Genomic DNA, 90,992 nt, shown 5'->3' with positions numbered 1-90,992 from the left:
ACCCGCGAGCCCGGCGTGAGGGGCCGTCCGCCCCGCCACGGCGACGAGTTCGTGTTCGGCGACCCCGCCACCTGGAACACCCCCGACGCACACACGGTGACCGAGACCCGCCTCTACGGCACCGCCGCCGCACGGGCCTGGGACCGGCTCCATCCGAGACTGACCCACCGCTCGGCCTGGACCGCCCAACTGGGCGCCCTGCCAGTGATCGAGGGCACCGTGATCCGCCTGCAGGTCGACCACTTGCCCAGCGGTGCGACACCGAAACCGGTCTGGCTGTGGTGGTCGGGCACCGACGCCACCCCTGCCCAGGTCGATCTGCTCTGGCAGGCATTCCTGCGGCGCTTCGACATCGAGCACACCTTCCGCCTGTTCAAGCAGACCCTGGGCTGGACCTGCCCGAAGATCCGCAGCCCCGAAGCCGCCGACCGCTGGACCTGGCTGATCCTCGCCGTCTTCACCCAGCTGCGTCTGGCCCGCCCGCAGGCGGCCGACCTCCGGCGGCCGTGGGAGAAACCAAGCCCGCCCGACAGACTGACTCCCGCCCGAGTCCGCCGCGCTTTTCGGCACCTCCGCCCGCAGGCGACCTGTCCCGCCGCAGCACCGAAACCTTCCCGCCCCGGACCAGGACGGCCGCCGGGCCGCAAGAACACCCGACCCACCCCACGCCACGACGTGCACACCATCGGCAAGTCAGGCATGAGACAGAAGAAGTCAACGACCCCACGACCACGCCGCACAGGTTAAAGATCAAGCTAATGGGCGCTCGGGTAGCCGATCAGATGCGGGCGGTCCTTCTCGTCCGTCCAGTGGAAGAGCCCGAGACCGTCCGACGTCACCTCGCCCGGGACCAGTTGGTTCGAGGGCAGGGCCCCCGTCGTGCCGCTCCTGATCGCGACCGCGACGGGGGTGCCGCCGCCGGCCAGTACGTCCGCCGCGTTGCGGGCGTTCGCCGCGCCGTACGCGATGCCGTCGTCGTTCACCGACGCCAGCGTCAGCGGCTTCGTGCCGTCCGTCCCCTCGAAGCAGAAGCCCCGCTTGGTCAGCAGGTCGAAGGCGAGCGGTCCGGCCACCAGGAAGTTCCCCGAGGGCGCGGAGACGAGCTGCGGGTACTGGCCCGGCTTGATCGCGGGCTTGCTGCACTCCACCGAGGCGAGCGGCTTGCCCGTCTCCACGTCGTGCACCGTCCACAGGTCGTGGGTGGTGGCGCGCTTGGCCCCCTTCGCGAGCTGCCACTTCGCCAGCACCATGCCCGGGATCACCGAGGTCGGGATGCCGCTGAGCCGGTCGGTGCCCTTGGGGGCGACATCGCGGCTGAACCAGCCGTCCTGCACCCAGAACTCCTTGGCCCCGGTGACGAGAAGGCCCTTCTCCGTCATGCCGAGCACCTCGGTGAGCTGCTTGCAGCTCGTGCAGCCCTTCGGGTACTTGATCGCGGAGGCGGCGACCGTGGACACCCGGCCGGTCACCGGGTCGACGACCGCGCTGTTCGTCCGGCCGTCGCTGATGAGGATGCCGGGGCCGCTGGTGGAGACCGTCGGCACGGAGTTCCACGGCACCTCGACGCGTCGCCGGGAGCCGTCCTGCACGTTGTAGACGTCCAGCGAGACGATCGTGTCGGCGGGGGTCAGCGCGTTCTCGCCGACCTTCCCGTACGCCCATGTCACGAAGTACTCGTGGTCGCCCACGGTGACCGGGACGAGCTTCGGGAAGTGCTGCGGGGACGGGGGCCGCCACGCCTCCCCGTGCCAGCCCGCCTCTCCGGTCTCCGCGTCGATGGTCCGCAGCTGGTACTTGCCCTCCGAGACCCGCGCCAGGTAGGCGAGAGCGCCCGTCGTCCGGGAGATCGCGTAGTCGGGCGAGGTGCCGATGAGCTCCCAGCCGCGCTCCGGCGCGAACACGGAGGGGACGGTGAGCCGCGTCACCGTGGACGCACTCGTCCTCACCTGCTTCTTCGACTTGTCGGAGCTCTTCTCACCGCTGCCGCAGGTGGCCAGCAGAAGAAGCATGGCAAGCAGGAGAACTCCGCCGACCAGAACCAGGCGCACGATCTTCTGTCTCATGGTTTCCCTCGATGGGCTGTCCCGACCTCGCGCCGGTCAGCGTAGCAACTGGCGCAGGGCTCGCGGCAGTTCGCAGGCATTGTGGTTCACCACCGGTGCCGGGCCACGAGCGGGCGGGTGGCCTGCGCCTACAATTCGTCGGTGAACGCCACCCTCCCCACCGCGGAAGCCCTGCGCACGGCGCTGGCCGGACTGCTCGACGGGCTGCCGCCCAAGCAGGCCGCCCAGGCCGTCGACCGGCTCATCGCCAACTACCGCGGGACCACCCCCACCGACGCCCCGGTGCTCCGCGACCGCTCCGACGTCGCCGCGTACGCCGCGTACCGGATGCCCGCGACCTTCGAAGCCGTACGGGCTGCCCTCGCCGCGCTCCAGGAGGCTGCCCCGGACTGGGCGCCCGTCACGCACACCGACATCGGCGGCGGTACCGGAGCTGCGAGCTGGGCCGTGGCAGGGGCCTGGGAGGGGCCGCGGACGACCGTCCTGGACTGGGCCGAGCCCGCACTCGCCCTCGGCCGTGAACTGGCCGCGCTCTCCGGCGTCCCCGGCCTGCGCGCCGCCGAGTGGCGCCGCGCCCGGATCGGCGCGGACCTCGACCTCGCCCCCACGGACCTGGTCACCATCTCCTACGTACTCAAGGAACTGACCTCGGACGTCCGCACCGGCCTCGTCGACACCGCGGCGGCCGCGGCACAAGCGGTCGTGGTGGTCGAGCCGGGCACCCCCGACGGCTATGCCCGGATCATCGAGGCCCGCGACCGGCTGATCGCCGCCGGGCTGAAGGTCGCCGCCCCGTGCCCGCACGACGACGCCTGCCCCATCGAGCCGGGCACGGACTGGTGCCACTTCTCGGCCCGGGTCAGCCGGTCCTCGCTGCACCGGCAGGTCAAGGGCGGCTCGCTGCCGTACGAGGACGAGAAGTTCAGCTACGTCGTGGCGACCCGTTTCGGGACGGAGCCCGTCCGGGCGCGGGTCACCCGCAAACCGCAGATCCGCAAGGGGCAGGTGCTGCTGGACCTGTGCACCCGTGACGAGGCGCTGCGCCGCGCCACGGTCACCAAGCGGCACGGCGAGCTGTACCGGGCCGCCCGGGACATCGCGTGGGGCGACGCGTGGCCGCCGCACGACGCGGGCCGCTCCGGCGGCTGAGGGCCGCCGGACGACCGAACCGACGGGCCGGCTACCCGCGCAGTTCCTGCGTGCAGCACTTCACACTGCCGCCGCCCTTCAGCAGCTCGCCCAGATCCATCGGCACGGGCTCGAACCCGCGTGCCCGCAACGGATCGAAGAGCCCCGTGGCCGCCTGCGGCAGCAGCACATGGAGCCCGTCGCTCACCGCGTTCAGGCCGAGCGCCGCCGCGTCCGCCTCCCCGGCGATCAGCGCGTCGGGGAAGAGCCGCGCCAGCACCGACCGGCTGCCCGGCGAGAAGGCGCCCGGGTAGTACATGATCTCGTCCCCCGCCTCGTCGAGCACGCACAGCGCCGTGTCCAGGTGGTAGTAGCGCGGGTCGACCAGATCGAGCCCGATCACCGGGCGGCCGAAGAACTCCTGCGCCTCGTCGTGCGAGAGCGGGCTGGACCGGAAGCCCCGGCCGGCCAGGAGGTACGACGCGGTGACCGCGAAGTCGCCCTCGCCCTCGTTGACGTGGGCCGGTTCGTGGATCTCGGTGAAGCCGTTGGCCCGGAACCACTCACGATGGGCCTCCGCCTCCTCGAGCCTCTCCCGGTACGCGAACCGGGCACCCAGGACGCGGCCGTCGACGACGGTGGCGCCGTTGGCGGCGAAGACCATGTCGGGCAGCTCGGGCCGGGGAGCGAGCAGTTCCACGGTGTGCCCGAGGGTGCGGTAGCGGTCGCGCAGGTCCTCCCACTGGGTCTGGGCCAGGGGGAGATCCACGGGCTTGCTGGGGTCCATCCAGGGGTTGATGGAGTACGTCACCCTGAAGTGGGCGGGAGCGCACATCAGGTATCGGCGGGGTGTGGCTTCACGAGGCAATGAAGGCTCCTCACGAACACGGCAGGGGTGGCCTGCCGGGGACTTCGCACGGGTGTGTGCGTGAGCCCATGGTCCGCTCTCCGGGGCCGGTTGTGCAGTGATCCGATCGGGTGGTTCCCGACGACGATGAGACGATACGTATCGACTCGTGCCGCTGCTGGTGCCGTGACCGGCAAAGTGTGCCGGGAGGGGCACTAGATGTATTGCCCTGTGAGGTTGGGGACGCGGCTGGCGGGTGGTTTGCCTGCGAGTGCGGTGTGTCCGCGGTGGTGATTGTAGGTGTGCAGCCACTGGGGGAACGCGTCTCGTCGTTCTTGTTCTGAGCGGTAGGGGCGTGCGTAGGCCCATTCGTCGAGCAGGGTGCGGTTGAGGCGCTCGACCTTGCCGTTGGTCTGCGGGCGGTAGGGCCGGGTCCGCTTGTGGGCGATCCCGGCCGCTGCCAGGGTGTTGCGCCAGGCATGGGACTTGTAGCAGGCGCCGTTGTCGGTGAGGACCCGTTCGACGGTGATGCCGCACGAGGTGAAGAAGGCCTGGGCCCGTTGCCAGAACCCGGTGGCGGTTTCCTTCTTCTCGTCGCCGTGGATCTCGCTGTAGGCGAGGCGGGAGTGGTCGTCGACGGCGGTGTGGATGTAGCTGTAGCCGGCCCCGGACCGGGTCTTGCGGCCGGCCTGGCGGCCCAGTGCTCTGTGGCCGCCGCCGTCGGGGATGTTGCCGAGCTTCTTGATGTCGACGTGGACGAGTTCGCCGGGCCTGTCGCGTTCGTAGCGGCGTATGACGCGGCCGGTGGCCCGGTCGAGATGGGTCAGGCGGGCCAGGCCGAAGCGGGTCAGCACGCGGTGCACGGTCGAGGGCACCAGTCCGAGCAGGTGCGCGATGCGGGCCGGTCCCCACCGCCGCAGGATCCGGACCTTGATGATCCGGCGTTCGGTGCGGGTCGGGGTCCGGTGCGGGCTGGTGTGCGGACGGCTTGACCGGTCCGCCATGCCCGCCTCGCCGAAACGGCGGTAGCGGGCGGCCCACCGCTGGGCTGTGGTCGGCGAGACCTGGAAGCGCTCGGCGGCCCGGCGCAGGGGCCAGTTGTCCTCGACGACGCAGCGGGCCAGACGCAGGCGGCCGGTCTCGGTCAGGGGTGCGTTACGGTGGGGCACGAGGGCCTTTCGGTCGGTGTAGACGTCGCAATCCACACCGAACCCGAAAGGCCCTCATCCGTTCAAGATCCCTCAGCCGAGATCTCGCTCACCTGTCCACAACCTCCCCGGACAGAACAACTAGATTGACCGGCATGGCAGAGAACAGGCCGCCCGACTCCAGCCGCCGCAGCGAGAGCTCGCGCCGCGCGATCCATGACGCGGCTCTCGGCCTGGTCGGTGAGGTCGGCTACCCCAGGACCACCATCGAGGCCATCGCCGCACGGGCCGGCGTCGGGAAGCAGACGATCTACCGGTGGTGGCCCTCCAAGGCGGCCGTCCTCCTGGACGCCTTCGTCGCCCTCGGCGACCGGGCCGCCGAGCAGGGCGGCGGGGGCGAGACCCAGGGAATTCCGGACACCGGTGATCTCGCGGCCGACCTCAGGGCCGTGCTGCGGGCCACCGTCGACGAGCTGACCGACCCCGCCTTCGAGGCGCCGACCAGGGCGCTGGCGGCCGAGGGGATCGTCGACCCGCGACTCGGCGCCGAATTCGTCCAGAAGCTCCTCGACCCGTCGCTCCAGCTGTACGCAGCGCGGCTGCGCGCCGCCCAGGAGGCGGGCCAGGTGCGCGCCGACGTCGATCCGCGCATCGCCCTGGAGCTCCTCGTCGGACCGCTCACCCACCGCTGGCTGCTGCGGACCCTCCCGCTCACCCATGCGTACGTGGACACGGTCGTCGACTACACCCTGCGCGGGCTGACACCGCACGAAGACGCACCCGTCATTTCGTGACAAGAAGTGTGATAGCGCCCAGCCCGTCGCACTGTCCGCCGTACCCCGCTTCGGGACTCCGGCCACCCGAGGCGCAGGATGGTGGGACGATGGACAGGGGCAACGCAGAGGTAAGGGGATAGATGGGCGCCGATTTCGGCCGTTATCGCGGCTCCGAGAGCAAATTTTCCCAATGGCTTCGCCGCCGACCCAAACCGCAGCAGCGCGAGGTCGACGACACCGCCCGGGAGGCGCTGCTCCTGGCCGTCGCCGAGGCCGGAATGCCGATCGCGCCCGCCGCCCACCCGGTCGGCTACCGATGTTCCTGTGAACGCATCGGCTGTCCCACTCCCGCCCGGCACCCCGTCTCCTTCGCCTGGCAGACGCAGTCCACCACCGACCGGGCCCAGATCGAGCGCTGGGCACGCAGCCAGCGTCAGGCCAACTTCATCACGGCGACCGGCATGATCCACGACGTGCTCGACGTCCCGCTGTCCGCGGGCGGCCAGGCACTGGAGCGGCTCCTCGCCGCGGGCATCGACGTCGGCCCCGTCGCCCGGTCCGGCGACGACCGGATGCTCTTCTTCACCGCCACCCGTGGCACCCCCGAGGACGAGGACGAGTGGTGGCCGTGCGAGCTGGACTGCCACCCCGAGACCATGGACGAGCACCCGGGACTGCGCTGGCACTGCCGCGGCAGCTACGTACTCCTGCCGCCGGCCAGGCTTCCCGGTGAGCTGGACGTGCAGTGGGTCCGGGGGCCGGAGAACCCGCTGCCCGATCCGCTGACGCTGCTGGAGACGCTCACCGACGCGTGTGCGCAGTACGCGGACGCGACGGACCAGGGTGATCTCGACCACGGCTCGGTGGCGTGGCCGATGAGCCGCTGAGACCGGTCCGACGGGCCGGCCAGGACGGATCCTGGGCGACGGGTTCGACACCGCCCCGCTCAGGAACCCTTCGCCGCCGTGAGGCCCGGCAGGCGGTTCAGCATGACCACCTTGCCGTCCTTCGCGCCCTTCTTCGGGACGTACACCAGCTGACTGGAGATCCGCTCCTTGGTGAGGGTGGACCGCACCTCACCGGTCAGCAGCGCCTCCACATCCGCGTTGAGCGGCGGGCGCAGTCCCTTCGCCGCGGTCTGCCGTTCGAAGTGCTTGCTGCTGAAGAAGACCAGCGCCCCGCCGTCGTCCGTCCTCAGGCCGAGCGGGGCGAACGTGCCGCTGTCCAGCGGCTGATCGATGTACTGGTACGAGAAGCCCGCCCGCCGGGTGGTGCGGCGCGCCTCCCGCCAGCCCGAAGTGGCGGCGCCGGGGGCGAAGACGTCCGGGGTGCCCTTCTGCAGGTACTCCGTGTACCGGGTGCTCAAGTCCTCCGGTGCCACGGCCAGTTCGGAACCGTCCGGCGCCACCGGTTCGGCCCGGCCGTCGTCGTCCTTCGAGAAGCCGGGCACCTGGGACGACGGGACGACCGACAGATACGAGGTTCTCCAGCCCGCGCCGGGCCCGGACTTGACGAAGACGAGCAGCCAGCGGGTGTCCAGCTTCCCGGTGTCCTCGTCGCGGTTGGAGTCGGTGTCCGCGAGGAACCAGCGCGGCCAGCCGGCCTTCTTCGGGATGAGATATCTGGCGTCGGTCAGTTCCAACGGCCGGTGGGTCGCGTTGCCGTTCGGATTGTTCTTCTGCCGCGCCCGCAGCCCGGCCTGGTTGATCGCGCCGAGCGGGCCCGTGACCCGGTCCGCGTCCAGAGCCGGGTCGTAGGCCTTGTCCGCCGCGTTGTACGCGGCGGTGAAATCCTTCAGTGCCCGGGCGGCCTCGGACCTGGTCGCCGCCGGTACCACTTCCAGCTCGCCGTGCACCGTCACGCAACCGCTCGCCGTCAAGGACAGCATCGTCACCGTCGCGAGCACCGCCGCCGGCCGAATCGGCCCCAGGCTTCTCATCCGTTGCTTTCCGCGCCTTCTGATCCGTCGCCCCCACGGAGAGGGCCGGGCAGCGGACGTCGCGGCATCGCGGGGCCGGGGCACGCACCTCGCGGCGTTGTCGTCAATCACCAACGCTTCGCGTTGAATCGATCCTCCGCCTTGCGATGCACGCACCCCGGCCCCGCTCCTTAACCCGCGCTGCCCACTGCCCGGCTCTCTGACCGTCCGAACCCTACCGGGGCGAGGAACAGCGCGAGTGTGGGGATCAGATACAGCGCCCACACCGTGATCTGAAGAACGGTCGGGTCCGGCTGGAAGTTGAACGTGCCCTTCAGCAGCGTGCCGTACCAGCTGTCCGGCGGAATCGTGGCGCTGATGTCGAACGCCTGGTTGTGGATACCGCCCAGGAACTCGGCTTCCTGCAGGTCGTGGACGCCGTACGCGAGCACGCCCGCGGCGACGATCACCAGCATGCCGCCGGTCCAGGTGAAGAACTTCGACAGGTTGATCTTCAGCGCGCCGCGGTAGAACAGCCAGCCCAGTACGACGGCGGCCGCGATACCGAGGAACGCGCCGATCATCGGGTGCCAGCCGTCGTCCGCCGCGTGCACCGCACGCCACACGAACAGCGAGGTCTCCAGGCCCTCCCGGCCCACCGCGAGGAGCGCCGTGGCGACCAGCGCGCCGGTACCCATCGCGAGCGCCGCGTCGAGCTTGCCGTGCAGTTCCGTCTTCAGATGCCGCGCGGTGCGCCGCATCCAGAAGACCATCCAGGTGACCAGGCCGACCGAGACGATCGACAGCGAACCGCCGAGCGCCTCCTGGGCCTTGAACGTCATCTCCTGCGAACCGAATTCGAGACCGGCGCCGAACGCCAGACTGACGACGATCGCGATACCGACACCGATCCAGATCGGCACCAGCTTGTTCTTGTTGCCGGTCTTCACCAGATACGCGATGAGGATGCAGACGACCAGGCTGGCCTCAAGGCCCTCGCGCAGGCCGATCAGGAAATTGCTGAACACGTCTCGGTTCTCCTTCTCTACGAGAACAGCGCCCGGCCCCACCAGTCGTCCTTGTCGCGGACGCCCGGCGGGACGGCGAAGTGCGCCGAACCCACGTGCTGGATGTACTCGTTGAGCGCGTCGTTCGCCGCGAGGCGCCGCTGCAGCGGAATGAACGCCTTGCGGGAATCGCGCTGGTAGGCGATGAAGAACAGCCCGGCGTCGAGCCGTCCGAGGCCGTCCGTGCCGTCGGTGAAGGAGTACCCGCGGCGCAGGATCGTCGCACCGTCGTTGCTGTCCGGGTGCGCGAGCCGCACGTGCGCGGTCGGCAGCATCGCCTTCAGGAACGGCTCGTCGCGCTCCTTGGACCTGCCGACCGGGGCGCCCTCGCCCTTGTCGCGGCCGAAGACGTCCTCCTGCTCCTGGAGCGACGCGCGGTCCCAGGTCTCGATGTGCATCCGGATGCGCCGGGCCACCAGGTACGAACCCCCGGTCATCCAGCCCGCCTTGTCCTTCTCACCCACCCACACGTGCTTGTCCAGGGCGGCGGTGTCGGTTCCGGAGACGTTCCGGGTGCCGTCCTTGAAGCCCATCATGTTGCGCGGGGTCTGTGCGTCCGGCGTCGTCGAGGACGTCTTGCCGAAGCCGAGCTGGGACCAGCGGATCGCGGTGCGGCCCATGCCGATCCTGGCGAGGTTGCGGATGGCGTGCACCGCGACCTGCGGGTCGTCCGCGCACGCCTGTACGCAGAGGTCGCCGCCGCTGCGTGCCGCGTCGAGGTTGTCGCCGGGGAACTTCGGCAGATCGACGAGTGCCTCGGGACGCCTGTCCTCCAGGCCGAACCGGCCCTTGGCGAAGAGCGAGGGGCCGAAGCCGATGGTGAGCGTGAGCCGGGACGGCTTGAGCCCCAGCGCCTCGCCCGTGTCGTCCGGCGGGGCCTCGGCGAGACCACCGTAGGCACCGTCGCCGACCGCGTGACCGGCCGTCATCCGCTCGGCCGCCCGGGTCCACTCCTTGAGCAGCGAGATCAGCTCGGCGCGGTCCTTCGTCGTGACGTCGAACGCGGCGAAGTGCAGCCTGTCCTGCACGGCGGTGGCGATACCGGCCTGGTGCGCACCGTGGAACGGAACGGCCGCACCGCTGTCCGCGGTCGGCACCGCGTCGCTCCCCGGCCGCACCGCGGCGACCGCGCCACCCGCCACGGCCGCGCCCAGCGCCAGTCCGGCGCCTCCCCAGCCCAGCAGCGCCCGGCGGGACGGGGCACGGCCACCGGTCCCGGCGCCGTCCACGGCGGTGTTCTGCGTGTCCTCGGACATCCCGGTCCCTCCCGGCCCGTTACTTCGTCACCGCGGCGGCGAGCCGGGACAGCGGCTCGGCCAGCGCGTTGACCGCGTCCGACAGTTCCTTGCGGTCGGCCTTGCCGACCTTCTCGTACGAGGTGAATTCGTAGGAGCTCTTGTCCTTGCGGTACTTGTCCAGCAGCGTGTTCAGCGCCGCGAACTGCTTGTCCAGGGTCGCCGTCAGCGTCGGGTCGTTCTTCGAGGCGATCGGCTTCAGCAGCTCGTAGGACTTCTCCGCGCCCTCGACATTGCCCTTGAAGTCGATCAGGTCGGTGTGGCTGTAGCGCTCCTCCTCACCGGTGACCTTGCCGGTGGCGACCTCGTCGAGGAGCTCCTTGGCGCCATTGGCCATCGAGGTCGGGGTGATCTCCGCCGTGCCGACCCGCTTCTGCCAGTCGAGCAGATCCTTGTAGAGCACCGGCGCCAGGGCCTTCTCCTCGGCGCCCAGCTTCTTCTCCTGCCACAGCGCCTTCTCCAGACGGTGCCAGCCGGTCCACTTCTGGCCGTCCTCCAGACCGTCCTCGCGGAGGTCGACCTTCGGGTCGATGTCGCCGAAGGACTCGGCGACCGGCTCGGTGCGCTCCCAGCCGAGCCGGGAGTCGGCGTACATCTTCTTGGCGGCCTCGATGTCACCGGCGGCCACGGCGTCCGTGAACTTCTTGGCCTTGGGCAGCGTCTCGTCGGCCTGCGCCTGCACGTAGGTGCGGTACTCCGCGACGGCCTTGTCCATCTCGGGGCTGCGCTTGGCGACGGTGCCGCCGGCGACCTCGATCTGCTGCCGGATGCCCTCGCCCTTCATGCCGGGCTTGCAGACGACGTTGTACGAGCCGGCCTTCACCTCGGCGGTGATGGTGGCCTTGGTGCCGGGGCCGATGTTCTCGCGCTCCGCGGCGATGCGGTCGTCCGGGAAGAGGACGTAGACCTCGGTGACCTTCGAGCCCTTGTTCTGTACGGCCAGTTCGACGTGACCGGCCGGGAGCTTCTTCTTCGAGAGCTCGCAGGCGTCGTCCTTCGCGACGACCTGCAGGGCGTTGTCTCCCTTTCCGTCGCTCTTCTGCGCGCAGCCCGTGACGGCGGTCAGGGCTGCCACCGTCGCGGCAGCGGTGACGACGGAGAAACGAACGGCTCGCATACGGGCTCCACAGAGGATGAAGGAGAAGCGGGAGAAGGTCGGACAAAGACAGGTGAGGCGGACCTAACTTAACCGAGGCTTACCTGACCCGTCCCCACCTGTGCAGTGATTCAGCTCTCATCCCGGCAGTGCGGGAACGGAGAGATCACGATCGCCTCATGGAAGGCTCATGGGAAGGTCAAGCAATGGTCAAGTCCCTCGTGTCGGTACGACGAGGGGCACCCCGGTGCGCGGATGCGGGAAGACCTCGACCGGCTGCCGGTAGACCTCGCCGAGCAGCTCGCCCGTGAACACCTCGACGGGCGGGCCCGCCACCGCGATCCGCCCGTCCCGCAGTACGGCGGCCCGGTCCGCGTACGCCGCGGCCAGCCCCAGATCGTGCAGCACGACGACGACCGCGTCCCCGGCGGCGGCCCGCTCCCGGCAGAGCCGCAGCACCAACTCCTGGTGGCGCAGATCCAGCGCGGCGGTCGGCTCGTCGAGCAGCAGCAGCGGGGCGCGCTGTGCCAGCACCCTGGCCAGCGCGACCCGGGCCCGCTCGCCACCGGACAGCGCGGAGAAGGGCCGTCCGGCGAACTCGGTCACCTCGGTGGCGGCCATCGCCGCGGCGACGGCCGGCTCGTCCTCGTCCGCCCGCTCCGTCCCGGCCCACGGTGCCCGCCCCATCCGTACGACGTCCGCCACCGGGAACGGGAACGACAGCGCGGCGGACTGCGGCAGCACGGCCCGGCGCAGGGCGAGTTCGGCGGCGGACCAGTCGGTGGCCGGACGCCCGCCGATCCGTACCGTGCCGCTCTCGGCGGGAAGATCGGCGGCCAGTGCCGCCAACAAGGTCGACTTCCCCGCCCCGTTGGGCCCGACGAGTGCCAGCACCTCGCCCGCGTACGCCGTCAGTTCGACGGAGTCCAGCACCGGCCGCCCGCCCAGCCGCACCCGTAGCCCGCACGCCTCGGCGACGGGGGAGCCGGGCGGGACGGGAGCGGGCAGCCGTCGGCCCCGTACCCGGAACGGATTCCTCGGTGACCTCATGCCCAACCACCTTGCCCACGACGGGTCCTGCGCAGCAGCCAGAAGAAGAACGGGCTGCCGAAGAGCGCGGTCAGCACGCCGAGTGGCAGCTCGGCGGGAGCGGCGACGGTGCGGGCCGCGAGATCACCGGCCACCAGTACCAGCGCGCCGCCGAGCGCGCTGCCGGGGACCAGGAAGCGGTGCCCGGGACCGTTGGCCATCCGCAGCAGATGAGGAACCAGCAGCCCCACGAACGAGATGATCCCGGCGACCGCCACCGCGGCGGCGGTCAGCAGCGCCACCACGAGGACGAGGACGATCCGCAGCCGCTCGACGTCGACCCCCAGATGCCGGGCGGGCCGCTCGCCGAGCGCGAGGAGGTCCAGCCTCCGGGAGTGGAGCGGCGCCACGAGCAGCCCGAGCGCCGCGCACGGCAGCACGGCGAGCACCTTGGGCCAGGTCGCCTGCGCCAGCGAGCCCAGCTGCCAGAAGGTGATCTGGGAGATCTGCGCGTTGTCGGCGAAGAAGACGAACAGCCCGATCAGCGCGCCCGCGAAGGCGTTGACCGCGATCCCGGTGAGGATCAGCGTCACGACCTCCGTCCGGCCGCCCGACCGCGACAGCGTGTACACCAGCAGTACGGTCGCGAGCCCGGCGGCGAACGCGCAGACCGTGATGGTCCAGTTGCCGAGGAAGTTCAGCCCGAGCGCGATCGAGGCGACGGCGCCGACCGCCGCGCCCGAGGAGATCCCGATCACCCCGGGTTCGGCGAGCGGGTTGCCGAACACGCCCTGCATCAGGGCGCCCGCGCAGCCCAGTGACGCCCCGACGAGCAGTGCGAGGACGACCCTCGGCAGCCGTACGTTCCACAGCACGCTCTCCCCGACCCGGTCGAGCGCGGCGCCGCCGAGGCCGAGCCGGTGCTGGACGGAGGCGAGGACGTCGCCGAGCGGGATGCTGTACGCGCCGAGTCCGGCGGAGAGCAGGCAGCACACCCCGAGGGCGGCGAGCAGCCCCCCGGTCAGCGCGAGGCCGGTGGAGCGCCGGGGTCCGGGTGTCCGGGTGCCGGGGGCCGCGGTGGTGGTGGCCGGCCGGGTGCGTTCGCCGTACGAGGCGGTCACCGGCCCGCCCCGTCCTTCGGGTGGAGCCGGGCGACCAGTTCGCTCAGCACCCGGTCCGTGCGCGGACCGTAGTTCAGCAGCACGCCGTCGTCGATGGAGATGATCCGCCGGTCGATTCCGGCCGGGGTCTCGGCGACGCCCGGGATCTTCACCAGACCGTCGACGCCGCCCACCGAGTCGAGTCCCTTGGTCATCACCAGGATGGCGTCGGGCGCGGCCTTGGCCAGGGCCTCGCTGGTGATGGCGGTGAAGTCCTTCTTCAGCCCGGACGCCTTGCCCGCGTCGACGGCCCCCGCCGCCTCGATGAGCGAACTCGCGCCGGAATCCCGGCCGCCCAGCAGATGGACGGAGGCCGAGCCGCGCAGATAGAGGAAGGCGACCCGGGGCTTCTCGCGCCCGTCGGCCGGGGTGGGCACGGACTCCTGTACGGCCTCGATGCGCGACCGGGTGCGCGCGTCGAGTTCGGCGCCCGAGTCCGGCACGCCGAGGGCCGCCGCCACGGCGTCGATCCGGCGGCCGACGTCGTCGAGCTCCTCGGCCGGTGCGACGACGACGAGCGGGATGCCCGCGTCGCGGATCTGGTCGATGGCCTCCGCGGGGCCGGTCGTGGTCTCCGCCAGGACGACCGTCGGCTTCAGCGAGAGCACGCTCTCCGCCGAGACGTCATGGGCGCGGGTCACCACCGGGAGTTTCGCGGCCTGTTCGAAGGTGGCGGTGATGTCACGGGCCACGACCCGCTCGCCGAGACCGAGTGTGAAGACGATCTCGTTCAGGCCACCGGTCAGCGGAACGATGCGGTCGGTCGAGGCGACGGTGACCTCGGTTCCGTCAGCCGACTTCACCGTGACCGGCAGCCGGGGCTCCGGCGCGGTGGTCAGGGGCTCGACGCGATCGGCCTCGGCGTCGCCGGAACGGGCGACGGGCGCCCCCGTGTCCGAACTGCCGCCGCAGCCGGTCAGGACGAGAGCGAGGGCGACGGCGGCCGTCAGCGCGGCCAGCGGTCCACGGGTCCTGACCGGCCCGCGCCGTGGTCGCCGGGCGCCCCGGACCGGCGGGGCGAAGTCCTGCGAGAAGCGCACTGGGGGCACCGTCCTGTCCTTCTGCGGTGAGCGGTTGGGCATGGTTTGCGAGCAATGCGGTGGAAGGGGTCCCTCCGGAAGGCTCATGTGACTTAGGTTAGCCTTACCTCACTTTCCAGACCTCGGAGGGGTTCTCATGCTGTCGTCCAGACCTGCCCGCGCGCTCGTCGGCGCGCTTCTCGCGGTGTTGCTCGGAGCGCTGCTCCCGGCCACCGCCGCGCAAGCGGCAAGTCGCACGGTGCAGGGCGGCAGGCTGGACTGGGGCATCAAGTCCTCCTTCCAGAGTTACGTCACCGGCCCCGTCGCGAAGGGCAGTTGGAGCCTGACCGGTGGTGCCGCCACGGTCGGCGGCAGCCAGTTCCGCTTCCATTCCGCCACCGGTTCCTACGACCCGGCGACCGGTGCCTTCAGCTCCGGCTTCGCGGGCGGGGTCCGGTTCCTCGGCCACAAGAAGCCCGTCGGCGGCTACGAGCTGGACCTCACCATCAGCCGCCCCACGGTCCGCATCACGGGCGGCGTCGGCACCGTCCACGCGGACATGGTCAGCAAGGACCGGGGGAGCGGTCGCGTCACCTCGGCCGCCCAGGTGCCGCTGGCGAGGCTCGGCCTGTCCGGGATCGACATGAAGGGCGGTTCCACCCCCATCGCCCTCGACAACATCCCGGCGACGCTGACTTCACAGGGCGCGAAGGCGTTCGCCGGCTACTACACGGCCGGCACGCCGCTCGACCCGATCAGCCTCTCCGTGGACACCTCCGCCCCCGCCGGGCAGCCGTCCGCGTCCAAGTCCCCCGAGAAGCCGAAGGATTCGAAGAGGACGGAGAAGGCGCGGAAGACGGCGGGACGCTTCGAGGACGCCGCCGTCGACTGGGGCGTGCGCCGCACCTTCCGCGAATATGTCACGGGCTCCATCGGCAAGGGGAAGTGGACCCTCGCCGAGGGCGCCCAGGACGGCGGAGCGCTCTTCCGTTTCCCCCGCGGCAAGGGCACGTACGACCCGGCGGGGCGGACCCTGGACGCAGGCTTCGCGGGCAGCGTCCGCTTCACGGGTGCCGACGGGCTCGACCTGCAACTCTCCGCGGTCGCGGTCCGGGTGAAGGCGGGCAAGGGCACGCTCTCGGCCGACGTCACGAGCGGCGGCGACCGGCGCAGGGCCGTCCCGGTCGTCACCTTCACCGCGAAGGACTTCACGCCGAAGAACGGGCTCGCCGTTCTCACCGAGGCCCCCGCGACCCTCACCGCCGACGGTGCGGAGGCGTTCGGCTCGCTCTACCGGGCCGGCACCGCGATGGACCCGGTCTCGCTGGCCGTCGCCGTGGACACCGGGGCCGAACTCCCCGCCCTGCCCGACCTGGGCAGCACACCCGACCCGTCCGGCCCGCCGGCGGAGAAGAGCGCGACCACCGCCGCATCGGCATCCGACGCCGACCCCGGTTCCGGTCCCCGGACCGGGCTGTGCCTCGGCGTCGGCGGTGCGGGCGTGCTCGTCGCCGCGGCGGGCGCGCTGTACCTCGCCCGCCGCAGAAGCACCCGGCGGAACAGCAACGCCCAGCAGAACGACAACGCCCTGCAGAACGACAACGCCCTGCAGAACGGCAACGCCCTGCAGAACGACAACTGAGGGCTGTCCCGCCCCCGTCCCACCCCCGCTTTCCATCCCCTGAGGAGACCACCGACCATGGCAGCCACCCGCCGTCCCACAGCTCTCGCCGCCGCCGTCGCCACGGCAGCCGCCCTCGGCGCGACCGCGTTCGCCCTACCGGCGTTCGCCGCCGACGGCACCGCCTCCGACGGGGCGACCGCCACCGCGCCGAAGCTGGAGCTGAAGGACGGCACGCTGGAATGGGGCGTCAAGGAGTCCTTCCGCAAGTACCTCGCCTCGTCGTTCTCCGGCGGGAGAATCACGGTCGAGGGCGGCGCCACCCAGGCACCCGGCAACGGCGTGTTCACCTTCGCCGACGGCAAGGGCACCTACGACACGGCCACGCACGGCACCGACACCGCCTTCGGGGGCGGCGTCAACTTCTATGCCCACGGGGGCGTTCTCGACATCACGCTCTCCGACGTGAAACTCGCCACGACCCGTACCGGCGGCACGATCACCGTCGACGTCACCACCCCGGAGGGCACCCGCGACGACGTGGCGTTCGCCGCTCTCGACCTCTCGGCGGTGAAGCCGGGCCAGGGTGCGGGCGGTGCGATGGTCTTCAAGGACATCCCGGCGACACTGACGAAGGCGGGCTCCGAGGCGTTCAACGGCCAGTACAAGGAGGGCGACGCGCTCGACCCGGCCACGCTCTCGGTGAAGGCGGTCACGGCCCCGACCGGGAAGCCCACGGAGGAGCCGACCACCGGGCCGACCGGGAAGCCGACGACCGAACCCACCGGGAAGCCGACCACGGAGCCCACCACGGAGCCGACCACCGGGCCGACCGGGAAGCCCACCTCGCCCGCGTCCCCCTCCGCCTCGGCCACCGACGAGCCGGCCGCCGCCGAACCGGGCGAGATCGTCGACGGCACCCTGGACTGGGGCGTGAAGAAGTCCTTCCGGGCCTACGTCACGGGCCCCGTCGCCCACGGCAGGATCGAGACGACGGGCGGTGCCGCCGCGTCCGGGGACGGCTACCGGTTCCCCGACGCCACCGGCCGCTTCGACGCCGCGAAGCAGACCCTGAACGCCGGGTTCGACGGCAAGGTCCGCTTCCTGGGGCACGAGGAGAACGGCGCGTACACCCTGGACCTCTCCCTGACCGGCCTGGAGATCCAGGTGAACGGGACGAAGGGCACGCTGATCGCGGACGTCACCACCAAGGACCGCGCGACGAAGAAGGTGTCCACCTATACCGGCCTCGCGATCGCCGACCTGCAGCTGCCCAAGGGCGAACTCGCCGCGAAGGACGGCGTGGTGACCCTCTCGGCGGTACGGGCGACGCTCAGCGCCGACGGCACCAAGGCCTTCGGGGGCATGTACCCGGCGGGCGAACAGCTCGACGCGCTGACCGTCGCGGTCGCCCTCGACGAGGACGCCGCACTCCCCGCTGGTGCGGGTGGTACGGGCTCCACCGGCCTGGCGGGAGGCTCCACGACCGCCGTCGGCGGCAGCGTGGGCGGCGGCTCGGTCGGTGGTTCGGTCGGCGGTTCGGGTTCCCTCGCCTCCACCGGCTCCGACATCCCGGCCGGCGCCCTGTTCGCCGCCTCGGCCGTCGTCGTGGCGGCCGGATCCGGAGCGGTGTTCGCCGCCCGCCGTCGCCGTACCGCCTGATCCGTCCGCAGCGCAGGACTCCGCCGCGCGACGACACCGCCCGGGTGACGGCCCAGTTGTACGGCCGCCGCTCGGGCGGTGCTTCAATGCCCGGGTGAGCGACAGCGACTTCGACGTACCCGCGGGCATCGACGTACTGCGGGTGTTCTGCGGCCCCGACGGCCGGCACGGCAATCCCCTCGGGGTGGTGCGCGACGGGCGTACGTACCCGGACGAGGCGTCCCGGCAGGCCCTGACCGTGCGGCTCGGCTTCAGCGAGACCGTGTTCGTCGACGATCCCGAGCGCGGACACGTCGACATCCACACCCCGGGACTCCGTCTCCCGTTCGCCGGGCATCCGCTCGTCGGCACCGCCTGGCTGCTCGATCTGGAGATCCTGGAACTGCCGGTCGGGGACGTCTTCGCCCGTCAGGACGGGGAGTTCACCTGGATCACGGCCCGCCCCGAGTGGGCGCCGCCGCGCACGCTGGAGCGATACGCGTCCGTCGCCGAGGTCGAGGCGCTGACCGGGCCGCCGCCGGGCGAGGGCTGGCTGTACGTATGGGCGTGGGAGGACGAGGCGGCGGGGCGGGTGCGGGCGCGGGCGTTCCCGAGGCGTGTCGGCGGGCGCGGCGCCGACGGAGCCGGGGCCCGCACCACGGGCATCGTGGAGGACGAGGCGACGGGCGCGGCGGCCCTGCTGCTCAGCGCGGAGCTGGGGCGCGCCCTCAACATCACACAGGGACGCGGCTCCCAGATCCTCACCGCACCCGCACCGGACGGCACGGTGGAGATCGGGGGCCGCGTCATGCTGGCCGTCAGTGGCTAGTGCCCCTCCCGGCAAGCTTTGCCCCGTCGCGCCGTCCAGCACGCACTCTCGCGGCGTCGGCCAAAAGTCCTGGTAGCTCCGCTACAAGGACTTCCGGCCGCCTTGCGATCGCACGCACCGGACGACACTCCTCACGGGGCAAACATTGCCGGTCACGGCACCAGCGCCAATCCAAGCCTGCCCGGCATCGGTCCGAGCCTGTCCGGCAACAATCCGAGCTCGTCCGGCGGAAGATCAAGCCCGTCCGGCGATTGAGGACAGAAGCGGCACGCCGGACCGGGCCGACCGGTGGACCCGGGTCAACCCTCCAGCCGCGCCGCCAAGGCGCTACGCGCTGAGCGGGAACACCTCGCCCAGCTCCCGGAACACCGCCGTGTTCAGTGCGAACGCGCGCTTGCACTCGTCGACGACGCGCTGCTTCTCCAGGTCGTCCGCGTTCACCGCGTCCAGCAGCTCGCGGTAACCCCGCTTGAACGAGGCGGGGTTGGAGATCTCCTCGAAGACGTAGAACCGGACCCCGTCACCCTTGCGCGCGAAGCCCCAGGTCCTCTCCGCCCTGTCACGGATGATCTGGCCGCCCGAGAGGTCGCCGAGGTACCGGGTGTAGTGGTGCGCGACGTAACCGGCGGGCCAGGTGCGGGCGCACTCGGCGACCCGGGCGGCGTAGGCGGCCGTGGCGGGCAGCGGCTCCAGCCCCTCGCGCCAGCCGACACCCCGCAGATGGGCCAGATCGCGCTCCAGTTCGGCGGTGCGCATCAGCTCGGGCCGTATGAACGGACCGGCGACCGGGTCGCTCCGCAGCGCCTGGGCCCCCTCCTCCAGTGCCCGGTACACGAACCACAGCTGCTCGGTGTAGCGCGTGTACGCGTCCACTCCGAGCCGCCCGCCGAGCAGGTCGCTCATGAAGGTCGAGGTCTCCGCCTCGGTGTGCTGCTCGTGCGAGGCGGTGCGGATGAGCGTCGAGAAGGGCGTGGGAGCGGCGGTTGCGTCCAAGGCGGGCCTCCGGGGGCCGAGGGGGACGGGAAGTCCGGAAAGAGACAGAAATATCGGCGGCGACCGCGTACGGCGGTGGCTGTCGACATCCCCGATCTTCCTACTTAGGCTTACCTAAGTCAACAGCTTCCCGACAGTCTGTCGGTAAAAACGATACGCCTGGTTCCGCCTCCGTGCGGGAGTTCGCGCGGACAGCGGGAGCGGCGGGGGCATGCGAAAGCGGCCGCCCGGGGGCGGCCGCTCGGAGGGGAAGAACTGTCCGCGTGGTTACGGGAGCGTCAGGATCTCGGCGCCCGTCTCCGTGACCACGAGCGTGTGCTCGAACTGGGCGGTGCGCCTGCGGTCCTTCGTCACCACGGTCCAGCCGTCGTCCCACATGTCGTAGTCATGGCTGCCCAGCGTCAGCATCGGCTCGATGGTGAACGTCATGCCCGGCTGCATCACGGTGGTCGCGTGCGGGCTGTCGTAGTGCGGAATGATCAGACCGGAGTGGAACGAGGAATTGATCCCGTGCCCGGTGAAGTCCCGCACCACCCCGTACCCGAAGCGCTTCGCGTACGACTCGATGACCCGCCCGATCACATTGACCTGCCGCCCCGGCCGGACCGCCTTGATGGCCCGGTTCAGCGACTCCTCGGTGCGCTCCACGAGCAGCCGGGACTCCTCGTCCACGTCTCCGCAGAGGTACGTGGCGTTGTTGTCGCCGTGCACCCCGTTGATGTAGGCCGTGACGTCGAGGTTCACGATGTCGCCGTCGCGCAGCACCGTGGAGTCCGGGATGCCGTGGCAGATCACCTCGTTGAGCGAGGTGCAGAGCGACTTGGGGAATCCCCGGTAGCCGAGCGTCGACGGGTAGGCGCCGTGGTCGCACATGAACTCATGGGCGACCCGGTCGAGTTCGTCCGTCGTGACGCCCGGGGCGATGTGCTTCGCGGCCTCCGCCATCGCCTGCGCGGCGATCCGCCCCGCGATGCGCATGCGCTCGACGGTGTCGGCGTCCTGGAGCTCCGGACCGGTGTACGGGGTGGGGCCCGGCTTGCCCACGTATTCGGGGCGCCGGATGTTTCCGGGTACGGAACGGATGGGAGTGATCTCCCCGGGTACGAGCAGCGACTGGCCAGACATGTCAGCGAGTCTAACCAGCGCGCTTGGGGCAGCATGGCCCCGAGGGAAGGAGCCGATGATGGCCCTGTTCAAGAAGCGCACGGCCGGCAGGCCGGGCGAGTGGTACTACTGCCTGCAGCATCGGAAGGTCGAGGAAGGCCCCGAGTGCCCGGCCAAGGATCGTTTCGGGCCGTACGCCTCCCCCGAGGAGGCGCGCCACGCGATGGAGACGGCGCAGGAGCGGAATCTGGAGTGGGAGACGGACCCCAAGTGGCACGACCGGGGCACACCGCCTGATCCGGAGTCCTGACCGGGTGCCGGGACCGGGACACCGGGGGTGCCATGCCAGGGACACCGGGGCGCGGGGACCGTGGCACGCCCCCGGTCCCCGTTCCTCACACGCCGGACGGGCTCGACTCGCTGGCCGCGCGCCTGCGCACCGCGTCCTCGTCCGTCTCGGAGTCGTACGTCAGCAGCTTCGGCAGCGCCGCGGTCAGCAGCGCGACCGAGGCGACGCACGCCACGCCCCCGCCCCAGATCGCGGAGCGGGTTCCCGTCCACCCCGCCATCGCACCGGCCCGCACCTGGCCCAGTTGCGGGCCGACGCCGTACGAGAGCACCTCGATGCCCGCCAGCCGGCCCCGCAGCTCCTCGGGGATGGTCTGGTTCCAGATCGTGGAGCGGCCGAGACCGCTGAGCATGTCGCCCGCGCCCGCCACGGCCAGACAGAGCAGCACCAGCCATACGTTGCCGAACCATCCGGCCGCCGCGATCGCCAGCCCCCAGGCCGCCGCCCCGAACACCACGAAGAGCCCGTGCCGCCGTACCCGCGACGTCCAGCCGCTGGTCAGGCCCAGGACCACGGAGCCGACCGACCCCGCCGCGTACATCAGGCCCAGTGACCACTCGGCGTCCAGTTCGTCGGCGAGGAACGGGAAGATCGTGTTCGGGAAGGCGAAGAACATCGCCGCCAGATCGACCGCGTACGTCCCCAGCAGCACCGGCCGCCTCCAGGCGTACCTCGCCCCCTCCGCTATGCCGCGCAGCGAGGGCTTCCGGCTGTCCGGGGAGGGCGGCGCGGGTGCCAGCCGCAGGCACAGCAGCACGGAGACGGCGAACGTGACCACCGTGACCGTGTACGCCGTGGCGTGTCCGGCGTAGGCCACCACCAGTCCGGCCACCGCGGGGCCGGTGATCGCGCCGAACTGCCAGCGCAGCGAGTTCAGCGCGGCGGCCGCGGTCTGCTGGTCGTGCGGCACGATCCGGGCCATCAGGGAGTCCAGTGCGGGCCGCTGGAGCCCGGCGAGCGCGGAGACCCCGCCCGCGACCAGATAGAGCGGCCAGAGCAGGGGGTCGGGCAGCGCGGCGTTCACCAGGAGCACGAGGGCGAGCAGCCCCAGCCCCGCCTCGGTGCCCAGGATCACCTTGCGGCGGTCCGCGGAGTCCGCGAGCGCCCCTCCGTACAGGCCGAAGACGACCAGCGGCACCAGCTCGACCGCGCCCATCGCGCCGACGGCCAGCGGTGAACCCGTCAGCTCCTTGATCTGGAGCGGCAGCGCGATTAACGCCATGAAGCTGCCGAAGTAGGTCACCAGGCCCTGGATCCACAGCAGCCGGAAGTCGGCCGAGGAACGCAGTGGCGAGAGGTCGGGCAGCAGCGCGCGCAGCCGGGTGGCCGGGGAGGGAGCTGAGGTCACGAGAGGCCATGCTGCGGCGCCGTGGGTGCATGCTGCAACAGCTTTTCGCGGCGTCCCGGGGCCCGGCAGATCGTGCCGCCCTCACCACCGGGCCGGTGGTGGCGCCGTCAGCTGGTCGGCGAGCCGGGACAGCCGGTCCCGGAAGCGACGGCGGCCACGCGGCGCGGGGACGCTGTTCTCCCCGGCGGCCGCGCTCACCAAATGCTGCACGGTGTCCAGGTCGACATCGTCGGTGGCGGTCACCGTGAGCGTCTCGTGGGCGAGCCCCCGCACCTCGGGGTCGCCGCCGTCCAGCGAGAGGATTGTCGCCCCGGCCCGACGGGCGTCGTGCACCCGCTCCAGCAGCCCGGCGCCGGGCCGCTCCGGGGCCACCAGCAGCAGCGTCTCGCCCCGCCCGGCCGCCTCGATCCGGGCCGGCCCGACGGCCAGGTGCGCCGGATCACCCGGATCCACCCGATGGCGCACCAGGGTGGGCGCCAGCTCCGGCAGCCCGGACCAGGCGGACTCGTCGACCAGATGGGCCGCCAGGTGCCACGGCTCGTACGCCGCCGTGCCCACCAGCAGCAGCCCGCCGCCGTGCGGGACGACGGAGGACCTGAGCGCCCCGGCGAACCGCCGGACCGCCGCGGGCCACTCCGTCCCGGTGAGCACTTCGCGCAGCAGGGCGACACGTACGGCATCCATGGCCCGGCATCCTGCCCCAGAGGCCGGTCCCACCACCGGCGAACGACGCCGGAACCCCCCGAACGGGTCCGCCGTCGCGAGCGGGACCGCCGATGGGACGAAGGAACGTTCCTTCCCGTCGCGGGCAGTAGTGTCGCAGCCATGACTACGAATGACAGCGACAGCGCGCCCAAGCCCCCCGCCAAGGATCCGTGGGACCTCCCCGATGTGTCCGGACTGACCGTCGGCGTGCTCGGCGGCACCGGGCCGCAGGGCCGCGGACTCGCCTACCGCTTCGCCCGCGCCGGGCAGAAGGTGATCATCGGTTCCCGTGCCGCCGACCGCGCGCGGACCGCCGCCGACGAGCTCGGCCACGGTGTCGAGGGCGCGGACAACGCCGAATGCGCGCGCCGCAGCGATGTCGTGATCGTCGCCGTGCCGTGGGAGGGTCATGCCAAGACCCTGGAGTCGCTGCGCGACGAGCTCGCGGGCAAGCTCGTCATCGACTGCGTCAACCCGCTCGGCTTCGACAAGAAGGGCGCCTACGCCCTGAAGCCCGAGGAGGGCAGTGCCGCCGAGCAGGCCGCCGCCCTGCTGCCGGAGTCCCGGGTCGCCGCGGCCTTCCACCATCTCTCCGCCGTGCTGCTGCAGGACGAGGCCATCGAGGAGATCGACACCGATGTGCTGGTGCTCGGGGAGGCACGTGCCGACACCGACCTCGTGCAGGCGCTGGCGGGCCGGATCCCCGGCATGCGCGGCATCTTCGCCGGGCGGCTGCGCAATGCCCACCAGGTCGAGTCGCTGGTCGCCAACCTGATCTCGGTCAACCGCCGCTACAAGGCGCACGCGGGGCTGCGTACCACCGACGTCTGAGCACGTTCCCGCCCCACCCTGCGGCGAGCGGAAAGGGGCATGGGGGACACTGGACGGGACCGTGCACCACCCCCGGACAGGAGCCGCCTCCCATGCCCCGCCTCGCTCTCTACGCCATCGCCGTCTGCGTCCTGGCCGTCGTCGCGGCCGTGATCTCGTTCGTCCAGGGCAGCTGGCTCGGGATCGTCTGGGTGCTGCTGGCCGGCCTCTCGTCCAACATGGCGTGGTTCTACCTCCGCCGTCAGCGCGCACAGGCCGCCGGCTGAGCGGCGGATCAGAGGTTGACGGCGCAGACCGGATCGGCCGCCCGCCAGAAGCGGTAGGTGTCGAATCCGCAGTACGTCGTGAATTCGCTGATGCCCAGTATCCGCAGCAGCGCGTGGATCGCGTCGAAGAACGCGTGGTTGATCTCGGGGATCCACAGCACGCCGAAGACCGCGATCAGCCCGAACGGGGCGAACGGCTCCACCTGTCGGCGGATCCGGTACGAGAGCCAGGGTTCGATCACGCCGTAGCCGTCCAGCCCCGGCACCGGGACGAAATTGAGGATCGCCGCGGTGACCTGGAGCAGCGCCAGGAAGCCCAGCGCGTACTGGAAGCCGACCGGCACGCCGTCCAGCGCGTGCAGCCAGAACGGCGCCGTGCACACGATCGCGAACAGCACGTTCGTCAGCGGGCCCGCCGCGGAGATCAGACTGTGCTTCCAGCGACCGCTGATCCGGCCCCGCTCGATGAAGACCGCACCGCCGGGCAGACCGATACCGCCCATGATCACGAACAGCACCGGAAGCACGATGCTCAGCAGCGCGTGGGTGTACTTCAGCGGATTCAGGGTCAGATAGCCCTTCGACCCGATGGAGATGTCCCCGCTGTGCAGCGCGGTACGGGCATGCGCGTACTCGTGCAGACAGAGCGACACCACCCAGGCCGCCGTCACGAAGAGGAAGAAGGCGATTGCGGGCTGCTTCGCGAAATCCGTCCACACCGCCCAGGCCGACACCGCCATCACGGCGACGATCCCGAGGAAGACCGGGCTGATCCGCCGGTCGCTGCGGGCGCTTGCGGTGGTCATCGGCGAACTCCTGGTGGCTGGCCGGAAGGGGGCGGGGCGACGGGCGGCGAGAGCGACCGTACAGCCGACACGTCACAAACGTCTCGCGCCGGGGCGGTGGTTCCGTGAAGGGTGGGGGCATGACGAGCGATTCCGGCACACGGCGAACACGGGTACGACCGAACGCGCGTCTCCTTCCCGATCCGGGTCACGGAGAATAGGCGCGTGCGTTACTGCATCCTCGGGACCACTCTGGCACTCCGCGACGACGGCACGGCCGTCGCGCTCGGCGGGGCACGGCTGCGCGCGCTCCTCACCGTTCTCGCGCTGCGCCCCGGCCGCGCCGTCCCGGCCGCCGTCCTCATCGACGAGGTGTGGGACGGCGACCCGCCGGCCGACGCGGTGGGCGCCCTGCAGGCGCTCGTCGGCCGGCTCCGGCGGGCGCTCGGCCATGCGGCCGTCGCCTCGGCGGAGAGCGGCTACCGGCTCGCCGCGGAGCCGGACGCGGTCGACCTGTACCGCTTCGAGCGGCTCGCGGCGGAGGGGGCGCGGGCGCTGGACGAGGGTGACGCGGCGAAGGCCCAGGCCGTGGTCGCCGACGCGCTCGCCCTGTGGCGGGGGCCGGTCCTGGCCGATCTCCCCGACCGCGGCGCCGTCGCGGCCCGCTGGGCGGCCCGGCGGCTGGACGCCCGGCGCACCGGGCTCGCCGCGGCCCTCGTGCTCGGCCGCGCGGACGAGGTACTGCCCGAACTGCTCGCCCTCTGCGCCGAGCACCCGATCGACGAACCCCTCCAGGCACTGCGGCTGCGGGCCCTGCGCGACGCCGGGCGCCCGGCGCAGGCGCTGGCCGCGTACGACGAGATGCGCACCCTGCTCGCCGACCGTCTCGGTACCGATCCCGGTCCCGAACTTCGTTCCCTGCATGCCGAATTGCTCCAGCAGACCCCGGAGCGACCGGTCGTGACGGGCGATCCGGTCCCGGCCGCCCGTACCCGGGCCCCCGCCGTCCCGCAGGGAAACCTCCGGGCCCGGCTCACCAGCTTCGTCGGGCGCGAGGACGACATCGACGCCCTGCGCGAGGACCTCTCGCACGCCCGGCTGGTCACCCTCCTGGGCCCCGGCGGGGCGGGCAAGACCCGGCTCTCCCAGGAGGCCGCCGAATCCGTCGCCGCCGCCTGGCCGGACGGCGTCTGGCTGGCCGAACTCGCCCCCGTCGACGACCCCGAGGCGGTACCGGAGGCCGTGCTGACCGCACTCGGCGCCCGCGAGACCGTGCTGCGCGGCGCCGGCGCCGAGGAACTGAGGGTCGTCGAGGGCAGTGCCGGCGACCCCCTGGTACGCCTCACCGAGCACTGCTCACGGCGCCGGATGCTCCTCCTGCTGGACAACTGCGAGCACGTCGTCGGGGCCGCCGCCGCCCTCGCCGACCATCTCCTCGCCCATTGTCCGGAACTCACCGTGCTGGCCACCAGCCGCGAACCCCTCGGGGTGCCCGGCGAGTTCGTGCGGCCCGTCGACCCGCTGCCCGACCCGATGGCGCTCCGGCTGTTCACCGACCGCGGCGCCGCCGCGCGGCCCGGCTTCCGGGCCGACACGGCCGAGGAGACCGCCGCGGCCGCCGCCGAGATCTGCCGCCGCCTCGACGGGCTGCCGCTCGCCATCGAACTCGCCGCGGCCCGGCTGCGGATGCTCACCCCGCGCCAGATCGCCGACCGGCTCGACGACCGGTTCCGGCTGCTCACCAGCGGCGCCCGCACCGTCCTGCCCCGCCAGCAGACGCTGCGTGCCGTGGTCGACTGGTCCTGGGACCTGCTCGACGACTCCGAACGGGCCGTGCTGCGCCGGCTGTCGGTCTTCGCGGGCGGCTGCACCCTGGCCGCCGCCGAGGCCGTCTGCACGGACGACCCACGGGGCGTGCCCGAGGTCGCCGGGCTGCTCGGCTCGCTCGTCGACAAGTCCCTCGTCGTCGCCGCGCCCGCCGACGACGGCGAGATGCGCTACCGGCTGCTGGAGACCGTGGGCGAGTACGCCGCCGAACGGCTCGACGAGGCGGCGGAGCGGGACGCCGTGGAGCGGCGCCACCTGGTGCACTTCCGGGAACTGGCCCGGACCACCGACTCCGAGCTCCGCGGCGCCGGGCAGCGGGCCGCCATCGACCTCTTCCAGAGCGAGTACGAGAACCTCCGCACCGCCCTGCGCCGGGCCGTCGCCGCCCGCGACGAGCAGGAGGCGCTCTGCATGGTGCTGTCGCTGTGCTGGTACTGGCAGATGCACGATCTGCGCGCCGAGGCCCTGCACTGGGCCGACATGGCCGCCGCGCTGGGCCCCGACCCGTTCGCCGGGCCCGCCGAACCCGCGCCGTCCCTCCACGAGCGCTGCACCGACGCGCCGCCGCCCATGTCGCCCGAACTGCTTCAGGAGGCACGGCGCCAGGTGGGCCTGGTCCAACTGGTCAGCATGGACCACTCCCAGGACCTGTGGACCGACGCGCGGGGCATGGCCCGGCTGCGCGTCATCGCGGACACCTACCACGCGGGCCAGCCGCAGACCTGCCGCACCCCGGCCTCGCTCTGGTTCTTCGCGGTCATGCTGACCGGCGGGGTCGACGACCTGCGCGAGCTGCTGGACGAAACGGTCCGCGCCAGCCGGGAGTTCGGCTACGCGTGGGAACTGGCCGGGGCGCTCCAGATGCGCGCCAACGTGCTGGCCAACCGGTCCGAATGGGCGGGGGACGCACGCCGTGACGCGGACGAGAGCCTGGAGATCTTCGTCCGGCTCGGCGACGACTGGGGCGCCGCCGAAGCGCTCTCCTCCCGGGGCGAGGCGAACGAGAAGCGGGGCGAGTACGCGCGCGCGGCCGAGGACTTCCGGGCCGCCATCGACTACGCGCGCAAGCTCGGCGCCGAGTCCCAGGTGTCGGTACTGCGGTCCCGGTACGCGTCCGTGCTCACCGAACTCGGGCGCGGCGACGAGGGCGAGGAGATTCTGCGGGAGGTGGTCGCGGAGGGACGCTCGAGTCACGAGGCGATGCCAGCCGCCCGGCTCTACCTCGCCCTGTGGCTGGGACGGACCGGACGCACCCGCGAGGCACGGGAGCAACTGGACGCGGTGCGCGAGGAGTTCCGCTCCGAGACGCTGGCCATCTTCGAGGGCTTCTTGCTGGGCGGACTGGCCTGGCTGGACAACCAGGACGGCCTGTACGCCGAGGCCCTGCCCAAGGGACTGAGGGCGCTGGTCCAGTCCCAGGACCGGCTGTCCCAGCTGGTGGCGCCCCACATGTCCGTCATCCATCTCGTCTGCCTCGCACGGTCGTTGGCCGGCATCGGCGGTGAGCACCGGGCCGCGGTCGCGGCCCGGCTGCTGGGGGCCGGCCGCGGGCTGCTGCCCCGGGGCCACGTACACACGTCGATGGAGCGGCACGACTGGGCCGAGGTGGAGCGACTGGCCGTCGCCGTTCTCGGCCGGGCCGCCTACGACACCGCGTACGCCGAGGGCGGCAACCTCTCCCTGAAGGAGGCCACCGCCCTCGCCGAGGCGTGCCGGGACTGAGATCCTGTCGGGCGACCGCGTCCGCCCGCTCGGAGGTCCCCCGACAGGTTCTGAGCCGTCACCGGTGCGCGTCAGGTCCGCTTGCGGAACCTGGCGACCGCGAGCGGAGCCGTCACCGCGGTGATCGCCACCGCCCAGCCGAGCGTCAGCCACACCGAGTGGGCGACCGGCCCGCCGATCATCAGCCCGCGTGCCGCGTCCGCCAGGTTGGACAGCGGGTTGTAGTCGGTGAACGCCTGGAGCCAGCCGGGCATCGTGGCGGTCGGGGCGAAGATCGAAGAGCCGAACTGCAGCGGAATGAGCACCAGCATCCCCAGTCCCTGAACCGCCTGGGGTGTCTTCAGGGACAGCCCGAGCAGAATGAAGATCCACATGATGGCGGCACCGAAGGCCGCCGACAGGCCGACCGCCGCGAGCAGACCGAGCACCGAGGTCTTCAGCTCCATGCCGAGCAGGAAGCCCATGCCCAGCAGGATCGCCGTGGCGACCATCATCCGGCCCAGCTCGACCGCGATCTTCGCGACGAGGACCGAGGACCGGGCGATCGGCATCGTCCGGAACCGGTCCATGACCCCCTTGTGGAAGTCCTCGTTGACACCGGTCCCGACCGCGGTGGCGATGTTCATGCCCATCATCGCCATCAGGCCGGGGACCACGTAGTTGATGTAGGTCTGCCGGTCGCCGCCCAGGCTCGTGCCGATGGACCCGCCGAAGACGTACACGAACAGCAGGGTGAAGATGATGGGCATCAGCAGCACGTCGAACATCGACTCCGGATCCTTTTTGATCTGGAGCAGATTGCGCCGCATCAGCGCCCCGATGTGCCGGATGTTGCCGCGCAGCCCGATCCGGCCCTCACCGGCGGGCGCCTTCGGCCGGCCCGCAGCGGTGGCGGTGTCGGCGGGAGCGGGCTTCTGGATCGTCGTGCTCATGCCGCGACCTCCGCGGGGATCGTGTCGGTGGCGGAAGTGCTCTTCTCGCCGGTGATGGCCAGGAAGACCTCGTCCAGGCTGGGCAGCGCGGTGGCGACATGGGCCAGCGAGAAGCCCCGGGTGCCGAGCAGGCCGATGACGGCGGTCAACTGTTCGTCGCTGAGGATCGGTACGTACAGCAGCCCTTCGTCCGGGACGGCCTGCGTGCCCGCGACGCCGTCGAGGCCGGCCTCCCTGAGCGCCTGCGCCATCGCGGGCAGCTGCGCCGGATCCGAGGGCCGGATCTGCAGGGTGCGGCCACCGACCTTCGCCTTGAGCTCGTCGACCCCGCCGTTGGCGATGATCCGGCCCTTGTCGATGACGGTGAGCTCGTTCGCGAGCTGCTCCGCCTCCTCCATGTACTGGGTGGTGAGCAGGACGGTCGCCCCCTCCGCGACCATCCGCTGCACCTCGTCCCAGACCTCGTTGCGGGTCCGGGGGTCGAGCCCCGTCGTCGGCTCGTCGAGGTAGAGGACGGCCGGGCTGCCGATCATCGACGCGGCCAGGTCGAGGCGGCGCCGCATGCCGCCGGAGTAGTCCATCGCGGCGCGCTTGGCGGCGTCGGTGAGCGAGAACCGCTCCAGGAGCTCGTCGGCACGCGCGCGGGCGGTCCTGCGCGGCAGATCGAGCAGCCGCCCGATCATGTAGAGGTTCTCCCAGCCGGAGAGCTTCTCGTCGACCGAGGCGTACTGCCCGGTCAGGCCGATGGTGCGGCGCAGCTGCCGGGGCTGCTTCACCACGTCGTAGCCCGCCACGACAGCGTGCCCGGCGTCGGGGACGATCAGGGTGGACAGGCAGCGTACGAGCGTGGTCTTGCCGGCTCCGTTGGGGCCGAGCACACCGAGCACGGTGCCCTCGCGGACATCGAGGTCCACGCCGTCCAGAGCCTTGGTCGAGCCGTAGTGCTTGACCAGTCCCCGGACCTCGACGGCGTTCGGGCCGCTCCTGGGGTTCTTGTCGATTCGCGTCATGCCCACCATGGGACCAGGTGTCACCGACAGTTCGCCGACAACGGGCCGACAGCCCGCCGATGGGGGATGTCGGCGGGCTGTCGGTGGTGCGGGCAGTGGTCCGGACCCGGGGCCGACCCGCTGACCGGGCGGGCTCCGGGAGAACCGGGGTCCTCGTCCGGATCACGCCTGATCCGGACGAAGGGCCCTAGTGGAAGGTGTGCTCCGCGGCCGGGAACGCGCCGCCCACGACCTCTTCCGCGAACTCCTTCGCGGCATCGCCCAGCACCTGGCGGAGGTTCGCGTACTGCTTGGTGAAGCGCGGCACCTTGCCGCCGGTCAGCCCGACCATGTCGGTGTAGACCAGCACCTGGGCGTCCGTGTCCCGGCCGGCGCCGATGCCGACGGTCGGGATGTGCAGGGTGCGGGTGACCTCGGCGGCCAGTTCGGCCGGGACGAGCTCCAGGACGACGGCGAACGCGCCCGCGTCCTGCACGGCCTTGGCGTCGCGCAGCAGTTGCTGGGCGGCCTCCTCGCCGCGGCCCTGCACCCGGTAGCCCATCGCGTTGACGGACTGCGGGGTCAGACCGATGTGGGCCATGACCGGGATACCGGCGTCGACCAGCAGCCGGATCTGCTCGTGGCTGCGCTCGCCGCCCTCCAGCTTGACCGCGCCGACACCCGACTCCTTGATCAGCCGGGTGGCGTTGCGCAGGGCCTGGACCGGCCCCTCCTGGTAGGCCCCGAAGGGCAGGTCGGCGACGATCAGGGCGCGCCTGGTGCCCCGTACGACAGCGGCGGAGAGGATCGCGATCTCGTCCATCGTGACGGGCACGGTGGTCTCGTAACCGAGGTGGCAGTTGCCCATGGAGTCACCGACCAGCATGACCGGGATGCCGGCCTCGTCGAAGACGGACGCGGTCATCGCGTCGTAGGCGGTGAGCATGGGCCACTTCTCGCCGCGCTCGGTGGCGGCGGCGATGTCATGGATGGAGATACGGCGGGTGCCCTTGCCCCCGTACAGCGCCTTGCTGCTGTCGGTGGTGGCCCCCGCGGGGGTGGCGGCGGACGTGTTCTGCGCAGCCTGAAGCGACATTGCCAATGGCTCCTTCGTCATCTCGAGGCGCCCTGACGGCGTCCCCGGACCGGCTCCATGGTGGCATCCCGCGGCCGTCCACGGGAAGTGGGCCCGCCCGCGTCCGTGCAGGCACCCCGGTGAAGGCCTTTCAATACGAGACGGTCCCGTATCGAAATCGTATAAGCTCGCGACATGTCAATACCTTCGGGCGCTCGCCCCGCCCTGCCCCAGGTTCCCGAGGCGGTTCACCGCCGCCGTTGGGCGATCCTCGTCGTTCTGATGCTCAGTCTGCTCATCGTGGTGCTGGACAACTCGATCCTGAACGTCGCGGTCAAGACCATCGCCAGCCCCGCGCCCACCGGCATCGGCGCCACCCAGAGCCAGTTGGAGTGGGCGATCAACGCCTACACGCTCGTCTTCGCCGGACTTCTCTTCACGGCGGGGCTGCTCGGCGACCGCATCGGCCGCAAGAAGGTGCTGCTCTTCGGCATCCTCCTGTTCGGAGTCGGCTCCGCCTTCGCGTCCATGTCCGGCTCGCCCGGTGAACTGATCACCTGGCGAGCCGTGATGGGCTTCGGCGCCGCGTTCGTCATGCCCTCCACGCTCGCTGTCCTGATGAACGTCTTCGAACGCGACGAGCAGCCCAAGGCCATCGGCATCTGGGCCGGCAGCGTCGGCCTCGCCATCGCGATCGGCCCGATCACCGGCGGGCTGCTTCTCGAACACTTCTGGTGGGGCTCGATCTTCCTGGTCAACGTGCCCGTGGTGGTCGTCGCGCTGATCGCGATGGTGCTGCTGGTGCCGGACTCCAGGGACCCGAAGCCGGGCCGGACCGACCCCGTCGGGGTGCTGCTGTCCATCGTCGGTCTGGTCCTGCTGGTGTACGGCATCATCCGCGGCGGACAGCTCGCCGACTTCACCGACCCCGTCGTGCTCCTCTCGGTCGTCGGCGGCCTGATCGTCCTGGCCGCGTTCGTCCTGTACGAGAAGCGCACCAGCCACCCGGCCCTCGACATCTCGTACTTCAAGGAGCCGTCGTTCTCCGCGGCCGTCGCCGCCATAGCGCTGGTCTTCTTCGCGCTCATGGGGGTGACCTTCTTCTCCGCCTTCTACATGCAGAGCGTGCGTGGCTGGAGCGCGCTGGAGGCCGGTCTGCTGATCCTGCCGCTCGCCGTCGCCCAGATGATCTTCGCGCCGCGTGCCCGGCTGGTCGTCGACCGGTTCGGTGCCCGCCTGGTCTGCAGTGTCGGCATGCTGCTCGTCGCGTTCGGCCTCGCGGCCTTCGCGCTGTTCGACGCCACCACACCGGTCTGGGTGCTGTGCGTGCTCTTCTTCGTGCAGGGTGCGGGCATGGCGCATGTGATGACGCCGGTCACCGTCTCCGTGATGCAGGCGCTGCCCAGGGAGAAGGCCGGTTCCGGATCGGCGGTCAACAACACGTTCCGGCAGGTCGGTGGGGCGCTCGGCATCGCCGTGCTCGGCTCGGTGCTGTCCACCGTCTACCGCGGCGGCATCGAGGGGCACCTCGGTGCGCTCCCTGCCGCCGCCAGGCAGGCGGCGGGGGAGTCGATCGAGGCGACGCTCGGCATCGCGGACAAGCTGGGCCCGGCGGGTGCCCCGCTGGTCGCCGCGGCGAACGACGCGTTCCTGAAGGCCATGCATGTTACCGCCATCGGTTCGGCGGCCGTCGCCCTGGTGGGCACGCTCGTGGTCGCGCTCTTCCTGCCGGGCAGGAAGACACCCGTCGAACAGAGCTCCAGCGGCTCCGACGAGGGCGAGCCCTCGATACCCGCCGAGGCGGGCCGGTGACGGTCCCGGAGGGCTGAAAGTGCCGCCTCCGGGTCCCGGCCGGCCCCGGGACCCGGAGGCGGCGCACCGGGCGCCGCCGCCCTCGGCGAGAATCGGAAGGGCGGACGGTGCGGCGAGAGGTGGATTCAGGTGCAGGTAGAGGCGCAGGCTCAGGGCCGGAACCACCCGGTCCGGCAGGATCCGGAACCGCGAAGGGGCCGACCGCGCAGCGCGGCGGCCGAGCGGGCGATCCTGGATGCCGTCGTTCAGCTGCTGGAGGCGGGTGAGCCCCTCGCCGGCGTGTCCATCGAGCGGATCGCCCGGACCGCCGGGGTCGGCAAGGCAACCATCTACCGGCGCTGGAGCGGCAAGGAGGAGCTCTTCGTCGACGTCCTGCGCGACATCGAACCCCCCGAACCCACCGTCTCCGGCACCGCCGGACTCGACGACCTGCGGCTGCTGCTGGACTCCCTGCGCAGACGCGGTCTCGCCCAGCGCTCCTCCGTCCTGCTCCACAACGTCTTCGCGCAGATGAAGAGCCACCCCAAGCTGTGGTCCGAATACCAGCGCACCGTCATAGCGCCCCGCCGCGCCGCCATGCTGGCCGCTGTGCGGCGGGCGGTCGACGCGGGCGAGCTGCGCGGGGACCTGGACGTGGAGCTGATGAACGACCTGTTCCTGGGGCCCATGCTCGTCCGCACCATCCACCGGCCCGACGCTCCGCTGCCCGAGGACCTCGCCGACCGCATCATCCGGACCCTGACCGAGGGCCTCGCGGCCCGGACGGGGTCCGTCCCGGCCGCCGACGGCTGACGCGCCCGGGGCCCGCGCGAGTGTGATCGTTCTGTCACAAGCCTCCGCACATCGCCCCTGTCAGGAACCCTCGGGGCCCCGCCCTTCGTCCTCGTGGCAGTACAGCCGTCGTGGACGGCAGGAAACACGCCGTCCATCGCCTAGGGTCGAGGGCGCGGCGATACGCACGGCAAGGCAGTGAGGACAGCGCGATGGTGCAGGCGTACGGAGCGGACACCGGGAACGACCGTACGGGGCCGCAGCGCACCGGGTCCGGATCCCGTTTCCGGGACCTGCGCGACAAGTGGACCCGCGACCCGGGCATCTGGCGGCGCGGGATCGTGCTCGCCCTCTGCGCGGTCCTCCTCACCCTGGTGATGGCCTTCCACGCGAAGATCCCGAACGCCATCGGCAACCTGGGCAGCCTCTCCGAGACGTTCCTGCCGTGGATCGGCGCGTTCGTCCCGCTGCTGCTGATCCTGGGGCTGGTGCGCCGCTCGGCGACCGCGCTGATCGCCCTGCTGCTGCCGATCGTGGTCTGGTTCAACGTCTTCGGCGGGCTGCTCACCGACAAGTCGGGCAGCGGCGGCGACCTCACCGTGGCCACGCACAACGTCAACGCCGACAACCCCGACCCGGCGGGCACCGCCCGGCAGGTCGCGGGTTCCGGCGCCGACATCATCGCCCTGGAGGAGCTGCCGACCCGCCAGGTGTCGAAGTACGAGGCGGCGCTCGCCGAACGCTTCCCGTACCACTCGGTGCAGGGGACCGTCGGCCTGTGGAGCAAGTACCCGATGAGCAACACCCGGCCGGTCGACATCAAGATGGGCTGGACCCGGGCGATGCGCTCCACGGTGAAGACGCCCCAGGGCGACGTGGCCGTCTATGTGGCCCATCTACCGTCCGTACGGGTCAAGCTGCACGCCGGATTCACGGCCAACCAGCGCGACGACAGCGCGGACGCCCTGGGCGAGGCCATCGCCGACGAACGGCTCGGCAAGGTGATCCTGCTCGGTGACCTCAACGGCACGATGAACGACCGCTCGCTCAACGCGGTCACCTCGCAGCTGAGGTCCACCCAGGGCGCGGCCGGCAACGGTTTCGGCTTCAGCTGGCCGGCGTCGTTCCCGATGGCGCGGATCGACCAGATCCTGGTGAAGGACGTCGAGCCGGTGTCGTCGTGGACGCTCCCGTCGACGGGCAGCGACCACCTCCCGATCGCCGCACGCCTGAAGCTGTGACAGGTACGAGGTAGACCCGCCGCCCGGTCCGTCCCCGGCCCCTCCCCGGCCCCTCGCCCGGTCCGCCCCGGCCCGTGTCGCGCCGTGACGTGCGAACCGTGCGGCCTGCGCGGGGGCGGTGCGATGGGGGAGCCGTGCCCTCGCACACATGCGGCCGTGACGTGTCGGCCGTACGCCGCCCGGACCGGTCGGCCGATCCGGACCGCCACCCGCGACCGACTCTGCCGAAACGGTCCGTTCACCTCGCGGAGCGATCCGTCTGAGAGAATTTGTTCCGCTTGGGAACCAAGGGTGGCCGGCGAGGGAGCCGGCCCGGCCGCGCGCCGTCACACCCCGGTTCCTCCCTCTGCTCCCGCCCCGACCGGTCAGCCACGCCCGGCCGGGGCGGACACGTCTCCACTGCGGAAAGGTCTCTCCTCATGCCTCTGGCTCTGCTCGCACTCGCTGTGAGCGCCTTCGGCATCGGTACCACGGAGTTCGTGATGATGGGCCTGCTGCCCGATGTCGCGGACGATCTCGGCACCTCCGTACCCACCGCCGGACATCTCGTCTCGGCGTACGCGATCGGCGTCGTCCTCGGCGCACCACTGCTCACCGCCGTCGGCTCCCGGATCCCGCGCAAGCGGATGCTCCTGCTGCTGATGGCCCTCTTCACGGTCGGCAACCTCGCCTCCGCGCTCGCGCCCGGATTCGGCTGGCTGATCGCAGGCCGGTTCCTCGCCGGCCTGCCGCACGGGGCGTTCTTCGGCGTCGGCGCGGTCGTCGCCGCCCGACTGGTCTCCGAGGGGCGGCGGGCACGGGCCGTGGCGACCATGTTCCTCGGCCTCACCGTGGCCAACATCATCGGCGTCCCGGCGGCGACCCTGCTCGGCCAGCACCTCGGCTGGCGGGCCACCTTCCTGGTGGTCGCGGCGATCGGGCTCTGCGCGATGGCGGCGCTCGCCCGTCTCGTACCGTACGTACCCGTCGAGGCCCACCAGGGCCTGGGCCGCGAGCTGCGTGCCCTCGGCGACCGACAGGTGCTGCTCGGCCTGCTCACCGCCGTCTTCGGCTTCGCCGGGGTCTTCGCCGTGTACTCCTACCTCTCGGCCATGACGACCGAGGTGATGGGCTTCGGCGAGTCCTCGGTGACGCCGGTGCTCGCGCTCTTCGGCATCGGCATGACGCTGGGCGCACTCGCGGCGGGCCCGCTCACGGACCGGGCGCTGCGCCCGACGCTGTACGGATCGCTCGGCGCCCTCGCCGTCGTCCTGCTCGTCTTCCCGTTCGCCGTCCATGTGCGGTGGGCGGCGCTGGTGACGGTCGTCCTGCTCGGCGGGGTCGGCTTCATGACGACCACCCCGCTTCAGATGCTGGTCATGAACAAGGCCAGGCACGCCCCGACGCTGGCGGCCGCCTCCAACCACTCCGCGTTCAACCTCGCCAACGCGGGCGGCGCGTGGCTGGGCGGAGCGGCGATCGCGGCGGGCTGGGGCTGGACGTCCCCGGCCCCGGTCGGCGCGGCCCTCGCCGTCGCGGGCCTGGTGGTCGCGGCCGTGGCCGGCCTGCTGGACCGGGACCGTCCGGGCCCGTCGCGGATCGTCGCGAGCGCCGACGCGGAGGCACGAACCGTACGGAGCGGGGTCCGGGCGGACGCGCGCTGAGGTGCGGGCCGGGTCGGCCCGTCAGGTCCCGGAGGGCGGGCCGATCCGGGGGCGCCCGGTGACAGGACGGCCCCGGTACCTCACCGCTCAGCCCGACTCGCGCCACCGGTTCGTGATCGGCAGCCGCCGGTCCTTGCCGAAGCCCTTCGGGGAGATCTTCGTGCCCGGCGGGTACTGCCGCCGCTTGTACTCCGCCGTGTCCACCATCCGCAGCGTCTTCGTCACCAGGGCATCGTCGAACCCGGCCGCGACGATCTCGTCCAGACCCTGGTCCCGGTCGACGTACAGCTCCAGGATCCGGTCCAGTACGTCGTAGTCGGGCAGCGAGTCCGTGTCGACCTGGCCCGGCCGCAGTTCGGCGCTGGGTGGCTTGGTGATGGACGCCTCCGGGATCGGCGGGGTCTGCCCGCGCTCCTCGGCGGCGCGGTTGCGCCACTTCGCGAGGCGGAAGATCGACGTCTTGTAGACGTCCTTGATCGGGCCGTACGCCCCGACCGAGTCGCCGTACAGCGTCGAGTAGCCGACCGCCAGTTCGGACTTGTTTCCCGGAGCCAGGACGATCTGGCCCTCCTGGTTGGAGACGGCCATCAGCATCGTGCCGCGCAGCCGGGACTGCAGGTTCTCCTCGGCGAGGCCGGTGAGCCCCAGCGAGCCCATGTACGCGTCGAACATCGGCTCGATCGGTACGGTGCGGAAGTTCAGCCCGGTGCGGCGGGCCAGCTCGGCCGCGTCGCCCTTGGAGTGGTCCGAGGAGTACTTCGACGGCATCGAGATGCCGTACACGTTCTGCGCGCCCAGCGCGTCGCAGGCGATGGCCGCGACCAGCGCCGAGTCGATTCCGCCGGAGAGCCCGATCAGCACACTGCTGAAGCCGTTCTTGGCGGCGTACGCGCGCAGGCCCACGACCAGCGCGGAGTACAGCTCCTCGTCGTCGTCGAGCCGCTCCGCGTATCCGCCGGCCAGCTCGGGCTCGTAGGCCGCGAGGGGTTCCTCGGAGAGCACCACGCGATCGATCCGCAGCCCGTCGTTCACCATGCCCGACGGCGCCTCGGCCTCGGCGGCCGGCAGGTCCAGATCGAGCACGACGCAGCCCTCGGCGAACTGCGGGGCACGGGCGATCACTTCGCCGTCGCGGTCGACGACGATCGAGTCGCCGTCGAAGACCAGCTCGTCCTGGCCGCCGATCATCGCCAGATACGCGGTGGTGCAGCCGGCCTCCTGGGCCCGCTTGCGGACCAGCTCCAGCCGGGTGTCGTCCTTGTCCCGCTCGTACGGCGAGGCGTTGATCGACAGCAGCAGCCCGGCGCCCGCGGCCCGCGCGGCCGGCACCCGGCCGCCGTCCTGCCAGAGGTCCTCGCAGATCGCGAGCGCCACATCGACGCCATGCACCCGCACCACCGGCATCGAGTCGCCCGGCACGAAGTACCGGAACTCGTCGAAGACGCCGTAGTTGGGGAGGTGGTGCTTGGCGAAGGTCAGCGCGACCTGTCCGCGGTGCAGCACCGCCGCGGCGTTCTGCGGGGCGCCGGCCGGCTGGCCGTAGCGCGGCTGGGCCGTTCCGGAACGGTCGAGGTAACCGACGACGACCGGCAGTTCCCCGAAACCCTCCGCTTCGAGACGGGCGGCGAGCGCGCGCAGGGCCTGGCGCGAGGCCTCGACGAAGGACGACCGCAGGGCCAGGTCCTCGACGGGGTAGCCGGTCAGCATCATCTCGGGGAACGCCACCAGATGGGCGCCCTGCTCGGCGGAGTGCCGGGTCCAGTGGACGATCGCCTCGGCATTGCCGGGGAGATCACCGACGGTCGAGTCGATCTGATTCAGTGCGAGGCGTAGTTGAGGCACGCGCACCAGTGTAATCGTCTGACTGACGCGATGTCCTCGCGGGCCGCGCGCCCGCGAGGTGGCCCGCCGGGAGAAGGTCAGCGGCGGTAGCCGACGACCGTCATCATGCCCACGTCCGAGTGGTAGATGTTGTGGCAGTGGAGCATCCACAGGCCCGGGTTGTCCGCGTCGAACTCGATGGCCAGCGAGCTGTGCGGGCGGACGATCGCGGTGTCCTTGCGCGCCCAGGTGGCCGCGCGCCGGTGGGAGGCCCGGTGCTGCGGCCCCGCCGCTCCCACCACGCCGAACGAGTGCCCGTGCAGATGGATGGGGTGCCACATCGTCGTGACGTTGTAGAACTCCAGCCTGACCCGCTCGCCCGCCTTGACCGGATGGCGTCGCCGGGGGTTGTACGGCTCGCGGTCGAAGGCCCAGTCGAACGCCTTCATGTTGCCGGTCAGTTTGAACCGGATGGTGCGGTCGGGCTCGCGGACGGACAGCGCCACGGACCCGTCCGGCGACAGTTCGCCCGCCTCGACCAGCCTTCCGTCCAGTTCCTTCGGCCGCACGGAGGCGGAAGGTGCCGTGCCCTTTCCGGTGCGGAGCAGGGCCAGCGCCGAGGCCCGCTTGCCCTCGGCGAGCGCGGTCAGCGGGAACACCCCGTCCCCGGCGGTGACCATCACGTCGTACCGCTCGCCCATGCCCAGCAGCAGGGCGTCCGTCGTGGTGTGCCGGACCGGGTAGCCGTCGGTGTGGGTGATCGTCATGCGGTGACCGCCGAGCGCCACGCGGAACGCGGTGTCGCCGCCCGCGTTGATGATGCGCAGCCGGATGCGGTCGCCGGGCTTGGCGGAGAAGGAGGAGGGCGACCTCGCGATGCGGCCGTTGATCAGGTAGTACGGGTAGGCGACATTGCCTCCGTGGCTGTCGAGCAGTCTGCTGAAGGAGTCCGTCATGATCCGCGAGGGGCCGGAGCGGCGCTTGGCGGACTTGGGGGACTTGGGGGACCCACCGTGTCCGCTGTCCCCCGCGTCGCCCTTGTCGTCCATGTCGCCCTGCTGGTCCATGTCGCCGTGGTCCGAGCCGCCCTGGTCCGAGCCGCCGTGGTCCATGCCGCTGTGGTCCATGCCGCCCTTGCCCCGGCTCAGCTCGTCGAGCACCGAGTCGGGCGTGGAGCCGTCCACCCCGTCGACCCAGTCGTCGAGGACGACGACCCACTCCTTGTCGTACTTGAGGGGCTCCTTCGGATCGTCGACGATCAGCGGCGCGTAGAGCCCGCGGTCCTGCTGGACACCCGTGTGCGGATGGAACCAGTACGTCCCCGGGTGCGGCACCTTGAAGCGGTACGTGAAGTCCGCGCCCGGCTTGATCGCCTTCTGGGTCAGGTCGGGGACGCCGTCCATGTCGTTGCGCACGTTGAGGCCGTGCCAGTGCAGGGTGGTCGTGGCCGGAAGGTGGTTGGCGAGGTTGAGCGTCACGTTGTCGCCCACCGCGAACCGGAGTTCCCGGCCGGGCAGCCGTGCCTCGTAGGCCCAGGAGCCGACGACGAGCCCGCCGCCCAGATCGAGACGGGACGGGGTGGCGGTGAGGTCGATCTTCCGCGAGGGACCGGAGGGCCGCTTCGCCTCGGCCGCGGCGACCTCCTCCCCGTCGGGGGAGACGTACTCGCCCGTGGACCTCCCCCGTGGGGAGGTCCCGTGGTTCACGCTGCCGCGGGTCGTGTCGTCGGCGTCGGCGCCGCCGGCCTTCGTGCCGCTGCGGCCCGTCTCGGATGCACCGGAACAAGCGGCCAGGACCGTCGTACCGGCGGTGGCGACAGCGGCGCCGAGCACGGCGCGCCGGGTGGGTGGAGTGCGCATGACGGAGAGCACCTCGGGGTGTTGTCGGTGGACGGTCTGCTGGGGGAGGGGCGGCGCCCCTCCCGTATCCGCAGCACCGACAACGAGGCACGACGCGTCCGGCCCGGCCGGGCGTCCGGCCCGGGGACCGGCGACACCGGCGCCGCGCCGCCCGCGGCGAGGTGGGCGACCTCGATGGGCAGCACGACGGACGGAAACAACTGTCCGTATGTCGCACATCCACTCAGTGTCATGTCGAGCACCCTACCCCTGCTGGGTATGCGCCGCGCGGGGAGATGCACCGGCGGAGTGCTGAAACGTATCTCCTCAGTGTTGGAGGGCCCGGCGGGGCGCACAGCACAGCGACCCGGTACCTCTCGCGCACGAGGGGTGCCGGGCCGTTGAGCGGTGCGTTCGCGGAACCGTCAGCCGCGGGCGTAGACCTTCTCCGCCCAGGCGGCGATCTGTTCCTCCGAGAGGTGCTGCGCCAGATCGGCCTCGCTGATCATGCCGATCAGCTTCTTGTTCTCGACCACCGGAAGCCGGCGGATCCGATGGGTCTGCATCTCCTCCAGAACCTTCTCCACGCCCGCCCCCGCGTCGATCCAGCGCGGGGTGCCGTGGGCGAGGTCGCCCGCGGTCATCCTCGACGGATCGTGTCCCATCGCCACACAGCCGACCACGATGTCGCGGTCCGTGAGGATGCCGATCATCCGGTCCTCCTCGCCGTGGGCCGAGATGGGCAGCGCGCCCACCTTGTGGTCGCGCATCAGCTGTGCGGCGCGGTCGAGAGTCTCGTGCGCGGGGATCCATGTGGCCCCGGTGTGCATGATGTCCTTGGCGGTGGTCATGAGGGATTCCTCCTGCGTGCCGTCGGGCATGCTGTACGACCCCGAGCGAACCCATCGTCATCGGCCCGTTCGGCGGACGCGACCGCTATCGCCCATTCGGGTGCATCTGTGGCTCGGAGGGAATCCTTCAGGACCGGGGCTTCGCCCCTCGTGCCGCCAGCATCCGCGCCATCGTGTCCAGCTCGGACTGCTGGGCGTCGGCCATCCCCTGGGCCAGGCGCTTCTCCACCTTCACCGTGCACAGCCGGGCGCAGCCGCGAGCCATGTCGATGCCGCCCTTGTGGTGGTCGGTCATCAGCTGGAGATACAGGACCTCGGTACTTGTGCCGCTCGCCCTGCGGAGCCGGTCCAGCTCGGTCCTGGTGGCCATGCCGGGCATCAGGGAGCCGTCGTGCGCGTGGTGCGTCCCCGTGCCCTCCATCCCCGCCATGCCGTGTCCCTCGTGCCCGCCGGCCGCCATCCAGGCCATCGGTTCCTGCCCGGCGGCCGCCTTCGGCAGCTCCCACAGGTCCAGCCAGCCGAGCAGCATGCCCCGCTGGTTGGCCTGCGTATTGGCGATGTCGTACGCGAGGCGGCGCACCTCCTCGTCACGCGTGCGGTCACGCACGATGAAGGACATCTCCACGGCCTGTTGATGGTGGACCGCCATGTCGCGGGCGAAGCCGGCGTCCGCCGAGTCCACCGCGGGCGTGCGCGGGGCGGGGGCGGCGGCATGGCCCGCACCGTCGTCCCGCGCGGAGGCGACCGTCGCCACCCCCGCGAACAACAGCGCGAGCCCGACGGCGGAGCCCGCCACCCACTCGACGCGCCGGCCACGCCGTACAGCGGTCACCGGGTCCCCAGCCCGCCCGTGCACGGCGCGCCGGGCTCGGGGGTCTGCGGCCCCTGCACGAACGCGGCGAAGAACTGGCCGACCCGCGGGTCGTCGGCGCCGTCCACCGTGACCTGATTGCCCCAGGCACTCAGCATGATCGTCCCGGCCTGGTCCTTGTACGGGCTCATCAGCGAGTACGGCGTCCGGCCGACGCGTTCGGCGAGCTTCGCCACATCGGTGTCGGAGGCCTTGTCCGTGTACGTCACCCACACCGAGCCGTGCTCCAGCGAGTGCACGGCGTTCACGTCGGGGATCGCCTTCTGGTAGACCTCGCCGTCGCAGTTCATCCATACGGGGTTGTGGTCACCGCCGACCGGGGGCTTCATCGGGTACGTGACGGGCGTCGTGACGTGGTTGCGGGTCAGCTTCTCGGCGTCCCACGTCTTCAGGCCCTCGATCGGCCCGTCGGCCGGCTTCTGCCGGTCCGTCGAGGGCGCCTTGGCGTCCTCGGCCCGGACGTCCGGCTTCTTCTCCGACGCCTCGGACTTGTCCAGCACCATGTACGAGCCGAAGCCGACCAGCCCCACGACGACGAGGACGCTCAGGCTTATGGCCAGGACACGGTTGCGGCGCTCGCGGGCGCGGTCGGCGTTGTGCATCTGCTCCATACGGGTCCTGCGGTCGAAGCTCATGGCGTCGGGTCCTTCTGCGAAGGGGCGGGAAGTGACAGGAATCGGTCGGGAGAACCGGCGTGCACCGGGCGGTCGCGAAGCCGCTCCACCCCGTGCGCACCATGGGCGCCGATCGTAGTGGGTGGCCGGGTGCTCCATCTCACGTCGTGTGCGTAATCTGGGTGAAATCCCGGGTCGTGATACTGGAGTTCCTCCCCTACCCCGGGTGGTGGTGCACGGACCGTCTGAACTGCAAGGATGTAGCTATGGACAAGCAGCAGGAATTCGTCCTCAGAACGCTTGAGGAGCGCGACATCCGCTTCGTACGGCTGTGGTTCACCGATGTCCTCGGCTACCTCAAATCCGTTGCCGTGGCCCCCGCCGAACTGGAACAGGCGTTTGACGAGGGCATCGGCTTCGACGGCTCGGCCATCGAGGGCTTCGCCCGGGTGTACGAGTCCGACATGATCGCCAAGCCGGACCCGGGGACGTTCCAGATCCTGCCGTGGCGCGCGGAGGCCCCCGGCACGGCCCGGATGTTCTGCGACATCCTGATGCCCGACGGCTCGCCGTCCTTCGCCGACCCCCGCTACGTCCTCAAACGCATCCTCGCCAAGACCTCCGACCTGGGCTTCACCTTCTACACCCACCCGGAGATCGAGTTCTTCCTGCTGAAGGACAAGCCGGTGGACGGCAGCCGCCCCACCCCCGCGGACAGCTCCGGCTACTTCGACCACACCCCGCAGAACGTCGGCATGGACTTCCGCCGCCAGGCGATCACCATGCTCGAATCCATGGGCATCTCGGTCGAGTTCAGCCACCACGAGGGCGCCCCCGGCCAGCAGGAGATCGACCTGCGGTACGCGGACGCGCTCTCCACCGCCGACAACATCATGACCTTCCGCCTGGTGATGAAGCAGGTCGCGCTGGAGCAGGGCGTGCAGGCGACGTTCATGCCGAAGCCGTTCTCCGAGTACCCCGGCTCGGGCATGCACACCCACCTCTCCCTCTTCGAGGGCGACCGCAACGCCTTCTACGAGTCGGGCGCCGAGTACCAGCTGTCCAAGGTCGGCCGCTCCTTCATCGCCGGCCTGCTCACCCACGCCGCGGAGATCTCCGCCGTGACGAACCAGTGGGTCAACTCCTACAAGCGCATCTGGGGCGGCTCCTCCCGCGCCGCGGGCGCCGGCGGCGAGGCCCCCTCGTACATCTGCTGGGGCCACAACAACCGCTCCGCCCTCATCCGCGTCCCCATGTACAAGCCCGGCAAGACCGGTTCGGCGCGCGTCGAGGTCCGCTCCATCGACTCCGGCGCCAACCCCTACCTGACGTACGCGGTGCTGCTCGCCGCGGGACTCAAGGGCATAGAGGAGGGCTACGAACTCCCGGCCGGTGCCGACGACGACGTCTGGGCGCTGTCCGACGCGGAGCGCCGCGCGATGGGCATCGAGCCCCTGCCGCAGAACCTGGGCGAGGCGATCTCTCTGATGGAGAAGAGCGAACTGGTCGCCGAGACGCTCGGCGAGCACGTCTTCGACTTCTTCCTGCGCAACAAGAAGCAGGAGTGGGAGGAGTACCGCAGCGAGGTCACCGCCTTCGAGCTGAAGGCCCTGCTGCCGGTGCTGTAGGCGCGGTTCGAAGAGAGAACGGCTCGGGCCGACGGTGTCACACCGTCGGCCCGAGCCGTTCTGGACGTCCTGGGCCGTCCCTGGGCCGCCCGGTACCCGGTCGGCGGCTTCGCGCATGCTGTCCGCAACCGCTCGGTGCGGGGCGTGTTCAGGTCCGAAGCGAGAGCCACGGGTCGCATGGACCCGTACCCACGCCCTCTTCTCGCTCAGTCGAACCGGCAGCCCATCTCGTCCAGGATCTCGTCGATCACCTCGGCGGGCTCCCGGGCCAGGTCCTCCTCGATCCACATGCGCATGGCGATCCGCAGCGAGGACAGGAACGCCGCGGCCAGGACCAGGGGGCGGACCGCCTTCTCCGTCGGGCCCCGGCGCACCGTTATGGCGTCGGCCAAGTCCCTTTCCAGGGCCGCGTGGTTGGCCAGTTGCCGGGCGAGCAGCGAGGGGTGCCGCATCGCCAGCCTGGTCCGCAGGGCCCACTCGCGCTCCGGCGGTGCGACCCGATCGGCGAACTGTGTCATGGCCGCCCGCAGCGCGGTCCACGCGCTCTCCTCGGCGGGGCGGTCGCGTACGGCCTGGACGAGGGCCCTTATCTGCTGCTCCTCGCCGTACAGGAGGGCGTCCTCCTTGCCCGTGAAGTAGTTGGAGAACGTTCTGCGGGAGATCCCGGCCGCGTCCGCGACGGCCTCCACCGTGACGTGGTCGAAGCCGTGCTCGACGGTCAGCCGCAGCGTCGCCTCGTGCACGGCCTGCCGCGTGGCTTCCTTCTTGCGTTCCCGCAGTCCCACAGAGCTCTCCATGGGTTCAGTATCGCCCCGACGGGCATAATTGCCCAGTGAGCAAAATTGCCCAGTGAGCATGTATGGTGAAGCCTTTCCTGCCCCTGTTCGAACCTTCCGGAGGTTGCGCGTGAGCGCACAAACGGCCGCGCCGACCGAGGTCGCGCCGATGGATCACCGTCATGTGCTGCGGGCGCTGAGCGGGCTGCTGATCGTGCTGTTCGTGGCCATGATCAGCAGCACGGTGGTCTCGGTGGCGCTGCCGAAGATCATCGGATCGCTGAACGGCACCCAGTCGCAGTACACCTGGGTCGTCACCGCGACCCTGCTGGCCTCCACGGCCTCCACCCCGATCTGGGGCAAGCTCGCCGACCTGTTCAGCAAGAAGCTGCTGCTCCAGATATCCATCGGCATCTTCGTCATCGCGTCGATCGCCTGCGGATTCGCCCAGTCCACCGGGCAGTTGATCGCCTTCCGCGCCGTGCAGGGACTCGGCATGGGCGCGCTCCAGGTGCTCGTCCAGGTGATCATCGCCGCGATGATCAGCCCCAAGGAACGCGGCCGCTACAACGGCTACCTGGGCGGCGTCATGGCCGTCGCCACCGTCGGCGGACCGCTCCTGGGCGGCTTCATCACCGACACCTCGTGGCTCGGCTGGCGCTGGTGCTTCTTCATCGCCGTACCGTTCACACTGATCGCCTTCGTGATGCTCACCCGCACCCTGCATCTCGCCGAGGTGCGCCGCCCGGAGACGAAGGTCGACTACCTGGGTGCCTCGCTCATCGCCGGCGGCGTCAGCCTGCTGCTGCTCTGGGTCACCTTCGTCGGCAACGACTTCGACTGGCTGTCCTGGCAGACCGTCGTCATGGTCGGCGCCAGTGCCCTGATCCTGATCGCGGCCGTCGTGGTCGAGAGCCGGGTCAAGGAGCCCGTCGTCCCGCTCCACGTCGTACGCCGCCGCGACCCCGCGCTCGCCATCGTCGCGAGCCTCGCGGTCGGCATGGCGATGTTCGGCGGCGCGGTCTTCCTCGGCCAGTACTTCCAGATCGGCCGCGGCTACTCACCGACCGAGGCCGGACTCCTCACCATTCCGCTGATGTTCGGCGTGCTGGTCTCCTCCACCGTCGCCGGACGCCTGGTCTCCAGGACCGGCAAGGTGAAGCCGTACATCATCACCGGCGTCGTCGTCCTCACCCTGGGCTTTTTGGGCCTGTCCACCATCGACCACGAGACCTCACTGGTCCTCGTCTCGATCGGCATGCTCGCGGTCGGCATCGGTGTCGGCATGTCGATGCAGAACCTGGTCCTGGTGCTGCAGAACACCGTCCCGCTCGGCGAACTCGGCGCGGCCAGTGGCGCGATCACCTTCTTCCGCTCGCTCGGCGGCACGATCGGAGTCTCGGTGCTGGGTGCGGTGCTCGCCAACCAGGTCGCCACGAAGATCACCGACGGCCTGGCGAAGCTCGGCGTCGACCCGGCGGTCTCGTCCTCGGGCGGCGGCTCCACGCTGAACATGGACGCGATGCCGCCGCAGATCCAGGAGGTGGTGCGTGCTGCGTACGGTGACGCGACCGGCACCATCTTCCTGATCTCGGCGGGCATCGCGGTGATCGGTGTGATCGCCGCGCTGTTCCTGACGCCGACGAAGCTGCGCGACAGCGTCGACCTGTAGCAGGTTCCCACCGATCCAGTGTTGATCCGCAGCCGATCTGCGTGGACCCGTGGTCGGTCCTGCCCGGCCGGTTCCCGTACCGTGCCCCGCGTCCTGACGGCGCGGGGCACGGCCGTGCGCGCCGTACACGCCGAGGACGGGCCCGGGACGGCCGCTTCGTGCGAGGTGACCTCCACCGGCGCCGCGGCTGAGGTAGTGTGACCCATCCCGAACACGGGACCGACCAAGGAGGTGAGCCCCATTACCGCTGTATCAGGCTGGGTGCTCATCCCGCACGATCGCACGGTCGACCCGACATAATCGACCGCGGAGCGCCCATCGGCTTCCCGAAAGGCTGCGCTTCATGTCGGTTTCCGCGTCACCGCTCACCGTCTCCTCCATCGTCACCACCCTCCGCGCCGCCGGCTGCGTATTCGCCGAGGACGAGGCGGAGTTGATCGTCTCCACGGCCGCCGACCCCGCCGGACTCGCGGCCATGGTCGAGCGGCGGGTCGCCGGTCTTCCTCTGGAACACGTCCTCGGCTGGGCCGAGTTCGGTGGTCTGCGGATCGCCGTGGACCCCGGTGTCTTCGTACCCCGCCGCCGCACCGAGTTCCTGGTGGGGCAGGCCGTCGCCCTCGCCGGTCCGGGGGCGGTCGTCGTCGACCTCTGCTGCGGCTCCGGAGCCCTCGGCGCCGCGCTCGCCGCGACGCTGGACCGGATCGAACTGCACGCCGCCGATGTCGCACCGGCCGCCGTACGGTGCGCCCGCCGCAACGTCGGTGGCGCGGGCCGGGTCTACGAGGGCGACCTCTTCGATCCGCTTCCCGGCTCGTTGCGCGGCCGGGTGGAGATCCTGCTCGCCAATGTGCCGTACGTACCGACGGACGATGTCGAACTGCTTCCCCCGGAGGCACGTATCCATGAGCCGCGCGTCGCACTCGACGGGGGCGCGGACGGCCTCGACGTCCTGCGACGGGTCACCGCCGAGGCGCCGCGGTGGCTGGCGCCGGGCGGGCATCTGCTGGTCGAGACGAGCGAGCGGCAGGCGGCACAGGCCGAGGAGACCGTCGCCCGCAGCGGTCTGATCCCGCGTGTGGTCACCTCCGACGAGCTGTACGCCACCGTCGTCATCGCGACCCGGCCCGAGTCGTCCGGGAACTGAGCGAGGACGGACGCCGAGGCGGCCCGGTCCGGTCCGGGCTCAGGAACCCGGCAACCGCCGGACCACCGCCGTCCCGGCGTCCAGGTCGATTCCCATGCGGGGCGGCGCGCCGTCCAACGCGTCGTCCTTCAGGACCTGTTCCTCCACCCGGTGCTCGATCTCCACACGCTTGGCCGAGTTGAGGAACGCGTGCAGCTCATCGGCGACAGAGGCCCCCACACCCAGGCCATGACGAGGCGTGCGGGCGGCGAGGACGCGTCGCAACCGGTCGGGCCGGCCGGTACGGACGACGGCGTAGCGGGCCGAGGCCAGCAGGAACGGCACCATCACCAGCACGGCCATGACCAAGAGACTCGACATCATCACCATGCCCGTCCCAACGCCGGGCGCCGGAGGGCCGTTCCCGCCGCCGGGCGCCGGAGGGCCGTTCCCGCCGCCGGGTGCCGGAGGGCCGTTCTCAACGCCGGGTGCCGGAGGGCCGTTCCCGCCGCCGTACGACGAGCCGGGTACGCGCCATCACGCCGTTCAGCCGAACCGCCACCGCGTCTGGCTGAACACGGGGCCCTTGCCGAAGCCGAAGACCGTACGCGGCGACACCTCGAACACCAGCGCCTCATGGCCCGCGTGCCGGAACGTGCCGTCCTGGACGTCGAAGTGCCATTGCGGGCCGTACTTCGACTCCCAGGCCGCGGCCAGCCGGTTCAGCCGGTCCTCGTCCGTCACCCGCTCCGCCCGGCCCTCGACCACCACGTCGAACCCCTCCGAAAGGGTGTTGTCGCCGGTCGTCAGCACCACCTCCGGGTTGGCGGCCAGATTCAGGCCCTTGCGTTCCGACGCCCCCGTGCTGAAGTACAGCGCGCCCTGTGACCACACCCCGATGAGCGGGGTGACATGCGGGCGGCCGTCCGGCCGGACCGTGCTCAGCCAGTAGATCTCCGCGCCGGTCAGCAGTGACTCCGCCGCCGGCCACGAGCCCGCCGTCGCCCCTTCGGCGCTGTAGCGGGCATCCAGCTCGGCGACGGGTTCGAATGTGGACATGCGGCCTCCCGGTCGGATCCTTGAAGCATTCTGTCTGCGAAGTGTGGACCGTGCATCTGCTCCGGATTCATCGGCGCGGGACAGCCCTTACGGCCTGGTGCACGACAGCGAGCGGGCTCCCGGCGCCGTGCGGCTTCGCCCCCGGCGTCGTCGCCGGTCGACGACGCTCCGCGTCGCCTCCCTCCTCCGCCGTGGATCCGGAGCCGCATGACACCGCTTCGTGATCCACGCTCCATCGTGCACCGGGCCGTTAGGCTCGGAATGCTGGATGGTGTGTGGGCGGCGAGCAGGAGAGCGCGGAATGACGACGGTGCCGGGACGCAGGAGCAGTACGTTCACCCGACTGCTGCGGCACGGATTCACCGACCCCTCGGCCGCCGAGCGCCTCCTCGATCTGCCCGTGCTGTCGTCCGTACGCTCCGATCCGGTGCTGCTCGACGCCCTCGGTGCCACCGCGGACCCCGATCTGGCGCTGCACGGGGTCGTCCGGCTGGTGGAGTCCGAGGAGCCGGACGAGCGGCAGATCCTGCTGGACACCCTCGTCACCGCCAAACCGCTGCGGGACCGGCTGCTCGGAGTGCTCGGGGCGTCCGAGGCGCTCGGCGACCATCTGGCCCGCCACCCCCGCGACTGGCACGCGCTCGTCACCTACGAGGCCACCGACCTGCACCCCGGGGTGCACGAATTCGAGCAGGAGCTCGCCGGAGCCGACGACCCCGACTCGCTGCGCGTCGCCTACCGCCGGTGCCTGCTGGCCATAGCGGCCCGCGACGTGTGCGGTACGACGGACGTCGCCGAGGCCGCCGCCGAACTGGCCGATCTGGCCACGGCGACCCTGCGGGCGGCGCTCGCCATCGCCCGAACGGCCGCACCCGGCGACGCCGCCCTGTGCCGGCTCGCCGTCATCGCGATGGGCAAGTGCGGCGGGCACGAGCTGAACTACGTCTCCGACGTCGACGTCATCTTCGTCGCGGAACCGGCCGACGGCGTCGAGGAGAGCGCGGCCGTGCAGGCCGCCACCCGGCTGGCCGCACACATGATGCGGATCTGTTCCGACACGACCGTCGAGGGCACCATCTGGCCCGTCGACGCCAACCTCCGTCCCGAGGGCCGCAACGGGCCCCTCGTCCGGACGCTGTCCTCGCACCTCGCGTACTACCAGCGCTGGGCCAAGACCTGGGAGTTCCAGGCGCTCCTCAAGGCCCGGCCGGTGGCCGGCGATCCCGAACTGGGCGCGGAGTACGTCGAGGCCGTCTCGCCGCTCGTATGGCAGGCCGCGGACCGCGAGAACTTCGTCGCCGACGTGCAGAAGATGCGCCGACGCGTCGTCGACAACATCCCCGCCGACCGGGTCGACCGCGAGATCAAGCTCGGCCCCGGCGGGCTGCGGGACGTCGAATTCGCCGTGCAGCTGCTCCAGTTGGTGCACGGCCGCAGTGACGCCACGCTGCGCAGCGGCTCCACCCTGGAGGCGCTTCGGGCACTCGCCGCGGGCGGCTACGTGGGACGCGTGGACGCCACGCAACTGGACGACGCGTACCGCTTCCTGCGCGCCATGGAGCACCGGATCCAGCTCTACCGGCTGCGCCGTACCCATCTGGTCCCGGAGGACGAACGGGATCTGCGACGTCTCGGGCGCTCCCTGGGGATGCGCACGGACCCGATCACCGAGCTCAACCAGGCATGGAAGCGGCACGCCTCCGTGGTGCGGCGGCTGCACGAGAAGCTGTTCTACCGGCCGCTGCTCGACGCCGTCGCCCAGCTCGCGCCCGGCGAGACCCGGCTCAGCGCCCAGGCGGCCGGACACCGGCTCGAAGCCCTCGGATACGCCGACCCGGCCGCCGCGCTGCGGCACCTGGAGGCACTGTCGTCCGGGGTCTCCCGCAAGGCCGCCATCCAGCGCACCCTGCTGCCCGTGCTGCTCGGCTGGTTCGCGGACTCCGCCGACCCGGACGCCGGACTGCTGGGCTTTCGCAAGGTGTCCGACGCGCTCGGCAAGACCCCCTGGTACCTCCGGCTGCTGCGGGACGAGGGCGCCGCCGCCGAGAATCTCGCCCGGGTACTGTCGGCCGGCCGGCTCGCCCCGGATCTGTTGCTGCGCGCCCCCGAGGCGGTGGCTCTGCTCGGCGATCCGCAGGGACTGAGGCCGCGCAGCCGGGAGCATCTGGAACAGGAGGTGCTGGCCGCGGTGGGGCGGGCGGAGGATGCCGAATCCGCCGTCGCCGCGGTGCGCGGGGTGCGGCGGCGGGAACTCTTCCGGACCACGGCCGCGGACCTCATCGGCTCGTACGGTACGGAGGAGAGCCCCGCCGAGGAGGATCCCGGGGCCCTCGTCGACCGGGTCGGCAGCGCCGTCACCGATCTGAACGCCGTCACGATCGCGGGCGCCCTGCGTGCCGCCGTGCGCGAACGGTGGGGGGACACCCTGCCCACTCGGTTCGCCGTCATCGGCATGGGCCGATTCGGCGGGCACGAGCTCGGATACGGCTCCGACGCCGATGTGCTGTTCGTCCACTCACCGCGCGAGGGCGTGGACGAGCACGAGGCGGCGCAGGCCGCGAACGCGGTGGTCGCCGAGGTGCGGAGACTGCTGCAACTGCCCACCGCCGACCCGCCGTTGATCATCGACGCGGATCTGCGGCCGGAGGGCAAGAACGGGCCCCTGGTGCGTACGCTGCGTTCGTACGAGGCCTACTACCGGCGCTGGTCGCTGGTCTGGGAGAGCCAGGCGCTGCTGCGCGCCGAACCGGTGGCGGGCGACGAGGAACTCGGCCGTGGGTTCATCGAGTTGATTGATCCGCTGCGCTACCCGATGGAGGGTCTCGGGGAGGACGCGATCCGCGAGATCCGCCGCCTGAAGGCCCGGATGGAGTCCGAACGGCTGCCGCGCGGCGCGGACCCGACGCTCCACACGAAGCTGGGGCGCGGCGGGCTGAGCGATGTCGAGTGGACGGTCCAGCTGATGCAGATGCAGCACGGCTGGGTGGAACCGGGGCTGCGGACGACACGCACCCGCGAGGCGCTGGCCGCGGCGTGCGCGGCGGAGCTGATCCCGGTCGAGGACGCGCAGACGCTCGACGAGGCCTGGGTGCTGGCGACGCGCGTCCGCAACGCGGTGATGCTGGTACGGGGGCGGCCGGGCGACACGTTTCCGTCCGGACCACGTGAACTCACCGCGGTGGGGAGGTACTTGGGGTACGAGCCGGGCCATGTCGGGGACATGCTGGACGACTACCGGCGGATCACGCGACGGGCGCGGGCGGTGGTGGAGGAGCGGTTCTACGGGGCGTGAGGGGGGTACTGCGTGGGGCTTTCGAGGGCCGGGCCCCGGAAGGCCCCGGCCCTCACTCGGCGGACGGGCCCGACGCGTCCTCGTCCAGCAGCGCGCGGCAGTGCCCGATGAAGGCCTCCAGCGCCAGTTCGAACGCCGCGTCCGCCCGGCCCGTCCCCACCGCGGCCAGCGCCTCGGCGAGGCGGGGTGTCGTGCTGTCGTCCGGCAGTTCCCACATCGTCTCCGGCGCCGCCAGGTCCAGCGCGGAGCCGAGGACCAGGTTCTCCAGGGCGGTGATCACCGTCATCACCTCGGCCATGGCGAAGCCGACGCCCAGCAGCAGCCGTACCGCGCGCTCGTACTGTTCCAGGACCTTCGGGGCGCGCACCGGTGACGTCGTCAGCAGCGGGATCGCCTGCGGGTGGGCGGCGAACGCGGCGCGGTAGGAGCGGGCCCAGGCCGTCATCGCCGCGTCCCACGGCTCCACGTCGAGGGTCGCGGAGTCGATCGCCGAACAGACGTGCTCCCGGACGAGCTCGACGACTCCGCCCCTTCCGTCCACATGGTGGTAGACCGACCCGGTCTGCACCCCCAGTCGCCGGGCTATCTGCGGGACGCTGAACTCGCCCTGCTCATCGATGAGTTCGAGCGCCGTGGCGGTGATGCGCTCCCGGTCGAGCAGCGCCGTGCGCGGCCGTCCCATGTGCCGTTCTCCTGACGTGTGCCTGCGGGCAAGTCTGCTGAAAGGTCTTCCCGGATGCCCATGGGCGAGGTTACATTGCCGAAACCGAAAGCCTTTAGGTTTCTGGTTCCCGGTCCCTGCCCCGCCAGTCGCAGAAGGGCTTCCTTCCGTATGTCCGCGCCCACCCTCAGGAGAGGCACCCTCGGCACCGCCGACATCGCCTTCTTCGTCGTCTCGGCCGCCGCACCGCTCACGGTGATGGCCGGGGTCGCCCCCATCGCCATCCTGCTCGGCGGCATCGGCGCCCCCGTCGGCTATCTGCTGGCGGGCATCACCCTCGCGGTCTTCGCCGTCGGGTTCACCACGATGAGCCGCCATGTCCGCAGCGCGGGCGCGTTCTACGCGTACATCACCCGAGGACTGGGCCGCCCCCTCGGCATCGCCGCCGCCCTGCTGGCGATGCTCGGCTACAACGGCATGGAGATCGGCGTCTACGGGCTCCTCGGCTCGGCCACCGCCGACACCGCCCGGGCCCTGTGGGGCATCGACATCCCCTGGCTGCCGGTCTCCCTGGCCGGGCTGCTGCTCATCTGGTACGGAGGCTTCCGCTCCATCGACTTCGGCGCCAAGGTCCTCGGGGTGCTGCTCGTCGCCGAGACCGGCATCCTCGTGCTGCTCGCGGGCGGTGTGCTGCTGGACGGCGGAGCCGACGGGATCTCGCTCGCCTCGTTCACGGCCGGCCATGTCCTCGTACCGGGCATGGCAGCCGTACTGGCCTGCGCCTTCGCCGCGTTCACCGGGTTCGAGTCCACGGTGATCTACCGGCGCGAGGCGCGGAACCCGGACCGTACCGTGCCGCGCGCCACCTACATCGCCGTCGCGTTCCTCGGGCTCTTCTACTCGTTCGTCGTCTGGACCGTCATCCAGGCCTTCGGCGACGCCCAGGTCGTCAAGGCGGCCGCCGCCGACCCGGGCGGGCTGTTCTTCTCCGCGATCACCCACTACGTCGGCGGCTGGGCCGCGGACCTGATGCACGTCCTCATCGTCACCAGCGTGCTCGCCTCGCTGCTGGCCTTCCACAACGCCATCAACCGGTACGGGCTCGCGCTCGCCGAGGAGGGGGTGCTGCCCGCCGCCCTCGGCCGCGTCCACCCCCGGCACCGTTCCCCGTACGTGGCCGGCGTGGCCCAGTCCGTGCTCGGCGCCGTGATCGTCATCGGCTTCGCGGCGGCCGGCGCCGACCCGTACGCGCAACTGCTGCTCTGGGTCAACACCCCCGGAATGATCGGCCTGATGGCGCTGCAACTGCTCGCCGCGATCGCTGTGCCGCTCTACTTCCGGCGGTTCGACCACGGCGAGGGCAGACTCCGCACCGTCGTCGCGCCGGTTGTCGCGACCGTGCTGCTCGCCGCCGCGATCGTCCTGGTCACGGACAACGTCGATCTGTTCTCCGGGGCCTCGACCGGTGTGAACGTCGTGCTCGTCTCGCTGGTGCCCGCCGTCTTCCTGATCGGGCTCGGGCTCGCCTACCGGCTGAAGCGCACCAGACCCGAGGTGTACGCCCGGTTCGCGGCCGAGCCGTCGCCGCCGGGAGAGGACGGGGCCGTGACCGTCCCCGACCCCACCACGCCCGCCACCACCACCGTCTAAGGAGTCCCACCGTGCCCGCAGCCGACCTCCTCCTCACCGGAGCCCGTGTCCGCACCCTCGACCCGGCCCGGCCCGAGGCCACCGCCGTGGCGGTCAAGGACGGGGTGATCACCGCCGTCGGCGACGAGGCCGGCCTGCGCGAGTGGCGCGGCACCGGCACCGAGCGCATCGACCTGGCGGGGGCCACCCTCACGCCCGGCCTGGTCGACGCGCACAGCCACCCCGTCTGGGGTCTGGAGATGGCCGACGGCGCCGACCTCACCGCCGTCCGCGACCTCGACCAGCTGCGCGCCGCACTCGCCGGGGCCGAACGGACCGAGGGCTGGGTCATCGCCTGGGGGCTGGACCACAACGCCTTCGGCGGCCGGCCCGTCGACCGGGCCCTCATCGAGGACGCCGTCGGCGGCGCCCCCGCCTTCATCCGGCTCTACGACGGACACTCCGCGCTGGTCAGCGGCGCGGCCCTGGAACGCGCCGGAATCACGGGCCCCCGCGCCTTCGCCCAGCGCTCCGCCGTCGTGTGCGACCCCGACGGGCGTCCCACCGGCCATCTCGTCGAGCACGCCGCGATGGATCTGGTCGCCGAACGGCTGCCCAGGCCCTCGTCCGCCGAGCGCCGCGCCCGGCTCGTGGAACTCCTCTCCGCAATGGCCGCCACCGGCCTCACCGGGGCCCATGTGATGGACCTCGGCGACGGTTCCGTACCCGAGCTGCTGGCCGGCGTGGAGGAGCGCACGGATCTGCCGGTACGGCTCCGGCTGGCCCCCTGGTGCATGCCGGGCGCCGACAAGGAGGCCCTGGACGAGCTGGTACGGGTGCAGGGCGAGGCGGGCCGGCTCTGGCGGGTCGGCGGCGTGAAGTTCTTCATGGACGGCACCGTCGAGGGCGGTACCGCGTGGCTGGAGCACGCCGACTGCCACGGGGAGGGCACCGAGGCGTTCTGGCCGGACCCGGCGGCGTACACCGCGGCCGTGCACCATCTGCACCGTGCCGGGGTGGGGACCGCCACGCACGCCATCGGGGACGCGGCCGTCCGGCATGTGCTGGACACGGTGGAGGCGCTGGGGGAGAGCGGCCGGCTCCGCCACCGCATCGAGCACATCGAGACCGTGCCGAACGGTCTGGCGGCCAGGTTCGCCTCGCTCGGGGTGATCGCCTCCATGCAGCCCACGCACACCGCGTACACGCGTGCCGACCACACCGACGAGTGGTCGAAGCGGCTCGGCGACGAGCGGGCCGGGCAGGCCTGGCGCTGCCGGGACCTGCGCGACGCCGGGGCGTACCTGGCGCTGGGCTCGGACTGGCCGATCGCCCACTACGACGTACGGCAGGTGCTGGCCACGGCCCGGCTGCGCCGGCTGCCCGGGGTGTACGACACCGAACCGGTCACCGCCGAGCAGGCGCTGACCGGGCTGATGGCGCTGGAGGGCTGCACCTCGCACGCGGCGGTCGCCGCCGGGGAGCAGCGGGTCGCGGGGCGCATCGCCGTGGGGTACCGGGCCGACCTGACGGCGCTCGGGGTGGACCCGGTGGCCGCCCCGGCGGACGAGCTGGGGGAGGCGCCGGTGCGGCTCACGGTGTGCGGGGGGCGTGTGGTGCACCGGGGGTGAGGCGGTGGGGGAGCGGGCCCGCCGGGCGCCTGCTCCCCGATGGTCCCCGCATCGGCCTCGGCCCTCGGGCGGGCCGGGCCGGTGCTCTCAACGGCGCGCCGTCGCGTCCGCCGTCGTACGCGGCGTGCGGACCGCCGTGCCCGTGGACAGGCCGGCCGGGCGCAGCCTCCCCCGTGTCGGCGGCACCCGTTTCGGGAGATGGTGCGGCAGCGAGCCGTGCCAGGCGTATGCGACCGCGTAACCGAGGACCAGACACGTCAAACCGCCCAGCGCGTCCAGCCAGAAGTGGTTGGCCGTCGACACGATCACGAGCAGGGTGACCGCCGGGTAGAGCAGGCCGAGGACGCGGGCCCAGGGGGCGGAGACCAGCGCGAAGACGGTCAGGCCGCACCAGAGCGACCAGCCGATGTGCATCGAGGGCATGGCCGCGTACTGGTTCGACATGTTCTTGAAGTTGCCCGAGGCCATCGAACCCCAGGTGTGATGGGCCAGGACGGTGTCGATGAAATGGCCGCCGTTCATCAGACGGGGCGGTGCCAGCGGAAACAGGTAGTAACCGAGCAACGCCACGGCCGTGGTCGCGAACAGGGCCAGCCGGGCCGCCGCGTACCGGCCGGGGTGACGGTGGAACAGCCACACCAGCACGCAGACGGTGACGACGAAGTGAAGCGTCGCGTAGTAGTAGTTCATCGACACGATCAGCCATGTCGCCGAATTCACCGCGTGGTTGACGGTCTGTTCCACGGCGATGCCCAGATAGGTCTCGACCGACCAGATCCGGTCGGCGTTGCGCAGGGCCTCGGCCTTCTGCTCCGGGACGGCGTTGCGCACCAGCGAGTACACCCAGTAACTGGCCGCGACGAGCAGGATTTCGAACCAGATGCGCGGCCGGCGAGGAGAACGCAGGGAACGCAGTTTCGCCAGGCCGCTGTCGCGCCGCCCGGCGTTCCGCTTCGTGTGAGCCGCGGGGGCCGCCTCGCCCACGATGGGTGACGGGGTGGCCTCCGACGGGCCTTCCTGTGACGTCACACTCAATTCACCCATAGGCACAGAGTCTGCCAGAAATGTTCCTCCCACCCGATCATCCGCCGCTCGGGAACGGGCCGCACATCTGACCGCCGGAACCAGGCAGTCCGCGCCGGGACTGCGGGCTGGTGCTGTCGCCGGAGAGGTTTGCCGGGAAGCTCGCGGCGTCCGGTGCGGTGCGTCGCAAGGCGGAGGATCGCCCTCGTACCGGACGTACTCGGGTGATGCGACAACGCGGCGAGGTGCCGCGCCGGGTGTCGCGAGCCGGTGAACCCTTCCGGTCGCAGCACTAGGTGCGGGCGTGCGATCCTGGAACGGTTCCGGCCGCGGCGGTCGGAGCGGGCCCGGGGCCTGCGGCCGTTGAACCGCGAACGACCAGCTCGGGCATGAAGACGAACTCGCTGTGCGGGGCGGGTGTCCCGCCGATCTCCTCAAGGAGGGTGCGGACGGCGGCCTGGCCCATCGCCGTCACCGGCTGACGGATCGTGGTGAGCGGCGGATCGGTGAACGCTATGAGCGGCGAGTCGTCGAAGCCGACCACCGACAGATCGCGCGGCACCTCCAGCGACAGCCGCCGGGCGGCCCTGATCGCACCGAGCGCCATCATGTCGCTCGCGCACACCACCGCCGTGCAGCCCCGCTCCATCAGCGCCGACGCGGCGGCCTGACCACCCTCCAGAGTGAACAGCGAGTGCTGGATCAGCTCCTCCACCGCGTCCGGAGCGAGGTTCAACTGCTCCTGCACGGTGGAACGGAAGCCCTCGATCTTGCGCAGGACCGGCACGAACCGCTTGGGCCCGACCGCCAGCCCGATCCGCTGATGGCCCAGCGACACCAGATGCGTCACCGCGAGCCGCATGGCGGCCCGGTCGTCCGGTGAGATGAACGGCGCCTGCACCTTGGGGGAGAAGCCGTTGACCAGGACGAACGGGACGCCCTGGGCGCGCAGTTGCTCGTAGCGCTGCATATCGGCCGAGGTGTCGGCGTGCAGCCCGGAGACGAAGATGATGCCGGAGACGCCGCGGTCGACCAGCATTTCGGTCAGCTCGTCCTCGGTGGAGCCGCCGGGGGTCTGGGTGGCCAGCACCGGGGTGTAGCCCTGCCGGGTCAGCGCCTGGCCGATGACCTGGGCCAGCGCCGGGAAGATGGGGTTCTCCAGCTCGGGCGTGATCAGCCCGACCAGCCCCGCGCTGCGCCTGCGCAGCCGCACCGGCCGTTCGTAGCCGAGAACGTCGAGCGCGGCGAGAACGGATTCACGGGTGGCCGCTGCAACACCGGGCTTGCCGTTCAGTACGCGGCTGACCGTCGCTTCGCTGACCCCCGCCTGAGTTGCGATATCGGCAAGCCGTGCGGTCATGGAAGTGGACTGTACCGGGCGTATGTCGGATTGCCCACCATCCACAGGAATCGGGCGGCCGCGACCGACCGCTGGTCCGGGAGGGCGTCGCGGCAACTTCTTGCAAGGCCTTGCGGGCCCGGTTTGCCGACTGCGGTCAGATCGTCGTACCACGGGTTCACGGGCTGTGGCCTGCCGCTGTCAGGGAGCGACGGCTCCCGTCAAGAGGCTTGACGGCAACCGTGAGGACACGCGAATGTAACGATCGTCGAAGCTTGCAGAAATCTTCCGCAAACTCTTTCGGCGTTCTTTCATCCTTGTTACGTTCACGTCGACCCGGCGCCGCGACGGAGCGGTACGGCAGTTGAAGGAGTTCAGATGCGACGTGGCATAACGGCCACCGCCCTGGTCGCGGCCCTGGCCCTCGCGGCGACCGCCTGCGGCAGCGACAGCGAGTCCGACAGCACGAGCAAGAGCTCGGGCGAGCTCTCCGGCACGGTGACGTGGTGGGACACCTCCACCGTGGGCAGCGAGGACAAGGTCTTCAAGAAGATCGCCGAGGACTTCACCAAGCAGCACCCGAAGGTCCACGTCAAGTACGTCAACGTGCCCTTCGGCGACGCGCAGAACAAGTTCAAGAACGCGGCCCAGTCCGGCTCCGACGCTCCCGACGTCATCCGCTCCGAGGTCGCCTGGACCCCCGAGTTCGCGGACCTCGGCTACCTGGCCCCGCTCGACGGCACCGCCGCGCTGAAGAACCCGGACGACTTCCTGAAGCAGGCCGCCGCGTCCACCAAGTACAACGGCAAGACGTACGCGGTGCCGCAGGTCATCGACTCCATGGGCATCTTCTACAACAAGAAGATCTTCAAGGAGGCCGGCGTCGAGGTCCCCAAGACCCTCGACGAGCTGAAGAGCGTCTCCAAGAAGATCAAGGAGAAGACCGGCAAGACCGGCATGTACCTGCGCGGCGACGACGCGTACTGGTTCCTCTCCTTCCTCTACGGCGAGGGCGGCGACATGGTCGACGCCTCCACCAAGTCCGTCACCATCGACAACCCCGAGGGCGTCAAGGCGATGAAGGTCGTCAAGGACCTCGTCGACTCCGGTGCGGCCAAGACCGATGCCACGGACGGCTGGGAGAACATGCAGACGTCCTTCAAGGACGGCAAGGTCGCCATGATGATCAACGGCCCATGGGCCGTCGCCGACACCTACGCCGGCAAGGAGTTCAAGGACAAGGCCAACCTGGGCATCGCCCCGGTCCCGGCCGGCTCCGCCGCGCAGGGCGCCCCGCAGGGCGGTCACAACCTGGCCGTCTACGCGGGCTCCAAGAACCTCGACGCCTCCTACGCGTTCGTCGACTACATGACGTCCGCCGACACCCAGGCCAAGGTCACCAAGGAGCTGAGCCTCCTGCCGACCCGTACCTCCGCCTACGCCAAGCAGGACGTCGTCGACAACGAGATCGTCGGCTTCTTCAAGCCCGTCGTCGAGACCGCCGTCGAGCGCCCCTGGATCCCGGAGACCGGCAGCCTCTTCGCGCCGCTCGTCACCGAGTACACCAAGGTCCTCACCGGCCAGGCCACGCCGGAGAAGGCCGTCAAGACGACCGGCGACTCCTACCGCAAGCTCCTCAAGGGCTGGAAGTAACAGGAAGGCAGGCCGGCTGATGGCTGTCCACACCAGCCAGTCGGTGGCGAAGGCCGCGGGCGACGACGTCGCCCGCGGCCGGAGCCGCGGTACTGGCAACCCCCCGCCGCCGAGCAGGCTCCGGCGGGCCCTGTCGACCCACTGGTACGCGTGGACCATGGTCGCCCCGGTCGTCGTCGTGATCGGCGTGATCATCGGCTATCCGCTGGTCCGCGGCATCTACCTGTCGATGACCGACGCCAACGAGCGCAACGTCGCCCGGTCCATCGGTGTCAACCACATGCCCGCCACGTACAAGTTCGTGGGTCTGGACAACTACACCGAGGCGCTCACGGGCGAGCAGTTCCTCGGGACGCTCGGCTGGACCCTGGTGTGGACGGTCTCCTGTGTGGCCATCACCTTCTCCCTCGGCATGGCCCTCGCCAACATCCTCAACCGCCGGATCGCCGGCCGCTCCGCGTACCGGATGGCACTCATCCTGCCCTGGGCCATCCCCGGCTTCGTCTCCGTCTTCGCCTGGCGCTTCCTCTACAACGAGGACCGCGGGCTGCTCAACAAGATCCTCTCCGGCGGCGGGATCGACGCCGTCCCGTGGCTGAACGACCCCACCTGGGCGAAGCTCTCCGTCATCGCCGTCAACGTCTGGCTCGGCGTGCCGTTCATGATGGTCGCCCTGCTCGGCGGACTGCAGTCGATCCCCAGCGAGCACTACGAGGCCGCGGAGATGGACGGCGCCACCGCCTGGCAGCGGTTCCGCCACATCACGCTGCCCGGACTGCGGCCGGTCTCCACCACGGTGATCCTGCTCTCCACCATCTGGACCTTCAACATGTTCCCGGTGATCTACCTGCTGACCCGCGGCGGACCCGGCGAGGCCACCCAGATCCTGGTCACCCAGGCGTACAAGTTCTCCTTCGAGATCAGCCCACGCGACTTCGCGCAGTCCTCCACCTGGGGCGTACTGATCCTCGTACTCCTGCTGATCTTCGCCGCCGTCTACCGGCGAGTCCTGCGCACCCAGGGAGACGACTGGTGACCACCGCCCCCGCAACCACCGCCCCGGCGACGCCCGCACGGCACTCCGTGCGCAAGGTCCGGCTGCGCGGCGAGCGTTCGCCGATCGCCTCCGTCGCGCTGCACCTCACGCTGATCGCCGCGTCCGTGATCGCCGTCTTCCCCGTGCTGTGGGTCCTGCTCACCTCGCTGAAGCCCGCCGCGTACGCGACCACCACGGACTTCTTCAAAGAGACGACGTTCGAGAACTACACGAACCTGATCCAGAACACGAAGTTCCTGACCTGGTTCGGCAACTCCCTGCTCATCGCGGGGCTCACCACACTTCTCGGCGTCATCGTCTCCGCCTCCACCGGCTACGCCGTCAGCCGCTTCCGGTTCCCCGGCAAGCGCGGGCTGATGTGGACGCTGCTGATCACCCAGATGTTCCCGGTCGCCGTCCTCATCGTGCCGATCTACAACATCATGGCCGGCATGGGGCTGCTGAATCAGCCCGCCGGCCTCGTCATCACCTACCTCACCATCTCGGTGCCGTTCTGCGCCTGGATGATGAAGGGCTTCTTCGACACCATTCCGCGCGAGATCGACGAGTCGGGCCAGGTCGACGGCCTCACCCCGTTCGGCACGTTCTGGCGGCTCGTCCTGCCGCTCGCCAAGCCCGGCCTCGCCGTCACCGCGTTCTACTCCTTCATCACCGCGTGGGGCGAAGTGGCGTACGCCTCCGCCTTCATGGTCGGCGAGGACAACCTCACCCTCGCGGGCGGACTGCAGCTCTTCGTCAACCAGTACGGAGCCCAGTGGGGAGCGATGACCGCCGCGTCCGTGCTGATCGCGATACCCGCGGCCCTCGTCTTCCTCTTCGCCCAGCGCCATCTGGTCACCGGCATGTCCGCCGGAGCCGTCAAGGGCTGACGCGGCCCGCCCGTTGGACCCGCACGCACCACGTCACGGCGTCCGCCGGCACCTCGGGGAAACACCTTCCCCACCGCAACCGACCACGCCCCCCGGCACGGGCCGACCCCGTGCCGGGGTAATCGCCGGAATCCCGAACCGGTCCGGCGACGCTCCCCACCCCAGACACCCCAGGGACGACATGACCCAGCACCTCGCTGCCCCCTCCACCGGCACGTCCGCCGACGCTCCGGCCCACCAGACCGGCTGGTGGCAGGACGCGGTGATCTACCAGGTCTATCCGCGGAGCTTCGCCGACGGCAACGGCGACGGCATGGGCGATCTCGCAGGCGTACGCGGCAGACTCCAGCACCTCAAGGACCTCGGCGTGGACGCGGTCTGGCTCAGCCCGTTCTACGCCTCCCCGCAGGCCGACGCGGGCTACGACGTCGCCGACTACCGTGCCATCGACCCCATGTTCGGCACCCTGCTGGACGCCGACGCGCTGATCCGGGACGCCCACGACCTGGGCCTGCGGATCATCGTGGACCTGGTGCCCAACCACTCCTCCGACCAGCACGAGTGGTTCAAGCGCGCCCTCGCCGAGGGCCCCGGCTCCGCGCTGCGCGAGCGCTACCACTTCCGCCCCGGCAAGGGCCAGGACGGCGAACTCCCGCCCAACGACTGGGAGTCCATCTTCGGCGGCTCCGCCTGGACACGGACCACGAACCCGGACGGCACCCCGGGCGACTGGTACCTCCACCTGTTCGCGCCCGAGCAGCCCGACTTCAACTGGGAACACCCGGCCGTCGCCGACGAGTTCCGCTCGATCCTGCGCTTCTGGCTCGACATGGGCGTCGACGGCTTCCGGGTCGACGTCGCCCACGGCCTCGTCAAGGCCGAGGGCCTGCCCGACCTCGGCACCCACGACCAGCTCAAGCTGCTCGGCAACGACGTCATGCCGTTCTTCGACCAGGACGGGGTCCACGAGATCTACCGCTCCTGGCGCACCATCCTCGACGAGTACCCCGCGAGGAGGGGGCCTGAAGTCCCTGCGTCGGAAGGGCGGTGGTGGGCGACGGGCGGGCGCATCCTCGTCGCGGAGGCCTGGACGCCGACCGTCGAGCGCACCGCCAACTACGTGCGTCCCGACGAGATGCATCAGGCGTTCAACTTCCAGTACCTCTCCACCGCCTGGGACGCCGCCGAGCTGCGCAAGGTCATCGACAGCTCCCTCGACGCCATGCGGCCGGTCGGTGCCCCCACCACCTGGGTGCTGTCCAACCACGACGTGACCCGGCACACCACCCGGTTCGCCAACCCGCCCGGCCTCGGCACCCAGATCCGTAGCGCCGGCGATCGTGAGCTGGGCCTGCGCCGCGCCCGCGCCGCCACCCTGCTGATGCTGGCGCTGCCCGGCTCGGCGTACGTCTACCAGGGCGAGGAGCTCGGCCTGCCCGATGTCACCGACCTGCCCGACGAGGCCCGCCAGGACCCGTCGTTCTTCCGTGCGGAGGGCCAGGACGGCTTCCGCGACGGCTGCCGCGTCCCGATCCCGTGGACCCGCGACGGCAGCTCGTACGGCTTCGGCAGCGGCGGCAGCTGGCTGCCCCAGCCCGACGGCTGGGGCGAGCTGAGCGTCGAGGCGCAGACCGGCGACGCCGGTTCCACGCTGGAGCTGTACCGGGCCGCGATCGCCGCCCGCCGGGAGCACCCGGGGCTCGGCGCCGGGACCGGGGTGGAGTGGCTCCAGGCCCCCGAGGGGCTGCTGATCTTCGCCCGTCCCGGCTTCGTCTGCACCGTCAACACGACGGGCCGCCCGGTGCGCATCCCCGTGCGCGGCACCGTCCTGCTGTCCAGCACCCCGGTCGTCACGGACGGCGCCGAGATCGAGCTGCCCGCGGACACCACGGTGTGGTGGACGGTGTGACGGTTCCTCCGCCCAGGGCCTCTCCTCCGGACCGGGCCGAGCCCGGCAGCCTCCGGAGGAAGAGCCCTGGAACCGGCGGTGCGCCGAGACTCTCGGACATCGCCGGCCAGGCGGCGGTCAGCGAGGCGACCGTCAGCCGGGTGCTCAACGGGAAGCCGGGCGTCGCGGACACCACGCGTCAGCGGGTGCTCGCGGCGCTGGACATCCTCGGCTACGAACGCCCCGTACGACTGCGGCAGCGCAGCGCCGGGCTGATCGGACTGGTGACGCCCGAACTCACCAACCCGATCTTCCCGGCCTTCGCGCAGTCCGTCGAACAGGTACTGGCCGGGCACGGCTACACGCCGGTGCTCTGCACCCAGACCCCCGGCGGCGCCACCGAGGACGAGCTCGTCGAGCAGCTCGTCGAACGCGGCGTGGGCGGGATCGTCTTCCTCTCCGGGCTGCACGCCGACCTGTCGACCGACCCCGCACGGTACGCCGCGCTCACCGAACGCGGCGTACCGTTCGTCCTGATCAACGGCTACAACGAACGGATCAGCGCCCCGTTCGTCTCGCCCGACGACTCCGCCGCCGTCAGGATGGCCGTCGGGCACCTCGCCGAACTCGGCCACCGCAGGGTCGGCCTGGCCGTCGGACCACAGCGCTACGTGCCGTCCCGTCGCAAGCGGGAGGGCTTCGTCGAGGCCGCCGTGAACCTGCTGGGCCTGGACCGCTCCGAGGCCGAACTCCTGGTCTGCTCCGCGCTGTTCGGCGTCGAGGGCGGCCAGGTCGCGGCCGGTGCGCTGCTCGACCTGGGGTGCACGGGCATCGTCTGCGGCAGTGACCTGATGGCGCTGGGCGTGGTGCGTGCGGCGCGGGAGCGCGGGCTCGACGTGCCGCGCGACGTGTCGGTGGTGGGCTTCGACGACTCGCAGCTGATCGCGTTCACCGATCCGCCGCTGACGACGGTGCGTCAGCCCGTACAGGCGATGGCGGCGGCAGCGGTGAGCGCCCTGCTGGAGGAGATCGGCGGCAGCCCCGTGCAGCGCACGGAGTACGTGTTCCAGCCGGAGCTGGTGGTGCGGGGGTCCACCGCGGCGGTCCGCGGCCTCTGAGGCCCGGCCCTGAGGCGTCCGGGGTCCGGGTGTACGGGATCCGGGCGTACAGGAGAGGCACCGGGAGTCGGCCCTGAACGGGCCGGCGGGGAGTGAGCGACTCCGGGTGCCTCTCTTGTCCGTGACCGGCCCGGCCGGCCGGGCGCGTGGGGTCCGGGGTCGCCGGAACCCCCGGCCGACCGGACCGGAGTCGGGAGAAACGTAACAGCGTTGCAATGTTTTGCGTAAGGCCTTGCAGCAAGAAAACTGCTGGATTTCGCGGATGTAAGCGGACGGTGTCCAAAGGGTTGACCGGGGACGGACAGGATCGTACGGTCTCGGTCGCAGCAAGGTTTGCATTCTTGCAGCAAGAACCTTCAGGAGCCTTGAGGGCAGGGCGCGTTGCCACGTGAGGCTGCACCGTCACCCGCATTTCCCCCCACAGCAGGAGGAAGCATGGCACGCAGACCACTGTCCGCGGCGCTCGCCCTGATAGCGGGCGCCGCCGCCGCCCTGGTGGCCCCCACCACGACCGCCCAGGCGTCCACGCCGGGCGACAAGGACGTCACAGCCGTCCTCTTCGAGTGGAAGTTCGACTCCGTGGCCAAGGCCTGCACGGACTCCCTCGGCCCGGCCGGCTACGGCTACGTACAGGTCTCGCCGCCCCAGGAGCACATCCAGGGCAGCCAGTGGTGGACCTCGTACCAACCGGTCAGCTACAAGATCGCCGGCCGGCTCGGCGACCGCGCCTCCTTCGCCAACATGATCAGCACCTGCCACGGCGCGGGAGTCAAGGTCGTCGCCGACTCCGTCATCAACCACATGACGGCGGGATCGGGCACCGGCACCGGCGGATCCTCGTACACCAAGTACAACTACCCCGGTGTGTACTCCGCGCCCGACATGGACGACTGCACGGCGCAGATCAGCAACTACCAGGACCGGGCCAACGTCCAGAACTGCGAGCTCGTCGGCCTCGCCGACCTGGACACCGGTGAGGAGTACGTCCGCGGCAGGATCGCCGGATACCTCAACGACCTCCTCTCCCTCGGCGTCGACGGCTTCCGCATCGACGCCGCCAAGCACATGCCCGCCGCCGACCTCGCCGACATCAAGTCGCGGCTGAGCAACCCGAACGCCTACTGGAAGCAGGAGGCGATCCACGGGGCGGGCGAGGCGGTCCAGCCCGACGAGTACACCGGCACCGGGGACGTCCAGGAGTTCCGGTACGCCCGCGGCCTCAAGCAGGTCTTCAACAACGAGAAGCTCGCCTACCTGAAGAACTTCGGCGAGGGCTGGGGCTTCATGCCCTCGTCGAAGGCCGCGGTCTTCGTCGACAACCACGACACCGAGCGCGGTGGCGACACGCTGAACTACAAGGACGGCGCCAAGTACACCCTCGCCAGTGTCTTCATGCTGGCCTGGCCGTACGGCTCGCCCGACGTCCACTCCGGCTACGAGTGGTCCGACAAGGACGCCGGTCCGCCGGCCGGCGGTACGGTGAACGCCTGTTACAGCGACGGCTGGAAGTGCCAGCACGCCTGGCGCGAGATCTCCTCCATGGTGGGCTTCCGCAACACCGCCCGCGGCGAGTCCGTCACGAACTGGTGGGACAACGGCGGCAACCAGATCGCGTTCGGCCGCGGCTCCAAGGCGTATGTCGCGATCAACCACGAGGGCTCCTCGCTGACCCGCACGTTCCAGACGTCGCTGCCCGCCGGTGACTACTGCGACATCCAGTCCGGCAAGGGCGTCACGGTCGACGGCTCGGGCCGGTTCACCGCGACGCTCGGCGCCGACACGGCCGTCGCGCTGCAGGTGAACGCCCGTACCTGCGCGGGCGGCGGCACCACGGACCCCGGTACCGGCACCTCCGGCGCCTCCTTCGGCGTCAACGCCACCACGCAGCTCGGCCAGAACATCTACGTCACCGGCAACCAGCCGGCCCTCGGCAACTGGAACACCGGCAGCGCGCTGAAGCTCGACCCGGCGACGTACCCGGTCTGGAAGCTCGATGTGGACATGCCCGCGGGAACCTCGTTCGAGTACAAGTACCTCCGCAAGGACGCGAGCGGCAACGTCACCTGGGAGAGCGGCGCGAACCGCACCGCGACCGTGCCGTCGTCCGGCAGGGCGACGCTGACGGGCGACGTCTGGCGCAGCTGACGTCGATGAACGGTCCGGGGCCCGTCCGCGGCGCCCCGGACCGTGCCGGGGAGCGCACCACGACGCACCCCGCGGAGCGACGCGGCGGACGGCGGCTCGCCCGCGCCCCGCGCCCGCGGGGCGCGTCCGTGCCGTCCGCCGAGACGCCCTGGTGGGCCCCCGCCCCGCCCGAATCCGCCGCCCGACGATCCCGCCCGCCCCGAGATCCCCACCCCGCACACAAGGAGACCCTGCCCGTGTCCCGTTCCACCCTGAGACGGGGAGCCGTGGCCGCACTCTGCGCCGCGCTCCTCCCCGTCGTCCCGGCGGCGTCCGCGTCCGCCGCGCCGAGACCCCCGGGCCCGCCCTCGGACGCCCGGCTGGCCGCCGAGCCCGCCCGTCACGATCTGACGCGTGAGCAGTTCTACTTCGTCATGCCCGACCGGTTCGCCAACGGGGACACCTCCAACGACCGCGGCGGACTCACCGGTTCGCGTCTGGAGACCGGCTACGACCCCACGGACAAGGGCTTCTACCAGGGTGGCGACCTCAAGGGCCTGACCGAGCGGCTCGACTACATCAAGGGCCTCGGCACCACCGCCATCTGGCTCGCCCCGATCTTCAAGAACCGCCCCGTCCAGGGCACCGGCAAGGACGCCTCGGCCGGCTACCACGGCTACTGGATCACCGACTTCACCCAGGTCGACCCGCACTTCGGCACCAACGCCGACCTGTCGGAACTCATCGACAGGGCCCACCGCAAGGGCATGAAGGTCTTCTTCGACGTCATCACCAACCACACCGCGGACACCGTCGACTACGCCGAGAAGACCTACGGCTACCGGCCCAAGGGCGCCTACCCCTACCTGGACCGGGACGGCCGCCCGTTCGACGACGCCAAGGGCCTGGCGAAGGTGGACGCGGACTCGTTCCCGTACACCCCGAAGAACACCGGGACCAAGGTCCCGTCCTGGCTCGACGACCCGACGATGTACCACAACCGCGGCGACTCGACCTACGCCGGCGAGTCCACCACGTACGGCGACTTCTCCGGGCTCGACGACCTGTGGACCGAGCGGCCCGAGGTCGTCTCCGGCATGGAGAAGATCTACGAGAAGTGGGTCAGGGACTTCGACATCGACGGCTTCCGGATCGACACCGTCAAACACGTCGACCTGGACTTCTGGACCCAGTGGGCCACGGCGCTGGACACCTACGCGGCGAAGCACGGCCGCAAGGACTTCTTCATGTTCGGCGAGGTCTACTCCGCCGACACGGCCGTGACCTCGCCCTACGTCACGCGCGGCCGGCTCGACGCGACGCTCGACTTCCCGTTCCAGGAAGCGGCCAGGCAGTACGCCTCGCAGGGCGCCCCGGCCTCGAAGCTCGCCGCCGTCCTCGGTGACGACTACCGCTACACCACCGACAAGGCCAACGCCTACGAGCAGGTCACCTTCCTCGGCAACCACGACATGGGCCGCATCGGGACCTTCCTCAAGCAGGACAACCCGAAGGCCGACGACGCCGAACTCGTGCAGCGCGCCCGGCTCGCCAACGAGGTGATGTTCCTCAGCCGGGGCAACCCCGTCGTCTACTACGGCGACGAGCAGGGCTTCACCGGCGCGGGCGGCGACAAGGACGCCCGCCAGACCATGTTCGCCTCGAAGACCCCCGACTACCTCGACGACGACGAGCTGGGCACCGACCGCACCCACGCCTCCGACGCGTACGACACGAACCACCCCCTGTACCGGAACATCGCCGCGCTGTCCGAGCTGACCAGGAAGAACCCCGCCCTGCGCGACGGCGTCCAGACCGAGCGGTACGCCCAGGGCTCCGTCCACGCGTTCTCCCGCACGGACGCCGGGCAGGGCCGCGAGTACGTCGTCGCCACGAACAACGCCACCGGGCCGCGGACCGTCGAAGTGCCCACCGCGTCCGCCGGTACGGACTTCCGCACCCTGTACGGCGGTTCGGGAACCGTCCGCAGCGGCGCGGACAAGAAGATCACCGTCACCGTGCCCGCCCTGTCCAGCCTCGTCCTGCGCGCCGGGAAGACGATGGACCGGCCCGCCGCCAAGCCCTCGATCACCCTGAAGGCGCCCGCCGCCGGAGCCACCGGCACCGTCGAGATCTCCGCGGACATCGACGGCGGACAGCTCAACCGGGTCGTCTTCGCCGCCCAGACGGGCAACGGGAAGTGGGTCACCCTCGGCTCCGCCGACCACGCCCCGTACAAGGTCACCCAGACCGTGGGCGACCAGGTCACCGCCGGAACACCCCTGCGGTACAAGGCCGTTGTCATCGACCGCGCCGGCCGGACCGCGAGCGCCCTCGCCTCGTCCACGGCCGGGCAGCCGCCCGCCGCCGAGAAGCCCGTCGCCGTCGAACGCGACTACGCCGTCGTCCACTACCGGCGCGCGGACGGCGACTACGACGGCTGGCAGCTCAAGGCGGGCGACGAGGCGGCCGCGTTCACCGGGCGCGACGCCTACGGCGCCTTCGCCTGGATCAAGCTCGACGAGGGCGCCTCCTCCCTCCCGTACACCGTGGAGAAGAACGGCACCGCCGACGGACCGCAGCGCACCGTCGACCTCGCGAGGACCGGACAGGTCTGGATCGAGCAGGGCGCGGACGGCCAGGCCGACGAGGCCCCCGCCGGCACCTACCCGCCGCAGGACACCACCAAGGCCGTACTGCACTACTACCGGCCCGACGGCGACTACGACGGCTGGGGGCTGCACACCTGGACCGGCGCCAAGGACCCCACCGACTGGGCCAAGCCGCTCCAGCCGGTGAGGAAGGACGCCTCCGGCGCCACCTTCGAGGTGCCGCTCACCGACGGTGCCACCTCGCTCAGCTACATCCTGCACAAGGGCGACGAGAAGGACCTGCCGAGCGACCAGTCGCTCGACCTCGCCACCTACGGGCACGAGGTGTGGATGCTCGCCGGCACCCCCGGCTACCTGCTGCCGCAGACCGGCGGCGTGCCCACGCCCGACCTCTCCAGGGCCGAGGCGCAGTGGATCGACTCCGACACCGTGGTGTGGAAGGTGAAGGCCACCGACGCCACCAGCCAGCAGCTCGTCCACGCACAGGACGGCGGCATCTCCGTCGTCGACGGGGCGCTCTCCGACGAGGGGCAGTGGCTGCGGCTCACCCCGTCCGCGCTGACCGACGCACAGAAGGCGAAGTACCCGCACCTCAAGGACTATCCGGCGTTCACCGTCGACGCGCGTGACCGGGACCGGATCCGCGAGGCGCTGCGCGGTCAGCTCATCGCCACCCAGCGCGCGGCCAACGGCGCCCTGCTCGCCGCCACCGGCGTACAGAGCGCGGGCGTGCTCGACGACCTCTACGGGAAGAACGCGGCCACCGCCTCGCTCGGCCCGGTCTTCGACCGCGGCCGCCCCACCCTGTCCGTCTGGGCACCCACCGCCCGCACCGTCGCACTCGAACTCGACGGCCGCAGCGTCCCGATGCGCCGCGACGACCGCACCGGCGTCTGGTCCGTCACGGGCACCAAGGCCTGGACGGGCAAGCCCTACCGCTACGTGGTGAACGTCTGGGCACCCACCGTCCGGAAGATGGTCACCAACAAGGTCACGGACCCCTACTCCACCGCCCTGACCACGGACTCCGCGCGCAGCCTCGTCGTCGACCTCGACGACCCGGCCCTCGCGCCGAAGGGCTGGTCCGGGCTGACGAAGCCCGCCGCCGTCCCGTTGCGCGACGCCCGGATCCAGGAGCTGCACATCCGCGACTTCTCGATCGCGGACCGCACCTCCAAGCACCCCGGTGAATATCTCGCCTTCACCGACACCGGCTCCGACGGGATGAAGCACCTCAAGCGGCTCGCCGACGCAGGCACCGGCTACGTCCACCTGCTGCCCGCCTTCGACATCGGCACCATCCCCGAGAAGAAGTCCGACCAGCAAAAACCGGCCTGCGATCTGTCCGTGTACGCCCCCGACTCCGAGGAGCAGCAGGCCTGCGTGGCGAAGGCCGCCGCGCAGGACGGGTTCAACTGGGGCTACGACCCGCTGCACTACACCGTCCCGGAGGGCAGCTACGCCTCCGACCCCGAAGGCACCCGGCGCACCGTCGAGTTCCGGCAGATGGTGCAGGGGCTGAACGGCGCGGGCCTGCGGACCGTCATGGACGTCGTCTACAACCACACCGTCGCCGCCGGGCAGGACGACAAGTCCGTGCTCGACCGGATCGTGCCCGGCTACTACCAGCGGCTGCTGGAGGACGGCACCGTCGCCACCTCCACCTGCTGCGCCAACACCGCGCCCGAGAACACCATGATGGGCAAGCTCGTCGTGGACTCGGTCGTCACCTGGGCCAAGGAGTACAAGGTCGACGGCTTCCGCTTCGACCTCATGGGCCACCACCCCAAGGCCAACATCCTCGCCGTCCGCAAGGCGCTGGACGCGCTGACCCCGGCGAAGGACGGCGTCGACGGGAAGAAGATCATCCTGTACGGGGAGGGCTGGAACTTCGGCGAGATCGCCGACGACGCCCGCTTCGTCCAGGCGACCCAGAAGAACATGGCCGGCACCGGCATCGCCACCTTCTCCGACCGGGCCCGCGACGCCGTCCGCGGCGGCAGCCCCTTCGACGAGGACCCGGGCGTGCAGGGCTTCGCCACCGGCCTCTACACCGACCCCAACACCTCGACCGCCAACGGCACCCGGGCCGAACAGAAGGCCCGGCTGCTCCACTACCAGGACCTGATCAAGGTCGGCCTCACCGGCAACCTCGCCGACTACACCTTCACCGACTCCTCGGGCAGGACCGTCAAGGGGTCCGGCGTCGACTACAACGGCGCCCCCGCCGGGTACGCCGCGGCCCCCGGCGACGCCCTCGCGTACGCGGACGCCCACGACAACGAGTCGCTGTACGACGCACTCGCCTTCAAGCTCCCGGCGCACACCCCGGCGGCGGACCGGGCCCGCATGCAGGTGCTGGCGATGGCGACGGCCACCCTCTCGCAGGGCCCCTCGCTCTCCCAGGCGGGCACCGACCTGCTGCGCTCCAAGTCCCTGGACCGCAACTCGTACGACAGCGGCGACTGGTTCAACGCCCTGCACTGGGACTGCCGCGACGGCAACGGCTTCGGCCGCGGGCTGCCGCCGGCCGCCGACAACGCGTCCAAGTGGTCCTACGCACGGCCGCTGCTGGCGGACGCCGCGCTCAGGCCGGGGTGCGCGCAGATCGACAGTGCGTCGGCCGCCTACCGGGACCTGCTCACCATCCGTGCGACGGAGAAGGAGTTCGATCTCGCCAGCACCGGACAGGTGCAGTCCACCCTATCCTTCCCGCTCTCCGGGAAGGACGAGACGCCCGGGGTGATCACCATGCGGCTCGGCGGGCTGGTGGTCGTCCTCAACGCGGCCCCCGGGACCGAGACCCAGCGGATCGCCGGTCTGGCGGGGAAGCGGTACACCCTGCATCCCGTCCAGGCCGCGGGCGCGGACCCTACCGTGAAGAAGTCCTCCTACGAGCGGAGTTCGGGAAGCTTCACCGTCCCGGGACGCACAGTGGCGGTTTTCACGCTGAGCTGAGCCAAAACGGTCTACGTTGGGAGGCAGCAGCCGTCCGGGAGTGCCTGCAGTACCGCACTTCCGGGCGCGCCCTCCCACCCCGGCCGGTCCCGGCCCCCTTTCCGGTACGTCAGGTGTCTCCCATGCCTGACCGCACGGAACCAGGGGCCGGGACCGGCCGGTCCATCTGTTTTCGGCGACGGTGACCATGGCGAGCAACATCCCCGAGGAGACAACGAGCTTTGTCGGACGGAAAGCGGAACTTGCCCGCCTCGAACACACCCTCGCCACGCACCGGCTGACCACCCTCACCGGCAGCGGCGGCGTCGGCAAGACCAGGCTCGCGGTCCGCGCGGCCCGGCAGGCGGCACCCGCACACCGCGACGGAGCCTGGTGGGCGGACCTTTCCCCGCTCCACGACGACGGACTGCTCATCGCGACCGTCTCCGACGCCGTCGGGCTCTCCGACCACACCCTGCGCATGCCCATCGACGCGCTGTGCGAATGGCTCACGGACAAGGAGCTGCTGCTGGTCCTCGACTCGTGCGAACATCTGCGCTCCGCGTGCGCGCACCTGCTCGGCGAGATCCTCACCACGTCACCGGGCCTCACCGTGCTGGCGACCAGCCGGCAGCCCCTGGGCATCCGGGGCGAACGGCTCGTCGAGGTGCAACCGCTGCCCGTCGAGGGCGCCGGTGACGCACTGACCCTGTTCCGGGACCGGGCGGCCGCGGCGGCTCCACGGCTGGCGCTCGACGCGCCGGGCAACGCCGAGGCCGCCGAGGAGATCTGTCGCCGCCTCGAAGGCATTCCGCTCGCCATCGAACTCGCGGCGGGAGCCCTCGGCCGGGACACCGTCGAGCAGGTGGCCGTACGGATCGGCTCCCGCTTCGACGTACCGGCCGCCGCGTCGGCCCGGCCGCCGCGCCACCGCACCCTGCGTACCGCCATCGGGTGGAGCCATGAGCTGTGCACCCCGCTGGAACGGCTGCTCTGGGCGCGGCTGACCGTGCTGCGCGGCGACTTCGACGAGGCCGTGGCCCGCGAGGTCTGCGCCGAGGGGCCGCTCACCGCGGACGGTGTGACCGAGGCGCTGAACGGCCTGGTCGCCAAGTCCGTCGTCGGACGGGACGGCGCACGCCACCGGATGCTCGACGCCATCCGCGAGTACGGTCGGATGTGGCTCGCCGAACTCGGCGAGGAACGGGCCGCCGCCGACCGGCACGCCGCCTGTTTCCTCGGTCTGGCCCGCTACGCCCACGCGGGCTGGACCGGCGACGAGCAGATCTTCTGGTACCACCGCATCGCCGAGTCGCACGCCGACCTGTGCGCCGCACTCGACCACCTGCTGGCCCACGACACCGCGGCCGCACAGGAGATGGCGGGCCGGATCGGCTTCTTCTGGTGCTGCTGCGGTCATCTGCCGCAGACCCGTGAGTACGCGCAGCGCGCCCTGGACGTCGGACCGGCCGAGGGCCCCCACCGCACCCGCGCCCTGTGGGTGCTGGGCATCACCGTCATGCTCCAGGGCGACTACCCGGCCGCCCGGCGCCTGGGCAGGGAATGCACCCGGTCGGCGGCCCGTGACGGGACCGACGAAGGCATCCTCGCCGCCGCCTATCTGTGCGGACTCACCCATCTGATGACCGGCCGCCCCGAGGCGAGTCTGCGCCAGGTCGCCCGGGTGCTGCGCATCACCGGCGCCGCCACCCCGCTCGAATCGGCCTACCGGCTGCGCTGCCACCTCATCACGGTCTTCGCGCTGACCAGCCTGGGACGGCTGGACGAGGCGGTGAAGGCGGCCATGGCCCTGCGCGCGGCCTGCGAAGCCCAGGACGAGTGCTGGACCCGCAGCTACGTCGACTACCAACTCGCCCTGATCGCCCTGTTGCGGGGCGACGCCGAATCCTCCGCCTCCTACGCCCGCTCGATGCTCGCGGGCAAACACCGCATGCGCGACAGCTTCGGCATCGCGCTCGGCCTGGACATCCTGGCCGCGGCGATCGCCGCACAGGGCGCGGGCGCCCGCGCCGCCCGGGTGTACGGCACGGGGCAGGTCTACTGGCGCATGGTCGGCCACCCGCAGCGCGGCACCCCGGAACTGGGCCCGTTGCGCGAGGCGTGCGAGCGCCAGGCCCGCGCGGCCGTCGGCGACGACGCCTACCAACGCGCCTTCGACCGGGGGCGGACGGACAACGCGGAAGTCGGCCTGGCAGCCGCGCTCCAGGGCGAACTGCTCGGCTGAGGGCCGTCCCGGCCAGGGGTTACGGGACAGCCCTCAGGGCAGTCGCTGCACGGGAACGGTCGGCACGGCGGGCGCCAGCGCGGAGAGCCGGTCCAACAGCTCCCCGAACGGCCCGTCCGCCGGTTCCTGTCCGAGGACCCTCAGCACGACGCCCGCCATCTCCGTGTCGTACGCGGCACTCACCGCGGCCAGCGCCGCGAAGTCGTGCACCAGCTGCAACTCCAGCTCCGCGCGCGCGATCCGCCGTCCGTCGAGCCAGATCAGCGCCGTCGACTCGGCCAGCGAAACCCACGACCGCACGACCAACTCCAGCCGAGCCGGGGGATCCTCGACCCCCAGATGGGCCAGTATCTGCTCGTACGCCGCCTGCCGCACCCCGTCGATCATCGCGTTGGCCGTCGACGAACCGACCGCGGGCCCGCCCCGCATCAACGCCGAGAACCCCGGCCCGTGCTCCTCGACGAAGTCGAAGAACCGGACCATCACCCTCAACAGCCTCTCCCCGAGAGGACCTTCGCGCGGCTCGACGAACCGCGCCGCCAGTTCGTCGGCCGCCCGTCGCAGCGCCGCCTCGTACAGGCTCTGCTTCCCCGGGAAGTAGTGGTACACCAACGGCCGCGAGATTCCGGCAGCGGCCGCGATCTCGTCGATCGACACCTCGTCCGGGGAACGGTGACTGAACAGCTCCAGCGCGACACCGATCAGCTGCTGCCTGCGCTCCTCGACGCCCATCCTGCGCCGTACCCCGGTCGTCATGGTGGACAGCGTACCGAGTGGGGCTGTGGGGGAGAGGTGGCGGGCCGGGGCGGCCCAGCGCGCCGGGCGACATCCGGCCACCCGCCGTCACAGGTCCAGCACCAGCCTCTCCCCCCGGCACCGCGACACGCAGATGAGCATCGAATCGTCCCGTTCCGAGTCCGTCAGGAGTTCGTCGCGGTGGTCGATCTCGCCCTCCAGGACGCGCTGTTGGCACGTTCCGCAGAAGCCCTGCTCGCAGGAGTACGGGACGTGACGAAGCTCCTCGCGCACCGCGGCCAGCACCGACTGGTCCGGCGCCACCCGGACGGTGCGGCCGGAGCGCCGCAGTTCGACCTCGAAGGGGCCGGAGTCGGTGGACGACGTGGTCGCCGCCGTGAAGCGTTCCAGATGCAGGGTGCGGCCGGGCGGGAGGGCGGCGGCGACCGCGTCCATCAGCGGCTCCGGGCCGCAGCAGTGGACGGCTGTGCCCTCGACCGTGTCCGCCAGGGCCGCGGCCGCGTCCGGGTGACCCCTCTCGTCGGCGGGGACGATCGTCACGCGGCCGCCCTCCGCGCCCAGCTTCTCGATCTCGTCCAGGAAGGGCATCGAGGCGCGGGACCGGCCGCCGTACAGCAGCCGCCAGTCGGCGCCCGAGGCGGCCACGGACCGCAGCATCGGCAGGATCGGGGTGATGCCGATGCCGCCGGCCACGAAGAGGTACGCGGGGGCCTCGGCGAGGGGGAAGCGGTTGCGGGGGGCGCGGATCTCGACCTCCACGCCCTCGTGGAGCCGGGCGTGCACCTCGTGGGAGCCGCCCCGGCCGTCCTCGACCAGGCGGGTCGCGATCGTGTACGCGTCGCGGTCGGACGGGTCCCCGCAGAGGGAGTACTGGCGGACCAGGCCGGAGGGAAGGAGGAGATCGAGATGCGCGCCCGGCTGCCAGGCGGGCAGACCGGTGCCCTCCAGGCGGAGCAGGACCACGCCCTCGGCGGGGGTGGTCCGCTCGGTGATCAGCAGTCGGCGGGTGGTGGTGGAGCTGCGGTCGGAGTGGCCCGAGACCGGGTTCTCCAGGGCCGGCAGCGGCCAGAGCGGGGAGTTCCGGATGCGCTTGCGCACGGCCCGCTTCGCGAGCAGCGCGGCGCCGGTGACGAGGACGACGGTGCGCAGGCGGGGCAGGGGGAGCGGCATGGTCAGCTGGTTCCCGTCATACGGGCCTCGGCGGCCGTGGCCGCGGGCGACTGGGCGAGATAGTCGACGGCCTGGGCGGTGCTGCCCTCCTGCGAGGGATGGTAGGCCCGGCTCAGGTAACGGGGGACGGAGCGCAGCAGATCGCCGGTCGCGGGCAGGGTGCCGCGCCTGCCGCTGCTGTAGAACTCCTTGAACGAGGCCTTGCCGTGCAGCAGGGTCGGGTCGTTCTCCATGAAGAAACGCGTGCCGCGCTGCCAGAAGAAGAGCAGTGCGGTGAACGCCGTGGCCCAGGTCCGTACCCGTCGCCGGTAGCTGCCGTCGACGTGCATGAACACGTCGAACGCGACCGAGCGGTGCTCGACCTCCTCCGCGCCGTGCCAGCGCAGCAGGTCCAGCATCGTCGGATCGGCGCCGCGCCGGTCCAGCTCGTCGGCGTTCAGCACCCAGTCGCCCAGGAAGGCGGTGTAGTGCTCGATCGCGGCGATCGTCGCCACCCGCTCCATCAGCCACCATGTGCGCGCCCGGCCCGGCGGCAGCGTCCGGTCGCCCAGCAGCTTCTCGAAGAACCAGTCGACCTGCGCGGTGTACGGCGTCGGATCGAGACCGAGCTGCTTCAGACGCGGCAGGACGTCGTCGTGCGCCTGGGAGTGCACGGCCTCCTGGCCGATGAACCCGATGACGTCCTGGCGCAGTTGCTCGTCATGGATGTACGGCAGCACCTGCCGGTACACATGGATGAACCATCGCTCCCCGGCGGGCAGCAGCAGATGGAGCACATTGATGGTGTGCGTGGTGAACGGATCGCCCGGCACCCAGTGCAGGGGCGTCTTCTCCCAGGCGAAGGAGACCTTGCGGGCCATGAGCTGCGTCCGCTCCGACGCGACCGGCGCTGGCTGCGTGTTAGACATGGTGTCAATGTACTGATGGGTAAGCCGTGGGAACAGAGGCCTGCGTGGAAATTCCCGGCCCTCCCCGGGGGTTCGGGCCGTCAGCGCAGGGCGCCCATCCGGCCGCCGTCCGCCAGTGTCCCGTTCAGCCGTGCCCGGTCGCCCGCCCCGGCGGGCACGGCGAGGAACCGGCCGTCGGACCTCCCCTCCACCCCGCCCGACGTGGTGAGCGAGACGAACTGCTCGCTGCCCGCGGCCAGTACGTACCAGTGGCCGCCGTGCGACTTCCACAACACCCCGGCCAGCACCCGTGGATCGCGCGTGCCGCACGCCGGTGAGTCCTCGGCACGGGCCGCGACCGCTCCGGGCGGCCCGCCCGTCGCCACGGACGGGGCCGACGGGGCCTGGAACTGGGCGAGCACCCGGCTCCCGGTGCCCCGCCAGGTCTCCGCCCTGGTGCACAGCCAGCGTGCCGAGCCGTTGCCCTCCGGCAGCGGCTGCTCGGCGTACTGCCAGGAGTTCACCGTTCGCACACCGTGCGAACGGACCGCCGGCAGCAGACAGGCGGTCCGCGCCCAACTGTCCCGCTCCGCCCGCCCGTCGACGTCGTGCGGGGCCGACGGCGGGCCCGACGTCAGCCGGGCGGGAGTCAGCTCGCCGAGGTCCGTCATCAGACGGGTCGTCGAGCCGTCCCGCAGTTCGATCGCGTCCCAGACGTGACAGCTCCGGGCCGTGACCGTGCTCCTCAGCGCGGCGGTCACGCCGTCGGCGGTGCGGTGCAGGGGGCGCGCGCCGCCGCCCGGGGCGAGCAGATCCCGTACGGACACCGCACGCACCCAGGGCGCGGTGAGATAGCGGATCCGGTCGCCCGTACGGCCTGCGACCAGGGCGCCCGCCGAGGCCCTGTCGGCGCTGTCGACCCGGGCGAAGTCGAGCGCCGCGCCCACGGCCGGATCGGGGCCCTGCGGTTCCGCGTACCGCACGACGCGCAGCCCGTCGTAGAACAGCACCACCGTCGCCCGGCCCACCCCGCCCGCGTACAGCAGCTGAGGGGCGCCCATCGGCGGGCCCGTGGGAGTGCCCGCGGTCGCCGACACGCGCACCGCGCCGTCCGGCCGCGCCCACGCGGTGAGCGCGCGGCGCAGCAGCCGGAGGTCCCGGGCACGGTCGCCCCGGGTGGGCCAGGAGCTGAAGTCGGTACGCGGCGAGCGTCGCCAGTATGTCGCCGGCACCCGGCCCAGGGCGCCGGGATCCGGGGTCTGTGCGGCGGAGGCCTGACGGGGACGCGACGCGGGCGGTGTGTCGCCTCCCCAGCCACCGCCCGGCAGCCCCAGCAGTGCCGCGCACACCAGCAGCGCGGCGACGGCCGCCACCGCCGCCTTCGCGCGCCGACGACGGCGCGGCAGATCCGGCGGGCGGGCCTGGAGCGAACAGGCATCGAACTCCGGGGACGCGAGGAGTGCGTGCGGTGCCGACACGCCGTCCGCCTCCGCGAGCGCCGCGTGCGGGTCCGCCACCCCGGCGGCGGTCAGCACCCGTCGCACCTCGACGTCGGCCAGCCGCTCCAGGCCGCGCAGTGCATGGGCGGCGCGCCCGGGGCCGGAGAGCGCCGACAGGGCGTGCTCCAGGGCGAGTTCATCCGATCCGCCCGAGTGCGGCAACAGCCGCAGCCCCCACACCAGCGGGAGGAACGGCGGCAGCCGGACGCGGTGCCACGGGCGGCCCGCCGTCAGCGCCGCACGCAGCACCCGCTCGCGGACGTGGGCGTAGGCCGGGTCCACCGCCGGGCCACCGGGGCGACGCTGCAGGGGGACGCGGCCCTCGGTCGCCCCCTCTCCCCGGCGCACCGACAACAGTGACCGCTGGGCCAGCGTGTGCGCCGTCAGAACCCGGCGATGGCTGCCGAGGGACGGCGACAGCACGAGATAGCCGAGCCGGACCAGTCGCGGATAGTGCGCGACGAGCGCGGCCTGCTCGGCCCCGGCCGGGGCGGCTGCGGAAGGTACTTCGGGCAGTGGGCGCACGATCGGCAGAACGAGCGAATCGTGCGATGGTCACCCCGGTGCATCACCGTGTGCCCCGGCGCATTGGAGCATTGGCGCGCGCGGCGTCCGGGCACGGCTCACGACAGCCGCCGTCCACTGAACTCGACCGTGCCGCGCAGCCCGCTGCCGCCGTTCGTCGCGCTCGTGAGCATCCCCACGTCCGAGGCCGCCGCTCCCGGCGCGGCGACCGTGGCCACCACCCGCCGGGTCGCCCCGCCGTGCATGCCACAACAGGCGTGTGCGGTGGGCAACTTACGGCTGGTGCACGACAGCGCGCGGCGGTTCGTCCCGATCCCGGCCGTTCGGCCGCCGCAACCGGGTGGGAGGGCCGCCGTCGCGGCCACTCCGGCCGCCTCCGCCCTGGGGCAGGAGGCGGCCGAGGATCAGGCGAAGGCGGCCGTTCGGGGATCCAGCGACGCCCCCGTCATCCGGTTGCCCAGCGTCGACATCGTGTACGCGCCGATGCCCAGGACCACTTCCAGGGCGTTGCGGGTGGTGTACCCGTGGGCCAGGAACGCCTGGAGCGTCCCGTCGTCCACGGCTCCGGCCGTCGCGATCACGGACAGGGTGAACTGCCTGATCGCTTCCAGCCGTTCGTCCGGGACCACGCGCTGCTCGCGCAGCGCGGAGAGCACCTCGGGGGCGACGTCGAGGGCGGTGAGCTTCGCGCTGTGCATCGCCACGCAGACGTGGCACTCGTTGCGGACCGCCATCGTCATGATCAGGGTCTCGCGGGAGAGCGGGTCCAGGGTGGTCGACTCGAAGAGCGCGCTGATCTTCAGGAAGCCGTCGAGCAGCTCGGGGGACGAGGCGAGCCGGGCGACCGCGGAGGGCAGGTAGCCCTGTTTCCGCGACACCGCCTCCATGGCGCGGCGGGCGGCGGGCGGGGCGGATTCGAGGGTGTGGTCGGGGAACGCGGACGCGGGCATGGATGACCTCTCGTGGTGGGTTCTCACCGTGGGTGCTCACGCTAAACTCGACAACGTGGTTGACGAAAAAGTAAATCAGGTTGTCGAGTTCTGCAATGGCTGAGCCGGAGGCCGGGGCGGCGGCCCGGTCGTCCGCGAGTGCCGGGGCGGGCTTCGAGCTGCCCCTGCTGATGTTCGCCGGATTCCGGTCGATCATCGATGAGTTGCACCGTGAGCTCGCCGAGCGGGGGCATCCCGATGTGCGGCCCGCGCACGGTTTCGCGCTCCAGGCCGTCGGTCGTGACGGGGCGACGGCCAGCGAGATCGGCCGACGGCTCGGAGTCTCCAAGCAGGCCGCGGGCAAGACCGTCGAGAAGCTGGAGGGGCTCGGCTATGTGGAACGCGTCGACGACCCCCGCGACGGCCGGCGCAAACTGGTCCGGCTGACCGCGCGGGGCGTCGACGTCCTGGTCCGGTCGGCCGAGGGCTTCGACCGGCTGCGTGCGGAGTGGGTCCGGGTGCTCGGCGAGGGCAGGGTGCGCGCACTGGAGGACGATCTGCGCACGATGGTGCCCGCGGGCGCGTTCCGGCTGGACGTGCCGGGCTGGTTGGGCGACTGAGGCGGGCGCCGGTGCCGGGCCCCGGGCGTGCAGGGCCGGTCCGGTGGCCGGGGTGGGTGCGGGTGCCCGGTTCCGGTCCCGGCTCGGGCTTGGACTTTAGGGGCGAGAGATAGGACGTATGTTGTGCACGCCCTTCCCGTGAGTCGTTCCGTGCGGCAGCATGCGCACGTCGACACCCAAGAGATCCGACCAATGCTGGTCGGGAATGGGAGGGAACCATGGCACGACGTACCCGTGTGCTCAGTGCGCTCGCACTGGCGGCGGCCGCCGCGCTCGTCCCCGTACAGGCCATCGCGCAGCAGCCCGTGGACCAGCGGTCGGCGCCGCCGGGCACCCCGTGCTCCGCGCCCGTGAAGCCCGCCTCGCAGATGACCGTCGAGTCCTGCGACAGCCCGGACCGGATCATCGAGAAGGCCGCGAACATCGTTCCCACCCGCGGTCAACTCGCCTGGCAGCAGCGGGAGGTCACCGCCTTCACGCACTTCGGGATGAACACGTTCACCGGCCGCGAGTGGGGCTCCGGCACGGAGGACGAGAAGCTCTTCGCCCCCACGGCCATCGACGCCGACCAGTGGATGCGCGCCTACAAGGCCGCCGGTGTCGAGCAGGTCATGCTCACCGCCAAGCACCACGACGGCTTCGTGCTCTACCCGAGCCGGTACACCGACCACTCGGTCGCGCTCAGCCCCGGCAGCCCCGACGTCGTGGCCGCGTACGTGAAGGCCGCCCGCAAGGCGGGCCTGAAGGTCGGGCTCTACCTCTCGCCCTCCGACGGCGCCGAACTCCCGCACGCCTGGCACGCGCAGTGGGTCGACACGATCCGCAAGAAGCAGGCCGAGGGCAAGCCGCTCAGCCTGCCCGAGCGCATGGCCCTGGAGGACGGCGACCGCGCCCCGGCCGGTGAGGGCCGCTTCGGCAACGGCAGCGCGGTCACGCAGCGCACCATCCCCACCCTCGTCCCCGGCGACGACCGGGCCGCCGCGGTCGAGCGCGGCAAGCTGCCCACCTTCGAGGTGATGGCCGACGACTACGACGCGTACTACCTCAACCAGCTCTACGAACTCTTCACCCAGTACGGGCCGATCGAGGAACTCTGGCTCGACGGCGCCAACCCCTGGTCCGGCTCCGGCATCACGCAGAAGTACAACGTCAAGCAGTGGTTCGACATGGTCAAGGCGCTCTCGCCGAACACCGTCGTCTTCCAGGGCCCGCAGGGCGTGCGCTGGGTCGGCAACGAGAGCGGCGTCGCCCGCGAGACCGAGTGGAGCGTCACCCCGCACACCACCGACCCGTGGACGGGGCTCGGCAGCCTCCCCAACGACTCGACCGACTCCGACATCGGTTCCCGGGCCAGGATCCTCGACCCGGCGGTCAACTACCTGCAGTGGTACCCGGCGGAGGCCGACGTCTCGATCAGGCCCGGTTGGTTCCACCACCCGAACGAGAAGCCCAAGTCCCCCGCCCAGCTGATGAACCTGTACGAGAAGAGCGTCGGCCGCAACGCCTCCCTGCTGCTCAACGTCCCGCCGGACAAGGACGGCCGGATCGACGACGCCGATGTCGCGTCACTGACCGCCTTCGGTTCCGACGTACGACGGATCTACGGCACCGACGTACGCAAGCAGGGACCGGCCCCGTACACCTTCGACCGGGTCGCCGTCCGTGAGGACGTCCGGCACGGGCAGCGGGTGGAGAAGTTCGCCGTGGAGGCCCGGATCGGCGGGACCTGGCAGCGGATCGCCGAGGGCACGACGATCGGCCACCGCCGCATTCTGCCCCTGGCCGCGCCGGTCACCGCCACCTCGGTACGGGTGAAGGTGCTGGAGTCCCGGGCGACACCGCATCCGGGGGCGACGACACTGCACCTGACCACGGCGCCGTGACCGGCGGGGCCGCGCACCCCACGAGGGCTGCGCGGCCCACGGCCACGGGCCCGGTTCAGCCCCGGTCGAGATAGGCGAGCACCGCGAGAACGCGGCGGTTGTCGTCGTCGGACGGCGGCAGACCGAGCTTCCCGAAGATGTTCGAGGTGTGCTTGGCCACCGCCCGCTCCGTGATCACCATCTGCGAGGCGATCGCCGCGTTCGAACGGCCCTGCGCCATCAGCTCCATGACCTCCAGCTCACGCGGGGTCAGCCCGCCCATCGGTTTGTCCTGCGAACGCCGCGACAGCAGCTGCGAGATCACCTGCGGGTCCATCGCGGTGCCGCCCGCGGCGACCCTGCGTACCGCGTCGATGAACTGGTCGGCGTCGAAGACCCGGTCCTTGAGCAGATAGCCGATGCCGCCGTTGCCGTCCGCCAGCAGCTCGCGCGCGTACAACTGCTCCACGTGCTGCGAGAGCACGAGCACCGGCAGCCCCGGCCTGGCCCGCCGGGCCGCCAGCGCACACTGCAGGCCCTCGTCCGTGTGCGACGGTGGAAGCCGGACGTCGACGACCGCGACGTCCGGCGCCGACTCGGCCAGGGCCCGGGTCAGTTCGGGCCCGGTCTCCACAGCTGCCGCGATCTCGAAGTCGTACGCCTCCAGCAGCCGGACCAGGCCGTCGCGCAGCAGGAAGAGATCTTCGGCTAGGACAACTCGCAAGGGATCTCCATGGTCACCATGGTGGGACCGCCCGCGGGGCTGCTGACGGCCATGATGCCGTCGAATGTACCGAGTCGGCGTTCGATTCCGCTCAGACCCGATCCGGAACCGACCGCGGCACCGCCCTTGCCGTTGTCCGTGACGGAGACCCGCAGCATGGCGTCCGCGTGGTGGATGTCCACCCAGACCCGGTCGGCCCCCGAGTGCTTGGCGGTGTTCGTCAGCGTCTCGCTCACCGCGAAGTACGCCGCGGACTCGACCGCGGCGTCCGCCCGTCCGTTCATCTCCACCCGGACCTCCGACTCGATCGGCAGCCGCAGCGCCAACGCCTTGACCGCGTCCCCCAGTCCGCGCTCGGCGAGGACCGGCGGATGGATGCCGCGGACCAGATCGCGCAGCTCCGTGAGGGCTTCGGCCGACGACTCGCGAGCCATGGCGAGGAGCTTCTTCGCCTGCTCCGGGTCCTTCTCGATGAGCGCCTCCACGGCGCCCAGGTTCATCCCCATGGCGACCAGCCGGGCCTGCGCCCCGTCGTGCAGGTCCCGCTCGATGCGCCGCAGTTCGGAGGCGGCGGTGTCCACGGCCTCGTGCCGCGTCTCGGTCAGCCGGTCGATGCGCCGGGCCAGCTCCTGCTCCTGGGTGGGAGCCAGCATCGCGCGGGCGATCACGAAGTGCAGCCGCAGCAGCGGCCGGCCGACCAGCAGACCGATCGCGAAGAACACCACACCGAGCGCGGCGGCGGCAAGGCCCGTCGCCTGGCTGTCGACCGGCACGAACGCGTACCAGTAACGGTCGTCGGTGAAGACCCGCCACAACCCGGCCGCCAGGACGAAACCCTCCACCGGGTACACCAGCAGCGCGGAGGCCAGGACCGCCACCACGTAACCGGCGGTCATGTCGACCAGCAGCCACTGGATGTCACGCCAGGTCGCCGGGTCCTTCAGCAACAGCGTGGTCCGCTCCACCTGCCCGGTGAAGCCGGTGCGCACATCCTTCGGGAAAGGCCGGTACGGGACCGGGATTCGGACGTCGCACCAGGTGACCGCGAGCAGCCTGCGCCGGTTGGCGTGCTTGCGGACCAGCTCCAGCACATAGGGCGTGGTGACCAGGCCGATGCCCAGCGGGATGAAGGCGATGGAGAGCACGGCCCACACGAAGAGGGTGATCGACCCGAACAGGCTGGCGATCGACACCACGACGCCCCGCCAGGCTGCCAGCAGCGCGCCCCGTGTCCGGGTCCGTATCGCGTTCATCTCGGTCCGTCTCCCCTCGCCGGGCCCTCGTGCCGGACCCGTCCGAGGACAGTCTCACCCGGACGGCTCCTTGAGGGTCAGCCGTTTCGCCACCCGGGCGGGGGTGTACCCAGCACCACCCCGACGCCTTCGCCCTACGGCTCCGTGAGAGGGGTGCCCGACGGCTGGGGCGGCCGGCCGGCCGTTCCTAGATTCATCGGCGTCCGTCAGCGACGCGTCCGGCGTCGGCTGCCATTGACTTCGATCCGACTTCTGGGGGCGAACACGCCATGAGGCGCAACCTCGCGGCACGCATCGGTGGGTGGAGCGCACACCACCGCAAGACCGCCATTCTCGGCTGGCTGCTCTTCGTCGTGCTCACCACGGCCATCGGCGGGGCATCCGGCCTGGTCGAGATGGACGACGCGGAGAACGCCGCGGGCGATTCGGCGCGGGCCGAGCGCATTCTCGACGACGCCGGGCTCGGGCAGCCGGCCGGTGAACTGGTCATGGTGTCGACCGCGAAGGCGGACGACTGGCGAGGAGCCGCCCGTGAGGTCGCCGCGGCCCTCGACAGGACCGGCGAGGTGACGCACGTCGCGGCGCCGATCCCCTCCAAGGACGGCAAGGACGCGCTGATCACCTTCGACATGAAGGGGGACGCGGCGACGGCGCCGGACAGGGTGCAGCCCGTGCTCGACGCCGTGTCCGGCGTCCGGGCGGACCATCCCGGCGTCACCATCCACCAGTTCGGCGAGGCCAGCGCCGGGAAGTGGCTCGGCGACCTGCTGTCCGAGGACTTCAGGAAGGCCGAGTTCACCGCCGTACCCCTGGCCCTGGGCATTCTGCTGGTCGCCTTCGGGGCGGTCGTCGCGGCGCTGCTCCCGGTCGGGCTGGCACTGACCGCCTGCATGGCCGCCTTCGGACTGCTCTCGCTCGCCAGCCACCAACTGCACCTGTTCCAGACCACGTACTCCGTGATGTTCCTGATGGGTTTCGCCGTCGGCGTCGACTACTGCCTCTTCTACCTGCGGCGCGAGCGCGACGAGCGGGCGGCGGGGCGCGATGCCGAAACGGCCCTGCGGATCGCGGCGGCGACCAGCGGCCGGGCCGTGCTCGTCTCCGGAATCACGGTCATGGTCGCGATGGCCGGCATGTTCCTGTCCGGGCTGATGCTGTTCAAGGGCTTCGCGCTCGCCACGATCATCGTGGTCTTCATCGCGATGCTGGGCTCGGTGACGGTGCTTCCCGCACTGCTGTCCTGGCTGGGCGACCGGACCGACGCGGGACGGGTGCCGTTCCTCGGGGGCCGGGGAAACCGGCGGGGGAACCGGCGCGCACGCACCAGCGGCGGATTCGCCGGCACGGTGCTGAAGCCGGTCCTGTCGCGCCCGAAGACCTTCGCGGCGGCCTCGGTCGTCGTACTGCTCGCCCTCGCCGCGCCCGCCCTGGGCATGAAGACCGAACAGCTGGGCCTGGAGAAGCAGTTCGGCTCCGACTCGCAGCTCTCGGTCGCCTACCGGCAGATCGACGAGAACTTCCCCGGCGGCCCCGCCCCGGCGCGCGTCGTGGTCAAGGCCGACCACATCGGGACACCCGCGCTGCGCAAGGCGTTCGACGGCTTCGACAAGGTCACCGTCCACACGGCGCAGAACGTCGCCGAGATCGAGGTACCGCTCCCCGGCGGCGCGGCCGACCTCTCCGAGCTGCGCGAGAAGCGGTTGCCCGCCGCGTTCGACGGCACGGGTGCCCAGGTGTACGTGACCGGGGAGATCGCCGGGTCCGTGGACTTCAACAACCAGCTGAAGCGCGGCATCGTCCCGGTCTTCGTCTTCATCACGGCCGTGACCTTCCTGCTGATGCTGTTCTGCTTCCGCTCGTACGTCATCGCCGTGACCTCGATCGTGCTCAACCTGCTCTCCGTGGCCGCCGCGTACGGAGTGATGGTCGCCGTCTTCCAGCACGGCTGGGGGGCCTCGCTGATCGGCTCGGAGGGCGTCGGCGCGATCGAGGCCTGGATCCCGCTGTTCGTCCTGGTCGTCCTGTTCGGACTCTCCATGGACTACCACGTGTTCGTGGTCTCCCGGATCCGTGAGGCCCGTGACCGCGGTCTGGGCACCCGGGCCGCCATCGACGAGGGCATCCGGCGGACGGCGGGCGCGGTGACCGGTGCCGCCCTGATCATGGTCGCGGTGTTCGCGGTCTTCGGGACGCTGTCGATGCAGGACATGCAGCAGATGGGCGTCGGCCTCGCCGTCGCGGTACTGCTGGACGCCACGATCGTACGGATGGTCCTGCTGCCCTCCGCGATGGCCCTGCTGGGGGAGCGGAACTGGCGGACCCCGCGCGGACTGGCCCGGCTGCCGGGCCTGGAGCACGGCGAGCCGGAGACGGGTACGCCCGAGGCACTGGCGATGTCGGGGACGCGCGGCTGACCGACCGCCCCGGCCCGCTCACCGCCGGCCGGGGCGGCTGCGGCAGCTACCGCCGGCAGTGTTTATGCGTTCAACAGAAGGAGCGAACAGTGCGATGGTCGCCCTGGCGCACTTGTGCCGTGCAATGCGCCGCGGTGCCATCTGCGGACGCCACTCGCACCGGCTGCCACCCGAACGGCGGGAGCGGGCTGCGCGGCACGCCCGCCCCGTGCGCCTACCTGCGGAAGCTCGGCCGAAGGGCGCCAGCCCTTAGGCCCCGATTGGGACAATTCGACAACTCTCGGAGGGTAGAGCAGCATGGCTAAGCGGGAGGTGTAAAGATCGCTGGCCCTCAGCAATGGCGGCGCGGCCGGTCGACGGGCGCCGGGTATACCGACCCCTACGCGATCCCAAAGCCATGAGTTCATATGATCTCGCTTTCTCTCCGCCACCCACCAGGCTCGTGCCGTCCGTGAGCATCTCTCTTCTCGGCGGTTTCGACATAGTGGTCGGCGATGAACCGGTGACCGTCCCGGTCGGCTCGAAGCGACTTCTGGCGTTCATCGCGCTCAACTACCGGGCTGCTGTCCCCCGGGCTCTGGTCGCCGGGAGTCTGTGGCCCGAAGCATCCGAGCAGGGTGCGAACACGAACCTGCGGTCGGCACTGTCACGCCTGCAGGGCCTCGGGAAGCAAGCACTGAACATCTGCCCCGCCGAGCTGCGCCTCGCGCGGGAAGCCACCGTCGACCTGTACCGGGCCCGGTCGTTGGCCCAGCGCATACTCGATCCCCATGTCCCGGCCGAGGAGCTCGACCTCAACGCGGCGACCGTCGACCAGCTCTCCGTCGACTTGCTGCCCGGCTGGTACGACGAGTGGATGTTGCCGGAGGCGGAGCAATGGCGGCAACTTCGACTCCACGCCCTTGAGGCACTGACGGGAGTCTTCATCGACACGAAGGAGTTCGCCGGGGCTGTGACGGCCGCCCGTGCGGCCGTCCAGGCGGATCCGCTGCGGGAGAGCAGCCAGGCCTCGCTGATCCGCGCCCACCTGGCGGAGGACAACCGGTCCGAGGCGCTGTGCGACTTCGAACGCTACGAGCGGCACCTCCACGACGAGTTGGGGCTTCGGCCCACACCGCGGCTGCGACGGCTCGTGTCCGAACTGCAGCGGCCGCGCCCCGGCAACGGATCCCTGTAACTGCGTGAGCGGCTGTGCACGTCGGCGTACGAGCCGACGTGCACAGCCGCGTACGTGAACGGGGTCGGGCGCTGCGGGATCTTCCTGATGAGGGTGACGGCGCGTCTGTTTCGGGACGAGCGCCGTACCGACAGGTCGATCAGCGCCGGGCTGCCACCGACCGCGAGATCAGCCGCGGTCCGGGCCCACCGGCTGTGCACCCGCGACGAGACGCGGCTGAGCGGCGCGTTCGACACGGCCCTTGATCAGGCGTATCAGGTGTATCGGGCGCAGAACCAAGGGTTCCGTGGCAGGCGGGCCGGAAATGGATTCACGGAGCGTACGGAAATCTGCGCGAGGGGCTCAGCCGCAGTGGGTGGCATAGGTCGTGTAATGGGCATTGGTCCCGCTCGGGGACGTGATGCTCCCGCCGACGGCGATGCACCGCCCGGCTGCGCTCGGCGACACGGGCCCCGCGTATGGGGAGTACTTCGTCGAACTGCCTACGGCAGGGTCCTGTACGTACGCGTCGTGGGCGTCGTCACGCGACGCCCACGCCTTGTACCCGGCAGGGCACTTCATCAGCCACACCGTCTTCAGGGTGGGCGTGCCGTACCCTCCCGCCGAACTCGCCACGGCCATCGCGCAGTTCTTCCCCGACGACGAGTCGTGGAACAGGTGGAAGGTCCCGTTCGTCACCCCGCCGCTGGTCTTGAGGGCGTACGAATCGATCTCGGAGCCGGCGCAACCGTACGACGCTGCGTCGGCGGACGGGGACATGAAGAGCAGGGAGCAGGGCTTCGGGCCTGCGGCGGGGCCGACCGGGGTGGCCCGCGGCGGGCGCGATCCCGTCGACCGGAGCGAGGGCCCGGGTGACGTCGTCGACGTCGGCCGCGGTCGCGACCCTGAGCAGGGTGCCGCGTTTGTCGCGGATCAGGTGGTGTCTGCCGGCCTTCTTCCGCCGGTCGACCGGCGACGGACCGGTGTCGGCGCCCCCTTCCTCGCACGGTGTGGGAACCGTCCACGCACGCCCGGGACCAGTCGAGTTCGCCGGCCGCGTTCAGCTCGGCGAGCAGGAGCCGGTGCCGCCGGCCGAAGACTCCTGCCTTCTGCCACCGGTCCAGGCGGAGCCGGCACGTCCGTCCCGAGCCGACCCCCGGCTCCCGGGGCAGGAGTTGTCAGGCCATGTCGTTGTAGAGGACAAACAGCTTCCACGAGATCGTGTCACGAGCTCTTGGGCCAAGTACGTCCACCGTCATACCGGCCCCGGCCGGCCGCGGATCCGGGCCGAGGCCCGGATCCGGGCAACGCGAGTACCGGACCGGCCTCGCCGCGGAGCTGGTTGCATCGGAACGACCCCACAGTTCGAGGGGTCGGCTATCACGGAAATGGCGAACCCGCCACTGCCCAGTGGCGGGTTCGCGTTGTCGAGTCTGGTCGGTCGGGTCTGGCGTGGTCAGCTCGCGACAGAGGTCACGTCTGGGCGCCCTGCTGGAGGACGTTGCCGTTCTCGGGGCCGGTCTGTGCGCCCTGCTGGAGGACGTTGCCGTTGCCGCCGGTCTGTGCGCCCTGCTGCAGCACGTTGCCGTTCTCGGGGCCGGTCTGCGCGCCCTGTTGCAGGACGTTGCCGTTGCCGCCGGTCTGTGCGCCCTGCTGCAGCACGTTGCCGTTGCCGCCGGTCTGGGCGCCTTGCTGGAGGACGTTGCCGCCGCCGCGGCCGGTCTGGGCGCCTTGCTGGAGGACGTTGCCGTTGCCGCCGGTCTGGGCGCCTTGCTGGAGGACGTTGCCGCCGCCGCGGCCGGTCTGGGCGCCTTGCTGGAGGACGTTGCCGTTGCC

General features: G+C 71.2%; 70 protein-coding genes and 2 pseudogenes. 33 read left to right on the top strand and 39 right to left on the bottom strand.

The annotated features are described in order from the left end of the window. Positions 1–747, top strand: a pseudogene (locus tag ACIQCZ_RS36755) (transposase); the annotation flags it as partial. An 8-nt stretch (positions 748–755) separates the two neighbouring features. Here the strand turns inward: ACIQCZ_RS36755 and ACIQCZ_RS36750 are convergent. Beyond that, positions 756–2,063, bottom strand: coding sequence for a hypothetical protein (locus ACIQCZ_RS36750; protein ID WP_402289500.1), 1,308 nt, complete (start codon positions 2,061–2,063; stop codon positions 756–758). Positions 2,064–2,204: 141 nt separating this feature from the next. Between ACIQCZ_RS36750 and ACIQCZ_RS36745 the strand changes: the two genes are divergently transcribed. Beyond that, a complete protein-coding gene (locus ACIQCZ_RS36745; RefSeq protein ID WP_402289497.1) occupies positions 2,205–3,212 on the top strand; it encodes a small ribosomal subunit Rsm22 family protein in 1,008 nt (335 codons plus the stop codon). Between the two features lie 31 nt (positions 3,213–3,243). Here ACIQCZ_RS36745 and ddaH read toward each other — a convergent pair whose 3' ends face one another. Next, positions 3,244–4,059, bottom strand: coding sequence for a dimethylargininase (ddaH, locus tag ACIQCZ_RS36740; protein ID WP_402289495.1), 816 nt, complete (start codon positions 4,057–4,059; stop codon positions 3,244–3,246). Positions 4,060–4,253: 194 nt separating this feature from the next. Continuing rightward, complete coding sequence (locus ACIQCZ_RS36735) at positions 4,254–5,207, bottom strand: IS481 family transposase (RefSeq protein ID WP_402289493.1); 954 nt, start codon at positions 5,205–5,207, stop codon at positions 4,254–4,256. A 134-nt stretch (positions 5,208–5,341) separates the two neighbouring features. On the opposite strand from ACIQCZ_RS36735, the gene ACIQCZ_RS36730 reads away from it, so the two are divergent. Together ACIQCZ_RS36730 and ACIQCZ_RS36725 are read left to right on the top strand one after the other, a co-directional pair. Next, a complete protein-coding gene (locus tag ACIQCZ_RS36730) occupies positions 5,342–5,980 on the top strand; it encodes a TetR/AcrR family transcriptional regulator (protein ID WP_402289490.1) in 639 nt (212 codons plus the stop codon). A gap of 122 nt (positions 5,981–6,102) precedes the next feature. Then, positions 6,103–6,849, top strand: a complete 747-nt coding sequence (locus ACIQCZ_RS36725) for a bifunctional DNA primase/polymerase (RefSeq protein WP_402289489.1) — start codon at positions 6,103–6,105, stop codon at positions 6,847–6,849. A 59-nt stretch (positions 6,850–6,908) separates the two neighbouring features. Here ACIQCZ_RS36725 and ACIQCZ_RS36720 read toward each other — a convergent pair whose 3' ends face one another. The 7 genes from ACIQCZ_RS36720 to ACIQCZ_RS36690 form a co-directional block, all read right to left on the bottom strand. Beyond that, complete coding sequence (locus ACIQCZ_RS36720; RefSeq protein WP_402289486.1) at positions 6,909–7,901, bottom strand: hypothetical protein; 993 nt, start codon at positions 7,899–7,901, stop codon at positions 6,909–6,911. Positions 7,902–8,071: 170 nt separating this feature from the next. After that, positions 8,072–8,908, bottom strand: a complete 837-nt coding sequence (efeU, locus tag ACIQCZ_RS36715; protein ID WP_402289484.1) for an iron uptake transporter permease EfeU — start codon at positions 8,906–8,908, stop codon at positions 8,072–8,074. Positions 8,909–8,925: 17 nt separating this feature from the next. Continuing rightward, a complete protein-coding gene (gene efeB / locus ACIQCZ_RS36710) occupies positions 8,926–10,203 on the bottom strand; it encodes an iron uptake transporter deferrochelatase/peroxidase subunit (RefSeq protein ID WP_402289482.1) in 1,278 nt (425 codons plus the stop codon). Between the two features lie 19 nt (positions 10,204–10,222). Further along, a complete protein-coding gene (gene efeO / locus ACIQCZ_RS36705; protein WP_402289479.1) occupies positions 10,223–11,359 on the bottom strand; it encodes an iron uptake system protein EfeO in 1,137 nt (378 codons plus the stop codon). 189 nt (positions 11,360–11,548) lie between these two features. Further along, on the bottom strand, positions 11,549–12,388 hold the full coding sequence (locus ACIQCZ_RS36700) for a heme ABC transporter ATP-binding protein (protein WP_402289476.1): 840 nt from the start codon (positions 12,386–12,388) through the stop codon (positions 11,549–11,551). Then, entirely contained in the window at positions 12,385–13,488 is a 1,104-nt protein-coding gene (locus ACIQCZ_RS36695; RefSeq protein ID WP_402289474.1) for a FecCD family ABC transporter permease, read from the bottom strand. Before ACIQCZ_RS36695 ends, ACIQCZ_RS36700 begins: the two co-directional genes overlap by 4 nt. Further along, positions 13,485–14,567 carry a hemin ABC transporter substrate-binding protein gene (locus ACIQCZ_RS36690; RefSeq protein ID WP_402289505.1) on the bottom strand — a complete coding sequence of 361 codons (1,083 nt, stop codon included), beginning with the start codon at positions 14,565–14,567 and terminating at the stop codon, positions 13,485–13,487. Before ACIQCZ_RS36690 ends, ACIQCZ_RS36695 begins: the two co-directional genes overlap by 4 nt. A 136-nt stretch (positions 14,568–14,703) precedes the next feature. Here ACIQCZ_RS36690 and ACIQCZ_RS36685 point away from each other — a divergent pair, with 136 nt between their 5' ends. From ACIQCZ_RS36685 to ACIQCZ_RS36675, 3 genes are all read left to right on the top strand, one after another. Next, positions 14,704–16,188 carry an HtaA domain-containing protein gene (locus tag ACIQCZ_RS36685; RefSeq protein ID WP_402289472.1) on the top strand — a complete coding sequence of 495 codons (1,485 nt, stop codon included), beginning with the start codon at positions 14,704–14,706 and terminating at the stop codon, positions 16,186–16,188. Between the two features lie 57 nt (positions 16,189–16,245). Next, complete coding sequence (locus ACIQCZ_RS36680; RefSeq protein ID WP_402289469.1) at positions 16,246–17,829, top strand: HtaA domain-containing protein; 1,584 nt, start codon at positions 16,246–16,248, stop codon at positions 17,827–17,829. 94 nt (positions 17,830–17,923) lie between these two features. Then, positions 17,924–18,637 carry a PhzF family phenazine biosynthesis protein gene (locus tag ACIQCZ_RS36675; protein ID WP_402289466.1) on the top strand — a complete coding sequence of 238 codons (714 nt, stop codon included), beginning with the start codon at positions 17,924–17,926 and terminating at the stop codon, positions 18,635–18,637. 327 nt (positions 18,638–18,964) lie between these two features. Here the strand turns inward: ACIQCZ_RS36675 and ACIQCZ_RS36670 are convergent, their stop codons facing one another. After that, positions 18,965–19,630, bottom strand: coding sequence for a heme oxygenase (biliverdin-producing) (locus ACIQCZ_RS36670; RefSeq protein ID WP_402289463.1), 666 nt, complete (start codon positions 19,628–19,630; stop codon positions 18,965–18,967). A gap of 267 nt (positions 19,631–19,897) precedes the next feature. Further along, on the bottom strand, positions 19,898–20,755 hold the full coding sequence (gene map / locus ACIQCZ_RS36665) for a type I methionyl aminopeptidase (RefSeq protein ID WP_351082493.1): 858 nt from the start codon (positions 20,753–20,755) through the stop codon (positions 19,898–19,900). A gap of 58 nt (positions 20,756–20,813) precedes the next feature. Here map and ACIQCZ_RS36660 point away from each other — a divergent pair, with 58 nt between their 5' ends. Beyond that, a complete protein-coding gene (locus ACIQCZ_RS36660) occupies positions 20,814–21,044 on the top strand; it encodes a hypothetical protein (RefSeq protein ID WP_402289460.1) in 231 nt (76 codons plus the stop codon). Positions 21,045–21,129: 85 nt separating this feature from the next. Here ACIQCZ_RS36660 and ACIQCZ_RS36655 read toward each other — a convergent pair whose 3' ends face one another. After that, entirely contained in the window at positions 21,130–22,431 is a 1,302-nt protein-coding gene (locus ACIQCZ_RS36655; protein WP_402289458.1) for an MFS transporter, read from the bottom strand. A gap of 81 nt (positions 22,432–22,512) precedes the next feature. After that, a complete protein-coding gene (locus tag ACIQCZ_RS36650; RefSeq protein ID WP_402289455.1) occupies positions 22,513–23,115 on the bottom strand; it encodes a hypothetical protein in 603 nt (200 codons plus the stop codon). Between the two features lie 141 nt (positions 23,116–23,256). On the opposite strand from ACIQCZ_RS36650, the gene npdG reads away from it, so the two are divergent. Both npdG and ACIQCZ_RS36640 read left to right on the top strand, forming a co-directional pair. Then, on the top strand, positions 23,257–23,967 hold the full coding sequence (gene npdG / locus ACIQCZ_RS36645) for an NADPH-dependent F420 reductase (protein ID WP_402289452.1): 711 nt from the start codon (positions 23,257–23,259) through the stop codon (positions 23,965–23,967). A gap of 92 nt (positions 23,968–24,059) precedes the next feature. After that, a complete protein-coding gene (locus tag ACIQCZ_RS36640; RefSeq protein ID WP_361447569.1) occupies positions 24,060–24,233 on the top strand; it encodes a hypothetical protein in 174 nt (57 codons plus the stop codon). Between the two features lie 8 nt (positions 24,234–24,241). Here ACIQCZ_RS36640 and ACIQCZ_RS36635 read toward each other — a convergent pair whose 3' ends face one another. Continuing rightward, positions 24,242–25,039, bottom strand: coding sequence for a site-2 protease family protein (locus ACIQCZ_RS36635; protein ID WP_402289449.1), 798 nt, complete (start codon positions 25,037–25,039; stop codon positions 24,242–24,244). Positions 25,040–25,243: 204 nt separating this feature from the next. On the opposite strand from ACIQCZ_RS36635, the gene ACIQCZ_RS36630 reads away from it, so the two are divergent. Then, positions 25,244–28,567, top strand: coding sequence for a BTAD domain-containing putative transcriptional regulator (locus ACIQCZ_RS36630; RefSeq protein WP_402289446.1), 3,324 nt, complete (start codon positions 25,244–25,246; stop codon positions 28,565–28,567). Between the two features lie 71 nt (positions 28,568–28,638). On the opposite strand, the gene ACIQCZ_RS36625 is transcribed toward ACIQCZ_RS36630, so the two are convergent. The 3 genes from ACIQCZ_RS36625 to panB form a co-directional block, all read right to left on the bottom strand. Then, positions 28,639–29,499, bottom strand: coding sequence for an ABC transporter permease (locus ACIQCZ_RS36625; RefSeq protein WP_402289443.1), 861 nt, complete (start codon positions 29,497–29,499; stop codon positions 28,639–28,641). Then, entirely contained in the window at positions 29,496–30,518 is a 1,023-nt protein-coding gene (locus ACIQCZ_RS36620) for an ATP-binding cassette domain-containing protein (protein WP_402289440.1), read from the bottom strand. Before ACIQCZ_RS36620 ends, ACIQCZ_RS36625 begins: the two co-directional genes overlap by 4 nt. A 178-nt stretch (positions 30,519–30,696) precedes the next feature. Beyond that, a complete protein-coding gene (panB, locus tag ACIQCZ_RS36615) occupies positions 30,697–31,584 on the bottom strand; it encodes a 3-methyl-2-oxobutanoate hydroxymethyltransferase (RefSeq protein WP_402289437.1) in 888 nt (295 codons plus the stop codon). 174 nt (positions 31,585–31,758) lie between these two features. Between panB and ACIQCZ_RS36610 the strand changes: the two genes are divergently transcribed. The 4 genes from ACIQCZ_RS36610 (at position 31,759) to ACIQCZ_RS36595 (ending at position 37,030) form a co-directional block, all read left to right on the top strand. Further along, complete coding sequence (locus ACIQCZ_RS36610) at positions 31,759–33,375, top strand: MFS transporter (protein ID WP_402289434.1); 1,617 nt, start codon at positions 31,759–31,761, stop codon at positions 33,373–33,375. 129 nt (positions 33,376–33,504) lie between these two features. Further along, positions 33,505–34,167 carry a TetR/AcrR family transcriptional regulator gene (locus tag ACIQCZ_RS36605; protein ID WP_402289431.1) on the top strand — a complete coding sequence of 221 codons (663 nt, stop codon included), beginning with the start codon at positions 33,505–33,507 and terminating at the stop codon, positions 34,165–34,167. 191 nt (positions 34,168–34,358) lie between these two features. Next, on the top strand, positions 34,359–35,387 hold the full coding sequence (locus tag ACIQCZ_RS36600; RefSeq protein WP_402289428.1) for an endonuclease/exonuclease/phosphatase family protein: 1,029 nt from the start codon (positions 34,359–34,361) through the stop codon (positions 35,385–35,387). A gap of 419 nt (positions 35,388–35,806) precedes the next feature. Beyond that, entirely contained in the window at positions 35,807–37,030 is a 1,224-nt protein-coding gene (locus ACIQCZ_RS36595; RefSeq protein WP_402289425.1) for an MFS transporter, read from the top strand. Between the two features lie 87 nt (positions 37,031–37,117). On the opposite strand, the gene ACIQCZ_RS36590 is transcribed toward ACIQCZ_RS36595, so the two are convergent. The 5 genes from ACIQCZ_RS36590 to ACIQCZ_RS36570 form a co-directional block, all read right to left on the bottom strand. Then, entirely contained in the window at positions 37,118–38,872 is a 1,755-nt protein-coding gene (locus ACIQCZ_RS36590; RefSeq protein ID WP_402289422.1) for an NAD+ synthase, read from the bottom strand. Positions 38,873–38,949: 77 nt separating this feature from the next. Continuing rightward, complete coding sequence (locus ACIQCZ_RS36585) at positions 38,950–40,710, bottom strand: multicopper oxidase family protein (RefSeq protein ID WP_402289419.1); 1,761 nt, start codon at positions 40,708–40,710, stop codon at positions 38,950–38,952. 404 nt (positions 40,711–41,114) lie between these two features. Beyond that, positions 41,115–41,540 carry a CBS domain-containing protein gene (locus ACIQCZ_RS36580; RefSeq protein WP_376282741.1) on the bottom strand — a complete coding sequence of 142 codons (426 nt, stop codon included), beginning with the start codon at positions 41,538–41,540 and terminating at the stop codon, positions 41,115–41,117. A 127-nt stretch (positions 41,541–41,667) separates the two neighbouring features. After that, positions 41,668–42,372: a DUF305 domain-containing protein gene (locus ACIQCZ_RS36575; protein WP_402289416.1), complete on the bottom strand. Its 705-nt coding sequence runs from the start codon at positions 42,370–42,372 to the stop codon at positions 41,668–41,670. After that, positions 42,369–43,046: a DUF3105 domain-containing protein gene (locus ACIQCZ_RS36570; protein WP_402289413.1), complete on the bottom strand. Its 678-nt coding sequence runs from the start codon at positions 43,044–43,046 to the stop codon at positions 42,369–42,371. Before ACIQCZ_RS36570 ends, ACIQCZ_RS36575 begins: the two co-directional genes overlap by 4 nt. A gap of 245 nt (positions 43,047–43,291) precedes the next feature. Between ACIQCZ_RS36570 and glnA the strand changes: the two genes are divergently transcribed. Next, on the top strand, positions 43,292–44,653 hold the full coding sequence (glnA, locus tag ACIQCZ_RS36565) for a type I glutamate--ammonia ligase (RefSeq protein ID WP_093897617.1): 1,362 nt from the start codon (positions 43,292–43,294) through the stop codon (positions 44,651–44,653). A gap of 206 nt (positions 44,654–44,859) precedes the next feature. Here the strand turns inward: glnA and ACIQCZ_RS36560 are convergent, their stop codons facing one another. Continuing rightward, a complete protein-coding gene (locus ACIQCZ_RS36560; RefSeq protein WP_402289410.1) occupies positions 44,860–45,450 on the bottom strand; it encodes a TetR family transcriptional regulator in 591 nt (196 codons plus the stop codon). A 148-nt stretch (positions 45,451–45,598) separates the two neighbouring features. Here ACIQCZ_RS36560 and ACIQCZ_RS36555 point away from each other — a divergent pair, with 148 nt between their 5' ends. Together ACIQCZ_RS36555 and ACIQCZ_RS36550 are read left to right on the top strand one after the other, a co-directional pair. Then, on the top strand, positions 45,599–47,101 hold the full coding sequence (locus ACIQCZ_RS36555; RefSeq protein ID WP_402289503.1) for an MDR family MFS transporter: 1,503 nt from the start codon (positions 45,599–45,601) through the stop codon (positions 47,099–47,101). Positions 47,102–47,444: 343 nt separating this feature from the next. Then, complete coding sequence (locus ACIQCZ_RS36550; RefSeq protein WP_402289407.1) at positions 47,445–48,245, top strand: putative protein N(5)-glutamine methyltransferase; 801 nt, start codon at positions 47,445–47,447, stop codon at positions 48,243–48,245. Positions 48,246–48,284: 39 nt separating this feature from the next. On the opposite strand, the gene ACIQCZ_RS36545 is transcribed toward ACIQCZ_RS36550, so the two are convergent. Further along, entirely contained in the window at positions 48,285–48,587 is a 303-nt protein-coding gene (locus tag ACIQCZ_RS36545) for a DUF6191 domain-containing protein (RefSeq protein ID WP_402289404.1), read from the bottom strand. A 183-nt stretch (positions 48,588–48,770) separates the two neighbouring features. Next, the gene (locus ACIQCZ_RS36540; protein WP_402289401.1) at positions 48,771–49,283 is read right to left on the bottom strand and encodes a pyridoxamine 5'-phosphate oxidase family protein; all 513 of its coding nucleotides are present in this window, start codon (positions 49,281–49,283) and stop codon (positions 48,771–48,773) included. 301 nt (positions 49,284–49,584) lie between these two features. Here ACIQCZ_RS36540 and ACIQCZ_RS36535 point away from each other — a divergent pair, with 301 nt between their 5' ends. Next, positions 49,585–52,575 carry a bifunctional [glutamine synthetase] adenylyltransferase/[glutamine synthetase]-adenylyl-L-tyrosine phosphorylase gene (locus ACIQCZ_RS36535; protein WP_402289399.1) on the top strand — a complete coding sequence of 997 codons (2,991 nt, stop codon included), beginning with the start codon at positions 49,585–49,587 and terminating at the stop codon, positions 52,573–52,575. 52 nt (positions 52,576–52,627) lie between these two features. Here ACIQCZ_RS36535 and ACIQCZ_RS36530 read toward each other — a convergent pair whose 3' ends face one another. Then, positions 52,628–53,257 (bottom strand): TetR/AcrR family transcriptional regulator C-terminal domain-containing protein, encoded by a 630-nt coding sequence (locus tag ACIQCZ_RS36530; RefSeq protein WP_402289396.1) that lies wholly within the window; start codon positions 53,255–53,257, stop codon positions 52,628–52,630. A gap of 150 nt (positions 53,258–53,407) precedes the next feature. Here ACIQCZ_RS36530 and ACIQCZ_RS36525 point away from each other — a divergent pair, with 150 nt between their 5' ends. Both ACIQCZ_RS36525 and ACIQCZ_RS36520 read left to right on the top strand, forming a co-directional pair. Further along, a complete protein-coding gene (locus ACIQCZ_RS36525) occupies positions 53,408–54,886 on the top strand; it encodes an APC family permease (RefSeq protein WP_402289394.1) in 1,479 nt (492 codons plus the stop codon). 11 nt (positions 54,887–54,897) lie between these two features. Next, the gene (locus ACIQCZ_RS36520; protein WP_402289391.1) at positions 54,898–56,496 is read left to right on the top strand and encodes an amidohydrolase; all 1,599 of its coding nucleotides are present in this window, start codon (positions 54,898–54,900) and stop codon (positions 56,494–56,496) included. Between the two features lie 87 nt (positions 56,497–56,583). On the opposite strand, the gene ACIQCZ_RS36515 is transcribed toward ACIQCZ_RS36520, so the two are convergent. Continuing rightward, a complete protein-coding gene (locus ACIQCZ_RS36515; RefSeq protein WP_402289501.1) occupies positions 56,584–57,480 on the bottom strand; it encodes a phosphatase PAP2 family protein in 897 nt (298 codons plus the stop codon). 331 nt (positions 57,481–57,811) lie between these two features. Beyond that, on the bottom strand, positions 57,812–58,879 hold the full coding sequence (locus tag ACIQCZ_RS36510; protein WP_402289388.1) for a LacI family DNA-binding transcriptional regulator: 1,068 nt from the start codon (positions 58,877–58,879) through the stop codon (positions 57,812–57,814). Between the two features lie 357 nt (positions 58,880–59,236). Here ACIQCZ_RS36510 and ACIQCZ_RS36505 point away from each other — a divergent pair, with 357 nt between their 5' ends. The 8 genes from ACIQCZ_RS36505 to ACIQCZ_RS36470 all read left to right on the top strand — a co-directional run bounded on the left by ACIQCZ_RS36505 (position 59,237) and on the right by ACIQCZ_RS36470 (position 75,361). Continuing rightward, positions 59,237–60,511 (top strand): extracellular solute-binding protein, encoded by a 1,275-nt coding sequence (locus tag ACIQCZ_RS36505; RefSeq protein ID WP_402289386.1) that lies wholly within the window; start codon positions 59,237–59,239, stop codon positions 60,509–60,511. A gap of 19 nt (positions 60,512–60,530) precedes the next feature. After that, a complete protein-coding gene (locus tag ACIQCZ_RS36500) occupies positions 60,531–61,547 on the top strand; it encodes a carbohydrate ABC transporter permease (protein WP_376476550.1) in 1,017 nt (338 codons plus the stop codon). Further along, on the top strand, positions 61,544–62,437 hold the full coding sequence (locus tag ACIQCZ_RS36495) for a sugar ABC transporter permease (protein ID WP_402289383.1): 894 nt from the start codon (positions 61,544–61,546) through the stop codon (positions 62,435–62,437). Before ACIQCZ_RS36500 ends, ACIQCZ_RS36495 begins: the two co-directional genes overlap by 4 nt. Positions 62,438–62,618: 181 nt before the next feature. Further along, positions 62,619–64,346, top strand: a complete 1,728-nt coding sequence (locus ACIQCZ_RS36490) for a glycoside hydrolase family 13 protein (RefSeq protein ID WP_402289380.1) — start codon at positions 62,619–62,621, stop codon at positions 64,344–64,346. Continuing rightward, positions 64,331–65,443 carry a LacI family DNA-binding transcriptional regulator gene (locus ACIQCZ_RS36485; protein WP_402289377.1) on the top strand — a complete coding sequence of 371 codons (1,113 nt, stop codon included), beginning with the start codon at positions 64,331–64,333 and terminating at the stop codon, positions 65,441–65,443. Before ACIQCZ_RS36490 ends, ACIQCZ_RS36485 begins: the two co-directional genes overlap by 16 nt. Before the next feature lie 435 nt (positions 65,444–65,878). Beyond that, positions 65,879–67,588: a carbohydrate-binding module family 20 domain-containing protein gene (locus ACIQCZ_RS36480; RefSeq protein WP_402289374.1), complete on the top strand. Its 1,710-nt coding sequence runs from the start codon at positions 65,879–65,881 to the stop codon at positions 67,586–67,588. 236 nt (positions 67,589–67,824) lie between these two features. Next, complete coding sequence (gene pulA / locus ACIQCZ_RS36475; RefSeq protein WP_402289371.1) at positions 67,825–73,137, top strand: pullulanase-type alpha-1,6-glucosidase; 5,313 nt, start codon at positions 67,825–67,827, stop codon at positions 73,135–73,137. 187 nt (positions 73,138–73,324) lie between these two features. Further along, positions 73,325–75,361 (top strand): ATP-binding protein, encoded by a 2,037-nt coding sequence (locus ACIQCZ_RS36470; protein ID WP_402289369.1) that lies wholly within the window; start codon positions 73,325–73,327, stop codon positions 75,359–75,361. A gap of 33 nt (positions 75,362–75,394) precedes the next feature. On the opposite strand, the gene ACIQCZ_RS36465 is transcribed toward ACIQCZ_RS36470, so the two are convergent. From ACIQCZ_RS36465 to ACIQCZ_RS36440, 6 genes are all read right to left on the bottom strand, one after another. Beyond that, complete coding sequence (locus ACIQCZ_RS36465) at positions 75,395–76,117, bottom strand: TetR/AcrR family transcriptional regulator (RefSeq protein WP_402289367.1); 723 nt, start codon at positions 76,115–76,117, stop codon at positions 75,395–75,397. 87 nt (positions 76,118–76,204) lie between these two features. Next, complete coding sequence (locus ACIQCZ_RS36460) at positions 76,205–77,287, bottom strand: PDR/VanB family oxidoreductase (protein ID WP_402289364.1); 1,083 nt, start codon at positions 77,285–77,287, stop codon at positions 76,205–76,207. 2 nt (positions 77,288–77,289) lie between these two features. Continuing rightward, on the bottom strand, positions 77,290–78,195 hold the full coding sequence (locus tag ACIQCZ_RS36455) for a metal-dependent hydrolase (RefSeq protein WP_402289361.1): 906 nt from the start codon (positions 78,193–78,195) through the stop codon (positions 77,290–77,292). Between the two features lie 80 nt (positions 78,196–78,275). Beyond that, complete coding sequence (locus tag ACIQCZ_RS36450; RefSeq protein ID WP_402289358.1) at positions 78,276–80,198, bottom strand: hypothetical protein; 1,923 nt, start codon at positions 80,196–80,198, stop codon at positions 78,276–78,278. A 98-nt stretch (positions 80,199–80,296) separates the two neighbouring features. Next, positions 80,297–80,470, bottom strand: coding sequence for a hypothetical protein (locus ACIQCZ_RS36445; protein WP_402289355.1), 174 nt, complete (start codon positions 80,468–80,470; stop codon positions 80,297–80,299). A gap of 132 nt (positions 80,471–80,602) precedes the next feature. After that, entirely contained in the window at positions 80,603–81,148 is a 546-nt protein-coding gene (locus ACIQCZ_RS36440; RefSeq protein WP_402289352.1) for a carboxymuconolactone decarboxylase family protein, read from the bottom strand. A 95-nt stretch (positions 81,149–81,243) separates the two neighbouring features. On the opposite strand from ACIQCZ_RS36440, the gene ACIQCZ_RS36435 reads away from it, so the two are divergent. Then, on the top strand, positions 81,244–81,747 hold the full coding sequence (locus tag ACIQCZ_RS36435; RefSeq protein WP_402289349.1) for a MarR family winged helix-turn-helix transcriptional regulator: 504 nt from the start codon (positions 81,244–81,246) through the stop codon (positions 81,745–81,747). A 218-nt stretch (positions 81,748–81,965) separates the two neighbouring features. Beyond that, on the top strand, positions 81,966–83,630 hold the full coding sequence (locus ACIQCZ_RS36430) for an alpha-L-fucosidase (RefSeq protein WP_402289347.1): 1,665 nt from the start codon (positions 81,966–81,968) through the stop codon (positions 83,628–83,630). A gap of 55 nt (positions 83,631–83,685) precedes the next feature. Here ACIQCZ_RS36430 and ACIQCZ_RS36425 read toward each other — a convergent pair whose 3' ends face one another. Together ACIQCZ_RS36425 and ACIQCZ_RS36420 are read right to left on the bottom strand one after the other, a co-directional pair. Next, positions 83,686–84,333: a response regulator transcription factor gene (locus ACIQCZ_RS36425; protein ID WP_351082828.1), complete on the bottom strand. Its 648-nt coding sequence runs from the start codon at positions 84,331–84,333 to the stop codon at positions 83,686–83,688. Then, a complete protein-coding gene (locus ACIQCZ_RS36420) occupies positions 84,318–85,586 on the bottom strand; it encodes a sensor histidine kinase (RefSeq protein WP_402289344.1) in 1,269 nt (422 codons plus the stop codon). The genes ACIQCZ_RS36425 and ACIQCZ_RS36420 overlap by 16 nt, the downstream gene beginning before the upstream one ends. A 269-nt stretch (positions 85,587–85,855) precedes the next feature. On the opposite strand from ACIQCZ_RS36420, the gene ACIQCZ_RS36415 reads away from it, so the two are divergent. Next, positions 85,856–88,000: an MMPL family transporter gene (locus ACIQCZ_RS36415; RefSeq protein ID WP_402289341.1), complete on the top strand. Its 2,145-nt coding sequence runs from the start codon at positions 85,856–85,858 to the stop codon at positions 87,998–88,000. A gap of 451 nt (positions 88,001–88,451) precedes the next feature. Continuing rightward, complete coding sequence (locus ACIQCZ_RS36410; protein WP_402289339.1) at positions 88,452–89,177, top strand: BTAD domain-containing putative transcriptional regulator; 726 nt, start codon at positions 88,452–88,454, stop codon at positions 89,175–89,177. 342 nt (positions 89,178–89,519) lie between these two features. Here ACIQCZ_RS36410 and ACIQCZ_RS36405 read toward each other — a convergent pair whose 3' ends face one another. Then, positions 89,520–89,936, bottom strand: a complete 417-nt coding sequence (locus tag ACIQCZ_RS36405; protein ID WP_402289337.1) for a hypothetical protein — start codon at positions 89,934–89,936, stop codon at positions 89,520–89,522. Between the two features lie 693 nt (positions 89,937–90,629). Beyond that, positions 90,630–90,992: pseudogene (locus ACIQCZ_RS36400) on the bottom strand (hypothetical protein); the annotation flags it as partial.

The organism is Streptomyces sp. NPDC093149 (assembly GCF_044754145.1).
Taxonomy (GTDB): Bacteria; Actinomycetota; Actinomycetes; order Streptomycetales; family Streptomycetaceae; genus Streptomyces.
This window is presented reverse-complemented; position numbering and strand designations above follow the sequence as displayed.

Excerpts from the sequence above, each read along its gene's own strand:
- ACIQCZ_RS36750 (WP_402289500.1), bottom strand. The coding sequence starts at position 2,063 with ATGAGACAGAAGATCGTGCGCCTGGTTCTGGTCGGCGGAGTTCTCCTG.
- ACIQCZ_RS36730 (WP_402289490.1), top strand. The coding sequence starts at position 5,342 with ATGGCAGAGAACAGGCCGCCCGACTCCAGCCGCCGCAGCGAGAGCTCG.
- ACIQCZ_RS36725 (WP_402289489.1), top strand. The coding sequence starts at position 6,103 with ATGGGCGCCGATTTCGGCCGTTATCGCGGCTCCGAGAGCAAATTTTCC.
- ACIQCZ_RS36720 (WP_402289486.1), bottom strand. The coding sequence starts at position 7,901 with ATGAGAAGCCTGGGGCCGATTCGGCCGGCGGCGGTGCTCGCGACGGTG.
- efeB (WP_402289482.1), bottom strand. The coding sequence starts at position 10,203 with ATGTCCGAGGACACGCAGAACACCGCCGTGGACGGCGCCGGGACCGGT.
- efeO (WP_402289479.1), bottom strand. The coding sequence starts at position 11,359 with ATGCGAGCCGTTCGTTTCTCCGTCGTCACCGCTGCCGCGACGGTGGCA.
- ACIQCZ_RS36700 (WP_402289476.1), bottom strand. The coding sequence starts at position 12,388 with ATGAGGTCACCGAGGAATCCGTTCCGGGTACGGGGCCGACGGCTGCCC.
- ACIQCZ_RS36685 (WP_402289472.1), top strand. The coding sequence starts at position 14,704 with ATGCTGTCGTCCAGACCTGCCCGCGCGCTCGTCGGCGCGCTTCTCGCG.
- ACIQCZ_RS36680 (WP_402289469.1), top strand. The coding sequence starts at position 16,246 with ATGGCAGCCACCCGCCGTCCCACAGCTCTCGCCGCCGCCGTCGCCACG.
- map (WP_351082493.1), bottom strand. The coding sequence starts at position 20,755 with ATGTCTGGCCAGTCGCTGCTCGTACCCGGGGAGATCACTCCCATCCGT.
- ACIQCZ_RS36660 (WP_402289460.1), top strand. The coding sequence starts at position 20,814 with ATGGCCCTGTTCAAGAAGCGCACGGCCGGCAGGCCGGGCGAGTGGTAC.
- ACIQCZ_RS36650 (WP_402289455.1), bottom strand. The coding sequence starts at position 23,115 with ATGGATGCCGTACGTGTCGCCCTGCTGCGCGAAGTGCTCACCGGGACG.
- npdG (WP_402289452.1), top strand. The coding sequence starts at position 23,257 with ATGACTACGAATGACAGCGACAGCGCGCCCAAGCCCCCCGCCAAGGAT.
- ACIQCZ_RS36640 (WP_361447569.1), top strand. The coding sequence starts at position 24,060 with ATGCCCCGCCTCGCTCTCTACGCCATCGCCGTCTGCGTCCTGGCCGTC.
- ACIQCZ_RS36635 (WP_402289449.1), bottom strand. The coding sequence starts at position 25,039 with ATGACCACCGCAAGCGCCCGCAGCGACCGGCGGATCAGCCCGGTCTTC.
- ACIQCZ_RS36625 (WP_402289443.1), bottom strand. The coding sequence starts at position 29,499 with ATGAGCACGACGATCCAGAAGCCCGCTCCCGCCGACACCGCCACCGCT.
- ACIQCZ_RS36620 (WP_402289440.1), bottom strand. The coding sequence starts at position 30,518 with ATGGTGGGCATGACGCGAATCGACAAGAACCCCAGGAGCGGCCCGAAC.
- panB (WP_402289437.1), bottom strand. The coding sequence starts at position 31,584 with ATGTCGCTTCAGGCTGCGCAGAACACGTCCGCCGCCACCCCCGCGGGG.
- ACIQCZ_RS36610 (WP_402289434.1), top strand. The coding sequence starts at position 31,759 with ATGTCAATACCTTCGGGCGCTCGCCCCGCCCTGCCCCAGGTTCCCGAG.
- ACIQCZ_RS36600 (WP_402289428.1), top strand. The coding sequence starts at position 34,359 with ATGGTGCAGGCGTACGGAGCGGACACCGGGAACGACCGTACGGGGCCG.
- ACIQCZ_RS36595 (WP_402289425.1), top strand. The coding sequence starts at position 35,807 with ATGCCTCTGGCTCTGCTCGCACTCGCTGTGAGCGCCTTCGGCATCGGT.
- ACIQCZ_RS36585 (WP_402289419.1), bottom strand. The coding sequence starts at position 40,710 with ATGCGCACTCCACCCACCCGGCGCGCCGTGCTCGGCGCCGCTGTCGCC.
- ACIQCZ_RS36580 (WP_376282741.1), bottom strand. The coding sequence starts at position 41,540 with ATGACCACCGCCAAGGACATCATGCACACCGGGGCCACATGGATCCCC.
- ACIQCZ_RS36570 (WP_402289413.1), bottom strand. The coding sequence starts at position 43,046 with ATGAGCTTCGACCGCAGGACCCGTATGGAGCAGATGCACAACGCCGAC.
- glnA (WP_093897617.1), top strand. The coding sequence starts at position 43,292 with ATGGACAAGCAGCAGGAATTCGTCCTCAGAACGCTTGAGGAGCGCGAC.
- ACIQCZ_RS36560 (WP_402289410.1), bottom strand. The coding sequence starts at position 45,450 with ATGGAGAGCTCTGTGGGACTGCGGGAACGCAAGAAGGAAGCCACGCGG.
- ACIQCZ_RS36555 (WP_402289503.1), top strand. The coding sequence starts at position 45,599 with ATGGATCACCGTCATGTGCTGCGGGCGCTGAGCGGGCTGCTGATCGTG.
- ACIQCZ_RS36550 (WP_402289407.1), top strand. The coding sequence starts at position 47,445 with ATGTCGGTTTCCGCGTCACCGCTCACCGTCTCCTCCATCGTCACCACC.
- ACIQCZ_RS36545 (WP_402289404.1), bottom strand. The coding sequence starts at position 48,587 with ATGGCCGTGCTGGTGATGGTGCCGTTCCTGCTGGCCTCGGCCCGCTAC.
- ACIQCZ_RS36540 (WP_402289401.1), bottom strand. The coding sequence starts at position 49,283 with ATGTCCACATTCGAACCCGTCGCCGAGCTGGATGCCCGCTACAGCGCC.
- ACIQCZ_RS36535 (WP_402289399.1), top strand. The coding sequence starts at position 49,585 with ATGACGACGGTGCCGGGACGCAGGAGCAGTACGTTCACCCGACTGCTG.
- ACIQCZ_RS36530 (WP_402289396.1), bottom strand. The coding sequence starts at position 53,257 with ATGGGACGGCCGCGCACGGCGCTGCTCGACCGGGAGCGCATCACCGCC.
- ACIQCZ_RS36525 (WP_402289394.1), top strand. The coding sequence starts at position 53,408 with ATGTCCGCGCCCACCCTCAGGAGAGGCACCCTCGGCACCGCCGACATC.
- ACIQCZ_RS36510 (WP_402289388.1), bottom strand. The coding sequence starts at position 58,879 with ATGACCGCACGGCTTGCCGATATCGCAACTCAGGCGGGGGTCAGCGAA.
- ACIQCZ_RS36505 (WP_402289386.1), top strand. The coding sequence starts at position 59,237 with ATGCGACGTGGCATAACGGCCACCGCCCTGGTCGCGGCCCTGGCCCTC.
- ACIQCZ_RS36500 (WP_376476550.1), top strand. The coding sequence starts at position 60,531 with ATGGCTGTCCACACCAGCCAGTCGGTGGCGAAGGCCGCGGGCGACGAC.
- ACIQCZ_RS36490 (WP_402289380.1), top strand. The coding sequence starts at position 62,619 with ATGACCCAGCACCTCGCTGCCCCCTCCACCGGCACGTCCGCCGACGCT.
- ACIQCZ_RS36480 (WP_402289374.1), top strand. The coding sequence starts at position 65,879 with ATGGCACGCAGACCACTGTCCGCGGCGCTCGCCCTGATAGCGGGCGCC.
- ACIQCZ_RS36470 (WP_402289369.1), top strand. The coding sequence starts at position 73,325 with ATGGCGAGCAACATCCCCGAGGAGACAACGAGCTTTGTCGGACGGAAA.
- ACIQCZ_RS36465 (WP_402289367.1), bottom strand. The coding sequence starts at position 76,117 with ATGACGACCGGGGTACGGCGCAGGATGGGCGTCGAGGAGCGCAGGCAG.
- ACIQCZ_RS36460 (WP_402289364.1), bottom strand. The coding sequence starts at position 77,287 with ATGCCGCTCCCCCTGCCCCGCCTGCGCACCGTCGTCCTCGTCACCGGC.
- ACIQCZ_RS36455 (WP_402289361.1), bottom strand. The coding sequence starts at position 78,195 with ATGTCTAACACGCAGCCAGCGCCGGTCGCGTCGGAGCGGACGCAGCTC.
- ACIQCZ_RS36440 (WP_402289352.1), bottom strand. The coding sequence starts at position 81,148 with ATGCCCGCGTCCGCGTTCCCCGACCACACCCTCGAATCCGCCCCGCCC.
- ACIQCZ_RS36435 (WP_402289349.1), top strand. The coding sequence starts at position 81,244 with ATGGCTGAGCCGGAGGCCGGGGCGGCGGCCCGGTCGTCCGCGAGTGCC.
- ACIQCZ_RS36430 (WP_402289347.1), top strand. The coding sequence starts at position 81,966 with ATGGCACGACGTACCCGTGTGCTCAGTGCGCTCGCACTGGCGGCGGCC.
- ACIQCZ_RS36420 (WP_402289344.1), bottom strand. The coding sequence starts at position 85,586 with ATGAACGCGATACGGACCCGGACACGGGGCGCGCTGCTGGCAGCCTGG.
- ACIQCZ_RS36415 (WP_402289341.1), top strand. The coding sequence starts at position 85,856 with ATGAGGCGCAACCTCGCGGCACGCATCGGTGGGTGGAGCGCACACCAC.
- ACIQCZ_RS36405 (WP_402289337.1), bottom strand. The coding sequence starts at position 89,936 with ATGTCCCCGTCCGCCGACGCAGCGTCGTACGGTTGCGCCGGCTCCGAG.